Origin of the sequence: Pseudomonas sp. NPDC090755 (genome assembly GCF_044769005.1) — a bacterium.
In the GTDB taxonomy this organism is placed as follows: domain Bacteria; phylum Pseudomonadota; class Gammaproteobacteria; order Pseudomonadales; family Pseudomonadaceae; genus Aquipseudomonas.
On record NZ_JBIVXC010000003.1, the window covers coordinates 54,995 to 167,014 of the forward strand.

Here is a 112,020-nt window from a genome sequence, read left to right on the forward strand (position 1 = left end):
GCTGCTGGGCATCAAGGCCTCGCGCAGCTGGCTGTAGCCGGGCAGGTTGAGGTCCAGTCCCAGTTGGTTGCGGCCACGGCGCCAGCGCCATAGGCACAGTACGGCCAGCAACAGGCGCGGGAGGATGCCAAACACCAGCAACACCCCGATCAGCCAACCGGCCCAAGCCTGGCGGGCCAGTTCCAGGGCCGGTTGGCTGGCGCCGCTGGCGCGGATCATGTCGACATCCGGGACGCTGAAGCCGAGCAGGGCGGGCAGCGCGCCCAGGGCCTGGGTCAGGCCGATGAAGGTGTCGGCGCCAAGGATGGTGGTTTCCCAGACGAAGCCGTAGCGCCGGGTGGCGAGCAGGATCAGCAGCATCATCAGGGCCGTGCCCAGGACGACCAGCCACAAGCCGTGGACCAACAATCCCAACAGCCAGCGGCTGAGCCTCTGGCGTTGCAGCAACACCAGCAGGGCGGGTGCCAGGTGCGCGGCCTGGGCATCGCGGGCGAACTTTTCACTGAGCCACAACCACAACCGACCGAGGGTTGCGCCCTGTTCGCCAGCGAAGAAAAAGCCCAGGGCCCAACCCAGCAGCAACAGCAGGTTCAAGCCAAGCAGGCTGCCCAGGGCCCAGAACACGTTCACCGGTCGCTGGCTGTCGCCCAGGGCCGCCAGTGCCAGGCCGACACCGCTGGTCACGGCCAGCACCAGCAACAGCGCCAAGGCCAGGCGTGCGCCCTGTTTCCAGTGCTGCAGGGCACTGCGCATGCCGTCGCGTTCGGCCAGCCACAGGGCGCGATGTTCGATGCGCGCCGGCAGGTCGCCGCCCAGTTGCCGGGCCCGGCGGTTGGCTTCCTGGTCTTCCAGGGGGCCTGCATGTTCTTCGCGCAGGCGTACCGCTTCGGTGAGCCAGCGTTTGTCCAGGTCTGTCAGTGCAGTCACGCGTTCTTCCATTGATCGAACCAGCTCAAAGCATAACCCAGGCACCGAAGATCGGGCTTTGCTATCCTCGCCGGCATGAAAACATCACTCCCCCTAAGCCTGATCGCGGCGCTTGCCGACAACCGCGTGATCGGCATCGACAATCGCATGCCCTGGCACCTGCCGGGGGATTTCAAGTACTTCAAGGCCACTACCCTGGGCAAGCCGATCATCATGGGTCGCAAGACCTGGGATTCGCTCGGCCGGCCGCTGCCGGGCCGCCTTAACCTGGTGGTCAGCCGCCAGCCGGGACTGCAGCTCGAAGGTGCCGAAGTGTTTGCTTCGCTCGATGAGGCGATGCTGCGTGCCGAGCAGTGGGCGCTGGAGCAGGGCGTCGATGAGCTGATGCTGATTGGCGGTGCGCAGCTGTATACCCAGGCCATCGAGCGTGGTCTGGCAGATCGGCTGTACCTGACGCGGGTTGAGCTGAGCCCGGAAGGGGATGCGTGGTTTCCGGAGTTCGATAAGGCGCAGTGGGCACTGACCTCGACCCAGGCCAATCCCGCCGAAGGCGACAAGCCGCCCTATCACTTCGAGGTCTGGGACAAGGTTTGAAAGCATCGCGGGGCAAGCCCGCTCCCACATGGTGATAATCCTGTAGGAGCGGGCTTGCCCCGCGATAAGGCCGTCAGGAATGCGACAGTTGTGCATGCTCCTGAGCCTCAAGCACCGACTTGTCAGTCTGCTTGAGCATCTGGCTGGTAATCGCCCCTGCCGTCATCGAACCGTTCACGTTCAACGCCGTACGGCCCATGTCGATCAACGGTTCAACCGAGATCAGCAAGGCCACCAGCTCCACCGGCAGGCCCATGGCCGGCAGCACGATCAGCGCGGCGAAGGTCGCACCACCGCCCACACCGGCCACACCGGCCGAGCTCAGGGTGACGATGGCCACCAGGGTGGCGATCCACAGCGGATCCAGCGGGTCGATGCCCACTGCCGGAGCCACCATGACCGCCAGCATGGCCGGGTACAGGCCGGCACAGCCGTTCTGGCCGATGGTCGCGCCGAACGAGGCGGCGAAGCTGGCGATCGATTGCGGAATGCCCAGGCGACGGGTTTGCGCCTCGATGCTCAGCGGGATGCTGGCGGCGCTGGAGCGGCTGGTGAAGGCGAAAGTCAGCACCGGCCAGACCTTGCGGAAGAAGCGCAGCGGGTTGACGCCACTGAGCGCCAGCAGCACGCCATGGATCACGAACATCAGGCCCAGACCGATGTAGGACACCACCACGAAGCTACCGAGCTTGAGGATGTCATCCAGGTTCGAGCTGGCGACTACCTTGGTCATCAGCGCCAGCACGCCGTACGGGGTCAGCTTCATCACCAGGCGTACCAGGCGCATCACCCAGGCTTGCAGGGTATCGATGGCGGCCAGGGCGCGGTTGCCTTTTTCCGCATCGTCCTTGAGCAACTGCAGGGCGGCCATGCCGAGGAACACGGCGAAGATCACCACGCTGATGATCGAGGTCGGCTTGGCCCGGGCCAGGTCACCCACCGGGTTGCTGGGGATGAACGACAGCAGCAGTTGCGGGATATTCAGGTCGGCGACCTTGCCCACGTAGTCGGTCTGAATGGCCTGCATCCGCGCGGTCTCGGCAGTGCCGGCCACCAGGCCCTCGGCCGTCAGGCCGAACAGGTTGGTCAGGACGATGCCGATCAGCGCAGCGATGGCCGTGGTGAACAGCAGGGTGCCGATGGTCAGGAAGCTGATCTTGCCCAGGGACGAGGCATTGTGCAGACGGGCCACGGCGCTGAGGATCGAGGCGAAGATCAGCGGCATGACGATCATCTGCAGCAACTGCACATAGCCGTTGCCGACCAGGTCGAGCCAGCTGATGGTGGCCTTGAGTACCGGGTGGCCGGCGCCGTAGATGGCATGCAGCACCGCGCCGAACACGACCCCGAGGACCAGGCCGACCAGGACCTTCTTGGCCAGGCTCCAGTTGCCATGACGGGTTTGTGCCAGGCCCAGCAACAACGCCAGGAACGCCAGCAGATTGAGTGACAACGGCAGATTCATTGAAGCTCCAGAGAAAAGGCGGGGGCATCGCCTCTGTGTGCGATTGCGAACAGAAATGCTAACAGCATGAAAACGAACGAATTTATATCAATAGGTTATTTGCATAGTCGTTTTTGGAATATAAGCAGGTCGCAATCAGCTATGTCGACGCCGCTGGGGCACCCGTGGGCGTCGCTGTCAGGCCGGGTGCAGGGCGGCGCTTTGGCTAGCGTGGGCGGGCCACTTTTCAGGAGAAATGCACATGACGTCTGCTCCGAAAATCCTCGCCGCCGGTCTCACCCTGTTGCTGGCCGGGCACAGCTGGGCCGCCGAGCTCAAACACTGGCCCGCGCCGGCTGCCCAACAGCTCGATGCGATGATCGCCGCCAATGCAAACCAGGGTAACTACGCGGTCTTCGACATGGACAACACCAGCTACCGCTTCGACCTCGAAGAGTCGCTGTTGCCGTTCATGGAGAACAAGGGCCTGCTCACCCGGGAAAAGCTCGATCCTTCGCTCAAACTGATGCCGTTCAAGGACACCGCCGAGCACAAGGAGAGCCTGTTCAGTTACTACTACCGGCTGTGCGAAATCGATGACATGGTCTGCTACCCCTGGGTCGCCCAGGTGTTTTCCGGCTTTACCCTCAAGGAGCTCAAAGGCTATGTCGACGAGCTGATGGCCTCGGGCAAGCCGGTCCCCAGCACCTATTACGAGGGTGATGTGGTCAAGCGCATCGAGGTGCAGCCGCCGAAGGTCTTTACCGGCCAGACCGAGCTGTTCAACAAGCTGATGGCCAACGGCATCGAGGTGTACGTCATGACCGCCGCCTCGGAAGAGCTGGTGCGCATGGTCGCCTCGGACCCCAAGTACGGCTACAACGTCAAACCGCAGAATGTCATCGGTGTCAGCCTGCTGCTCAAGGACCGCGACAGCGGCGCCCTGACCACTGCGCGCAAGCAAATCAGCGCAGGCCAGTATGATCCGCAGGCCAACCTGGGCCTGGAGCTGACCCCCTACCTGTGGACGCCGGCGACCTGGATGGCAGGCAAGCAGGCGGCCATCCTTACCTACATCGATCAATGGAAGAAGCCGGTGCTGGTCGGTGGCGACACGCCCAGCAGCGATGGCTACATGCAGTTTCACAGCGTCGATGTGAACAAGGGCGGCATCCACCTGTGGATAAACCGCAAGGCCAAGTACATGGACCAGATCAACGGCATGATCGCCAAGAATGCCGCGGCCCAGGCCGAGCTGGGGCTGCCGGTGACGGCGGACAAGAACTGGGTGATCGTGACGCCGGAGCAGATCCAGTAGTGAGCTATCGCGGGACAAGCCCGCTCCTACAGGGTTGGTGTAGGAGCGGGCTTGTCCCGCGATCAGTTGGAATACATATCAATTGCGAATACATCTCATCTTCTGCTAGCGTGCGCTCACCTTGAGATCCACCGCCAGGATGTGCCGTGTCTTCGTGGAATACCCAGATTGCCCGGTTGTTCGCCGAGCACAAGAAAGCGCTTGAAGCCTTTGTTGCGCGACGCACCGGCAATGCTCAGGTGGCGGCCGACCTGACTCAGGAATCCTTCCTGCGCCTGGCACGGTTGCCGGCCGACAAGCAGATCGACAACCTGCCGGCCTTCCTCTTCACCATTGCCAGCAACCTGGTGCGCGACCACCAGCGCCAGATGATTCGCCGCGAGCGCCTGGATGGCGGAGAACCCAGCGATGACCTGGCCTGCGAGCGCCCCGGCGCCGATGAACAACTCTCGGCGCTGCAGGAGCAGGCCTTGATGCAGGCTGCGATCCAGTCCCTGCCCGAGGCGACCCGGCACATCTTCCTGCTTTATCATGTCGACGAATGCTCCTACCGGGAAATCGGCGAACGGCTGAAGATCTCCCCGCGTAGTGTCGAATACCAATTGCGCCGTGCACTGATCGATTGCCGGGCCTTCATCAAGGCGCGGTTGATCAGTGACACGCCGGGGCCGCGTCGATGAGCCGGCCCATTGCAGCTACGGAAGCCTTGATGACCGACCCTTGCGCCCTTGATGCCGACGACCTGTTCGCCGAAGCCAGCGGCTGGTACTACCGCCTGCAGGCCGACGACCTGAGCGAGGACGAGCGTGCAGCCTTTGCCGCCTGGCTGGCGCAAGGGCCTGCCCAGGCCCAGGCCTGGGCAGAAGTGCTCGGCCTGCTGGGCGCCCTGCGCGAGCCTGCCCGGCAACTGCGCAACACCCAGCGCGCCCGCTGGCGCAAACCGGCGGCGCGGGTCTGGGCCAGTGCCGCAGCGGTGGTGTTGATGATCGGCCTGCTGGCAGGCAGCCCCTGGCCGGACCGCTGGCGCGCCGATTACGCCACCGGCACGGGGGAGTCGCGCACCCTCGTCCTGGCCGACGGCTCGCAGTTGCAGCTCAATACCGATACGGCCGTGCAGATCGACCTGGGCAATACACAGCGGCGGGTGCGGTTGTTGCGCGGGGAAGCCTGGTTCGATGTCAGCCATGATTCGGCACGCCCCTTCGTGATCGGCTCCGGTGACGGCTGGGTCAAGGTGGTGGGCACGCGATTCAGTGTTGCCCAGCAGGGCGCCCAGACCCGGGTGCGGGTAGAGCAGGGCAAGGTCCAGGTCAGTGCCGACAATGTGCAGTCGGTGTTGCTCGAACCCGGCCTTGGTGTCGAATACAGCGATACGGGGCTGGGGGCTGTGCATGGCTTTGACGGCGCCGCCGAGTTTGCCTGGCGCCAGCGCCAGCTGGTGTTCCGGCAACAGCCGCTGGCCGAGGTGGTCGATGCGCTGAATCGCTACTGGCCCGGCAAGACCCTGCTGATCGGCGACGCCCTGCGTCAGCGCAAGGTCTCGGGTGTGTTCGAGATCGACAAGCCGGAGGCTGTGCTCAAGGCCCTGACCCACACCCTGGGCTTGCAGGCCGAGCAATACACGCCGTACCTGCGGGTGCTGCGCGAAGGCTGAAAAAAATCAAAAAAGTTTCAGGGTTTCCCCATAGCAGGTCGTCCTTGATCTCGTAGGCGCAAATAATAAGCACTCTCAGACAGTGCGGCGCCGCTCAACGACTTCGACGATTTGGGGGAGCTTCACCGATGGACCAGACCACCGCCACCCGGCGCCTGCCCGGCTTGCCAACCTTGCTCAGCCTGGCCATCGCCATGGGCGCCAGCGCGATGCCACTGGCGGTGCAGGCGGCGCCTGCTGCCCAAGCCCAAACCTATCAGTTCGACATTGCGGCGCAATCGCTGGACGGTGCCCTGGCCGCTTTCAGCGCGGTCACCCGCGTGCAGGTGCTGGTCAATGCCGAAACCACCCAGGGCCTGCGTTCGCCCGGGCTGCGCGGCAGTTACCCACAATCCCAGGCACTGGCGCGGCTGCTGGCCGGTACTGGGCTGAATGCCAGCTACATCGATGCGGACAGTGTCACCCTGGAAAAGCCGGTGAACGGTGAAACCGCCCTGCAACTGGGTGCCACCAGCATCACGGGTCAGCAACTGGGCGCCACCACCGAAGGCTCGAATTCCTACACCACCGGGGCGCTGACCATCGGCAAAGGCGAACAGAAGCTCAAGGACATCCCCCAGTCGGTGTCGGTGGTCACCCGCCAGCGCATGGATGACCAGAACATGAACAGCCTGCAGGACGCCATGCGCCAGGTCACCGGCGCGACGATCAAGAGCTACAACTCCGGCTCCAGCCTCAACGATGTCTACATGCGTGGCTTTCTTGTCGATCAGGTGCAGGTCGATGGCGTCTCGCAGCTGACCGGCCAGGGCGACCTGATGACCAGCTTCGACCTGGCGATGTTCGACCGAGTCGAAGTGTTGCGCGGCCCTTCGGGCCTGTACCAGGGCGCGGGCGAGCCGGGCGGTACCATCAACCTGGTGCGCAAGCGGGCCCTGGGCCAGTTCGCCCTGGGTGGCGAGCTGTCGGCGGGCTCCTATGACCACTATCACTCCACCGTGGACATCACCGGCCCGCTGAACAGCGACGGCAGCTTGCGCGGGCGCTTTGTCACCGCCTACGAAAACAACCAGTCCTTCGTCGACTATGCCCAGAACGAACGGCCGATGGTCTACGGCCGGCTGGAGTACGACGTCACCCCGGACACCACCTTGTCGCTTGGCGGCGCCTACCAGAAAAACCATTCCACCCCGGCCTTCGGCCTGCCTGCCTACGCCAACGGCAAACTGCTGGATGTGAAGCGCTCGACCTTCGTCGACGCCAAATGGAACGAGCTGGACGAGCACGTCTGGGAAAGCTTCTTCGAAGTCGATCACGGCCTGGAGAACGGCGGCCAGTTCAAGACCTCGCTGACCTATCGCGACGCCGAAACGCCGACGCGCAACTTCACCTGGAGCGATGGTGCGGTGGACCCGGACACCGGCGCCAGCTCGGCGGTGGCCTACTCCTACTACACCCACATCAAGACCCTGGGCGTGGACAGCTTTGTCACGTTGCCCGTGGAAGCCTTCGGCCGTACCCACGAGTTCACGGCGGGGGCCGAGTACCAGCACCTGGACAAGGACTTCACCTACGGCGGTGGTGAGTACTTCGACATCAACGTCTTCGACCCGGGCAGCATCGACATTCCCAAGCAGAAGTTCGAGATGGACAACGGCAACTGGTCCAAGTCGCACCAGTACGGCCTCTACGCGCGCAGCAAGATCAGCGCCACCGACTGGCTGGACGTGATCCTCGGCAGCCGGGTGACCTGGTTCGAGAGCGAGGCGCATAACGCCAACGCCTTCTTCAACAACTTCAACAGCACCGAGACCGACATCAACCGCAAGTTCATTCCTTACGGGGCGCTGGTGGCCAAGCTGACGCCGGAACTGTCGGCTTACGCCAGCTACACCAGCGTGTTCAAGCCGCAGACCGAAGTGGATGACGAGGGCCAGACCATTGCCCCGCGCAAGGGCAAGCAGTACGAGTTGGGGCTCAAGCGCGAGTTCTTCGAGGGGCGCCTGAACGGCAGCATTGCGCTGTTCCGCATCTATGACGAAAACCGCGCGGAGCTTGTGGCCAACAACAGCTACTACGAAGCGCAAGGCAAGATCCGTAGCCAGGGCTGGGAGACCGAGCTCAGCGGCAACCTCACCGACAACTGGAGCATCGCCACCAGCTATGCCTTCACCATGCTCAAGTCGATGAGTGGTGAAGACACCAACCAGGGCACCACCATCACCCCCAAGCACAACTTCAACCTGTGGACCCGTTATCAGTTCACTGACGGACCGTTGCAGGACTTCAGTGTCGGCGGTGGCGTGCGAGCGGTGAGCGAGACCTACTACAAGCGTGACGTGGACTTCGTCCAGGGCGGCTACGCCATTGCGACCGCACAGGTGGGTTACACCTTCAACAAGCACCTGTCGGCGACACTGACCGGCAACAACCTGTTCGATCGCACCTACTACGAGCGGGTCGACAGCTCCTGGGGCTCGAACTTCTATGGCGAACCGCGCAACCTGACCTTTACCGTGCGGGCCAAGTATTGAGTGGCCCATCGCGGGGCAAGCCCGCTCCTACACGCTTGTAGGAGCGGGCTTGCCCCGCGATGGCCATAAAACGCCCTAAAGCCAAACCGCATCCCAATGCGGATAGTCCCCCAACCGCTGCACCAGTCCGGCCCGCAGTGGGTTGCAAACGATGTAACGCGCAATTGCCTGTACATCCTCCTCCCGGCGCAACGCACGATCATGGTAGCCGGCCTGCCAGAGCCGGCCCTCGAGCTTCCCTGTCTTGTAGAGGGCGCAACTGCTACGAGACTTGAATCGACGCATCAGCACACTCAGGGTTACTGCTTTCAATTCGATCAACCAATGAATGTGATCCGGCATCACGACCCAGGCAAGGGAGCGTGCTGCCTCCTCCTGTTCAGTCAGCCTTAACTGCGCGATTACGCTTCTTGCCAGGTGAAAATCCTCGAAGACGGGTACGCGCTCCCTCGTGACGCTGGTCAACAGGTACAGTCGGCCGGGTTCCGATACCCGGCCAAGACGTAAACGGTGCCTGCCTGGACGTTCCATTTCGAGCTCCTTGAGGTGGTTTTCCTCAAGGTAGTCCGTAGGCTGGAGGGTGGTAATCCGGCATTGGGTCAGGATGTGTGCGTTATGTCGCCATCGCGGGGCGAGCCCGCTCCTACAACCCGTAGGAGCGGGCTTGCCCCGCGATGGATTCAGCGCTTGTTCAGGCCCTTGGCCAGTCGGTCGCCACCCAGCTGGATCAGGGCTACCAGTACCACCAGCATGACGATCACGGTCAGCATGATCTGGCTGTCGAAGCGCTGGTAGCCGTAGCGGTAGGCAATGTCGCCCAGACCACCGGCACCGATGGCGCCGGCCATGGCCGAGGAGTTGATCATGGTCACCAGGGTGATGGTAAAGCCGCCGACGATGCCCGGCAGGGCCTCGGGCAGCAGCACATGCCAGACGATATGCCAGCGTTTACAGCCCATGGCCTGGGCCGCTTCGACCAGGCCGTGGTCGACCTCGCGCAGGCTGACTTCGGCGATCCTCGCAAAGAACGGGGTGGCGGCGATGGTCAGGGGCACTACCGCGGCCCAGACGCCATAGGTGGTGCCGACGATCAGGCGGGTGAAGGGAATCAGCGCCACCATCAGGATCAGGAACGGGATCGAGCGGAACAGGTTGACGAAGGCGCCCAGCACCCGGTTCAGGGTCGGTGCTTCGAAGATCCCGCCCTTGCCGCTGGTGACCAGGATCACCGCCAGCGGTATGCCGGCCAGCAGGGCGATCAGCGAAGACACGCCGACCATCAGCAGGGTATCGAGTACACCCTGGAGCAAGCGATCAGTCCACATAACCCAGTACCTCCACCTGTGTGGCCCACTGGCGGGCCCGTTCGATGACCTGCCCATGGCTGTGCGGCGAGTTCGCCACCGACACCAGCAGTTGCCCCAGGGGCCGGCCCTGGATGGCTTCGATGCCGCCCTGCAGCAGGCTGATGCGGCCGCCCAGGCTGTTGAACAAGGTGGACAGTTCCGGTGCCTGGCGGTCAGTGCCGCTGACCTTGAGGTTGAGGATCAGCGCCGCATCCGCGCTGGACGGCTGGGGCTGCAAGCGTGCCTGCAGGTTGGCCGGCACGGCGGACTGCAGCGGGGCGAGCAAGGTCTTGCTCACTTCATGCTGCGGGTTGCCGAACACCTGCCAGACCGCGCCTTGCTCGACGATGCGACCCCGTTCGAGCACCACCACCCGCTGACAGATATCGCGGATCACCGCCATCTCGTGGGTGATCAGGACAATGGTCAGGCCCAGGCGCTGGTTGATGTCGCGCAGCAGCTCGAGGATCGAGGCGGTGGTCTCCGGATCGAGTGCCGAGGTGGCCTCGTCGCACAGGAGGATGTCCGGGTCGTGCACCAGGGCCCGGGCGATGCCGACGCGCTGCTTCTGCCCGCCGGACAGCTGCGCAGGGTAGACATGGTGCTTGTGCGCAAGGCCCACCAGTTCCAGCAACTCGGCGACCTTGCGCTGGCGCTGTGCCTTGGGCACGCCGGCCACCTTCAAGGGCAACTCGACGTTCTGCCACACGGTCTTGGCCGACATCAGGTTGAAGTGCTGGAAGATCATGCCGATGCGTCGGCGCAGGTTGACCAGCCGGTCCTCATCGAACGCGCCGATGTCTACCTGGTCGATCAGCACTCGGCCGCTGGAGGGTTGCTCCAGGCGGTTGATGGTGCGGATCAACGAGGACTTGCCGGCCCCGCTGCGGCCGATGATGCCGAAGATTTCACCGCGCTGGATGTTCAGGTCGATGCCTTCCAGCGCGGCCGTGGCCTGGCCCGGGTAGGTTTTGCCAAGGCCGATGAAGCGTACGTGGGCGTTGTTCAGTTCAGGGTGCAGGGCCCGTTGCCGGTCCTTGTGCGGTGGCGCCAGGGGTTGCCCCGCAGGCGCCAGTCGGGCGGTGGCAGCGCTCATCTCAGCTCTCCCAGCCAGGTTGGTAGAGCTTGCCATGGGCCTTGTCCAGGGCGGCGCGCACGGCTGGCGAGTGCTGGTAGATGTCGATGAACTTCACCAGGCGCGGATCACCCTTGGTCTGTGGCCGGATGACGAACTGGATCACGTACTCCTTGTGATCGAGGCCGTCGAACAGCAGGGCGGAGCCGGCGTCGAAGGTGTTGGCCAGGCGGATGTAGGCCGGGTAGCCCTGGACCAGGTCGGCGTCGTCGTAGGCGCGCACCAGTTGCACGGCCTCGACCTGGAGGATCTTCAGCTGTTTCGGGTTGGCGACGATGTCGTCCTCGGTGGCCTTGTAGCCGACGCCGGGCTTGAGCGTGATCAGGCCGGCCTTGGCCAGCAGTTGCAGGCCTCGGCCGCTGTTGATCGGGTCATTGGCGATGGCCACGCTGGCGCCCTGGGGCAGTTCGTCGAAGCTTTTGTACTGCTTCGAGTACAGGCCGACGTTGTTGATGATCCCCGGTGCGTAGGGCACCAGGTCGAAGCCGGCGGCGGCCTTGGCGTTCTCCAGGAAGGGGATGTGCTGGAAGTAGTTCACGTCGATGTCGCCGCTGGCCAGGCTGACATTCGGCGCGATCCAGTCGCTGAACTCGATCAGCTCGACGTTCAGGCCCTGCTTTCTGGCCTCAAAGACGGCGGCTTCCAGGGGGATGGCGAAGGCAGCGGTGGTGCCGATTTTCAAGGGTGCATCGGCGGCCTGGGCAGCACCGAACAGGCCCAGGGTCAGGGCGATGGCCAGGGCGGGGCGGGCAAGGAAAGTCTTAAGCATACTGTGGCGCTCCGGTCGTGGTGGTGTGGCGATAGCTGGCGCCGGGATGGTCGGCGGGCAGATGGGGGTGGTCGCTGGCAAAGAGTTTTTCGCGCAGGCTGCCGGGTTCGTAGGCGGTCTTGTAGGACCCCCGGCGCTGCAGTTCGGGGATCACCAGGTCGATGAAGTCGACATAGCTTTCCGGAGTGACGGTGCGGGTCAGGTTGAAACCGTCCAGGCCGGTTTCCTCGATCCAGCTTTCCAGTTCGTCGGCGACCTGGGTCGGTGAGCCGACCAGAGTGATGTAGCGACCGCCCAGGGCGTGCTGGTCGAGCAGTTTGCGCCGGGTCCAGTCGTTGTTCTGCAAGGTCTTGGTCGCCGACTGGATGGCGTTGCTTTTCACGTACTGGATCGGTTCGTCCAACGCGTAGGCAGAGAAGTCGATGCCGGTGGAGCTGGAGAAATGCGCAACGCCTGCCTCGGCGCTGGCGTAGCGCAGGTATTCGGCGTGCTTGAGCCTGGCCTGCTCCTCGGTGCGGGCAACGATCACGGTCAGGCCCATGAACACCTTGATCGCTTGTGGATCACGCCCGGCAGCGACGGCGGCGGCCCGCACCTTGTCGACCTGGGCACGGGTCGCGGCCTTGTTCTGGCCGCTGATGAACACGCATTCGGCATGGTTGCCGGCAAAACCCAGGCCGCGCTCGGAGCTGCCGGCCTGGAATAGCACCGGGGTGCGCTGTGGCGAAGGCTCGCACAGGTGGTAGCCCTCGACCCGGTAGAACTCACCCTGGTGCTGCACCTTGTGGACTTTGTCGGGCCGGGCGTAGACCCGCTGCTGGCGGTCGTTGACCACTGCGCCGTCTTCCCAGCTGCCTTCCAGGAGTTTGTACAGCACCTGCATGTACTCGTCGGCCTGGTCGTAGCGCCGGTCATGCTCGACCTGCTGCGTGAGGCCCATCGCCCGGGCGGCGCTGTCCAGGTAACCGGTGACGATGTTCCAGCCGACCCGGCCGCGGCTCAGGTGGTCGAGGGTCGAGAGTTTGCGGGCGAACAGGTAGGGCGCCTCGTAGGTCAGGTTCGCGGTCAGGCCGAAACCCAGGTGGCGGGTCACCGCGGCCATGGCCGAGACCAGCAGCAGTGGGTCGTTGACCGGCAGTTGGATCGACTCCTTGAGCGGTACGTCCACCGAGTTCTGGTAGACGTCGTAGACCCCGACGATATCGGCGATGAACAAGCCGTCGAACAGTCCGCGCTCGAGCAGCTGCGCCAGTTCGGTCCAGTATTCGATCGACTTGTACTGGCTGGAGGTGTCCCGTGGGTGGGTCCACAGGCCGTGGTTGATGTGCCCGATGCAGTTCATGTTGAAGGCATTGAGCAGGATCTTCTTCTTGGCCATCAGATGGTCCCCCGCAGCGGTGGGTTCTCATCGTTGAGGTAGTAGTTGCCGATGGCGTGGTACTTCCAGCGCACCGGATCGTGCAGGGTGTGCACCCGGGCGTTGCGCCAGTGGCGGTCCAGGCCATGCTCGGCGAGGGTGGCCTGGCTGCCGGCCAGCTCGAACAGGGTGGTGCCGGCGGCCAGGGAAATTTCGGTGCTGATCGCCCGGGCCTCGGCCACGGCGATGGAGGCGGCGGCCACGGAGCTGGCGGTGGGCGCTGCCTGGGCGCGGTCGAGGAATTCGCCGGCGCGTTCGAGCAGCGCCTCGGCGGCGTGCAGGCGGATCGCCAGATGACCGAAGGATTTCAGGCTCAACGGATCGTCGCTGGCCTTGTCGCTGCCCGAGTCGATCCATGGCCGGCTGCGGGTACGCACGAACTGCAGGGCATCCTCAAAGGCGGCGCGGGCGATGCCGGTGTCGATGGCGGCGTGAAGGATCTGCGCCAGCGGGCCGACCGTGGTCGGACGTTCGAACGCGCTCTGGAACGGCACCACATCGTCGGCGGCGACCTGCACGTTGTCGAACACAACCGAGCCGCTGCCGGTGGTGCGCTGGCCGAAGCCGCTCCAGTCGTCGATCACCTTGAGCCCGGTGCTGTCGGCCGGGACGAAGACCAATTGCTGCACACCCTCTTCGTCCACCACCGAAGTGGGAATGCGTTGGGCGTAGAGGGCGCCGGTGGAATAGAACTTGCGCCCGTTGATGCGATAGCCGTCGCCGTCGCGGCCCAGTGCCGTGGTGCGGTCATGGGCGGTTTTGGTGCCCAGCTCTGCCAGGGCGTTGCCGAAACGCTTGCCAGCCAGCACTTCGGCATACAGGCGTTGCTGCTGTGCGGCGCTGCCGTTCACCCGCAGCACTTCCAGGGCGTAGAAATGGTTCTGCGGGATCTGGCCCAGCGAGGCGTCGGCCTGGGCGATGCGGGCGATGACCTTGGCCAGGGTGACGTTGGAAACACCTGCGCCGCCATAGGCTTTGGGCACGCTGATGGCCCACAGGCCGGTGCGCGAGAACAGTGCCAGTTCCGGGTGCGGCAGGCGTCGTTCGCGGTCGCGCAGGGCGCTGTCACGGCGCAGTTCGACGGCCAGTTCCTCGGCAACCTGCAAAGCCTGGGCGTCAGAGTGGATGACCGCGACGTGTTCGTGCGGTTGCGACAGAAAGCTCATAAAAGAGGCTCCAGTGGTCTGGTTAAATCCAGGAGTGCCGGGCAGGCAGGGTGCCGTTGAGGTGATAGGCGCCGACGGCGTGGTACTTCCAGCGCACCGGGTCGTGCAGGGTGTGCACCCGGGCGTTGCGCCAGTGCCGGTCGAGGTTGAACTCGGCGAGGGTGGCGCGGCTGCCGGAAAGCTCGAACAGCTTCTCGCTGGCCTGCAGGGCGATCTCGGTGGTCAGCACCTTGGCTTCGGCCACGGCAATCGAGGCCCGGGCCGCAGCGGCGGCATCCACGGGGGCGGCGTCGACTTCGTCGAGGGTGCGCGCAGCCTTGCTCAGGAGCGCCTGGGCAGCATGCAGTTCGAGTTGCAAACGGCCGATATCGGCAATCACATATGGGTCGTCACTGGCGCGCTCGACCTTGGCGTCGATCCAGGGCCGTGCCCGTTCACGCACGAAGGCGATGGTGTCGGCGATGGCGGCTTCGGCAATCCCGGCATCGATGGCCGCCTGGATCAGTTGCGAGACGGCGCCTTGGATGTTCGGCACTTCGCTCTGCCGCCAATTGTCGATCACCAACTCCGCCTCGACCTGGACCTTGTCCAGCAGCACCGTGCCGCTGGCCGTGGTGCGCTGGCCAAAACCAGACCAGTCATCGACGATGCGCAGCCCCGGCGTGCCACGACGCACGAACGCCATGACCTGGCGACCCTCGTCGTTCAGCGCCTTGACCGCCACCCAATGGGCGAACAGGGCGCCGGTGGAATAGAACTTCTGCCCGCTGAGCACATAGTGGTCGCCCTCGCGGGTGATCCGCGCCTTGAGCTCCAGGGTGTTCTTGCTGCCGCGCTCCGGCCCGGCATTGCCGATCCGCCAGCCGTCGAGCACCGACTTGAACAGCAGGTCTTTCTGCCGGTCGCTGGCCGTGCCCTTGAGCAACTGGAGAATGCCGAACTGGTTCTGCGGGATCTGCCCCAGCGCCGGGTCGGCGGCGCTGATGATGCGGAACACCTCGGCGATGGTGACGTAGGACACCTGGGCGCCGCCGTGGTCGCGGGGGATGGAAATACTGCCCAGGCCGCTGCGGGTGAACTGTTCGATTTCTGCCCAGGGCAGCTTGCGTTGCTGGTCGCGCCGGGCGGCCTGGCTGCGGGCCGCTTCGGCCAGTTCATGGGCGGCCTGCAGGGCCTGCGCGTCGTCGCGCAGTACCTTGGCCGGCAGGAGCAGCGGGGCGCTGTCCAGGTCGCTGTGGACGTTCGTATCTGCCAGATTGGACATCAGTGCCGCTCCCTGGCTGCATGCAATGCCCTGGCGATACGCACTGGGGTGATTGTGTTCCTGACCATACCTTACCTCACGTATTGAAAACGTCGGCTGCGCCGACTGGAATGCGCTGGTCCGGTGGTCCGGTTTATATACCCTAATGGCGTATAAAAAATAAATACACTAACTTTTAGGAATATATATAGAAGTGCCGAAACGAACTCGCCCGCAGGGGGACCTGCGGGCGAGCAAGAGGTGTGAAACGGTAGGGGGAACTCAGTAGCCGGTGTTCTGGGTGCCGAGGAACTTGCCGAGGAACTGGCGGGTGCGCTCTTCGCGGGGATGGGCAAACAGCGCCTTGGCCTCGCCCTGTTCGACGATCACGCCCTTGTCGAAGAAGATCACCCGGTTGGCCACATCCCGGGCGAAGCTCATCTCGTGGGTGACGATGACCATGGTGCGCTTCTCTTCAGCCAGGCCGCGAATGGTCGCCAGCACTTCCCCGACCAGCTCGGGGTCGAGCGCCGAGGTCGGCTCGTCGAAGAGGATCACCTCAGGCTCCATGGCCAGTGCCCGGGCAATCGCCACCCGTTGCTGCTGGCCACCGGACAGCTTGCGTGGGTAAGAGTCTTCCTTGCCGGCCAGGCCGACCTTGGCCAGCAGCTTGCGGCCCAGGGCAACGGCCTGTTCGTGTGGTGTCTTCTTGACCACCACCGGGCCTTCGATGACGTTCTCCAGCGCCGTGCGGTGGGGGAACAGGTTGAAGTTCTGGAACACGAAGCCGACCTGCTGGCGCAGCTTGCGGATCAAGCCTTGCTGCTGGTTGAGCGGCCGACTGGCGTCGATCTGTACATCACCGACCTGGATGCGGCCGCTACTGGGGGTTTCCAGCAGGTTCAGGCAGCGCAGGAAGGTGGTCTTGCCGGAACCGCTGGGGCCGATGATGGCGATCACCTCGCCGGCCTCGATCTTCAGGCTGATGTCGTTCAACACGGTCTGGCCGTTGAACTGTTTACTCAGGCGTTCTACCGCGATCATGCCTCAGGACTCCTGGTCGTGTCGGTTGACCCGCGCTTCCAGGCGGTTCTGCAGGTGCGCAAGAACGCTGGCCAGCACCCAGTAGATCAGTGCGGCGGCAAGGTACATGGTGAAAACTTCGAAGGTGCGTGCGGTGATCAGCTGCGCCTGGCGGAACAGTTCCGGCACCTGGATGGTCGCGGCCAGAGCGGTGTCCTTGACCAGCGAAATGAAACTGTTGCCCAACGGCGGCAGCGCGGTGCGCGCTGCCTGGGGCAGGATGGCTCGGCGCATGGCCTGGCCACGGGTCATGCCGATACTGGCGGCGGCCTCCCACTGGCCACGATCGATGGAGCCGATCGCGGCGCGCAGGATTTCACAGGCATAGGCGGCCATGTTCAGCGAGAAGCCGATCAGCGCCGCCGGTAGCGGGTCCAGTTCCAGGCCCACCTGGGGCAGGCCGTAATAGATCACGAACAGCTGCACCAGCAGCGGCGTGCCGCGGAAGAACGACACGTAGACCCGCGCCGTCCAGCTCAGCAGCCTGAGCGACGACAATCGCATCAGGGCCAGGCCAAAGCCCAGCAGCAGTCCGAAGAACATCCCGCCGAGGCTGAGGATTACCGTGTAATACGCGCCCTTGAGCAGGAAGGGCGCGCTGTCGAGCGCAAGCTGCAGGCTGTCTTCAATCATTTAGTCACGTCGGCGCCAAAGTACTTCTCGGAGAGCTTGGCCAGGGTGCCGTCGGCGCGCAGCTTGTCCAGCGCCTTGTTGATGGCCTCGAGCAGTTCAGGCTCGCCTTTGCGCAGGGCGATACCGGATTCCTGGCGGGAGAACGCGTCGCCGGCAGCGGCGGTGTCTGGCACCTTCTTGGCGTATTCCAGGGCGGCCAGGCGGTCGATCAGCGTGGCGTCGATACGACCGTTCTTCAGGTCCTGGAACTTGGTCGGGTCATCGTCGTAGGTGCGCACGTCAGCTTTCGGTACGTTCTCCTTGACCCACTGCTCGTAGTTGGTGCCCAGGCCCACGCCGACTTTCTTGCCCGCCAGGTCCGCGGCAGACTTGATGTTCAGTGTGTCGAGGTTCTTCTTCAGCACCAGCGCCTGGATGCCGGAGACGGTGTAGGGTTCGGAGAAATCGTACTTCTTCTTGCGTTCCTCGGAGATGGTCACCTGGTTCACCACGGCGTCCAGACGCTTGGACTCCAGGGCCGCCAGGATGCCGTCCCACTTGGTTGGCTGGATCTTCGCCTTGACGCCCAGCTCCTTGGCCAGGGCCTGCGACAACTCCACCTCGAAGCCAGCCAGCTTGCCGTTTTCGTCGATGAAGCTGAACGGCGGGTAGGTGCCTTCCAGGCCGATGTTGATCACGCCCTTGTCCTTGATGGTTTTCAACTGCTCGCCGGCGACCGCCTGACCGAGCAGGCTGGCGCCCAGCAGCAGGGCGATGCCTGCGTTGAAAAGCTGTTTACCGATTACTGTCATGACGAAGCCCCAATGTTGTTTGTGTAGTGGGTGGCGACTATAGGGTGACGCTAATAGTCTTAAAAATAATATAAATTCATTTCTTATGCTATTTAGCAATAAATCATCAGTTCTGCCAGACCTCAGGGTAGGCGAACAATGCCGGGGCCCCACCGGTGTGCAGGAAAATCAGCGGGCCGTCCTCGAAACGCTGGCGCGCAACACCATCGAGCAGGCCGGCCATGGCCTTGCCGGTGTACACCGGGTCCAGCAGCAGCCCTTCGTGGCTGGCCAACAGGCGGATGGCGGCCAGGGTGCCGGCGTTCGGCTCGCCATAGCGGGGAGCGAAGTATTCGTCCCACAGCTCGATCTTGAAACTGTCCGGCAGGTGCACGCCCAGCAGTTCGGCGGTGCGTTCGGCAAGGTCTTGCACCTTGGGGCGCTGGGCCTCGTCGCTGCGCGAGACGGTGACACCGATCACCGGCAACTGCGGCAGGCTGTGTGCCAGGGCCAAGGCCAGGCCGCTGTGGGTGCCGGCGCTGCCGGAGGCCAGGACCACGCCGGCGAACACCTGGCCGCTCTGTTCGATCTGGGTGGCCAGCTCAAGGCCGGCGCGCACGTAGCCCAACGCGCCCAGGGCATTGGAGCCACCGATGGGCACCACATAGGGTTTGCGGCCACTGGCGTGCAGGCGCACGGCCAGGGCCTGGAGCTGTTCGTCGGCATTGTCGAGGTTGTCGACCAGCTCGACCTTGGCGTCGAACAGGTCCAGCAACAGGCGGTTGCCATTGTGCTGGTAGGCGAGGGAGTCGGTGCCGGTGGGGTTTTCCAGCAGGGCCACGCAGCCAAGGCCAAGGCGCGCGGCGAGGGCGGCGGTCTGACGCACATGGTTGGACTGGATCGCGCCGGCGGTCACCAGGGTATCGGCGCCCTTGGCCAGGGCGTCGGCGCCCAGGTATTCGAGTTTGCGCAGTTTGTTGCCACCCATGGCCAGCGGGGTGAAGTCGTCGCGTTTGACGTAGATGTCGCGACCGGCCCAGGCCGAGAGACGTTCCAGCTTTTCCAGCGCGGTGGGTGCGCCAAGCAGGTCCAGACGATTGAAGCGGGCTAGCTGTCGGTCGATCATGGGAATACATCTGCCGGGGAAAGTCCGACTATAGGCAGGCCAGCGGCCGGCGGCAACTCCCCGGCTTATGCCGCCTTTATTGCTTTGTGGAATAAAGGGTTATTTTTTCCCTCGTGCTCATTTGCCGTAAAGTGGACGCCTATCAGGCGGCCACTTCTTCCATCCGTGCCGCCGTGGCAGGAGGCATCACCGTGAGCGAAAACGCGCAAACAGGGCATTGGCAATTGCAGGGCATCGTTGCCGGCTTGCGTAGCGCCCGTGAGAAATGGCGCAGCAGCAATGGTCGTAGCAGTGGCGAGCAGGGCGGACGCGAGTTGCCTTCGCGCGAAGCCATGCGGCACATCCTTGAGCAGCTGTGCGGGGCGCTGTTTCCCATGCGCCTGGGTCCGGTGGACCTGCGTGAGGAAAGCGAGGATTTCTACGTCGGCCACACCCTCGACTCGGCGCTCACCGCCTTGCTCGCCCAGGCGCGCCTGGAGCTGCGTTATGTCGCCCGTCAGGGCAAGGGCAGCACCGTCGATGTCGACGCCACCGCGCTGCGATTGATCCAGGACTTTGCGGCCGCCTTGCCGGGATTGCGCAGCATCCTCGACACCGATGTGCTGGCGGCCTTCCACGGTGATCCGGCGGCGCGCAGCGTCGATGAGGTGCTGCTGTGCTACCCGGGCATTCTCGCGGTGATCCATCACCGCCTGGCGCACCACCTGTACCGTGCCGGGCTGCCCTTGCTGGCGCGGATCAGTTCGGAGCTGGCGCACTCGGCCACCGGCATCGACATTCACCCCGGCGCACAGATCGGCCAGAGTTTCTTCATCGACCACGGCACGGGTGTGGTGATCGGCGAAACGGCGATCATCGGTGAGCGGGTGCGTATCTACCAGGCCGTCACCCTGGGTGCCAAACGCTTCCCGGCCGACGAGGACGGGCAACTGCAGAAGGGCCACCCGCGCCACCCGATCGTCGAGGACGACGTGGTGATTTATGCCGGTGCAACTATTCTGGGACGCATCACCATCGGCAAGGGTTCGACCATCGGCGGCAACGTCTGGCTGACCCGCAGCGTGGCCCCGGGCAGCAACCTGACCCAGGCCAACCTGCAGCATGATGACGGGACGCAGAAGTAAGCCTTGAAGGGGCCGGTCGCGGGGACAACCCGCGACCTCAGGTCGCATTGCGGACCCCATCCATGTTTAACTTGAACGCTTGTTCAAGTTAAAACGGTGGTCCGCTGCCGGTGTTCAACAGGAGGAAACCCTTTGCTGAACCCGTTCAAACCAAGCCCTTGCCCGCGTTTCGAGGTGCACGATCGATGAGTGCACCGAGTTCCTCCGCCAGCGGCAAGATCCGCATGAACCCGCCGGTTTTCTATTTCTCGGCGAGCTTTATCCTCATTTTTGCCCTGGTGGTCATCAGCAACCCACAAACGGCCGGCCAGTGGTTGCTGGCGGCGCAGAACTGGGCGGCCAATACGGTTGGCTGGTACTACATGCTGGCGATGACGCTGTACCTGGTCTTCGTGGTGGTCACCGCCTTGTCCGGCTACGGCAAGATCAAGCTCGGTGCCGACCACGACGAACCCGAGTTCAGCTACCTGTCCTGGGCCGGCATGCTGTTCGCCGCCGGCATCAGCATTACCCTGTTCTTTTTCTGCGTTTCCGAACCCCTGACCCACATGCTCCAGCCGCCCCAGGGCGAAGCCGGCACCGTGGAGGCCGGGCGCCAGGCGATGGAGTTGCTGTTCCTGCACTGGGGCCTGCATGGCTGGGGCGTGTTCGCCTTCGTCGGCATGGCCCTGGCCTATTTCGCCTACCGCCACAACCTGCCGCTGGCCCTGCGCTCGGCGCTCTACCCGCTGATCGGCAAACGCATCAACGGGCCGATCGGCTACGCGGTGGATGGCTTCGGCATCATTGCCACGGTGTTTGGCCTGGGCGCCGACATGGGCTTTGGCGTCCTGCACCTGAATTCGGGCCTGGACTACCTGTTCGGCATGCCTCACACCCAGTGGGTGCAGGTGCTGCTGATCGCCCTGATGATGGGCGCGGCGGTGGCCGTCGCCGTGGCCGGGGTCGAGAAGGGCGTGCGGGTGATGTCCGATATCAACCTGTTCCTGGCCTGCGCCTTGCTGCTGTTCGTGCTGTTCGCCGGCCCGACCCAGCACCTGTTCAATACCCTGATCCAGAACCTGGGCGATTACCTGGGGGCATTGCCGAGAAAGAGCTTCGATGTCTATGCCTACAACCAGGCCAGTGAATGGCTGGGGGGCTGGACGGTGTTCTACTGGGCCTGGTGGATTGCCTGGGCGCCCTTTGTCGGCCTGTTCATCGCACGCATTTCCCGGGGCCGCACCATTCGCGAGTTCGTCTTCGGCGTGCTGTTGATCCCGCTGGGGTTCACCCTGGCGTGGATGTCGATCTTCGGCAACAGCGCGATGACCCAGGTGCTGGATCACGGCATGACCGCGCTGGGCCAGTCGGCGCTGGAAAACCCGTCGATGACGCTTTACCTGCTGCTGGAAACCTATCCATGGAGCAAGACGGTGATCGCCGTCACGGTGTTCATCAGCTTCGTGTTCTTCGTCACCTCGGCCGACTCCGGCACCGTGGTGCTCTCGACCCTGTCCGCCCGTGGCGGCAACGCCGACGAAGACGGGCCTAACTGGTTGCGGGTGTTCTGGGGGGCGATGACCGCGCTGGTGACCAGCGGCCTGCTGTTTGCCGGCAGCATCGACTCGTTGAAATCGGCGGTGGTGCTGACCTCGCTGCCGTTCTCGGTGATTTTGCTGGCGATGATGTGGGGCCTGCACAAGGCGTTCTACCTGGAGTCGCAGCGGCAGATCGCACAGATGCATTCGCTGGCACCGTTCGCCAATTCGCGCCGTGGTCGTGGCGGTTGGCGCCAGCGCCTGAGCCAGGCGGTGCACTTCCCGTCGCGTGATGAGGTGTACCGGTTCATGGCCGATGTGGTGCGCCCGGCGATCGCCGAGGTGACCGAGGTGTTCGTCGAGAAGGGCCTGAACGTCATCACCCAGGAAGACCCGAGCCATGACAACGTCAGCCTGAAGATAGGCCATGGTGAAGAACAGCCCTTCATTTACCAGGTGCAGATGCGTGGTTACTTCACACCGTCATTCGCCCTGGGAGGGCTGGGAACCCAGGAGTTGAAGAACCGCCGCTACTACCGTGCCGAGGTGCACCTGAGCGAAGGCAGCCAGAACTATGACCTGGTTGGCTACAGCAAGGAGCAGATCATCAACGACATCCTCGACCAGTACGAACGGCATATGCAGTTCCTGCACCTGGTGCGTTGATCACAAGGCCCTATCGCCGGCTACGCCGGCTCCCACACCGACCTTCAGAGCAATGCTGAAGCTGTGGGAGCCGGCAAAGCCGGCGATAGGCTGCACCACGAATCAGAACGGCGCATCCCCAAGGATCGTCGCCCGGTGCATTACCCGCCGCTGCGGCCGGTAGTCATCCACCGCGTAATGCTGGGTCACGCGGTTATCCCAGAACGCCACGTCATTCTCCTGCCAGCGCCAGCGAATGGTGAACTCCGGCCGGGTGGCGTGGGCGAACAGCAGCTTGAGGATCGCCTCGCTTTCCGCCTCGCTCAGCTCATTGATACGGGTGGTGAAACCTTCGTTGACGAACAGAGACTTGCGTCCGCTGACCGGGTGGGTGCGAACCACCGGGTGCGACAGCGGCGGGTTGTTGCGCCGTGTCGCCTCCCAGCGCGCCAGGTCTTCCTGGGTAGTCCCGAAACGCTCCAACGGGAATGACTTGGTGAAGTCATGGGTCGCCGTCAGGCCATCGAGCAACTGTTGCAAGGGCGCCGACAAGGCCTCGAAGGCGGCGATGCCACTGGCCCACAAAGTATCGCCACCATAGGCAGGCAGTTGCTTGGCACTGAGCACCGCGCCCAGCGCCGGCGTCGGCAGGAAGGTCACGTCGGTGTGCCAGATGGCATTGTCGCGCACATCGGTGACGGCCGTGTCGAGCACCAGTACCTGTGGCGTTTCCGGCACGTTGGGGTAGATCGGGTGGATATGCAGGTCGCCAAAGCGCGCGGCGAAGTCGGCCTGTTGCTGTGGGTCGATCGGCTGGTCACGGAAGAACAGCACCTGATGTTTGAGCAGGGCCTGCTCGATGGCATCGCGTTGTTCGTGGCTGATCTCGCGGGCCAGGTCGATGCCGCTGATCTGGGCGCCGAGCGCGTTGCTCAGCGGGGTAATGGTCAGGCTCATGCTCGTTCTCTTTCTCGTCGTCAATGACTCTGGCCATGCCAGGGCACCAGTTTGCTCTGCAGGGCGCGCAAGCCCATTTCCAGGGCAAAGGCGATCAGTGCGATCACCAGGATGCCCAATACCACCACGTCGGTGACCAGGAACTGCGCCGCCGACTGGACCATGAAGCCCAGGCCGCTGGTGGCGGCGATCAACTCGGCGGCGACCAGGGTCGACCAGCCGACCCCCAGGCCGATGCGCACGCCGGTGAGGATGTCCGGCAGGGCGCTGGGCAGGATCACATGGCGGATCAGCTGGGCCTTGGTGGCGCCCAGCGATTGTGCCGCGCGCAGCTTGGCCGGATCGACGGTGCGCACACCGGTGGCGGTGGCAATGGCGATGGGGGCGAAGATCGCCAGGTAGATCAGCAGCACTTTCGACAGCTCGCCGATACCGCACCAGATCACGATCAACGGCAGGTAGGCCAGCGGTGGAATCGGGCGGTAGAACTCGATCAGCGGATCGAGAATGCCGCGGGCGATGCGGTTGTGGCCGATGGCGATGCCAATCGGGATGGCGGTGACAATTGCCGCGCCCAAGGCCAGGCCGATGCGCCCCAGGCTCGCGCCCAGGTGTTGCCACAGGGTCGACTCCATGTAGCCCTGGGTCAGCAACAACCAGGCCTTGGCCAGCACCGCTTCGGGCGATGGCAGGAACAGTGGCTCGATCCACTCCGCCGCGGTCACCGCCCACCACAGCACCAACAGGGCGGTGAGGGTCAGGCCGCTGATCCAGCGGGTGCTCAGTTGGCGCCGGACCGCTACCGGCGCGGTGGGGCCCGGTGCGGCTTTGGCCGCGACAGGAACATCCAGGCTGCTCATGCGAACTCCTGCCGCGTGGCGGCGCTGTGTTGGGAAAACACCCGGGCCAGCACGTGCTCGCGGGTTTCGATAAAGCGTGGATCGGATTTGATCGAGCGGGCCGACTCGCCGGCCGCGTAGCGCTGGCCAAAGTCCAGCTGCAGGCGTTCGACGATTTGCCCGGGGTTGGGCGCCAGCAGGATCAGGTCGGTGGCCAGGAACACCGCTTCTTCAATGTCATGGGTAATCAGGAACACCGGCTTGGCCGTGCGCCGCCAGACCTGCAACAGCAGCTCTTGCATCTGTTCGCGGGTAAAGGCATCGAGGGCGCCGAACGGCTCGTCCATCAGCAGCACCCGCGGGTCGGCGGCCAGGGCGCGGGCCAGGCCCACGCGCTGTTTCTGTCCACCGGAGAGCTGCCAGATGCGCCGGCTGCCGAAGTCGGCCAGGTCGACCAGGGCGAGCATTTCCCGCGCCTTGCGCTCACGTTCCGCGCGCGCCACGCCCGCCAGCTCCAGGCCAAAGGCGACGTTGGCCAGCACGTCCTGCCAGGGCAACAGGGCATCGTCCTGGAACACCACGCCGCGCTCGGCCCCGGGGCCTTGCACCGGTACGCCATCAAGGGTGATGCGTCCGCCACTGGGCGTGACGAAGCCGGCGATCAGGTTGAGCAAGGAAGTCTTGCCGCTGCCCGAAGGGCCGAGGGCCACCAGCAATTGCTGCGGGCCCAGGCTCAGGTTGATGTCGGCCAGCACCGGTTCGGCTGAGCCGGGGTACTGTGCGCTGATGCGCTCCAGTTCAAGCAATGCCATGACGAACTCCGATCAGTTGGCGATGAACTTGGCGCTGACATAAGGCGCGTAGTCCGGCAGCACCGCTTCGACCTTGCCTTGTTCCTTGAGGAAGGTGGCGGTGTCGGTGATGGCCTGGGTGGTCGGTGCGCCCAGCGCGGCGACCTGGTCGGCGGCCAGCGGGAACACGTTGCCTTGCAGCAGGGCCGGGATGTCGGCGGCCTTGGCGCCGGACAGCTTGACCAGCTTGTCGATGTTGCCCTGCTTGGCCAGCCAGGCTTGCGGGTCCTTGCGGTAGTCGGCATAGGCGTCCAGGGTCACCTTGGCGAAGGCCTTGACGATGTCCGGGTGCTTGGCGGCGAAGTCCTTGCGCACGATCCAGGCATCGAAGGTCGGCGCGCCTTTCTCTGCCAGCTCGCCGGAGGTGATCAGCACCTTGCCGTTCTCCTTGGCCACCCCCAGGGCCGGGTCCCAGACGTAGGTGGCGTCGATGTCACCGCGTTTCCAGGCGGCGATGATCGCCGGTGGCGCCAGGTTGAGGATCTGCACCTTGGCCGGGTCGATGTTCCATTGCTTGAGCGCGGCCAGCAGGCTGTAGTGACCGGTGGACACGAACGGCACGGCGATCTTCTTGCCGATCAGGTCCTGGGGCGAGTTGATCCCGGCACCTTCACGGGCCACCAGGGCCTCGGCGGCACCGATCTGGGTGGCGATCAGGAAGGTTTCCACCGGCAGCTTGCGGGTCGCGGCAGCGGCCAGGGGGCTGGAGCCGAGGTAGCCGATCTGCACGTCGCCGGAGGCCACGGCGGTAATGACATCGGCGCCGCTGTCGAATTTGCGCCAGTCGATCTCGGCCTTGCTGGTTTTTTCATAGGTGCCGTCGACCTGGGCGACTTTGGCCGGGTCGACGGTGGTCTGGTAGGCCACGGTGAGGTCGGCCGCCTGGGTGAACCAGCTGGCGCCGGCGAGGGTCAGGGCGGCGAACAGGCGCAGCGGAGCATGCAGGGACATGGTGAACTCCTTCTCAGGCGGATGGGGATGGCAAGTGGATTTAAGACTAAATGATCTAAGAAAATTAAAATAAATAACTTTTTAGCATTAGCTTAGGAGCCAATCGCTTTAAGGTCGGGCGTGACGGTGGGGATCATCGCGGGGTGGCAACGGTGACCGTGGTCAAGGCCTGGGTAGTGAGGAAAGGGAATGATGAATGCCGGGCCATGAAGGTGGCGTTGTCGAAGGGGAAGTCGGTGAAAAGCTAAACGATCTAAAAAGCAGCTTATGCATACCTTTTTGGAATTCGCTTATGCGCCGGAACCGGCAGGGTAGGAAAATTACTGACCATATTCCTGAATAATCTGAAAAATTACAAAATAAGTCTTTTTGGAATTATAGGAATGTCTTTATCCTTGGGCCCAAGGGTTGGGCATTAGACCAAAGTCGTGAAATGAATAGTTACGATTGACTTGACGGTCACGCTTTGGTGCTAATCGCCAATCGACGTCGAGCAGGGCAACAGATCCTGCCGTAAGCGACACACAAGAATTAGAAACGAGAGGAGCAAAACATGTACAAGTCGACCTTGGCAATCGCCGTGGCCGTGGGGGTGCTTGCCCAGCAAGCGGGCGCTGCCGGTTTCCTTGAAGACAGCAAGCTGTCGGTCAGTTCGCGGACCATGTATTACGATGCCGATAACCGCGAAGGCGGTAATGACAACCGCGAGTCCGGCCAAGGTTTCAAGCTGGATTACCTGTCCGGCTTTACTCAAGGCACCGTGGGTTTCGGCGTTGATATCCAGGCGCTGTGGGGTATCCACCTGGATGGCGGCCGTGGCCACCACCCGAACAATAGCACCTTCTTCCCAAGCGATACCGATGGCTCGGCTGTCGAGCAGTGGGCACGCCTGGGCGGTAACGCCAAAGCGCGTTTCTCGAAGACCGAGGCACACTTCGGTAGCGCCCTGGCACCTAACCTGCCAATCCTCGTCTCGAACGATGGCCGTCTGTTGCCGCAAACGTTTGAAGGCGGCACGATCCAGTCGAAAGAAATCGACAACCTGACCCTGAACGCCGGTCAGCTGACCCACGCCATGGGCCGTGCGTCGAGCAACCGTACCGGTCTGGCCGTTGCCGGTGGTACCCAGGACAGCAACAAGTTCCAGTTTGCCGGTGGCGACTGGAAGGTCACCAAAGACCTGACCCTGCAGTACTACTACGCGAACCTGGAAGACTACTACAAGCAGCACTTCCTGGGCCTGACCCACGTGTTCCCGATTGCTGAAGACCAATCCTTCAAAACCGACCTGCGCTACTTCGACAGCAGCAGCGACGGCGCGAACGGTGACGCGACGCACTTCTTCAGCAACAACGGTGGTTTCGCCAAGAACCCAGGCGAGGTCGACAACAAGACCTGGAGTGCCATCTTCACCTACACCCTGGGTGGCCACGCGTTCCTGCTCGGTCATCAACAGGTCGGCGATGACGGTGGTTTCGTCTACCTGGGCCAAGGTGATGTCCGCAGAGATGGCACCACGCGCAACGAAGGTAACGGCGGCTCCAGCTTCTACCTGTTCACCGACAGCATGGTCAACTCCTTCGTCCGTGCCGGTGAGAACACCACCTTCGGCCAGTACGCCTATGACTTCGCGCGCGTGGGTGTGCCAGGTCTGAAGACTTCGATCACCTACCTGCGTGGTGATGACATTCGCTTCAAGTCCGGCAACGGTACCTATAGCGAATGGGAACGCGATGCTCGTATCGACTACGTCATCCAGGAAGGCACCCTGAAAGGCCTGGGCGCGAGCCTGCGTCACGGTACGTTCCGCGGTCAGGGCGAAAGCGTTGCTGACCAGGACCAGACCCGTCTGATCTTCAACTACACTTACAACTTCCTGTAAGTCCGGTTGAAAAGAGAAGCCTCGCCTAGTGCGAGGCTTTTTTTTGCCTGCCCATTAATAGGGTTAAAAGTTATAAATAAATCGATATTTATTCTTTTTGTTTTCTAGCCGATGCAGGCACAGTGAACCCATAACGAACTCAGCCAAGGAGCCGCACCATGAGCCTCAGACTCGGCGATATCGCCCCCGACTTCGAACAGGAATCCAGCGCCGGCAAGATCCGTTTCCACGAATGGCTGGGCAACAGCTGGGGCGTGCTGTTCTCGCATCCGGCCGACTTCACCCCGGTGTGCACCACCGAACTGGGCTTTACCGCCAAGCTCAAGGAGCAGTTCGCCGAGCGCGGGGTCAAGGCCATCGCCCTGTCGGTGGATCCGGTGGACTCGCACCATCGCTGGATCGAGGACATCAACGAAACCCAGAACACCGAGGTCAACTTCCCGATCCTGGCCGATGCCGATCGCAAGGTGTCCGACCTCTACGACCTGATCCACCCCAACGCCAGCGACACCCTGACCGTACGTTCCTTGTTCGTCATCGACCCGAACAAGAAGATTCGCCTGACCATTACCTACCCGGCCAGCACCGGGCGCAACTTCCACGAAATCCTGCGGGTGATCGACTCCCTGCAGCTCACCGACAACCACAAGGTGGCCACCCCGGCCAACTGGCAGGACGGTGACGAGGTGGTGATCGTGCCATCGCTCCAGGATGCGGATGAAATCAAGCAGCGCTTTCCCAAGGGCTATCGGACGGTCAAGCCGTACCTGCGCCTGACCCCGCAGCCCAATCGTTAAGTTTTAGCCATAGCAGGGATCTTGGGCCGTTTCGACGGCCCTTTTTTTTTGAGGTCAGATTCCTGTGCGTTTTATAGGTCATAAAAGAATAAACAAATGAAAAAATATGATTTATGGATATATGTATCGAGCTGTTAAGGTCACTCCATTCCAGCGAGAAACATACCTCGCGGCCCTCTGGATCAAGATCAAGGAAGCGCTCCAATGCTGGTTGTTTCTCTCGGTGGCAGTCCCAGTCTACGTTCACGCTCCGGCGTGTTGCTCGAGCGCAGCCGCCAGTGGCTGCAGGGCCAGGGCGTTGAAGTGGTGACCTTCCAGGTTCGCGACTTTCCCGCCGAAGACCTGCTGCACGCACGCTTCGACAGCCCGAAGATCCAGCATTTCCTGCAACTGGTGGAGCTGGCCGACGGCCTGATCGTGGCAACGCCGGTGTACAAGGCGTCCTTTGCCGGCGCCCTGAAAACCCTGCTCGACCTGCTGCCAGAACGCGGCCTGAATCACAAAGTGGTATTGCCCGTCGCCACCGGCGGCAGCATCGCCCACATGCTGGCGGTGGACTACGCGCTCAAGCCGGTGCTGTCGGCGCTCAAGGCCCAGGAAATCCTCCAGGGCATCTTCGCCGACGACAGCCAGATCGCTTACGGCGAAGGCAGCGCCGCCGCCCAGCTGGCGCCGGCCCTGGAGCAACGCTTGAACGAATCGCTTGAACTGTTTCACGGTGCCCTGGCCCGCCGGCCGAAGCCGGTCGCCCCGGGACTGTTGAATGAACGTCTGCTCAGTGCTCGCTGGAGCATCTGAGGCCCAACCTGATCCAACCCCACCTTACTCGCCCGCCAACGGGCAAGCAGGTGCAGCCTGAACCCCAAAGCAAAAGGAGAGCGCTATGCGCACTGTCATTTTGCGTCGTGGTCTGGTCGCTCTGTTTGCTGCGGCTGTGTCCTTCGGCGCCATTACTCAAGCCCAGGCTGAAAGCCTGCGTATCGGTTACCAGAAGTACGGCACCCTGGTGCTGCTCAAGGCCAAGGGCACGCTGGAAAAGCGCCTGGCCGCCCAGGGCGTGCAGGTGCAATGGACGGAATTCCCGGGAGGCCCGCAGCTGCTCGAAGGCCTGAACGTCGGCTCCATCGACTTCGGCGTGACCGGCGAGACGCCGCCGGTTTTCGCCCAGGCCGCCGGTGCCGACCTCCTGTACGTGGCCTATGAGCCGCCAGCGCCGCACAGCGAGGCGATCCTGGTGCCCAAGGGCTCGCCGATCCAGTCGGTGAAGGAGCTCAAGGGCAAGAAGGTCGCGCTGAACAAGGGCTCCAACGTTCACTACCTGCTGGTCCGCGCCCTGGAAGACGCCGGCCTCAAATACACCGATATCCAGCCGGTGTTCCTGCCGCCTGCCGATGCCCGCGCCGCCTTCGAGCGTGGCAGCGTCGATGCCTGGGTGATCTGGGACCCCTACCAGGCCGCCGCCGAGCAACAGTTGCAGGCCCGCACCCTGCGCGATGGCAAAGGCATCGTCGACAACCACCAGTTCTACCTGGCGACCAAGCCCTACGCCCAGAAACACCCTGAGGTGATCAACACCCTGGTCGAGGAAGTGCGCGCCGTGGGCGAGTGGTCCAGGGCCAACCCGCAGGAGGTCACCGACCAGGTGGCGCCGCTGCTGGGCCTGCCGGCCGACATCACCCTGACCTCGGTCAAGCGCCAGGGCTATGGCGCCCACTTCCTTACCCCGGAGGTGGTCGATGCCCAGCAGAAAATCGCCGACACCTTCCACACCCTCAAGCTGATTCCCAAGCCGCTGAGCATCAAGGATGTGATCTGGACTCCCCCGGCCAAGGTCGCCAGCGCGCCTTGACGATTCGCCCGTGCCGGGGCGACGCCCCGGCTTGCGTTCCCCTTAGGAGACAACTCCAATGAGCCTCAACGTATTCTGGTTTCTTCCCACCCACGGCGACGGCCACTACCTGGGCACCGCCGAAGGCGCGCGCGCCGTGGATCATGGCTACCTGCAGCAGATTGCCCAGGCTGCCGACCGCCTGGGCTTTGGCGGGGTGCTGATCCCGACCGGTCGCTCCTGCGAGGATTCCTGGCTGGTTGCCGCATCGCTGGTGCCGGTGACCCAGCGCCTGAAGTTCCTGGTCGCCCTGCGTCCCGGCATCATTTCGCCCACCGTGGCGGCGCGTCAGGCCGCGACCCTGGACCGGCTGTCCGGCGGCCGTGCGTTGTTCAACCTGGTGACCGGTGGCGATCCGGAAGAGCTCTCCGGTGATGGCCTGTTCCTCAGCCATGAAGAGCGCTACCAGGCTTCGGTGGAATTCACCCGCATCTGGCGTCGGGTGCTGGAAGGCGAAACCGTCGATTACGATGGCCAGCATATCCAGGTCAAAGGCGCCAAGCTGCTCTATCCACCGGTCCAGCAGCCACGTCCACCGCTGTATTTCGGGGGCTCCTCGGAAGCGGCCCAGGACCTTGCCGCCGAGCAGGTCGAGCTGTACCTGACCTGGGGCGAGCCGCCCGAAGCGGTTGCCGAGAAGATCGAACAAGTGCGCGCCAAGGCCGCCAGGCAAGGCCGCACCGTGCGCTTCGGTATCCGCCTGCACGTGATCGTGCGCGAAACCAACGCCGAGGCCTGGCAGGCCGCCGAACGCCTGATCTCGCACCTGGACGACGACACTATTGCCCGCGCCCAGGCTTCGCTGGCGCGCTTCGACTCGGTGGGCCAGCAACGCATGGCTGCGCTGCACGGCGGCAGTCGCGACAACCTGGAAGTCAGCCCCAACCTGTGGGCCGGTGTCGGCCTGGTGCGCGGTGGCGCGGGTACCGCACTGGTCGGCGATGGTCCGACCGTGGCCGCGCGGGTCAAGGAGTACGCGGCGCTGGGTATCGATACGTTCATCTTCTCCGGTTATCCACACCTGGAGGAGTCCTACCGGGTCGCCGAGCTGCTGTTCCCGCACCTGGATGTGGAGCGCCCGGAGTTGCCGAAAAGCGGCGGTTACGTGAGCCCCTTCGGCGAGATGGTGGCCAACGACATCCTGCCCAAATCCACGGCGCAGCGCTGAGGGCCGGGTCATGAGTCGAGCATCCACTCCCTGGCCGCAGCGCCTGGCGCCCTGGGCGCTGCCGCTGCTGCTGTTGGCGGTCTGGCAACTGGCGGTGAGCGCCGGCTGGTTGTCGACGCGCATCCTGCCGGCCCCCAGCGCGGTGTTCAGCGCCGGTGTCGAACTGGTGCGCAGCGGCGAAATCTGGACCCACCTGGCCATCAGTGGCTGGCGTGCCGCACTCGGCTTTCTGATCGGCGGCTCGATCGGCCTGGCGCTGGGTTTTATCACCGGCCTGTCGAGCTGGGGCGAGCGCCTGCTCGACAGCTCGGTGCAGATGATCCGCAATGTGCCGCACCTGGCGCTGATCCCGCTGGTGATCCTGTGGTTCGGCATCGATGAGTCGGCGAAGATTTTCCTTGTCGCCCTGGGCACCTTGTTCCCGATCTACCTGAACACCTACCACGGCATCCGCAACGTCGATCCGGCGCTGGTGGAAATGGCGCGCAGCTATGGCCTGTCCGGCTTCGCCCTGTTTCGCCAGGTGATCCTGCCCGGCGCCTTGCCGTCGATCCTCGTCGGGGTGCGTTTCGCCCTGGGCTTCATGTGGCTGACCCTGATCGTTGCCGAGACGATTTCCGCCAACGCCGGCATCGGCTACCTGGCAATGAATGCCCGGGAGTTCCTGCAGACCGACGTGGTGGTACTGGCCATCGTCCTCTACGCCGTGCTCGGCAAGCTCGCCGACCTGGCGGCACGGGGCCTGGAGCGGATCTGGCTGCGCTGGCACCCGGCTTATCAACCTGTTCGGGGAGAGGGCGCATGACCATCCTCAAGGAACCACCGGCGCGGCTGCTGCGCGGCATTCCGCTGGCGGCGCAAAACATCAAGAAAACCTTCGGCCAGCGCCAGGTGCTGCGCGACATCGACCTGCACATTCCGGCTGGGCAGTTCGTCGCCATTGTCGGCCGCAGCGGCTGCGGCAAGAGCACCTTGCTGCGCTTGCTCGCCGGTCTCGACCAGCCCACCTCTGGTGAGCTGCTGGCAGGTTCGGCAGCACTGAGCGAGGCGCGCGAAGACACCCGGTTGATGTTCCAGGAAGCGCGCTTGTTGCCCTGGAAGAAAGTGATCGACAACGTCGGCCTGGGTTTGTCCGGCAACTGGCGGGAGAACGCGTTGCAGGCGCTGGAAGCGGTCGGCCTGGCCGAACGCGCCCAGGAGTGGCCGGCGGCCCTGTCGGGCGGCCAGAAGCAGCGTGTGGCCCTGGCCCGCGCCCTGATCCACCAGCCGCGCCTGTTGCTGCTCGACGAGCCGCTGGGGGCGCTGGATGCCCTGACCCGTATCGAGATGCAGCAACTGATCGAGCGGCTCTGGCGCCAGCATGGTTTCACTGTGTTGCTGGTCACCCACGATGTCAGCGAAGCGGTGGCAGTCGCCGACCGGGTGATCCTCATCGAGGACGGCGAAGTGGGCCTGGACCTCACCATCGATCTGCCACATCCCCGTGTACGTGGCTCCCATCGCCTGGCCGCGCTGGAAACCGAAGTACTCAACCGTGTTCTCTCGGTGCCGGGCACGCCGCCCGGGCCGGAACCCGTAGCACCGTTGCCTACGCAGTTGCGTTGGGCTCATTGACCAAAAAAAGGAAGCAAGCAGATGACCATCAAAGCGATCAACGTGCGTAACCAGTTCAAGGGCACCGTGAAGGAAATCCTCGAAGGCCCGGTGTTGTCTGAAATCGATGTGCAGACCGCCTCGGGCATCGTCACGTCAGTGATCACCACCCGCTCGGTACGCGAGCTGGAGCTGACCATTGGCAGTGAGGTGATTGCCTTCGTGAAGTCCACCGAGGTGTCGATTGCCAAGCTTTGATTGGCGATGATGCCATCGCTTTGTAGCCGCTGCCGTCAGGCTGCGATCGGGCGCGCAGCGGCCGCAAAGTCCAATTGCGACTGCTGCGCAGTCGATCGCAGCCTCGTTCCTCGGCAGCGGCTACACGGCGATAGCGGGTCAGCGTTTAGGCAAAAACGGCGGCAGGTACAACCCCAGATACGCATCGAACACCCGCATCCCTTCCTCGGCCATGCGTGCCGTGATCTGCCCGTGCAACTGCACCGAGCGCGCATAGACCCGGTCACCCAGCTCCATGGCCAGGGCGAACACATCGACATCCTGCGGTAGTACCGGTAGCTGGAAATGCTGGGCGAATACCTTGTGCATCAGGTCACCCAGTTCGATGTCATGCTGGCGGTCGGCCTGGGTCACTTCGCTCAGGCCGTGTTGAGCAAGGATCAGCTGGCGGGCTGCGGCATCCTGGTTGTAGATACTCAGCATGCGCTGCTCGACCAGGCGCGAGAGGTCGTGCCAGGTGTTCAGCTGCGAGGTCTCGATCGGCGCTTGCAGGCACGCGCGAAACGCACTGTGTACATCAGCGGTCAGGGCTTCGAGCAGGGCCGGCACGCTGGCGAAGAAGTGATAGACCGACGACGGCGGTATCTGCGCCCGTTCGGCCACGCTGTAGATCGACAGGCTGGCCACGCCTTCGTCGGCCAGCAGCGCACGCGCCGCGGCCAGGATCGAGTCGATCCGGGCCTGGCTGCTGGCGCGGGGCTTGCGGGCGCTCTGTACGCGGCTCATCAGTTACTGATCGCCAGGATGCTGGCCTGGTAGGCGCTGACGAACAAGTCGAAGTCGGCCTTGTTCTCCTCACGCTCAAGCTTGGCCTGGGCCTCCAGGGATTCGCGCGCCGCTGTCTCGAAACGCTGTTGCTCGTCCGCAGGCATTGCCTGGCTGCGGAAGAATTCGGCATGGGCCTGGCTCTGGCGCAGGGCGAAGCGGCTGAAGCTTTCGTTGTGCTCCTTCATGCTCGCCAGTACCTGGGCCGATGGCGTCAGGGACGGGTCGCTGACCTTGGCCTTCTGCAACTGCAGGGCCTTGGCATGTTCGTCACCGCCCAGGCTGCGGTCGAGCAGCTCTGCCAGTGGCGCGATACGTTCGAGCAGTTCGTCGGCCCACTGCTTGAGCTCCACCGGCTTGCCGTGGCGCTGCAGCTGCAGGCCAGGGCGGCGACCTTCCTTGACCACACTGAGGAAGTTGCCGGTGCAGTTGCCGCACTCCAGGTAACCGAGCAGCGGGCTTTCTTCCAGGGCGCAGAACAGCAGGAAGGCGTCGAGGAAACGGGCTTCGGGCAGCTCGATACCGGTCGGCAGGAAGGGGTTGATGTCCAGGCAGCGTACTTCGACGTACTGGATGCCGCGGGCCATCAGCGCCTGGATCGGCCGTTCGCCGCTGTAGGTCACGCGCTTTGGGCGGATGTTGGAGTAGTACTCGTTTTCGATCTGCAGGATGTTGGTGTTCAGCTGCACCCACTCGCCATCCTTGTGCGTACCGACCTCGACATAGGGCGCGTAGGGCGTGGCCACGGCCTTGCGCAGGCTGTCGGTGTAGCTGGTGAGGTCGTTGTAGCAGGGCGTCAGGCCCGCCTGGGCGTTGCTCTGGTAACCCAGGTCGCTCATGCGCAGGCTGGTGGCGTAGGGCAAATACAGGGTGTCGGCGTCGAATTGCTCAAGCTGGTGCGGCCGACCGCGCAGGAAGCCGGCGTCCAGTGCAGGCGAGGCGCCGAACAGGTACATCAGCAACCAGCTGTAGCGGCGGAAGTTGCGGATCAGGGCGATGTAGGCCGCCGACTGGTAGTCGCGGTCTTCCAGGTTGCTGCCTTCGGCGACACGCAGCAGCGGCCAGAGTTTTTCCGGCAGCGAGAAGTTGTAGTGAATCCCGGCGATGCACTGCATGGTGCGGCCGTAACGCAGGGCCAGGCCCTTGCGGTAGACGTACTTGAGCTGACCGATGTTGGAGGTGCCGTACTCGGCGATCGGAATGTCCTCCTCGGCCGGCAGCGGGCAGGGCATCGACGGGCTCCACAGGTACTCGCTGCCCAGCTTGGTGTAGGCGAAGCGGTGGATGTTCTCCAGGCTGGCGAGGGTCTGCGCCGGGTCGGGCAGGGCCGGGGTGATGAACTCCAGCAGCGACTCCGAGTAGTCCGTGGTGATCTGCTCGTGGGTCAACGCCGAACCCAGGGCTTCGGGGTGCGGGGTCTGGGCCAGGCGACCGTCCTCGGTCACACGCAGGCATTCGCGCTCGATGCCGTGCAGGCACTGCTTGAGCAGGGAGAGGTTGTCGCCCTGGCCGAGCAGGCTCAGGCGGCGGTTGAGAAGTTCGCTCAAGATGGATTCCTTCACGCGTCAGTCGCCCCAATATGGGGGTAGAGTTGACGGTCTACAAGGGTGGACAGAGGAACTGGCGTTGTCGCCTGGTGTCGGCCGGCTTTCGGCAGTGCCTGCGCTCTGCCGAAAGTATCGCAATTTGCCTGTTTGCGGCTAGAGGACGGCGAAGGTTCCCTGGGCTTTTGCCACCAACTTGTCGCCCTGGAGTACATCGGCGTCGACCACCAGGGTGCGGCGTCCGGCATGCAGCACCCGGGCGATGCACAACACTTCGCCTTCACCGACGGAGCGCAGGTAGTTGATCTTGCACTCCAGGGTCACGCTCTGCTGGTCGAAACCATGGGCACTGGAGCACGCCATGCCCATGGCAGTGTCCACCAGGCTGAAGATCGCACCGCCATGCAGCTTGCCGCCCCGGTTGTGCAGGTGCGGCGCCATGGCCAGGGTCATTTCTGCAACGCCCGCTTCCAGGCGTTGCAGACGGCAGCCGAGCAGCTGGCTGAAGGTGCTGAGGACAACCTCTGGCGGGATCTCCATCACTTCTTCTTCAACTGCTTGGCGTTGGCGAACAGCGCCGCCATGGCGTTGTTGGACGGCGCCGGGGTTTCCTTGGCGCGGGCCGGTGCGCTCTGCTGGCGCGGCGCCGAACCCGGACGGCTGCCACGGGCACCATCGATCTTCTCGCCCGGGGTGTCGCTCATGCGCATCGACAGGCCTACGCGTTTGCGCGGGATGTCGACTTCCATGACCTTGACCTTGACCACGTCGCCGGCCTTGACCGCTTCACGCGGGTCCTTGATGAACTTCTCCGACAGCGCCGAAATGTGCACCAGACCATCCTGGTGTACGCCGATGTCGACGAAGGCACCGAAGTTGGTCACGTTGGTGACCACGCCTTCGAGGATCATCCCCAGTTGCAGGTCCTTGAGGTCTTCGACGCCTTCCTGGAATTCGGCGGTCTTGAACTCCGGACGGGGGTCGCGACCGGGTTTGTCCAGTTCCTGGAGGATGTCGGTGACGGTCGGCAGGCCGAAGGTTTCGTCGGTGAACTTCTTCGGGTCCAGGCGCTTGAGGAAACCGCTGTCGCCGATCAGCGAACGGATGTCGCGGTCGGTTTCGGCGGCGATGCGCTGCACCAGCGGGTAGGCCTCAGGGTGCACTGCCGAGGCGTCCAGCGGGTTGTCGCCGTTCATCACACGCAGGAAGCCGGCGGCCTGTTCGAAGGTTTTTTCGCCCAGGCGGCTGACTTTTTTCAGCGCCGCACGGGTCTTGAACGCGCCGTTGGCGTCACGGTGGGCCACGATGTTCTGCGCCAGGGTGCTGTTGAGGCCGGAGATGCGCGCCAGCAGGGCCACCGAGGCGGTGTTGACGTCGACGCCGACGGCGTTCACGCAGTCCTCGACCACGGCATCCAGGCCGCGTGCCAGCTTGAGCTGGGACACGTCGTGCTGGTATTGGCCGACACCAATGGATTTCGGGTCGATCTTCACCAGTTCGGCCAGCGGGTCCTGCAGGCGGCGGGCGATGGAAACCGCGCCACGGATCGACACGTCCAGGTCCGGGAACTCCCGGGCTGCCAGCTCGGAGGCCGAGTACACCGAGGCACCGGCCTCGGAGACCATGATCTTGGTCATCTTCAGTGCCGGGTATTTCTTGATCAACTCGGCGGCCAGCTTGTCGGTCTCACGGCTGGCGGTGCCGTTGCCGATGGCGATCAGCTCGACCGAGTGCTTGGCGCACAGCGCGGCCAGCACGGCGATGGTCTGGTCCCACTGGTTTTTCGGCACATGGGGGTAGACGGTGGCGGTGTCGAGCAGCTTGCCGGTGGCATCCACCACCGCCACCTTGCAGCCGGTGCGCAGGCCCGGGTCCAGGCCCAGGGTGGCACGCGGGCCGGCCGGTGCGGCCAGCAGCAGGTCGTGCAGGTTATGGGCGAAGACGTTGATCGCCTCGCTTTCGGCGTTGTCGCGCAGCTCGCCGAACAGGTCGGTTTCCAGGTGGCTGTAGAGCTTGACCTTCCAGGTCCAGCGCACCACTTCGGCCAGCCACTTGTCGGCCGGGCGGTTGCGGTTCTGCAGGCCAAAACGCTCGGCAATCATCAGTTCGCACGGGTGCAGGGTACCCGGCAGTTCTTCGCCGACTTTCAGGGTAGCGGCCAGGACACCTTCGTTGCGGCCACGGAAAATGGCCAGGGCGCGGTGTGACGGCACGCTCTTGAGCAACTCGTCGTGCTCGAAGTAGTCGCGGAACTTGGCGCCTTCCTCTTCCTTGCCGGCCACCAGGCGGGCGCTGAGCACGGCCTCCTGCTTGAGGAAGCTGCGCAGCTTGTCGAGCAGGCTGGCGTCTTCGGCGAAGCGCTCCATGAGGATGTACTTGGCGCCTTCGAGGGCGGCCTTGATGTCGGCGACGCCCTTCTCGGCATCGACGAAGCGGGCGGCTTCGGTTTCAGGGCTCAGCTGCGGGTCGTTCATCAGGCCGTCGGCCAGTTCGCCAAGGCCGGCCTCCAGGGCGATCTGGCCCTTGGTGCGGCGCTTTTGCTTGTACGGCAGGTACAGGTCTTCGAGGCGGGTCTTGGTATCGGCCAGTTTGATCTCGCGGGCCAACTCCGGGGTCAGCTTGCCTTGCTCTTCGATGCTGGCCAGGATGCTGGCGCGGCGTTCGTCCAGTTCGCGCAGGTAGCGCAGGCGCTCTTCCAGATGACGCAGCTGGGTGTCGTCCAGGCTGCCGGTCACTTCTTTGCGGTAACGGGCGATAAAAGGCACGGTCGAGCCTTCGTCGAGCAGGGCCACGGCCGCTTCGACCTGTTGCGGGCGGACGCCGAGTTCCTCGGCGATGCGGCTGTTGATGCTGTCCATAAAACCACCTGGCAAATTGTGATTGCAAAAGGCCGCGGGCGGGCGCCGGAGGGCGCTTCGGGGCAATGCGGCACTGGCTGAAAGCGGCGCATTATACCCAGCCGACCGGGGTTGCGGTGATGGCAGCACGCCAGCTTGAAGCCAGGCAGAACTGGCACATGGGGAAAAATCTGCTAACAATGCACACGGCACGGTCAATGGCGGCTAAGCCATAATGCGTGCCGAGATTAGAGGAGCTATCCATGAGCAGCACTGCACAAACCACTGAAGGCGAAAAAATTCTCATCGTCGACGACGACCCGGGCCTGAGCAGCCTGCTGGAACGTTTCTTCACCAGCAAGGGCTACCGCGCCCGCTCCGTGCCCAATGTCGAGCAGATGGACCGCCTGCTGGCCCGTGAAGTATTCAATCTGGTGGTCCTCGACCTGATGCTGCCGGGCGAAGACGGCCTGTCCGCCTGCCGTCGCCTGCGTGCGGCGAACAACCAGGTGCCGATCATCATGCTCACCGCCAAGGGCGACGAGCTGAGCCGGATCAAGGGCCTGGAACTGGGCGCCGACGATTACCTGGCCAAACCCTTCAACCCCGATGAACTGGTCGCCCGGGTCAAGGCGGTACTGCGCCGCCAGGCACCGGCGGTACCGGGCGCACCGGGCAGCGAGGACGAGACCGTCACCTTCGGCGACTACGAGCTGTCACTGGCCACCCGCGAACTCAAGCGCGGCGAAGAAGTGCACATGCTCACCACCGGCGAATTCGCCGTGCTCAAGGCGCTGGTCATGCATGCTCGCGAGCCGTTGACCCGCGACAAGCTGATGAACCTGGCCCGTGGCCGCGAGTGGGATGCGCTGGAGCGTTCCATCGACGTACAGATTTCCCGTCTGCGCCGCATGATCGAACCGGACCCGTCCAAGCCGCGCTACATCCAGACGGTCTGGGGTGTCGGTTACGTCTTCGTGCCGGATGGCAATGCCAGCAAGTGATATTTCGTTTGTAGGCGCCGGTCACTGCGAACAGGGTGGTCCTCAGGGTTACCCTGTTTTTGCCTGTGTGGCAGTCCACAAAGCCTGCGAGCCCTGCTCGTCCCCGTACAGTGTGTAGCCGTTGTCGATGAAAACGCCCCTGTGGTTCCCGCAAAGCTTCTTCGCCCGCACCCTCTGGCTGGTGCTGATCGTCGTGCTGTTTTCCAAGGCGCTGACCCTGGTCTACCTGCTGATGAACGAGGATGTGCTGGTCGATCGGCAGTACAGTCACGGCGTGGCCCTCACCCTACGCGCCTACTGGGCGGCGGACGAGTCCGACCGGGACAAGATCGCCGAGGCTGCTGGCCTGATCAGGGTGGTGGGGTCGGGCGTGCCGGAGGGTGAACAGCACTGGCCCTACAGCGAAATCTACCAGCGCCAGATGCAGGCCGAGCTGGGTGCCGATACCGAGGTGCGCCTGCGTATCCATGCGCCACCGGCCCTGTGGGTCCGCGCGCCGAGCCTGGGGGACGGCTGGCTGAAGGTGCCGTTGTACCCGCATCCGCTGCGCGGCCAGAAGATCTGGAGCGTGCTGGGCTGGTTCCTGGCCATTGGCTTGTTGTCCACTGCGTCGGCCTGGATCTTCGTTCGCCAACTCAACCAGCCGCTCAAGCGCCTGGTGTTCGCCGCCCGGCAGCTGGGGCAGGGGCGTAGCGTCCGGTTGCCGATCAGCGATACGCCAAGCGAGATGACCGAGGTCTACCGCGCCTTCAACCAGATGGCTGAAGACGTAGAGCAGGCCGGGCGCGAGCGCGAGCTGATGCTGGCCGGGGTTTCCCATGACCTGCGCACGCCGTTGACCCGCTTGCGCCTGTCGTTATCGCTCATGCCCAATGACAACGACCTGACCGAAGACATGGTCCGCGACATCGAAGACATGGACGCCATCCTCGACCAGTTCCTCGCCTTCATCCGCGATGGCCGTGACGAGCCGGTGGAACAGGTCGACCTCAGCGACCTGGTCCGGGAGGTGGTGGCGCCGTTCAACCAGCCCGAGGAACGGGTGCGCCTGTGCCTTGAGCCGATTCCGCCGTTCCCCTTGCGGCGGGTGTCGCTCAAGCGCCTGCTGAACAACCTGATCGGCAATGCCTTGTATCACGCCGGCAAGGGCGTCGAGGTGGCGGCCTATGTGTCGGGCGACACCAGCGCGCCCTACGTGGTGCTCAGTGTGCTGGACCGGGGGGCGGGCATCGATCCGAACGAGCTGGAAGGCATCTTCAACCCGTTCATTCGTGGTGACCGCGCCCGCAGCGGCAAGGGCACGGGGCTGGGCCTTGCGATCGTCAAGCGTATCGCCGCCCAGCATGGTGGTAACGTCGAGTTGCGCAACCGCTCCGGCGGCGGGCTGGAAGCCCGGGTGCGCCTGCCACTGGGGCTGTTGCTGCCGCGCGACGCGGTCTAGCCCTTGCCTTTGGTGCGGGTCAGGTTTGGCCCGCCGTTCTTCTCCAGGTGTTCGATGATCATCCCGGCAACATCCTTGCCGGTGGTGGTCTCGATGCCTTCCAGGCCCGGCGAAGAGTTCACCTCCATCACCAGCGGGCCGTGATTGGAGCGCAGGATATCCACGCCTGCCACGCTCAGGCCCATGACCTTGGCTGCACGGATGGCGGTCATGCGCTCTTCGGGGGTGACCTTGATCAGGCTGGCCACCCCGCCGCGATGCAGGTTGGAGCGGAACTCGCCGGGCTTGGCCTGGCGCTTCATCGAGGCAATGACCTTGTCACCGACCACGAAGCAGCGGATATCGGCGCCGCCGGCTTCCTTGATGTATTCCTGGACCATGATGTTCTGCTTCAGGCCCATGAACGCCTCGATCACCGACTCGGCAGCCTTGGTGGTTTCGCACAGGACCACGCCGATGCCCTGGGTGCCTTCGAGCACCTTGATCACCAGCGGGGCGCCGTTGACCATCTGGATCAGGTCGGGGATGTCGTCCGGCGAATGGGCGAAGCCCGTCACCGGCAGGCCGATGCCACGGCGTGACAGCAGCTGCAGCGAGCGCAGCTTGTCACGGGAGCGGGCGATGGCGACCGATTCGTTAAGCGGGAACACCCCCATCATCTCGAACTGGCGCAGCACGGCGCAGCCGTAGAAGGTCACCGAGGCACCGATGCGCGGTATCACTGCGTCAAAGCCTTCGAGCGGCTTGCCGCGGTAGTGGATCTGCGGCTTGTGACTGGCAATGTTCATATAGGCGCGCAGGGTATCGATCACAACCATCTCATGGCCTCGTGCGGTACCGGCCTCAACCAGGCGACGAGTGGAATACAGACGCGGGTTACGCGACAGCACGGCGATCTTCATGCAACACCTGTGGAAGGAGAAATAGTGGCCGGGAATGCCGGCTTGTCCTGAACGTACTTGAGCCCCGGGTTGACCACCAACTGGCCATGGACCAGGGCTTTGGAGCCCAACAACAGGCGATAACGCATGGCCTTGCGGCAAGCCAGGGTGAATTCCACCTCCCAGACCCGGTCTCCCAGCGCCAGGGGCGTGCGGATCACGTAGCGGGTCTGGGCCTGGCCGTTGGAGCTCTTGATGGTCTTCATGGTCACCAGCGGCGCTTCGCAGCGGCGGTGGCGCAACTGCACCACCGAGCCCAGGTGGGCATTGAAGCGCACCCAGGGCTCGCCATCACGCTCGAAGGTTTCGACTTCGGTGGCGTGCAGGCTCGAGGTGCTGGCACCGGTGTCGATCTTGGCGCGCAGGCCTGCCACGCCGAGGTCGGGTAGGGCTACCCACTCACGCAGGCCGATCACAGTCAAATGGTCAAATGTCTTCAAATTGCTCAACCAGCGTAGAAAGTCGCAAGGCCGGGACCGGCATGCACGACAGGTCGGTGAACTGTAAGCACGCCGCAGGTTTTTTGCATCCGCCAGATACGGTAGTACAGTTCCGTTAACGAAATTAAGCGGGGAAATGTCATGGCACAAAAGCAGGAAGAGGACGACAAGGTCCGCCTGGACAAATGGCTGTGGGCAGCACGTTTCTACAAGACCCGTGCGCTGGCCAAGGCGGCCATCGAAAGTGGCAAGGTGCATTGTCGCGGTGAACGCTGCAAGCCGGGCAAGGAACCGCGGGTGGGCGACGAATTCGTCTTGCGCACCGGCTTCGATGAGCGCACGGTGGTTGTCCGGGCGCTGTCGGTGGTGCGTCGCGGTGCGCCCGAGGCCCAGACGCTGTATGAGGAAACCGCCGAGAGTATCGAGCGGCGCGAGAAGGCTGCGGCCCTGCGCAAGGCGGGCGCACTGGGCGTGACGACCGATGGTCGGCCAACCAAGAAACAACGACGCCAGCTCCACCAGCTTCATGACAGCGCCGGTTAACGGGCGCGGGGCGCGCTGATAAACTAGGCGCCATTAACTCATTTACGCGAATACCCGACCCCATGTCTGAATTACCGGATACCGATTACACCCAACGCTTCCTCTTCGACGACCGTGATGTCCGCGGTGAAATGGTCGGACTGGAGCGCAGCTACGCCGAAGTGCTGGCCAAGCACCCCTACCCGCAGCCCGTCGCGCAGTTGCTCGGCGAGCTGATGGCGGCGGCCGCGCTGCTGGTCGGCACCCTGAAGTTCGATGGCCTGTTGATCCTTCAGGCACAGTCGAGCGGGCCGGTGCCACTGCTGGCCATCGAATGCACCAGCGAGCATGAAATCCGCGGTCTGGCACGCTATCAGGCCGAGCAGATCAAGGATGATGCGACCCTCGCCGACCTGATGCCGGGCGGGCACCTGGTCCTGACCATCATTCCGGTCAATGGTCAGCGCTACCAGGGCACGGTGGAGCTGGACGGCAAGGACTTGTCGGAGTGCTTCACCAACTACTTCGTCATGTCGCAGCAGGTGAACACCTGCATCTCGCTGGCCGCCGACGGCATTCGTGCCCGTGGCCTGCTGGTGCAGCAACTGCCTGCCGACCGCCAGAAGGACATCGAAGAGCGCGAGGAAAGCTGGAACCACGTCAAGGCCCTGGCCAACACCGTGAAGGCCGAAGAACTGCTTGGCCTGGACAACGAGACCGTACTGCATCGTCTCTACCATGAGGACGCCGTGCGCCTGTTCGACATCCAGCCGCTGCACTTCCGCTGCAGCTGCTCGCGGGAGCGCTCCGGCAATGCGCTGGTCAGCCTGGGTGAACATGATGCCCTGGCGCTGGTCAATGAACATGGCGGCAAGATCGAGGTCGATTGCCAGTTCTGCAACCAGCGCTACGAGTTCGATGCGGCCGATATTGAGCAATTGTTCGCCGGTGGCGGTGTCAACGCACCCTCAGATACTCGGCACTAAAACGTTTCATCACAGGTAAATCTCCTGTCTAACGCCGGAAAATCGCCGTTCTGACAGGAGGGCTCTACTTTTTTTGGGCGTTTCTGGCATAATCCGGCCACTTTTTTCGCTGTAGTAGTTTTAAAAGCTCTACTACAAAACGTTTGGAGCACTCGGCCCAAGGCCGGATGGGGAATCTCATGACGCAAGCCAACAACACCGTCTACACCGACCTGAGCGTCGATGAGCTGGTAAAAGAAGCGCTGAACCGCGGTGAGGGCGAACTGGCCGATACTGGCGCGCTGGTCGTGAAAACCGGTCATCGTACCGGTCGTTCGCCGGTTGACCGTTTCATCGTCGAAGAACCGTCCACTCAGGACGCCATCGCCTGGGGCCCGATCAACCGCAAGTTCCCGGCCGACAAGTTCGATGCCCTGTGGGACCGCGTCGAAGCGTTCAACAACGCCCAGGAGCATTTCGTCTCCTACGTTCACGTAGGTGCTGCCGCCGAGCACTACCTGCCGGTGAAGATGACCACCCAGACTGCCTGGCAGAACCTGTTCGGTCGTTGCCTGTTCATCAACCCGGAGCCGGGCAAGTACAACCCTGCAGACCGTGGTGAGTGGCAGATCCTCAACGTCGCCAACTTCGAGTGCGTGCCAGAGCGTGACGGCACCAATTCCGATGGCTGCGTGATCCTCAACTTCGCCCAGAAGAAGGTCCTGATCGCTGGCATGCGCTACGCCGGCGAGATGAAGAAAGCCATGTTCTCGGTACAGAACTTCCTGCTGCCGGCTGTTGACGTGCTGCCAATGCACTGCGCCGCCAACATTGGCGAAGAAGGTGATGTAACCCTGTTCTTCGGTCTGTCGGGCACCGGCAAGACCACCCTGTCGGCCGACGAGAGCCGTTACCTGATCGGTGACGACGAACACGGTTGGGGCGAAGGCGTTGTCTTCAACATGGAAGGCGGCTGCTACGCCAAGTGCATCGACCTGTCCGAGAAGAACGAGCCGGTCATCTGGAAAGCCATCAAGCACGGCGCGGTCCTGGAAAACGTCATCATCGACGACGCCAAGCACGCCGACTACACCGATGTCAGCCTGACCCAGAACAGCCGCGCCGCCTACCCGCTGGAGCACGTTGCCAAGCGCGCCGAAGCCAACCTGGGTGGCGAGCCGAATGCGGTCATCTTCCTGACCTGCGACCTGACCGGCGTGCTGCCGCCAGTGTCGATCCTGAACAACGAGCAGGCGGCCTACCACTTCCTGTCCGGCTACACCGCGCTGGTCGGTTCCACCGAAATGGGTTCGGGCGGCGGCATCAAGTCGACCTTCTCCACCTGCTTCGGCGCGCCGTTCTTCCCGCGTCCGGCTGGCGAGTACGCTGAGCTGCTGATCAAGCGCATCAACGGTTTCGGCTCCAAGGTCTACCTGGTCAACACCGGCTGGACCGGCGGTGGCTACGGCGTCGGCAAGCGCTTCAACATCCCGACCACCCGTGCCGTGATCGCTGCGATCCAGAGCGGCGCACTGGTCGGTGCCGAGACCGAGCACCTGGACATCATCAACCTGGACGTGCCAAAAGCCGTTCCTGGCGTTGAAACCGTCCTGCTTAACCCACGCAACACCTGGGCTGACCAAGCGGCCTACGATGAAGCAGCCAAGGGCCTGGCCAAGCTGTTCATCGAGAACTTCAAGAAGTTCGAAGTCTCCGACGCCATCAAGGCTGCTGGTCCACAGCTGTAAGCTGAAGCCTGCGAGAGACGAAAAAGCCGCCCCTTGGGGCGGCTTTTTTATTTCCGGTAGGAGCGGGCTTGCCCCGCGATGAGGTCACCGCGCCAACTTCGGATATTTATGGGAAGCTACGAGGCATTGCATCCCGTGCTATAGGCCCACCATGTCCGAAACACCCCAACGCCAGGATTACCCCCACCGGCAACCTATCCTCACCCGCTGGCAAGACGCCGACGCCAATGGCCATATCGCCGGCGCCACGGTGTACGCCTATTTCGACACGACTATCCAGGCCTTCCTGCAGCAAGCCGGACTCGATCCCCAGGAAGGTGAGGTGCTGGGTTTTGTCGTCAGTTCGGCGGCGGATTTCTTCGCCTTGCCGGCATTCCCCGAGACCCTGGAAGTCGGGTTGCGGGTGGCGCGCCTGGCAGGCAGTACGGTGGAGTATCAGCTGGGATTGTTTCAGGTGGGAGAGACGCAGCCGTGTGCGGCTGGCAAAGTGGTGCAGGTGTTCGTCGAACGGGCCTCTGGGAGGCCCGTGACGCTGCCGCAGGCGCTGCAGGCGGCGTTGCTGCGCCTGCAGGGCTGAGTCGCGGCAGGAAGGCTGGCGAGTGCCCTGCCGCGCTTAGCGGTGGCGCCAGTGACGCTTGTGCTTGCGATGGCCGTAGTGGTGGCCACGGTCGTGGTAGTAACGACGGTCGTCGTAACCGCGACGGTAGCGGCGGTCGTCGTCATAGTCGTCTTCATCGGCTTTCTTGCCCAAGTAGCTACCCAGGGCACCACCGGCGCCACCGCCTGCGGCTGCACCCATGTAGCCGCCGGTGGTACCGCCCACATTGCGGCCAATCGCGTTACCGCCCGCAGCGCCCAGGGCGCCGCCGATCGCGGCTTCGCCACGCTGGTGCTTGTTGGCACCGACCGCACTGCCGGCTGCGCCGCCCAGGCCTGCACCGATCGTCGAGCCCGTGCTGCCGCCGATGGAATTACCGACCACTGAGCCCAGTACCCCACCCAATGCGCCGCCAATACCGGCTTCGGTGGTGCCACCTGCCGAGGCAACGCCACTGAGCAGGCCGAGAGACAACAACAGAATCGAGGAGTACTTCATCAAGAGAGCCTCAAAGGGATGACGAGGCGATCCTGAGGCTGGCGAGGGGGGCTGGCAACGGAAATCCGACGAGTAGCACGACTTGCACACAATTCTCTAAGTTACTGTTTTTTCGGTGAAACTTTATCGATTTTACGCTGTCAGAGCTTACTTGAGACAAGGCCCCGGCATCGCTGCCAGGGCCTTTTTTCATGGGTGTCGGAAAGCGGATTCTGTCAGAGGATGCGGGCGTTGTCGCTGGCAGCTTCCAGTTTGATCGCGACGAATTTTGACGTCGGTGTGTGGCTGCCGTCGCCGACGCTCTCCAGCGGCACCAGCGGATTCACTTCCGGGTAGTACGCCGCGGCCTGGCCGGCCGGGATATCGAACGCCAGCAGGGTGAAGCCCTTGACCCGGCGTTCACGGCCATCGCTCCACAAGGAGACGATATCGGCCTTCTGCCCCGGGTGGAAGCCCAGGCGGATGATGTCGGCCTCATTGGCGAACAGCACGTTGCGCTGGCCCTTGACCCCGCGATAACGGTCATCGAGGCCGTAGATGGTGGTGTTGTACTGGTCGTGGGAGCGCATCGACTGCATGATCAGGTCCGGCACCTGGCCGGTGGCACGCACGCGTTCGTGCAGCAGGTCGTCGGGCAGGCCGTTGGCCTTGAAGTTGGCCCGGCCGCTGGCGGTCTTCCACTGGCGCTGGCCGGCGCTGCTGCCCAGGTAGAAACCTCCGGGGTGCTGCAGGCGCTGATTGAAGTTGTCGAAACCCGCAATGGTCTCGCTGATCAGGTCGCGGATGCGCCCGTAGTCTGCCACCAGCCAGTTCCAGTCCACCGGACTGGCGCCCAGCGTGGCGGCGGCGATACCGGCGATCACCGCTGGCTCCGAGCGCATCTGCCGCGACAATGGCTGCAACTGGCCGTTGGAGGCATGCACCATGCTGAACGAATCTTCCACCGTGACCGCCTGCGGGCCTTCGTCTTGCAAGTCGATGTCGGTGCGCCCCAGGCACGGCAGGATCAGCGCCTGCTTGCCGTGAATCAGGTGGCTGCGGTTGAGCTTGGTGCTGACCTGCACGGTCAGGTCACAGCTGCGCAGGGCCTGGGCGGTGCGTTCGGTATCGGGGGTTGCCTGGGCGAAGTTGCCGCCAAGGCCGATGAACACCTTGGCCTGGCCTGCGAGCATGGCGCCGATGGCTTCCACGGTGTTGTGGCCATTGTGGCGGGGCACCTTGAAGCCGAAGCGGCGCTCCAGCGAATCGAGCAGGGCCACCGGCGGACGCTCGTTGATGCCCATGGTCCGGTCGCCCTGGACGTTGCTGTGGCCGCGCACCGGGCACAGGCCGGCACCCGGCACGCCGAGGTTGCCGCGCAGCAGCATGAGGTTGGCGATTTCCTGGATGGTCGCCACCGAATGGCGGTGCTGGGTAATGCCCATGGCCCAGCACATGATCACTTTCTTCGCCTTGCAGTACATCCGCGCGGCTTGCTCGATCTGCGCAAGTTCCAGGCCTGACTGGCTCTTGATCTGTTCCCAGGGTGTGTTGTCGACCGTTGTCAGGTAGTCGAGCACGCCATGGGTGTGCTGATTGAGGAACTCGTGGTCGAACACCGCCGGTGCGTTGCTGGCCTGGGCTTCGCGTTCCCATTGCAGGAGGAACTTGGCCATGCCGCGCAGCACCGCCATGTCGCCTCCCAGGGCCGGGCGGAAGTACGCAGTGTTGGTCGGGCGGTCGCCGTTGGTCAGCATCTCCAGCGGATGCTGTGGGTGCTGGAAGCGCTCCAGGCCACGTTCCTTGAGCGGGTTGATGCACACCACCTGGGCGCCGCGCTTGACCGCCTCGCGCAGGGGTTCGAGCATGCGCGGATGGTTGGTGCCGGGGTTCTGGCCCCAGACGAAAATCGCATCGGCGTGTTCGAAATCATCGAAGGTCACTGTGCCCTTGCCGACCCCGACACTCTGCCCCAGGGCCACACCGCTGGCCTCGTGGCACATGTTCGAGCAGTCGGGGAAGTTGTTGGTGCCATAGGCGCGCACGAACAGCTGATAGAGGTAGGCGGCCTCGTTGCTGGCCCGGCCCGAGGTGTAGAACTCGGCCTGGTCGGGGCTTTCGAGGTTGCGCAGGTGACTGGCGATCAGGGCGAAGGCAGCGTCCCAGTCGATCGGACGGTAGCGGTCGGTGCTCGGCTCATAGACCATCGGCTCGGTCAGCCGGCCCTGGTATTCGAGCCAGTAGTCGCTCTGGGCCAACAGCGAGGTGACGCTGTGACGGGCGAAGAACGCAGCATCCACACGGCGCTTGGTCGCTTCCCAGTTCACTGCCTTGGCGCCGTTCTCGCAGAACTTGACCATGCCGCTTTCCGGCGAGTCGCCCCAGGCGCAGCCGGGGCAGTCAAAACCGCCGTTCTGGTTGGTCTTGAGCAGGGCGCGGATGTTCTTCAGGGCGTTGTCGCTGCCGATCCAGGCCTGGGCCACGCTGCGCAGCGCACCCCAGCCGCCGGCGGCACCATGATAAGGCTTGTAGCGCGGAACGGGCTTCTGGTCGGCTTGGTGATGCAGGCTCACGATCGGTTCTCCAGCACGGGGCTGAACACCCGTGGCGCACTGTGTTTGGGCAGATGGATCAGGTTGAGGTTGTGCCGGCGCGCCCATTGCAGGGCCAGGCCCGTGGGTGACGACAGGCTGACCAGGGTCTGGATGCCGGCGCGCAGGACTTTCTGGATCAGCTCCAGGCTGCAGCGACTGGTGACGATCGCCAGGCCGCCGTCGAGGCTGATGTGTTGGCGCAGCAAGGCACCGATCAGCTTGTCCAGGGCGTTGTGCCGGCCAATGTCTTCACGGCCCAGCAGCAGTTCGCCCTGGTCGTTCATGAACAGCGCCGCATGCACCGCACCGCAGTGCTGGCCCAGGGGCTGGAAGGCGTCGATGCGCTGGCGCAGGCCGTCGAGCCAGTGCGCAGGCGGCAGGGGGGCGCCCGGTAGTACGTTCAATTCCGGCAGTGCCTGCTCCAGGGCTTCGACACCGCACAGGCCGCAGCCGCTGGTGCCGGCCAGTTGCCGCCGCTGGTTCTTCAGGTTCCAGAAGGCCCGGCTGGCGATCTCCACTTCGGCGCTGATGGCCGAGCCGCGGCTGCTAAGCTTCAGGTCATAGATATCGTCCGGCGAGGTAATCACGCCGCTGCCGAGGCTGAAGCCGACGATGAAGTCTTCAAGGTCGGTAGGGCTCACCAGCATCACTGCCTGGTTGATGCCGTTGTAGGCAATGGCCAGGGCGACTTCCTCGGCCAGCGCGGTGCTGGTCTGGCTGTCGTCGGTCAGGTGGTTGTACTCATAGCGGTTGCTGGCCGCGGGCGCAGTCAGGGGGGCGGACGCCGCGCAGGCCGAAGGTTTTGTGCTCATCAGAGATACCGGCGGCTGGTCTGGTTTAAGCCTAGGCTTGCGCTCGGGTATCGTCTAATCGCTAATGCTGATGCCTTGATAGACCGCGTCGATCAGGCGTCGCCTTGCAGTGCCTGGAATTCTGCCAGGCACGCTTCGGCCAGGGCCGAACGCGGCGCCGTGCGGCGCATGATCAGGCCCAGTGGCGCCAGGGTGCTGGCCTGTTCGATCGGTTGCAGGCGCAGGCCTTCGGTCAGCGCATCGAACCCCGCCGCCAGGGGCATGATCGCGCAACACAGCCCGCCGCTCACCGACTGCACCAACTGATGGACGGCATCGGTCTGCAACAGCAACCGTGGTTGCAGGCCGCGGCTGTGGAAGTTGTGATCGATCGACTGACGAAAGTGCATGCCGACGGTCAGCAGGCCCAGCGGCAGCTCGGTCAGTGCTTGCCAGCTTAAGGGCTGTTCGTCGAAGGCAAAGTGATCCGGGTCATACAACAGGCCCATGCGCGTCTCGCCCAGGGGCAGGGCCAGAAAGCGTTCGTTGTCCAGGCGATCGAGGTAAGACACGCCAAGGTCCAGGCGATTGCTGGTCAGTTGGTCGAGGATCTGTTCGGAGCTCAGGGCACTGAGCTCGAAGCTCAGGTCCGGGTGTTGCTGGCGCAGGCGCCGCAGCAACGGCAGGGGATCGAAGCTCGACAAGGGCACCACGCCCAGGCGCAGGTTGCCGACCAGGTGGCCGCGACAGGCCGCCGCTTCAGCGTGCAGGCCGTCGTAGGCGGCCAGCACCGAGCGGGCCCAGGCCAGTACCCGTTCACCCTGTGCGGTAAAGCCTTCGAAGCGCTGGCCGCGGTTGACCAGGGCCAGGTCCAGTTCCTGCTCCAGGTTGCGCAGGCGCATCGACAGGGTCGGCTGGGTGACATGGCAACGGGCGGCGGCCTGGCCGAAGTGGCGGGTTTCGTCCAGGGCGATGAGGAATTTGAGTTGTTTGATGTCCATCGTCGATCCACGGCGCTAGCAGGCGAAGCATTCTAACCTGTCCTAGACTCTTGGCTCCGAGTTTCACAACCAAGGAGAGCGGTATGAGCATTTTCAGCTTCATCAAAGAGGCCGGCGAAAAGATCATCGACCTGCTGACCCCGGGTAATGCCAATGCCAGCGAGCAGTTGCAACAGCATGTGGAGGCGGTTGGCCTCGGTAATCCCAACATCAAGGCCACGGTCGATGGCGACAAGGTGACGGTCACCGGTGAAGTGGCCAGCCAGGAAGAAAAAGAAAAAATCCTCCTGGCGCTGGGCAACATTGCCGGTGTCGCTACGGTGGACGACCAGATCACGGTAACCGGGCCGATCGCCGCCGCTGCGCGCTTTGTCGTGGTGAAAAAGGGTGACACTCTCAGTGCCATCTCTCTGGCTGTCTATGGCAATGCCAACCAGTACAACAAGATCTTTGAAGCTAACAAACCGATGCTCAAGCATCCGGACAAGATCTACCCGGGCCAGTCCCTACGCATTCCCGAGTGACCCAGAGAGCCCTTCGAGCAGCGCCCGGTAGTCCTCCACGGCGGCGAACTCCTGGGTATCACGCGGCCCTTTGCGGCTGTCCGGCTGGCGCACCGCAAGCAGGTGCGCCACGCCGAAATCGCGGGCGCTGCGCAGTATCGCCAGGGTGTCGTCGATGAACAGGCTACGGCCAGGTTCAAAGCCGATATCGGCTTTCAAGGCTTCCCAGAACTGCGGGTTCTCCTTGGGGAATCCGTAGTCGTGGGAGCTGATCAGGCGCTCGAAGTAGGGCGCAAGCTCCACTTTCTCCAGTTTCAACGACAGCGAATCGCGGTGGGCGTTGGTGATCAGGATCACCCGCTTGCCGGCGTTCCTGATCGCCTGCAGGAAGGTGTCGGCGTCCGGGCGCAGGGCGATCAGGTGAGCGATTTCCAGCTTCAGGTCGCGCACCGACAGGTTCAGCTCGCGGCTCCAGAAGTCCAGGCAGTACCAGTTCAGGGAGCCGGCGTGTTGCTCGAACAAGGGCTGCATCTCAAGCTCGGCCATGGCCAGGCTGGTGCCGTGCAGTTCGGCGTAGCGCCGGGGCAGGTGTTCGAGCCAGAAGTGGTTGTCGAAATGCAGGTCGAGCAGGGTACCGTCCATGTCCAGCAACACGGTATCGATGGTGGACCAGGCTAAAACGGGCATATGAAAAATCTCGGACAGTCAGGGCAGCAGTGGCCGGGCAAGCCACGGTATAGTAACCCGTTCACGCCAAGGAGCCGCCCCATGCGCCAGAAACCCACCGTCCTTTCCCGCGAGATCGTCGCCAGCAGCCGCCTGTTCCGGGTCGAGGCAGTGCAGTTGCGCTTTGCCAACGGCAACGAGCGCACCTATGAGCGACTGGTGGGGCGCGGCAACGGGTATGGCGCGGTGATGGTGGTGGCGATGCTCGATGCCGAACATGCGGTGCTGGTCGAAGAATACTGCGGCGGCACCGACGAGTACGAGCTGTCCCTGCCCAAGGGCCTGATTGAACCGGGTGAAGACGTGTTGGCAGCGGCCGACCGGGAGCTCAAGGAAGAAGCCGGGTTTGGCGCCCGTCAGCTCGAACACCTGACCGAGTTGTCGCTGTCGCCAGGCTACATGAGCCAGAAGATCCAGGTGGTGCTGGCCACCGACCTGTACGAAGAGCGCCTGGAGGGCGATGAGCCGGAGCCGATGCGGGTCGACAAGGTCAGCCTGCGCGAACTCTCGGCCCTGGCCCAGCATCCGCAGTTTTCCGAGGGCCGCGCGCTGGCGGCGCTATACCTGGTGCGTGACCTGCTGACCCAGCGTGGGGTGTTCGGGGCATGAACGATCAGGAGTTGATGCACGCGGTCGTTGCGCTGGCCCGTGAAGCGGGGAAGGCGATCCTGCCGTTCTGGCGCGCCGAGCTGGCTGTGACGGAAAAGGCCGATGCCTCGCCGGTTACCGCTGCCGACCTGGCCGCCCATGAGGTGATTGCCCGGGGGCTGCAGGCACTGGCCCCGGCTATCCCGGTGTTGTCCGAAGAAGACTGTGAGATCCCCTTGAGCGAACGCCAGCAATGGCAACGCTGGTGGCTGGTCGATCCGCTCGACGGCACCAAGGAGTTCATCGCCGGTACTGAAGAGTTCACCGTCAACATCGCCTTGATCGAGGCAGGAAGGGTGGTGTTCGGTGTGGTGGCGATTCCCACCAATGGTCGTTGCTATTTCGGTGGTAGCGGCATCGGCGCCTGGTGCAGCGAAGCCGGTTTGCCGTCACAGCCCATCCAGGTGCGCTTGGCGCCGCCTGCGGACACAAGCTTTACCGTGGTCGCCAGTCGGCGCCATTCCAGCCCGCAGCAGGAAGCCCTGCTGGCCGGCCTGAGCTCGGCGGTGGGTGAGCTGGAGCTGGCCAATATCGGCAGTTCGCTGAAGTTCTGCCTGCTGGCCGAAGGCGCGGCCGACTGCTATCCGCGCCTGGCGCCTACCTCCCAGTGGGATACCGCCGCCGCCCAGGGCGTGCTGGAAGGGGCCGGTGGCGCAGTGCTCAACCTGGATGGCCAGGTGTTCAGCTACCCGCCACGCGAGTCCTTGCTCAATCCCTTCTTCCTCGCCCTGCCGGCCGCCGCGCCGTGGCGCGAGCGGCTGTTACAACTGGCCTCAACGATGTAGCACGTACTGGCCGCTGAACAGCACGGCGGCCTCGTCACTGCCGGCATTGCGGACCTGGGTCTGCAGGTTCAGGCGCGCCCGGCCACGGCGCTGGTAGGTGGCGACAAAGCGCTCCCAGACCTTTTCCTCCGGTGCCTGGCACAGGGCGATAGCCGCACCGGTCACCGGCAACGGATAGCTGATCTGGCCTTCCTGAATGACGATATGACCATCGTCTATCCCCGCCTCGCGCAGGCGCAGATGCAACCAGCCCCAACCGACCAGCACGGCGGCGCAGTAGAGACTGCCGCCGAACATGGTGCTCTTGTGGTTGACGTTGGGTTCCAGCGGCAGCTGCAAGCGCAGGCAGTGCTGCTGCCAGTCGAGTACCTGCATGCCCATCTCGCGGGTCAGGGGAATGTCACCGTGCAGCACCGATTCGAGGTAGTGGCTGTCCGTGGTCATGGGCGATTGTCCTCCAGGTCGTCAGTGCTGGTGTTGCTGTCGGCGAAGCTCAGGCCATGCTTGCGCAGCTTGTCGTGCAGGGTCTTGCGTGGAATGCCCAGGGCCTCGGCCAGGCTGCGCATGGAGCTGTGGGGCTGGGCCAGTTCGGCGGCGATCAGGGCACGTTCGAACTGCTCGACCTGCTCGCTGAGGTTGCCGCCGCCCAGGGGTACGGCCTGTTCACTCCGGGCGGGCGGGGCTTCGCCGTCCAGCGCCAGCTCCAGGCCCAGGGCAAAGCGCTCGGCGGCGTTCTGCAGTTCGCGCACGTTGCCCGGCCAGCCGTGGCGCAGCAGCATCGCCCGCTGTGCCGGTTGCAGCGTGTGGGCCGGCAGGCCGTGGCGCTCGCTGGCGGCATCGGCAAAATGCTGGAACAGCACCAGGACGTCGTCGCCGCGCTCGCGCAGCGGCGGAATGCGCAGGGGGGCGACGTTCAGGCGGTAGTACAGGTCGGCACGGAAGCGGCCCTGGTCGGCGGCCTGGCGCAAGTCTTCCTTGGTCGCGGCGATGATGCGGATGTCCAGCGGGATCAACTGGTTGCCGCCCAGGCGTTCGACCACCCGCTCCTGCAGCAGACGCAGCAGCTTGACCTGCACATCCAGGCTCATGCTCTCGATTTCATCGAGGAACAGCGTGCCGCCGTTGGCGAATTCGAACTTGCCGATGCGTCGCTTCTGCGCGCCGGTGAAGGCGCCGGGCTCGTGGCCGAACAGCTCGCTTTCCACCACCGATTCGGCCAGGGCGCCGGCGTTGATCGCCACGAAGGGGCCTTCGCGGCGGCTCGACAGATCGTGCAGGGCGCGGGCGACCACTTCCTTGCCGGCACCGGTCTCGCCGAGGATCAGCACATCGGCGCGGGTCCCGGCCAGGGCGCCGATCTGCTCGCGCAGGCGCAGCATCGGCGCCGACTGGCCGACCAGGCGGGTACTCAATTCCTGACGGTCGCTCAAGGCCAGGCGCAGGCTGCGGTTGTCGAGCACCAGGCGGCGCAGGGCCAGGGCGCGGCGCACGCTGTCGAGCAGGGCATCGCTGGCGAAGGGTTTTTCCAGGAAGTCATAGGCACCGGCACGCATGGCCTGCACGGCCAGGGGCACGTCGCCGTGGCCGGTGATCAGTAGCACCGGCAGTTCCGGGTCCTGGGCGTGCACTTGTTGCAGCAGCTCCAGGCCATCGATGCCGGGCATGCGGATGTCGCTGACCAGCACACCCGGCCAGTCCTGCTCGATGCGTCCGGCCAGGCCCTGGGCATCGCTCAGGGGCAGGACCTTGAGGCCGGCAAGATCCAGGGTCTGGCTCAGGGCCTGGCGCAGGTGCGGGTCGTCGTCGACCAGGATCACCTGTACGCGGCTGTCGATGAGCGGCTCGGTCGTCATGCCGATGGGTCCTCCGAGAATTGCAGGTTGGCGCCGGGCTTGGCGACGCGCAGTTTCAGGGTAAGCAAGGCGCCGCCTTCGGGGTGGTTGCCGAGCAGCAACTCACCGCCCAGGGCGCGCATCAGGGTGTCGCAGATCGCCAGGCCCAGGCCCAGGCCCTGGGTGCGGGTCTTGGTGGTGAAGAACGGCTCCCGGGCGCGGGCCAGCGCTTCGCTGCTGAACCCCGGACCGTTGTCGCGAATGTACAGGTAGACGTTGCCTTCGCGCTGCTCGGCACTGAGCATGAGTTTACGCGGGTTGGCCTTCTCGGTCAGGGCATCGAGGGCGTTGGCCAGCAGGTTGCCCAGCACCTGGCGCAGGCGGGTTTCACCGGCCTGGACCCACAGGGTGGCGTCGGGCAGGTCGCGCACCAGTTCCACCGCCATGGCCCGGCGGCGCTTGGCCAGCAGGGCCAGGGCATCGTCCAGTGCTGGCTGCAGTGCCACGCTCTCCGGGGCGTGGCGGTCGCGACGGGCGAAGGCGCGCAGGTGGGCGATGATCGACGCCATGCGCCCGGTCAGCTCGCTGATCAGCTTGAGGTTGCTGCGGGCATCTTCGGTGCGCTGGTGGTCGAGCAGGATCTCGGCGTTTTCGGCATAGCTGCGGATTGCCGCCAGCGGCTGGTTGAGCTCGTGGCTGATGCTCGCCGACATGGTGCCCAGCACCGACAGTTTGCCGGCCTGGACCAGTTCGTCCTGGGCACGGACCAGTTCCTGTTGGGCCTGCTCGCGCTCCAGCACTTCGGTCTTCAGGCGGCTGTTGAGGCCTTCGAGGTCGGCGGTGCGTTCGATCACGCGCATTTCCAGCTCCTGGCGGGCGTGGGCTTCGAAGTCGATGCGGTCCATGTAGTGGCGGCGGCGCTGCATGATCAGGCCCAGCAACAGCATCAGCACCAGCAGGGCGGCGCCACCGATGGCCACCACGGTGCGCACCGGGCGGTCGATCAGGGTCCTTGGGGCGAGGATACTGACCTGCCAGCCGGTCTCTTCGATCGCCTGGGTCTGGATCAGCCAGGCGTCGCGGTTGAGGTTCAGCGGCTGGGGTGACTGGGTCGGGTAGGGCTGGATGGCGACGATGGCTTCGCGCTCGGCCTCGGTCAGCGGCCGCGTGGCTCGGAAGCGCCAGTCGGGACGCGAGGTGAGGATCACCACGCCATTGTGGTCGGTCAGCAGCAACTGCTCGGGAGTCTTGCCCCACAGGGTCTCGGTGTGGTCCAGGTCGACCTTGACCACCAGTGCGCCGATGATTTCGTCACCGTCGCGCACCGCTGCGGCGAAGAAGTAGCCACGTTTGGCCGAGGTTGTGCCCTGGCCGAAGAAGCGCCCAAGGCGCCCGGCAATCGCTTCGCTGTAGTAAGGGCGGAAGGCGAAGTTGCGGGCGACGAAACTGTCGCGCTTGTCCCAGTTGGAGGCGGCCAGGGTGTTGCCCTTGGTGTCCATCAGGTACATGACTTCGGCGCCGGTCTGGGTGGCGATGTCCTTGAGCAGGCGGTTGGCGTTGGTCAGGGTTTCCAGGCGCAACGGGTCGGCCAGCACGGCGCGCAGGGCCGGCAGGTCGCCGAGGATCTGCGGCAGGGTTTCGTAGCGGTGCAGGGTGCCCAGCAGGTTGGCGACGTACAGGTCCAGGGTCTGGCGGTTCTGTCCGGCCAGCTCGTCCTGGTAGTAGCGTTCGGCAAGGTGTTGCAGGGGCCAGAGCAGCGGCGCCAGGCAGATCGCCAACAGGGCCAGGCTGCGCCAGCGAGGGCGGCGGGGAAGGGGTGGAATCATGATCATCGCAACTGCGCCAGTAGGGTCTGGCGCATTATGCGCTACTTCAGGCAGTCGATCAGCGCCTGCTGCCAGTGCGGCTGGCTGACTTGCCATTGGCGTTGCAGCAAACCGCAGTCCAGGCGTGAGTTCAGCGGGCGGCGCGCCGGCGTCGGGTAGTCGCTGGAAGGGATCGGCAACAACTCGGCGCAGGGCAGGCCCTGGGCCTTGAGGTGCGCGCCGATGGCCTGGGCGAAACCGAACCAGGAGGTCTCGCCCCGGGCGGTCAGGTGATAGGTGCCCCAGGCACCGGACTGGCCGGCCAGCCAGCGCTCGATCAGCATGCGGGTGCTGGTGGCGAGGGTGCCGGCCCAGGTCGGTGCGCCGATCTGGTCGGCGACGACGCGCAGCTGCGGCTGTTCCTGCAGCAGGCGTTGCATGGTCAGCAGGAAGTTGCGGCCGTGGCGCGAATAGACCCAGCTGGTGCGCAGGATCAGGTGCTGGCCGGCCGCGGCCTCGATGGCCTGCTCGCCCGCCAGCTTGCTGCGGCCGTAGACGTTCAGGGGATTCGGCTCGTCGTCTTCGGTGTAGGGCGTGGCCTTGTCGCCGTCGAACACATAGTCGGTGGAGTAGTGAATCAACGGAATGCCCAGCCGGGCGGCTTCTTCGGCAAAGATGCCCGGTGCCCGTGCGTTGAGCGCAAATGCCAGCTCCGGCTCGCTTTCGGCCTGGTCGACCGCGGTGTAGGCGGCGGCATTGATGATCAGGTCCGGGACAAGGCGCCGCACCTGCGTGCGAATGGCCTCGGGCTGGGCAAGGTCAAGCCGGTCGCGGCCCAGCACGTGCAACTGGCCGAGGTCGCCCAGGCACTGTTGCAGCGCCCGGGCCACCTGGCCGTGCTGGCCGCTGATAAGAATGGTCGGCCGGGTGGGATTCATGGAAACAGCTCGGCGTCGCGCAACCACTGGCCGGCCTGGTCCTTGCTGGACAGCAGGGGTGGCTGTTGCAGCTGCCAGTCGATGGCCAGATCCGGATCGTCCCAGCGAATGCAGCGTTCGGCAGCGGGGTTGTAGTAGTCGGTGGTCTTATACAGGAATTCGGCATGCTCGCTGATGACCACGAAGCCGTGGGCGAAACCTTCAGGCACCCAGAGCTGGCGGTGGTTGTCGGCGCTAAGCGTCACCGCGACCCACTGGCCGAAACTGGCCGAGCTGCGGCGAAGGTCCACCGCGACATCCAGCACCTCGCCCCGAGTCACCCGCACCAGCTTGCCCTGGGTGTTTTCCAGCTGGTAGTGCAGGCCGCGCAGCACACCACGGCTGGAGGCGGAATGATTGTCTTGTACGAAGCAGGCGCTGACACCGGTCAGTGCTTCGAAGGCGCGGGCGTTGAAGCTTTCGTAGAAAAAGCCGCGGCTGTCGGCAAATACCCGGGGTTCAAGAATCAGAACACCAGGCAAGGCAGTGGAGATGACGTTCATGGGTGCTCTTCGGCCAGTTTGTAGAGGTACTGGCCGTAATCGGTCTTGCCCAGCGCCTTGGCTTGCTCAAGCATCTGTTCGCGACTGATCCAGCCTTTCTGCCAGGCGATTTCTTCCAGGCAGGCCACTTTCAGGCCCTGGCGGTGCTCGATGGTCTGGATGTATTGCGCAGCTTCCAGGAGGCTGTCGGGGGTGCCGGTGTCGAGCCAGGCAAAGCCTCGTCCGAAGCGTTCGACACGCAGGTCGCCGCGCTGAAGATAGACGTTGGTGACGTCGGTGATCTCCAGTTCGCCGCGGGCAGAGGGTTTGACGCTTTTGGCAATTTCGATCACGTCATTGTCATAGAAGTACAGGCCGGTGACGGCGTAGTTCGACTTGGGCCGCAACGGCTTTTCTTCGATCGAGCGGGCACAGCCCTGTGGGTCGAAATCGACGACACCGAAGCGCTGCGGATCCTTGACCCAGTAGCCGAATACCGTCGCGCCGCCGGGGCGGTTGATGGCGCGCAGCAGCTGTTCGCTGAAGCCCTGGCCATGAAAGATGTTGTCCCCCAGGATCAGGCACACCGGGTCGCAGCCGATGAATTGTTCACCGATCAGAAACGCCTGGGCCAGGCCGTCCGGGGAAGGCTGCTCGGCATAGCTGAGCTGAATGCCGAACTGGCTGCCATCGCCAAACAACTGGCGATACTGGGGCAGGTCCTGGGGGGTGGAAATGAGGAGGATCTCGCGAATGCCGGCCAGCATCAGCACCGAGATCGGGTAGTAGATCATCGGTTTGTCGTAGATCGGCAGCAGCTGTTTGGACACCCCCAGGGTGACAGGGTGCAGGCGGGTGCCGGAGCCGCCCGCCAGGACGATGCCCTTGGTCATGCAATCAGGTCCTTGAAGTCGCTGGCGCCCAGGCGCTGGCCCTGGTAACTGCCGTCTTGCACACGCTGGCACCATTCCAGATTGTCCAGGTACCACTGCACGGTCTTGCGCAATCCACTGGCGAACGTCTCTTCGGGTGCCCAGCCCAGCTCGTGTTCGATCTTGCCGGCATCGATGGCGTAACGCCGATCATGGCCCGGGCGGTCGGCGACGTAGGTGATCAGGTCGGCATACCGGCTGACACCGGCTGGGTGCTGGGGGTGGAGTTCTTCGAGCAGGTCGCAGATGGCGCGTACGACATCGAGGTTCTCCTGCTCGTTGTGGCCGCCAATGTTGTAGGTCTCGCCGACCCGGCCCTCATCGAGCACCTTGAGCAGTGCCCGGACATGGTCCTCGACATACAGCCAGTCGCGCACCTGCAGGCCGTTGCCGTACACCGGCAGCGGCTTGCCGGCCAGGGCGCTGGTGATCATCAGCGGGATGAGTTTTTCCGGGAACTGGTAGGGGCCATAGTTGTTCGAGCAGTTGCTGACCAGCACCGGCAGCCCGTAGGTACGCTGCCAGGCGCGGACCAGATGGTCGGATGCCGCCTTGCTGGCGGAGTAGGGCGAGCTTGGCGCATAGGGCGCGGTTTCGCTGAACAGCCCATCGGCGCGGTGAAGGTCGCCATACACTTCGTCGGTGGATACATGGAGGAAGCGGAACGCTTCACGTTGCCCGGCAGGCAAAGACTGCCAGTAGGCGCGGGTGGCCTCGAGCAGTGCGTAGGTGCCAACGATATTGGTCTGGATGAACGCTGCAGGGCCGTCGATCGAGCGGTCTACATGGGACTCGGCAGCCAGGTGCATGATCGCCTGGGGCTGGAAGCGTTGCAGCACCTCGCTGACCCTGGCCTGGTCGGCAACATCGGCCTGGACCCACTCATAGCGGGTATCGGTGGCAATGCAGGCCAACGATTCCAGGTTGCCGGCATAGGTCAGCTTGTCGAGGTTGAGCACCTCGTGCCCGGTGGCGCTGATCAGGTGACGAATCAGGGCCGAACCGATGAATCCGGCGCCGCCGGTGATGAGAATGCGCATGTGCAGTGACCTTTGGCGAATCTGCTGATGTTCTGGTGAAGCCTAGCTGCTGGACAGTTTACGCCATGTGCCCCGACCTCGTTGCTCATCGCCTTTTTCCGGCTGTGCTTGCTTATCGGCACAAGCAGTGGCGATATAAGCAGCAAAAAAAACGAGGTCCCCCCCATGCCGCTCACCACCCTGATCCACCGTTCCAGTCAGCCCTGCCCCGACGTCAGCGAACAGCAGGCCCTGCTCGTACTGCAGGAGCACTATAGGCTCAATGGAGCGTTGCAATCACTGGGCAGCCAGCAAGACCTGAATTTTCGCGTCGACAGTGCCCAGGGGCGCTATGTGCTGAAGATCTGCCACGGTGACTATGCCGTTGCCGAACTGGAAGCCCAGCATGCGGCCCTGGGCTATCTGCGCGAGCGCGGCTTGCCGGTGCCGGCGGTGATCGCGGCGGGCTCCGGCGCCAACCTGCTGGCACTGGACGTCAATGGCCAGGCCATACGCGCCCGGCTGCTGGACTATATCGAGGGCCAGTCACTGACCCGCCTCAAGTACATGGAACCGCAGCTGATCGCCGAACTGGGACGCCTCTGTGCCCGCGTCGACCAGGCCCTGGCCGACTTCAGTCACCCGGGGCTTGAGCGAACCCTGCAGTGGGACCCGCGTCATGCTCCGGCCCTGATCGCCCATTTGCTGCCGGTGCTCGTCGACGGCCCTCGTAAGGCGCGCGTGCTGGAGGCCGCCAGCAAGGCCGAGCAGCGTCTGCAACCTTTGATCGAACAACTGCCGATGCAGGCCGTGCACCTGGACATCACTGATGACAACGCGGTCTGGCAGCGCGATGAACAGCGGCAGTGGCAGCTGCAAGGCGTCATCGACTTCGGCGACCTGTTGCACACCTGGCGGATCGCCGACCTGTCGGTGACCTGTGCGGCCCTGCTGCACCATGCCGAAGGCGATCCTCTGCGCATCCTGCCCGCCGTCCAGGCCTACCAGGCGCTCAACCCCTTGACCGAGGCCGAGCTCCGGGCCTTGTGGCCGCTGGTGGTGGCGCGTGCCGCGGTACTGGTGCTCAGCAGCGAGCAGCAACTGAGTGTCGATCCGGGCAACACCTACAGCCGTGACAATCTGGCCCATGAATGGGAAATCTTCGACGTGGCGACCAGCGTGCCCTTCGAACTCATGGAAGCCGCGATTCTCCAGGCTGCTGGCGTTGCTGTGCCTGTAGCGCCGCTCGACGTCGTCGCCCTGCTGCCAGGCCTGCAGGGCAGTGCAGTCACGCCGGTGGACCTGGGCGTGCTCAGCGAGCATTTCCAGGCGGGCAACTGGGAGCAGGACGGAATCGACCAGCAACTGCTGCGCGAGCAGGCGGCAGAGCAGGGTGCGGCGTGCTCGCTCTATGGCCAGTACCGGCTGTCGCAGACCCATATCGACAATCCGCAGGAGCCGGCCACCCTTGCTCTGCACGTCGAGCTCCAGGTACCAGCGGGCAGTGCCCTGCAAGCGCCTTGGGCAGGTACTTGGCTGCAAGCCGGGGACGGGCAGGGTTGCTTGCAGGGTGAACAGTGCAGCCTCTGGTTGAGCGGTCTGGCCGATGTGCCGAAACCGGGCACGCAACTGAGCGCAGGACAAGCCCTGGGACGCACTGATGGCGTACTGTCGATCCAGCTGTGCCGGGTGCCGGGCCTGTGCCCACCGCCGTTCGTCGTGCCTTCACGCGCTGCGGCCTGGCAAGCACTGTGCCCGTCACCACACGCCCTGCTGGGCTTTGCCTGCGAGGCCGAGCCGCTGGTCGACGCCGGGCAGTTGCTGGCACGTCGCGATGCCAGCTTCGCTCGCTCGCAGAAACACTACTACCAGCAACCGCCGCATATCGAACGCGGCTGGCGCAACTACCTGATCGACATGCAGGGCCGTTCCTACCTGGACATGCTCAACAACGTCGCCGTCCTCGGCCATGGTCATCCGCGCATGGTCAGCGAGGCAGCCCGCCAGTGGTCGTTGCTCAACACCAACTCGCGCTTTCACTATGCGGCCATTGCCGAGTTCTCCGAACGCCTGCTGGAGCTGGCGCCAGACTCCATGGACCGGGTATTCCTGGTCAACAGCGGCACCGAGGCCAACGACCTGGCGATCCGCCTGGCCTGGGCCTACAGCGGTGGGCGTGACATGCTCAGCGTGCTTGAGGCCTATCACGGCTGGTCGGTGGCCACCGATGCGATTTCCACCTCCATCGCCGACAACCCCCTGGCCTTGAGCACCCGGCCTGACTGGGTGCATCCGGTGATCGCACCCAACACTTATCGGGGCGCCTATCGCGGTGAGCAGAGCGCGGGTGATTACCTGCGCGATGTCGACGCCAAGCTCGATGCCCTGGCCGGGCAAGATCGGCAACTGGCCGGTTTCATCTGCGAGCCGGTGTACGGCAATGCCGGCGGTATTTCTCTACCGCCGGGCTACCTCAAGCAGGCCTATGAAAAGGTCCGGGCTGCGGGCGGGGTGTGCATCGCCGATGAGGTGCAGGTCGGCTATGGCCGCCTGGGTGAGTACTTCTGGGGCTTCGAGGAGCAGGGCGTGGTGCCGGACATCATCACCATGGCCAAGGGCATGGGCAACGGCCATCCCCTGGGGGCGGTGATCACCCGTCGTGAGATCGCCGAGGCGCTGGAGGCCGAGGGCTACTTCTTCTCGTCGGCCGGTGGCAGCCCGGTCAGCTGCCGGATCGGCATGGCGGTGCTCGATGTCATGGGCGAGGAAGGCCTGTGGGACAACGCACGCGATGTGGGCAGGCACTTCAAGGCGCGCCTGCAGCAACTTGTCGATAAACATCCGCTGGCCGGCGCCGTGCATGGTTCGGGTTTCTACCTGGGCCTTGAACTGGTGCGCGACCGCTCGACCCTGGAGCCCGCCACCGAGGAAACCACGGCATTGTGCAACCGCCTGCGCGAGCTGGGCATCTTCATGCAGCCAACCGGTGACTACCTCAACATCCTCAAGATCAAGCCGCCGATGTGCACCACCCGCGCCAGTGTGGACTACTTCGTCGACTGCATCGACAAGGTACTTTCAGACGCGTTGTAACCCTTGAGCCAGAGCCGGTTAAGTCGATTGTTATCGGCTTAACCGGCTTTTTTGTATCTTAAATTTTCTTTTAATCGCTACCAAAGCCGATATTTATCGGATATAAATGCCTCCAGCATCACTTTCTGTCATCGGTCGTCTGGCCTATTCAGGCGGCCTGGTTACCTTTCGAGGAGGTTTTCATGAGCCGCACCGTCACCGTCGCCGCCACCCAGATGGCCTGCACCTGGGATCGCCAGGCCAACCTTGCCAACGCCGAGAAGCTGGTTCGCGAAGCGGCCGCCAAGGGCGCGCAGATCATCCTGATCCAGGAACTGTTCGAAACCCCGTATTTCTGCCAGAAGCCGAACCCGGACTACCTGCAACTGGCCACGCCGGTCGAAACCAACGCCGCCATCGAGCACTTCCAGGCCCTGGCCAAGGAGCTGCAGGTGGTGTTGCCGATCAGCTTCTTCGAGCTGGCCGGGCGTGCTCGTTTCAACAGCATCGCGATCATCGATGCCGACGGCAGCAACCTGGGCGTGTACCGCAAGACCCACATCCCGGATGGCCCTGGCTACCACGAGAAGTACTACTTCAACCCGGGCGACACCGGCTTCAAGGTCTGGCAGACCCGCTACGCGAAAATCGGCGTGGGCATCTGCTGGGACCAGTGGTTCCCGGAGTGCGCCCGCAGCATGGCACTGCTGGGTGCCGAAGTGCTGTTCTACCCGACCGCCATCGGCAGCGAGCCGCATGACAAGACCATCTCCTCGCGCGATCACTGGCAGCGTGTGCAGCAGGGCCATGCCGGCGCCAACCTGATGCCGCTGATCGCCAGCAACCGCATCGGCACCGAAGAGCAGGACGGCTACGACATCACCTTCTACGGCTCGTCGTTCATCTCCAACCAGTTCGGTGAAAAAGTCCAGGAGCTCAACGAGACCGAAGAGGGCGTGCTGGTGCATACTTTCGACCTCGACAAGCTGGAGCACACCCGCAGCGCCTGGGGCACTTTCCGTGACCGCCGTCCAAACCTGTACGGCCCGGTGAAGACCCTCGATGGCGCGCTGGAATCCTGATCATTCAATGACCTCGACGCGGGCCGCAGTGCCGGCGTCGGGCCTTGCAAAGGTTCACTCATGAAAACTCTGACCAGCACCCCGCGCGCCGACGGCTTCCATATGCCAGCCGAATGGGCGCCGCAAACCCAGGTCTGGATGGTCTGGCCCGAGCGGCCGGACAACTGGCGCCTGGGCGGCAAACCGGTACAGGCCGACCACGTGACGCTGGCCAAGGCCATCGCCCGTTTCGAGCCGGTGACCGTGGCCGTTTCGGCCGCCCAGTACGACAACGCCCGCGCGCGCCTGGATGCTCCGAACATCCGCGTGGTGGAAATCAGCAACGACGACGCCTGGGTGCGTGACACCGGCCCGACCTTCGTCATCAACGACAGCGGCGAAGTCCGTGGCGTGGATTGGGGCTTCAATTCCTGGGGTGGTTTCGAGGGCGGCCTGTACGCGCCGTGGAACCGCGACGAGCAACTGGCCAGCAAGGTGCTGGAAATGGAACGTTGCCAGCGCTACCACACCGAGGGCTTCGTGCTTGAAGGCGGCTCGATCCACGTCGACGGTGAAGGCACCCTGATCACCACCGAAGAATGCCTGCTCAACCACAACCGCAACCCGCACCTGAACCGCGAGCAGATCGAAGCGGTGCTGCGCGATCACCTGGCGGTGGACACCATCATCTGGCTGCCCGATGGCCTGTACAACGACGAGACCGACGGTCACGTCGACAACTTCTGTTGTTACGTGCGCCCGGGCGAAGTGTTACTGGCCTGGACGGATGATTCGCAAGACCCCAACTATGCACGCTGCCACGCCGCACTCGAGGTGCTGCAGAACAGCCGTGACGCCAAAGGTCGCCCGTTTATCGTGCACAAAATGCCGATTCCGGGACCGCTGTACGCCACTGAAGAAGAGTGCGCAGGCGTCGATCCGGTGGCCGGCAGCCAGGAGCGCAACCCCTCGGTTCGCCTGGCCGGTTCCTACGTCAACTTCCTGATCGTCAACGGCGGCATCATCGCACCGAGCTTCGACGACCCGGCAGATGCCGAGGCTAGAGCGATTCTGTCGCGTGTGTTCCCCGAGCATGAAGTGGTCATGATTCCGGGCCGCGAGATGCTGCTGGGCGGTGGCAACATCCACTGCCTGACCCAGCAGCAGCCGGCACCCGCCAAAGGCTGAATCCGAGCACGATGAAAGCCCGTCCCAGGACGGGCTTTTTTATTGGGGGAACGACAATCGGTGTGTGTGCTGGCACACCTCTTGTATTTGTTTTGCATTGTATTTCAAACAGATAGGGCAGCACTGTTCTGTCACAAAGTTTCAGTAGGTTAGCCGCTCACGGCCCCGGGAGTACGTGTCGAAATGAATGCAGTAAGTGAGCCGGCTTCGCCCCCATCGGCAATGAATCACGACGCGCTGCGGCGAGTGGCGCAGTGGTTGAAGAACAATGGAGCCAACCGGGTCAGGAAGACCGAACCACGACGTGCATTGCTGGCACGCTATCCAGCAGGGCTGATTACCGATGCAGAGCTTGAAGCGCTGCTGGGTGACAGTGCCAGCTGATTGGTCCGGCGAAAATACAAGAAGGGCGGCACTGCTTGCGCAGTGGCCGCCCTTTTTTCATGCCCTTGCGACCGCTTCGCGGTCGATCGCAGGCTTCGCCAGCTCCTACAGCCTTGTGGGAGCTGGCGTAGCCTGCGATGGGCGCACCATCAGAAGCTGTAGGTCCCCGTCACGACCAGGCTGCGCGGGTCGCCGAACTGGATCTGCGCGGCACTGGTGGCTGAGCTGTAGTAGGTCTTGTCGGTGATGTTGTTCAACGCCGCACGCAGGTCCCAGTCCTTGGTACGGAAGCCGGCCAGGGCGTCCCAGCGACCGTAGCCCGGCAGCACGGCGGTGTTCTGGTTGTCGGCATAGCGCTCGCCGACCAGGGTCAGGCCGGTTTCGCCGTACCAGCCCATTTCCGGTTTCCAGGTCACGAACAGGCTGCCGTTACGCTTGGCGACGTTGCTCACACGGTTGCCTTCCTGGCCGTTGTTGTCCTCCACAATAGTGGCGTCCTGCAGGCCGATGCCGCCGCGCACATACCAGTTGCCGACGATATTGCCGGTGGCGGTCAGCTCCACCCCGCGCGAGCGCTGCAGGCCGGTCAGCAGGGTGATGCCCGGGTTGTTCGGGTCGCTGGTGCGGCGGTTGTAGAGCTCCAGCTCGTAGATGGCCAGGGTGGTGCTCAGGCGGTCGTCCAGCCAGTCGCTCTTGACCCCGATCTCCTTCTGCCGGGTTTCCTCCGGGCTGGTTTCGTTGGCGTTGCCGGCGGCGCCTGGGGTAATACCGATCAAGCCACCGCCCACGGGGGAGAAGGTCTTGCTCCAGGAGGCGTAGAAGGAGTGATCCTGCCACGGCGAATAGACCACACCCAGGCGCGGGCTGGTGCTGTCGCTATCCTGCTGCTCGGAAATACCCCGCAGCTTGTTGGTGGTCTCCACTTCGAAGCTGTCGAAGCGAACGCCCGCCAGCACCTGCCATTGATCATTCAGGCGAATCTGGTCCTGGACATACAGGCCACGGCTGTCGACCACGGTGTGGTTGTTGCTGGACACCACCATGGTGCCGGTGTGCTGCAGGTCGCGGTTGGGGTTGTTCAGGTCCAGGCTCGGTACCGGACGGGCACCGGGGCCCGAGGTGGCCGCAGTGTAGAGCAGCGGGTCGCGGCGCTGGTTGCCGAACTCAAGGCCGGTCAGCAGGGTGTGCTGCAGGCCGAAGGTGTCGAAGTGGCCTTCCAGTTCGAGATTGTTGAACAGGTTGCGGGTGTTGAGGTCCTGCTGCCAGCGCTGGCGGGTCACCTGGTTGGTGGTGGCGTTGTAGCCGGTCTGGTAGGTGTTGTCGAAGTCGCTATTGAGCTTGAACAGGCCCAGGGTGTGGCGTACCTGCCAGTTGTCGCTGAGCTGGTAGTTCAGGCGCGAGCGCAGCGACTGCGCCTTGTCGTCGATGAAGTCGCGCTGGGTGTCGCCGTAGGTGGTGTCGCGACCGACGTCGGCCGGGCGGCCGTTGACGCTGGGAATGCCACGGTCGGGGGTGCGGTTGTAACGGCTGTATTCGTATTGCACCAGCCAGTTCAGGTCCGGGGTCAGCTGCCAGCTCATGGACGGCGCGAACAGCTGGCGGCTGCCGTCGATGCCGTCGCGGAAGCTGTTGTTGTCCTGGTTGCCCATGTTCAGGCGCAGGCTGATGGTGTCGCTCGGATCGGCGCTCAGGTCGGCATACAGGCTGCGCAGGTCTTCGCTGCCGCCCTGGGCTTCGATGCTCGAGCGCCGGCCAGCTTCGGGCAGCTTGCTGACGCGGTTGACGATGCCGCCCTGGCTGCCACGGCCGTACAGCACTGCGGCCGGGCCCTTGAGTACCTCGATCCGCTCGATGTTGTGCAGGTCGCGCACGTACTGGCTGTCGTCGCGGATGCCGTCCAGGTAGAAGTCGTTGCTGGCGTCGAAGCCGCGGATGCGCACGCTGTCGAAGCGGGTATCGGCACCGCTGCTGACGTTGGGAATACCGCTCAATGCCTTGCCCAGGTCATTGGTGCCGTACTCCAGCACATTACTGGTCTTCACCGAGTCGATGGCCTGGGGCACATAGCGCGCCGGGGTCGAGGTGCGGGTGGCGGTGGTGACCTCCTGGACCCGTGGATCATCCCGATCGCGTTCGCTTTCGGCGGTCACCGAAAGCTCGGGCAGGGTGGTACTGGCGGCGAAGGCCAGGCCGGAACTGAGGAACAGGGAGACACCCAGCGACAAGGGTGACAGGCGGCAAGGGGCAGGCATGAAAGACATCCGCGAGGGTTTTAGTGTTTGGAAGGTAGAAAAATTGGGCGCGAATGATAATGCTTGCTATTTACTTGTGTTAATTGTTTCTCGTTTGCTCTTGCGCGTATTTGTTTCTAAATATTTCAAGGTGTTAAAGTGCTGAAAGAAAATCGGTTTTTGCGTCTTTTCACGATTTTTTGACACATTGATCCGCACGCGGATAGGATTCGATCAACGCCTGTAGGCCCATCGGCCAAGAGTCCAGAATAAAAAGGCCCGCTGCGAGAACTCGCATGCGGGCCTTTTCATTTCAGACCCGTGAGCGTCAACCCACGCAGGGGGCGTGGTTTCTGGCGTCGGCTGCAGAGCGTCTTTGACTAAGCAATAAGGAAAATAAAATGTTGAAAACCAGGATCAGCCTGATCGCGCTGGGGCTTATGGCGGCGACTCAGGCCATGGCCAATGACCAGGCCGCAGCCAAAGGCTTTGTAGAAGACAGCAGCGCCAGCCTGTTGCTGCGCAACGGATTCATCAACCGTGACAAAAAGCACGGTACCCAAGACCAGAGCGAGTGGGGCCAGGCCTTCATCGGCAAGTTCTCCTCCGGCTACACCCAGGGCACCGTCGGTGTCGGCGTGGACGCCTTCGGTCTGTACGCCGTGCGTCTGGACGGTGGTAAAGGTCGCAACGGCGGCGGCGGTATCGACTTCTTCAAACCGGGTGATGGTGACTCGCCAACCAACCCGCAGAACTCCCCGCACAACCTCGCCCGTGGTGGCGCGGCCGTGAAATTCCGCATCTCCAACACCGTGCTCAAGTACGGTGACCAGATGCCGGAACTGCCGGTACTGCAGTACGACGACGGTCGCCTGCTGCCGGAAAGCTACACCGGTACCCTGCTGACCTCGCGTGAAATCTCCGGCCTGGAACTGAACGCCGGTCGTTTCACCCAGGAAGCCCGCAAGAGTGCCGAAGGCCGTGACAGCGGTGGCCTGAAGTCGATCAACGTGTTCGGCGGCAGCTACAAGTTCACCGAAAACCTGTCGGCCTCCCTGTACACCTCCGACGTCGAAGACGTGCTGAAGAAGCACTACCTGGGCGTGAACTACGTTCACCCGTTCACCGACGACCAGTCGCTGACCCTGGACTTCAACGGCTACAAGTCGGACATCGACAAGAAGTACGTTTCCGCCGCAGGCCTGACCGGTGACTCCAACACCATCTGGAGCCTGGCCGCCACCTACGCCTTCGGTCCGCACTCTATCACCCTCGCGCACCAGCGCAGCACCGGTGACACCGGCTACCAGTACGGCTTCTACCAGAACGCCGGCGGCGTGGGTGACGGTGGTTCGACCATCTACCTGGCCAACTCCTACTGGTCCGACTTCAACGCCGAAGACGAGCGTTCCTGGCAGCTGGCCTACGGCCTGGACTTCGGCGCCTTCGGCGTGCCGGGCCTGACCTACAAAGTGGCCTACGTGCGTGGTGACAACATCAACACCCACGGCTTCGGCGAAGGTACCGAGCGCGAAATCTTCAACCAGTTCAAGTACGTGGTTCAGGAAGGCCCTGCCAAGGACCTGTCCGTCAAACTGCGTGGCTCGTTCCTGCGTACCTCCGAGAGCGTTCGCCTGAACGGCTACAACGACGACGGCAACGAAGTCCGCGTATTCGTCGAGTACCCGATCAGCATCTTCTGATTGCGGCTCGCGTCCCGAACAACCCCGGCCTAGGCCGGGGTTGTTTCTTTTCGGCGTATGGCCGGCTTGCTCGCCACCCCCTCGCCCGTCTCCGGTTCGAAGCTGTCGCTGCGGGCCATCCGCCACATCCGTGCATAGAACTCACTGTCGATCGAGCCGCTGAGCAACTCACCGGGCTTGAGGAACACGTGCAGCTGGGAAAACAGGCGAATCTCGCTGGCGTTGATGCGCCGCACCAGGTGCTTGGGCTTGAGCTGCGAGGGGTGGTCGAGCCCGGCAGCGGCGAGCATCTCGGCCAGGGCGTGCAGGGTGTTGCGGTGCAAGCTGTAGACCCGCTCGGCCTTGTCCGGCACCACCAGCGCCCGCTGGCGCAGCGGGTCCTGGGTGGCCACGCCGGTCGGGCACTGGTTGGTGTGGCAGCTTTGCGACTGGATGCAGCCAATGGCGAACATGAAGCCACGTGCCGAGTTGACCCAGTCCGCACCGATGGCCAGCACGCTGGCAATGTCGAAGGCACTGACAATCTTGCCGGCGGCGCCAATGCGCACCTTGTCGCGCAGGTTCAGGCCGACCAGGGTGTTGTGCACGAACATCAGGCCTTCGCGCATCGGCACGCCGATGTTGTCGCTGAACTCCCGTGGGGCGGCGCCGGTGCCGCCTTCCTTGCCGTCGACGACGATGAAGTCCGGCACGATGCCGGTCGCCAGCATGGCCTTGGCGATGCCCATGAACTCCCAGGGATGACCCAGGCAGAACTTGAAACCCACGGGTTTTGCGCCGGACAACTCACGCAACTGTGCAATGAACTGCAGCAACTCCACCGGGGTGCGGAAGGCGCTGTGGGCGGCGGGTGATATGCAGTCTTCGCCCATCATCACCCCGCGGGTGGCGGCGATTTCGGCACTGACCTTGTGCGCGGGCAGTATGCCGCCATGCCCGGGCTTGGCACCCTGGCTCAGCTTGATTTCGATCATCTTCACCTGCGGATCGCGGGCCTGCTCGGCGAAGCGTTCGGGGTCGAAGCGGCCCTCGGCGGTGCGGCAGCCAAAGTAGCCACTGCCGATTTCCCAGATCAGGTCGCCACCGTGTTCGCGGTGATAGGGGCTGATACTGCCTTCCCCGGTGTCATGGGCGAAGCGTCCGCGCCTGGCGCCCTGGTTCAGCGCGGCGATGGCATTGGCGCTCAGGGCGCCGAAACTCATTGCCGAGATATTGAAGATCGACGCCGAGTAGGGCTGGCGGCACTGCGGGCCGCCGATGGCGATGCGAAACGACGCAGGGTCGGGGGTATCGCTGGGCAGCATCGAATGGCTGATGAACTCGAAGCCCGGGCGATAGACATCGTTAAGGGTGCCGAAGGCCTTCTCGGCGCTTTCATTCTTGGCCCGGGCGTATACCAGCGAACGCTGGGCGCGGGAGAAGGGCAGCTTGTCGTCATCGCCTTCGAGCAGGTACTGGCGGATTTCCGGGCGGATGGTTTCGATCAGGTAACGGATATTGCCCAGGATCGGGTAGTTGCGCCGCACCGAGTGATGGGTCTGGCGCAGATCGTTCAGGCCCACCAGGCTGAGCAGGGTGCAGATCAGGGTCAGGGGCCAGAGCCAGGTGTGGGTTGCGAGAAAGAACGGGCTGATGCAGGCGAAAAGCAGGCAGCCGACCAGGCAGGCGTAGCGGCTGGGTAGCGAGGCTTTCATGGATCTTCCGCTGATGTGAGAGATCCTTCCTAGGATAGGGGAAGCGCCTGGGTGGAAAACCCGTGATTTCGGTAAAACACTTTTATGGACGGCGTGCTTGACCCGGCGGGCGCCTGCGCAGGCAAAGTGCAGCGGCGATAGTTCGCTGCGGCCTTAACCCAACTCCGGCAGTTGTATAACCGCCGCCTGCGTTTGCCGTGCTACAACGCGGCTTCCGTCTTTTTCGAGTGCCGCCGCGTGAACTCCACAACCCGCATGCCAGTGGCCGGGCAGGGCTTTGGCCTGCTCTGCCTGGCCAGTTACCTGTTGTCGTTGTCCTACGGTTCGACCTTCCTGCTGTCATTGCTGGTCGGCACCCGTGGCGGCAATGAACAGGATGCGGGGCGGATCATTTGCGTGGCGATGCTCAGCACGGTGGTCGCCGTGCTTGGCAGTGGTCACCTGGCCGATCGCCTGGGCTCGGCACGGGCCATCGCGCTTTCGGCGGCTTGCCTGGTGGCTGCCTGCCTGGGCTTTGCCTTGATCCCCGGCACGGGAGGCGGCTTGATGCTTTGCGGCCTGGTGCTGGGCCTGGGTTGGGGGGCTTTCTACACCCTGGGGCCGATCCTGGTGGCCGAGCGGGTCGAGCTTCAGCGACGCACCCACTGCTTCGCCCTGCTGTCGGGCAGCATGATGAGCGGCATCGGTTCGGCGCCGCTGGTGGGCAAGCTTGCCAGCCTGTTCGACTTGCCGGTGCAGGTGGCCTTCCACGCCGCTGCGCTGGCGGCGCTCCTCGGGCTGCTGATCTTCAACCACCTGGCCCGCCAGCCGCAGCCGTCTTCCAGCCGTGTCGGCATCAGTCGCAGCGCCAGTGCCCGGGTGCTGGGCTCACCGGCGCGCTGGCCGATCCTCATGGTCGGCCTGGGCGGCGCAATATTCGGTGGCCTGGGGAGTTTCCAGACCTCCTATGCCGCGGCGCGTGGCCTGGACTATTCGCTGTTCTTCATCGGCTTCATGAGCGCGGCGATCAGCTGTCGCCTGCTGGTCGCCGGTTGGGTGGTCAAACGCGATGCCTACCGCGCCTCCTGCCTGCTCACCGGGTTTATCGTCCTGGCGGTGCTGGGGTTCGGCTGGTGGGTGCAGGACAACCTCGGCTACCTGCTGGCGGCCGCCTTGCTGGGTGTCGGCTATGGCCTGAACTACTCGGTGATCAACGGCCTGGCGGCCAACCAGGCGGCTGCCGGATACACGCCGCAAGCCTTGCTGCTGTTCAGCCTGGCGTATTTTCTCGGTGTGTTCGGCTTTCCCTGGCTGGCAGGGCAACTGATTGTCAGCGGCGGCACCGATGCCATGCTGGTGGCCTTGCTGATCGTGGCCGTGCTGAATTGGTTGATCAGCTGCGCTCGCTTGTTCGGGCGCTGGCGCTCGACCCTTGGCGCGAGTGGCGATGATATGTCGCCATTTATTGATCCTGATTAAATTTTGTTCAATTCGCTCGCCGTAGACTGCAGCCTCCTCACCCTAAGCAGGGGACAAGGCATGACCATCATTGTCACCGGCGCAGCCGGCTTTATCGGCAGCAACCTGGTCCAGGCCCTCAACCAGCGCGGCGAAACCGAGATCATCGCCGTCGACGACTTGAGCGATGGCGACAAGTTTCGCAACCTTGCCGACAGCGAGATCGCCGACTACCTGGACAAAGGCGACTTCCTCGAACGCTTTGCCCGCGGCCAGTTCGGCAAGGTCCGCGCCGTACTGCACCAGGGCGCCTGCTCCAGCACCGTCGAAGGTGACGGGCGTTTCATGATGGACAACAACTACCGCTTCAGCCGCGACCTGCTCGATGCCGCCCAGAGCCTGCAGGTGCCGATGCTGTATGCCTCGTCGGCAGCGGTGTATGGCGCCGGCAGGGACTTTCGCGAACAGCGCGAAAGCGAGCGGCCATTGAACGTCTATGGCTACTCAAAATTCCTCTTCGACCAGCGCGTGCGCCGGCAACTGCCGACGGCGCGCAGCCAGATCGTAGGCCTGCGCTACTTCAACGTCTACGGCCCCCACGAACAGCACAAGGGCGCCATGGCCTCGGTGGCCCTGCACTGCATCAACCAGTACCAGGCCCACGGCAAGGTCAGCCTGTTCGGCAGTTATGGTGACTACCCCGCGGGTGGGCACCTGCGCGACTTCGTGGCGGTGGAGGATGTGGTCAGGGTCAACCTGTTCTTTCTCGATCGTCCGCACCTGAGCGGTATCTTCAATGTCGGCAGCGGTCGCGCCCAGCCGTTCAACGACGTGGCCCTGGCGGTGATCAACTGCCTGCGTGAGCGCGAAGACCAGCCGCCGCTGTCGCTGGAGATGGCGTTGCTTGAGGGGATTCTGGAATACAGCGAGTTTCCGGATCACTTGCGGGGCAAATACCAGTGCTACACCTGTGCGGATCTGGAGGCGTTGCGGGAGGTGGGCTATCGCGAGGCGATGTTGACGGTGGAGCAGGGGGTGGCGCGGTATTGCGAGTGGTCTCAGAGAGCGATGATGTGAGCAGCATGCCTGCTTGCCTACGGTCCTGATGAACGTTAGGCTTCTGCGGTCGCTGCTAATCAGCGATCGGGTTTGGTCGCCCGCTTGAACAGAAGACGTTACAGCGTCCAATTACGAATACTGACGATTTGATCGTCGGTAACTTCGTTTTATGGCAGCTGTGCGTGGGAGGCTTCGTGCCTGCCAGGTTTGTCTTTTGTCCTGGTCGACCAACCTGCGTACAGCTGCCACCCAACTTGCTTGGTCGCAGGCGGTGACGGCTCCATCAAAAGAGACGATCGCAATGACAAAAAAGATAGTTCCCGATCCCCCGCAATCCCTCCTAGGCAAGACTGCCGCAACCCCTTTCGGCTCCTGTGGCGCCGGACACCCACCTCTGTTCGCCGTACGTGACGGTATCGAAGCCGAAGATGCCCTGGTCCATGCTTCGCTGTTACTGCAAGGCATCTACGATACGGCCCAGCAGGCGTGCGAGCACATCGACGGCTTGCCCAAGAAAGGCTTGCTCTGGTCTACCCTGCATTCCGCCGAAATGGCCAAGGGCCTGGTAGATGCCGTGCTGGATGGCCTGGAAAACGAAGCCTTGAACCGCAAAGCCTGACACAACCGGGGGTAGGAGCGGGCTTGCCCCGCGATGCGATGTGACTGACAGCACGCAATCGCGGGGCAAGCCCGCCCCTACAGAAACAGGTGATTTCTGGGTATTCCGGGCTGGGCGCTCCGTCGGCCTGTCAGCAGGTCTGCTTGCTCATTGAGCCACTTTGGGTCACTGTAAAGACTATTGTCATTACACGAGGCCGATGCCATGGCGTCTATCAATGTTCGTATCGACGACGAGCTTAAAGCACGCGCCTACCGCGAGCTTGAAAAGCTTGGTGTCACCCCTTCTGAGCTGATGCGCCAAGCCTTGCAGTATGTGGCAGAGCGTGGGCAGCTTCCCTTCAAACCGGTCTTGATGACTGAAGAGGATGAAGCGCTTTTCGCAAAGGTTCGAGAACGACTTGCCGCACCCCAGAGGGTGAAGGTTTCGCTGGATGATCTATAGCCTTGAATTCGATGCGCGAGCGCTGAAGGAATGGCACAAGCTCGGCGACACGGTTCGCCAGCAGCTTAAGAAAAAGCTCGCTGCGGTTTTGCTGAATCCACGAATAGAGGCCAATCGGCTTCATGGCTTACCCGATTGCTACAAGATCAAGCTGAGTAGCAGTGGGTATCGGCTGGTTTACCAGGTGATAGACCAGGAGGTGGTGGTGTTTGTGGTTGCGGTGGATAAGCGTGAGCGGGAGCAGGTCTACCGTAAGGCGGCTGAGCGACTAGGGGACTGAGCTTGTTGGCCCAGAGGCAAATCCTGACGCGCAAACAAAAAAGGCCCACCTTGCGGTGAGCCTCTTTCTACTGCGTATGGTGCCGGCACCAGGAATCGAACCCGGGACCTACTGATTACTTTTCAGAGACGGAAGAAAATACATATTGATATGTAGCTGCCGAAATCCCCCATCTCCATGCGAGCCATTGCGGTCAGCCATTTCTGGTTGAGCCGCAGTCTCGCATTTCTTGCGTGTGCGTAACTCGTTTCCATGGCTAGTCAACAAGGTGATTTGTGCGCGGCCAGTCGCTCATCAGATTGCCCTCGTGCGTGTACTGCTCTCAAAAGTCTTGAGCGTCATTGCTGATTGATTCAGAAATCTGAGTGAGTAAGGCCCAGAATCTTCAACCGCGTGCCAAGGCGGGTTTGTTGAAATAGGCCTCAGGACGAGGAGGTGAACCATTGAGACTCATCCTAGGCATCTAGATAGAAATCCTGAAGAAACGGTATATCAGTCCTACGAGAGCGCTTGATGACATGACGCCCACAGAAATGCTTATAGATTGGAATGCTACCCCTTGAAGCTCCCCCAGATGAAATCGGAGATTCAGCTCGCGCGCGTACTGCTCCGAAAAGTCTACAAAAAAGTATTGGAACGCTAGAAAATCAGCTGGTAAGTCCATGTGCAGAGTCCGCTGCCGTATTGGCTGGAGCGTCCATTTATTTTTACCCTAACGCCGCTGTTCTGGACGTTTCGGTTCCGCCAATCTCGGATCATTTTGAGTCTCGGTACTTTCGGAAAGCTGACTGAAAAGCACATCTATACCATAAGGCCAAGTGACCGCTTCTTCGGTTAGGATGGCCCAAAGTAAATCAAGAAGCGCCTTTGGATGTCGTCTTGCAATGTTACTACCGGGCTCGGCGGTCAAAAACGAGCCAATTCGTAATGATGCGCTATGTGCTGGAACGAGTCTTGGAAGGATTGCCTCCACGATATCTGGAAACCGGTCGGGTATAGTAAGCGCGAAATCAGCAAGACGCGCGGACGACTGATGTCGTGCGGACGTCACGTTGACGAGGCCATACCTGGGTTAGAAATGGAACTACGCGATCACCTCATTCGCTTTCAGGCTCAAGAGTCCAGCGTTCGAGATACCAGAGAACCTGCGTACGCAATTCCTCGCCAGCATGTATCAGGATCTCACGCATTTCTACGTTAGTGATTAAGCGCTCGGAATCTAGTGCGTCCTGATCATCGCCCCAACCGGCTAACAGCAGCGCTGCTAGAGCATTTGCATGGTTCCGGCTGTTACCTGATTGGCGCGCAAGAGCAGTGAATCCAGGTTCCAGCATCAGATAAAGGGAGCGCTGTGGTTGTTGAGCACGCCATAAGTACCCATGCCCAGATGCCATGCTGTCATCTTTCTCTCCGCCTGAGAGTGATAAAATCTGAGCCTCAGTCCAATTAGGATAAGTCTGGAACAGCCAATTGAGATGGGGAGAGATCATCACTACGGTGTGTGGCCGATAATCACCAGGCAGATTCAAAAGCTGCTTGAGTCAACGTTTCCAACTATCCGAGAGGCCTGCGCACGGCATGAATGTAATCTTCGCAGGATCTTTAAATAGCGCTTCAACCATGTGCCCAACAGGACCATTTAAGCCCTCGTCTACCCATGCCCTGTCAGATCGTGGGTACCGTTTCACCTCCGGAGCAGTCATCAGTGCTACGACAGTAGCATCCCAAACCAAGTCGAAAATAACTGGAAGTTCCGAGAGTAGTCGCGCCGCATGCTTCCTTAATCATGCCGAGCATTCAAAGCGCTTAGCTGAGATTTTGAATGGTTTGCGGTGGATCGGGCAGTGGGGAATGTGCGGATTCAGGGGGCGCGGTTGATACAACCTTGTTGTTGAGGGTGTGCCAATGGGCAACCCACCATTTTTACGATGAGGCGAAACTCAGGTATCAACCCTGTCTAATGAAAAGAATTAGATGACCGGCCAGATAAGCCAGTAATAATTTCCATCTTTAGACGGCCAACAACCAAACTAAAAACCTAAATCTAACTATTTTATTTTATCGTAGTGTTCCAGACACTGAACAATTCGATCAAGAAGAATTTTGAAGCCAGAAAAGTCTATACTACTTTTTTTCGCCAAAACTACCTTTTTGGCGAAAATCTCCTTACCATAATGAGTGTCTGTGTCAATCTTGTTAGCTGGTTTGAATTTCTTTCCACCGACCTGTTCATCGAGTGTTGCACGAGTGAAAAGATCTTCGATCGCCGAGTCGGTGCCTGCAGCATTACGTGGAGTAACTACAATATAAAGATTTCTAACAACATGTATAAAATCTGCTGTCCGATATCCTTCCTTACCGGATGCGCTACCGAATGCCTCCGCTTTTTTCTTAATCAACAAACTATTTATGTCATTAAAGCCGGTATCATTATCCAAAACAATAATAACTGGATGCTGTGGCTTAGGTGCCTTATAAAAGCGACATTGTGCATCGAAGCTTTCAATGAATGACTTCAGATACGAAGACCCACCATACAGCTGAAGCAAGAATCTTGTACGCTCAGTGTAATTATAGAAAGAAACCAGCAACTGATAAGCGGCAGTAACTGTTTTTGGCTTGGCTAATTTTGGATAATTAGACACAAGCATATTAATCGCGGATTTCAGATAAATATTATCTGTTTTACCCTCGCAGAGAATAGTCGGCTTTTCATTTGCATAAAACGCACGATAATACAAAAACCTGCTAAAAGTAGTTTCTCTACCGCTAAGTAGCTCGCGCGTATTTATCGCATGTTTGGACAGCGCGTACTCAGGATTTAGCGCAGGCTTTTGACGAAGACGATTATAATAATCGACCTGATCAATAAAATTTAACCTACCTTCCAATTCATTGATATTACCGACTACTTCCTCATCGTTAATTTTCGTAACAAAGCTACCGCTTTTAAACAGCAAGTGACATTGAGATCTAACTGTACGCCAATACTCGCACTTGACATTCGGCTTCTTGTTTGCAACAAGCCCAGTTACGTCTTGACGAGAGGAATTGTACTGAATACGAGTTTTTTTCGAATTCAGACTAAAACCTGCCTTCGTGATCTCGTGCGTCAATTGGCTTCCGGCAGTATAACTTCCGCTTTCCTCACTCATAATCTGAGGGGGGAAAATTTTCTCGCGTGTCGAAAATGTAATGTCATCGGCATATCTAGAGTATGTACAAGAATGCTCGAATGCTAACTTTGCGAGACTAATATCTAAAGAATGAGTAATCAAATTAGTTATTACGGGTGAGCTAGGACTCCCCTGAGGGAGTTTATTATCATAACAAGCAATCTGGGCGATTACAGTTGCGACATTTGGATCAAGCTGGAAATGCCTATTTGATATGAAAAAACCTCTAACACGCCCAAAATTAAAACTGTCAAAAAAGTTTTGCAGATCCACATTAAGAACGTTTTTCTTATGCAGGTGCATCATTGCATTGGTAATAATTGATCGATTTCGGACAAAGCCGTGCGAAAGCGTAGGCGTAAAAACATATTCTAAAGGCTTTTTTTTCTTGCTATCCAGCAGCTTTTCTTTCTTGCCTTTAACAAAGCGATCTAGGTGTGGTTTTCCGGGCTTTGATTTATTTATGTCGTCGATACAATCCAGAAGGAGATCCGACAAGGAAGACTGTATTACCTTCAGTCGATCCGATGGTGAGTGAATAGTACGATCACCACCACTTTTTTTAGGGATTTTGAAGGAAACATATTGCGTAGGAGGTTTCAGCACATATAAGACATATGTGAGCTCAGATGCCCTTACGCCTAAAAGTCGAGCAAGTTCAGGCTTTGTCCGTACAGCTCGAAGAGCGTCGATTTTTCTCATATTGGGTACTGAGCTGAGTAAAAAGGGTGGCTTATGGGCACTCCTTCGCAAACTTGGAGGGACTCTTAAGCAGAGAGGAGCCTCATAGGAGCAGTCTTTCGGACATTGTTACCACTGATCGCGATCCGCGATCCAAAATCTGCCCATAAGCCAAGCGCAAAGCTATCGTATTGCCATCACTTTCGCAACCACCAAACAAGGCTCAGGGTTAGGATGTTCGTGAGCCGATCAAAAAGCACAAAAGCACTTTTCACCCTCCCGCAGACGGGGCTGAAGGATTATTTTTTGCAAGCGCGGACTCGCATTGAAGCTCTCTGGAGTCGATCGTCATTTTAGAGTTCCTTTCCTACCGGCTAAGCGCTTCGAGATGTACTGCAAGCCTTCGGTTTCCGCAATGTGTTTCCTCTGTTGAGAGGAAAGCTTAGCGGCTCGGGCCATTGTGCAGATCGGCGAATCGCTCCTGCTATTTCGTTCGCGCACGTACCTGTTAAGAAGCTCCGAGTACTGAAGTTACTTTCGATTGGCGTTCATGAGGAATTTGTCGGCGGCGCGCTCCAAAGCTCTTTTGTAAGCTCCGACGATTGCTTCTCTGTCTGGGCCGACGATTTCTCGTAGCGAGGCCGACAGATTGCTAAGCGCGAAAGATTGATTTGGGTGAAGCGGTGGAGGCGCACGGGGATCGCAGCTTTGTATAGCAGGCCTGATAGGGCCAGCTTACATGACCTCGACGAGAAAATAGTCAGTCGAAATCACCGACGATTTATCTGAAACGTAACCCCGACGTAACCCCGAGGTAGAAATGAAAAAAGGCCCGCATCGCTGCGAGCCTTATTCAATATGGTGCCGGCACCAGGAATCGAACCCGGGACCTACTGATTACAAGTCAGTTGCTCTACCATCTGAGCTATACCGGCACAGGGGCGTCATTATAGCGATCGGTTTGCGTCTGTAAACCACTTCTGCAAGATTCGTTGCGATGCCCGTTTTCAACCACTATCGCTGGGGGTTTTCCTACCAGCCGCGGTGCAATGTCGTGGCACTGGGTTCGGTTTTGGTCGGGTCGAACAGCAGTGGCTTGTGGTCGTGGCATCCGCGCTTGTTGCAGTGGGTGTAAGGCTGGGCCGGCAAGCCCTGGTCGTCCAGGATTTGCATCTGTGGCATGTCCCAAGCGGTTGCGGGCGCAGGGTTTGCGCCGCTGCAGCCGGCCAGGGTCAAGAGCACGGCGAGCAGGGCGATAGGGTGAAAGGTGTTCACGGTGAGGTCCGAGCTCCGAAGGTTTCAGTCTTTGTTCAGTACGCGGGTGATGGTGCCGCCGCAGGCCTGGTAGCAGCTGTCGTAGTCGTTGCCGCAGGCATAGCTTGCGCCGCTGTTGAACGGGTAGCTGGGGTAGTAGCAGCTGTTGCGCGCGTCTTTCTTGCTCTTGCCGGCCTGGCAGTGCTGGTAGCTTCTGAGGTTGGCCTGGTACAGGGCCTGGTCGCTGTTTTCCTGCAGGCGGGCCATCTGTTTGCAGTGGTTGCGTTCGGTGGCGCAGCTGTTGATGCAGTTCATGCCCATCATGCTGGGCGGCGGGGAGTATCTATAGCTGTAGCTGGGGCCGCAGCCGCCGAGCAGGGCGACAGCCAGCAGCAGCGCGGTGCGCCACGTGTGTGAAGTGCTCACGAGTTGCCAGTTCCTTGATCATTCTTCGCTGAACTCCAGCAGGTCGCCTGGCTGGCAGTTCAATGCGCGACAGAGCTTGTCCAGGGTCTCGATCTTGAAACCCTTGATCTTGCCGTTTTTCAGCAACGACAGGTTCGCTTCCGTAATCCCGATAATTTCGGCCAGATCCTTGGAGCGGATCTTGTTCTTGGCCATGACCACGTCGAGGCGGATGATTATCGGCATAGGGGGAAGCTAGACATAACAGTTGTGTTCATCGCTGATGGTTTTGGCGTCACGCATGAGGAGTGAAAAGGCGCAGAGCAATATCCCTTTCATGATCTCGTAAACCGCCACGGATGATACACCGATCGATACGCTGAAGCTTCTTTCCCCGGCCGGCAGGTCGATGGCGAAGGCCAGGCCCTGGAGCGTGCCGATCAAGGGCCAGAGCATCGGTGTGCAGAGGCACAGCAGGCCCACCCACCACAGCAGCCGGATGTTCGGGGCGGTCCAGGTCTGGCCTCGGGACAGGCGCATGAAGAACAAGCCGGTGAACAACAGCGCCAGTGCCGACAGGCTGCTGGGAATCAGTTCCAGGGCCAGTACCAGGCCAAGTGCCAGGGTGGAGGGTTGATAGTCCGGTGCCAGCAGCAGCGGCATCTGTTCGCCGTAGCTTTGCAGGTAGGCGCTTTGTACCTGGGCCTTGTCGAACATCCATAGCAGCAGGTTGCCGCCGAATTCGACCACTGCGGTCGTCCAGGCCAGGAGTGCGGCGAAAGCGCCGATCAGGCGAAGACGCGAACGCGCGTAGGCCACTGTTTTGCTGTCCATTGATTGCCTCCGTTCAGGGTTGAGCGGCGGGCATTATTTTCTAGAAATTATCGTAATACAATAATTAATTGTTGTATTTGTATGGGTGCGGCGATTTGACTCGATTGGGGATGGGGTGTCGCAGGGGGGGCTTTCGCGGGGCAAGCCCGCTCCTACAGCTGGGGGAATTCGGGCGGGTAATATAATTTACGAAGCTTTCAGCAGCCTTTAAGGGCTTTTAACTGAATACGGGCTTAAAAGCGCGAAATTTAATTAGTAATTTTCTATCGTTTTGACTTTTGCGATGCCTTGAGTTAATTTATTGTTCATTATGTTGAACAGTAAAGCGTTTCCGCTCTTCACCTCCCGCCTGGTTTCCCGTGAACGTCACTGGACCGGCGATCTTTAGCGCCTCCCCCGACAAACAGCTTTTTTCTCTCTTTTTGTCTGTAGCCGTCGCCGTTCGCGCGTACGGTCTGTGTCGCCCGTGGGAGGGCATCATGCGTTCCTGGATCTATTTGTTTATCGCCATCATCGCTGAGGTGATCGGCACGGCGTCGATGAAATTCGCCGCCAGTCATTACCCGATTCTTGGTCATGCGCTGATGTACGCCATGATCGGTCTGTCGTACTTCTTCCTGGCCCTGGCGGTAAAACGGGTGCCGGTGGGTGTTGCCTACGCCTTGTGGGAAGGGATCGGTATCGTGCTCATCACTCTGGTCAGCGTCACCTGGCTGGGCGAAAGCCTGGGCCTGCTCAAGGCCGTGGGCCTGGGGGTGATGATCGCCGGTATCCTGCTGGTCAAGGCCGGTACCCGCGCCGCACCTGCAGAGCGTAACGGGGAGGCCTTGCCATGCTGAGCATGAACTGGATTCCCTTCGCCTGGCTGGGGCTGGCGATCGTGCTGGAAGTGGTCGCCAACCTGTTGCTCAAGTATTCCGATGGCTTTCGCCGTCGTGGCCTGGGTATCGCCTCGATTCTCTGTGTGCTGGCGGCCTTTACCGCGCTGGCCCAGGCCGTTCGTGATATCGAACTGTCGCTGGCGTATGCCATCTGGGGTGGCTTCGGCATCATGGCGACCGTGGCCATGGGCTGGGCCCTGTTCGGCCAGCGCCTGGCCGGTCGCGGCTGGTTGGGCCTGGTGTTGTTGCTGGCAGGTATGAGCCTGCTGAAACTGGCCTGATTTTGCGGCTTAGAGCCATTTGCTAAATGGCTTATGCACAAGGCGCGTGCCAGACCGGTTGGACGTTCATCCGGCCAGTACGCGCCGTTGGTCTTTGCGCAAATGGCTGTTTTTGCTGGTTATCAGCGGTTGGGTAAAAAACAATCAATCGCAGAAAGCGCTTGGATCCAAGGTTTTCACGGTTTTTTTCAAAGGGTTTCCCACAGACTTATCCACAGGCTGCGCACAGCGCCAGGTCACTACTGGCGTTCGGCCAGAAGCATCAGGTTGCGCGGCGTCAGGGGCTGCTCGCAAAACACCCCGAGCTGTACCTGGTAACCCTGCTCCTGCAGGTACAGGGCGCGATCGAGCACCAGCCACAGTTCCAGCGGGCGGCGGAACAGGTTGCGCAGCAGCTCCAGGTTGCGGACTTCAGCCAGGCGCTGCCAGCCCGCCGCCTGGAGCGCATTCCAGTCAAGTTGTCGGTCGATCTGCAGACCCTTGAGGGAGGCCAGTTCACGGCAGTAGTCGGCGAAGGGCTTGTGCAGCCAGCTGACCGGCAACGACGGCGTCGGCAGGTATTCATCCGTATTGCGCAGCTGACGTTGCAGCAGGTCGAAGCCCAGGCGCCGGGCCATCGACTCGTCGCGCTGGCGGCGCACCCGTGCGCCCGCGGTAACGGTTTCGCTCAGCGGCAGGCCCAGGTCATCGATGGACAGTTCCAGTGCCGATGCGCTGGCGGCGGTGGACAGCGGCTGGTACTGCGACGCCCGGGTGCGGTTGTAGCAGCAGGGGGCGATCGCCAGTTGCCGGCAGCCATGGCGGCTGGCCAGTTGCATCAGGCGCACATGCAGGTCACCACAGGCGTGCAGGGCGACGGTGGTGTGGGTGTTGTCCAGGTGGCGGCCGGCGTCATCGGCCAGCACGTCCTGCAGCAGGTGTTCGGCGTGCAGGCCATGATGCTGGCTCAGTTGTTGGCCCGCCTCGACCAGTGCCGGGTCATATTCCAGGCAGGTCAGTCGCTGCCTGTCACCTTGCAGCAGGCGGCGGCCGAGATGGCCTTTGCCTGAGCACCAGTCGAGCCAGTGTTGTGCTGGGCGAACAAAGTTCAGGTGGCTGGCGAAGGCTTCGATCTGCTGCCACTTGCGTCCCGGCACGTCGACGTTCAGGCGACGGCTCGCTGCTGGCAGAGCGATTGTGGGTAACTCACCGATTTCGCCAAGCGCCCTGGCGCTGCTGGCCAGTTGTGGAAACGGTGCAGGGGCGGCGAGCTGGTCGGGGTGGTTGTGCGCCGCTTCGGCTTCGTCCAGCGAACGCTTGCGCAGCCAGCTGGCCAGGGCCGGATGCTCGGTTTCCCAGGGCAGTTGCAGCTCGGTGAAGGGGCGCGGCCGCCACAATGCCTGGTGCGCGCACAGGAAACTGTCCAGGGCCTGGAAGCGGCTGAGCAGTTGGGCATTTTCGAGTGGGCGGGGAGTATTCATGGTCGGTCATGAAAACGGGGCTGTGATCAGCCCCGTTATACAGGTTTAGCGACCCTGGCAGGCGTCGACGCGCAGCCAGCGTTCAAGTTGCTTGAACGCCTGCACCAGCAGGAACGAGATCAGCAGGTAGAACAGGCCGGCGGCGAAGAAGATCTCCACCGGCAGGTAGGTACGGGCGATGATGGTCCGGGCCATGCCGGTCAGTTCCAGCAGGGTCACGGTACTGGCCAGGGCGCTGGCCTTGAGCATCAGGATCACTTCGTTGCTGTAGGCCGGCAGGCCGATCCGTGCCGCCCGTGGCAGCATGATGTAGAACAGCGCCTTGGCCCGGGACATGCCCAGCGCACGCGCCGCTTCGATCTCGCCACGGGGGATGGCCTGCAGTGCGCCGCGCAGGATCTCGGCGATGTAGGCGGCGGTGTGCAGGGTCATGGTCAGTACCGTGCACCAGAACGGATCACGCAGGTAGGGCCACAGCGAACTGTTCCTGACCGCGTCGAACTGGGCCAGGCCGTAGTACACCAGGAACAGCTGGACCAGCAGTGGCGTACCACGGAAGAAGAAGATGTAGCCGAAGGGCAGGGCGCGCACGTACCAGTGCCGCGACGAGCGGGCGATACCCAGCGGAATGGCCAGGATCAGGCCGGCGATGACGGCGATGGCCACCAGTTCCAGGGTCAGTGTGGCGCCCTGGGCCAGGCGTGGCAGCCACTTGATGATGACTTCCCAGTTCATTGGTTGGCCCTCGCGAAGCCGCGTGCGGCGCGTTTTTCCATGAAGTGCATGCCGGTCATGGCAAGGATGGTCAGGCCCAGGTAGATCACGGCGGCGACCATATAGAACGTGAAGGGCTGCTTGCTGACCGTCACGGCGATCTGCGAGTGACGCATGATCTCTTCCAGGCCGATCACCGAGACCAGCGCGGTGTCCTTCATCAGGATCATGAACAGGTTGCCCAGGCCCGGCAGGGCAATACGCCACATCTGCGGCAGGATCAGTCTGGAGAAGATCCGGCCTTTGGACAGGCCCAGGGCCAGGCCCGCTTCACGGTGGCCCTTGGGGATGGCCAGGATCGCACCACGGAAGACCTCTGTGGCATAAGCACCGAAGCACAGGCCCAGGGCGATCACGCCAGCGGAAAAGGCGTTGAGCTCAAGACCGGGAATATTCAGGAGTTCGCCAAGCCGGTTCATCAGGCTGACGGTGCCAAAGTAAATCAACAATACCCAGAGCAGTTCGGGCACGCCGCGAACCAGCGTGGAATAGAAGCCACCCAGCCATTGCAGGGGTTTGTACGGCGAGGTCTTGGCAAGGGCGCCAAGCAGCCCCAGTACCAGTCCCAGGCACAGGGCCGACAACGCGAGTTTGACGGTCATCAGCGTCCCGGCCATCAGGGCCGGACCGAATCCGTAAAGATCAATATTCATGGGCAGGTTTGTTCAAGGGACCGGCACCGCCTCGTGGGCGGTGCCGGTCGGGGCGAATCAATAGATGCTGAACGGGAAGTACTTGTCGTTGATCTTCTTGTAGGTGCCGTCGGCAACGATTTCCTTCAGTGCAGCGTTCAGCTTGTTGCGCAGGTCATCGTCTTTTTTGCGCACAGCGATACCGACCTTGTCGTCTTCGTTCACCGGGTCGCCTTTGAACTCGTAGTTCTTGCCGGCCTCGGACTTGAGCCAGTCGTAGTTGGCGTACTTGTCAGCCAGCAGGGCGTCGACGCGGCCTGAGGTCAGGTCCAGGTAGGCGTTCTCCTGGCCGTCATAGAGGTTGACCTTGAATTCGCCGTCCATGCCACCGTTGTCGTCCAGCCAGGTTGCGGCCTGGGTGGCGCGCTGGGTGCCGATGGTCTTGCCCTTGAGCGAAGCACGGTCGGTCTTGAAGTCGACGTTCTTCGGTGCGATGAACTGTTGCTTGTTCGAGTAGTACGGATCGGTGAAGTCGACGGCCTGCTTGCGCTCGTCGGTGATCGACAGCGACGAGACGATAAAGTCGAACTTCTTGGCGTTCAGTGCCGGAATGATACCGTCCCAGTCGGAGGTGACCACTTCACACTCGACCTTCATCTTGGCGCACAGGGCGTCGCCGATGTCCTTGTCGAAGCCGACCACCTGGCCGCTGGCATCCTTGTTGTTGAACGGCGGGTAGGCCGCTTCGATGCCCATCTTCAGTTTCTCGGCAGCCATGGCATTGGCCGAGAACACCAGCGTGGCGGCAGCGGCCAGGAGGAATTTCTTATAGGTCTGCATGCGTGTTGCTCCGTTAGCGGTTGCTGGACATGAATTGTTTACAACGCGCCGAGGTCGGGTTCTCGAAAACCTGCTGCGGCGTTCCCTGCTCTTCGACCAGCCCCTGGTGCAGGAAGACGACTTCGCTGGACACCTGGCGGGCAAATCCCATTTCGTGCGTAACCAGTAGCATGGTCCGGCCTTCGTCGGCGAGGGCGCGGATGACGTTGAGCACTTCCTGGACCATCTCCGGGTCCAGGGCCGAGGTCGGCTCGTCGAACAGGATGACCTTGGGCTTCATGGCCAGGGTGCGGGCGATGGCTGCGCGCTGTTGCTGGCCACCGGACAGTTCGGCGGGGTAGCTGTGGCGCTTGGCGTGGATGCCGACCTTGTTCAGCAACGCCTCGGCATGCTCGATGGCCTCGGCCTTGCTCTGGCCCAGCACCCGGCGTGGCGCCTCGATGATGTTGTCGAGGATGGTCATGTGCGGCCACAGGTTGAAATTCTGGAACACGAAGCCGATCTCGCTGCGCAGGCGATTGATCTGCTTGTTGTCGGCGGCGACCAGTTCGCCGTTCTTCGCCGACTTGAGCTTGAGCGCTTCACCGGCCACCAGGATCTGGCCCTGGTGCGGATTTTCCAGCAGGTTGATGCAGCGCAGCAGGGTGGACTTGCCGGAGCCGGAGGATCCCAGGATCGAGATCACGTCGCCATCGCGTGCGGTCAGCGAGATGCCCTTGAGAATCTCCTGTTCGCCGTAGCGTTTGTGCAGATTGCGGATTTCCAGCGCGGGCGTGGCCTCAGCCATGTGCGGTCCTCATGTGTTCTGGTGCGTTCCTGCCGTTGTCGGCCGTCCTGGCGAGCGCCAAGCTAGCATAGCGGTCGAATGACAGCCAACAAGGTCGGGAGGGGCAAGCGGTCAGCGGGAGGGCGGGTGTCGCATCGCTGCAGTGGACTGTCGCGCGGATGTCCGCCTGCCCTCGTTTCCTGGGCCGGAGCCTTGATGAAAAAAGGCGCGATGGTGACAGTTTTGGCCTGTGCTGGGAAGTCGTTTCTGACCTTGCGCACAGGTTTGCGCCCCGATTCGCGGCTTTGGTTGTACCTTTGGGTTGCGCCTTTTTGCTTCCTGGGTGTGCGCAAGGTGTTACCGCAGGCCGGTTGTGGTGCGCCTGGGTAATTGTAAGTGGGTATTTCAGTAATTAGCTTATTCCAGGGAATTCTAATGGGCTTTCGGTCAGGCGGTGGCCGAAAGGCCTGCAAGCCTTGCAGGATGGGGGTGGAGCAAAGTTTCTAACGAACGGTCATTGGCCTGGCGCGGTTATTGCGTGAGTGTTCAGCAACAGGATGTAGCACTCTTTTTATCCAAGGCGCGCCTCAGGTCGCAGGATTAAAACGCAATTCTTGCAAAGGTAGTTTTATGAGCGGTACGCACAATTCCAATGACCTCGCTCAGGGGCTCAAACAGCGGCATGTCACCATGCTGTCCATTGCTGGCGTGATCGGTGCCGGCTTGTTCGTGGGCTCCGGCCACGCCATCGCCGCCGCCGGTCCCGCCGTGCTGCTGGCCTACGCCGCTGCCGGTACCCTGGTGGTGCTGGTGATGCGCATGCTGGGCGAGATGGCGGTCGCTTCGCCGGATACCGGTTCCTTCTCTACGTATGCCGACAAGGCCATCGGCCACTGGGCCGGCTTTACCATCGGCTGGCTGTACTGGTGGTTCTGGGTACTGGTGATCCCGCTGGAGGCCAACGCCGCGGCGACTATCCTGCATGCCTGGTTCCCCGATATCGGCATCTGGGTCTTCACCCTCGTCATCACCTTGCTACTGACCGCGACCAACCTGTTCAGCGTGAAGAACTACGGTGAGTTCGAGTTCTGGTTCGCCCTGCTCAAGGTGGTGGCGATCATCGGCTTCATCATCCTCGGCTTGGCCGCGGTGTTCGGCTTGCTGCCCAACAGCCAGGTCAGCGGTGTCAGCCACCTGATCGACACCCAGGGCTTCATGCCCAACGGCCTGGGCGCGGTGCTGGCAGCCATGCTGACCACCATGTTCTCGTTCATGGGTACCGAGATCGTTACCATCGCTGCTGCCGAATCCAAGGATCCGGGCAAGCAGATCTCCAAGGCCACCAACTCGGTGATCTGGCGGATCTTCCTGTTCTACCTCGTGTCGATCTTCCTGGTCGTGGCCCTGGTGCCATGGAACAGCCCGGAGCTGGCCGAAGTGGGCTCCTACCAGACCGTGCTCAACCTGATGGGCGTGCCTAACGCCAAGCTGATCGTCGACATCGTCGTCCTGATCGCGGTGACCAGCTGCCTGAACTCGGCGCTGTACACCTCCTCGCGCATGCTCTTCTCCCTGAGCAAGCGTGGCGATGCACCGGCCATGGCCCAGCGCACCACCTCCAGCGGTACCCCGTATGTCGCGGTGGTGCTGTCGACGGCGGCGGCGTTCCTGACCGTGATCGCCAACTACCTGGCCCCGGCTGCGGTGTTCGAGTTCCTGCTGGCCAGCTCCGGCGCCATTGCCTTGCTGGTGTACCTGGTGATTGCCGTGTCGCAGCTGCGCATGCGCCGCCAGCGCATGGCCCGTGGCGAGAAGATCGCCTTCAAGATGTGGCTGTTCCCGGGTCTGACCTGGGCGACCATCCTGTTCATCGTTGCGATCCTGACCGTGATGTTCGTCCGTCCGGATCATCGCATCGAGATCATCGCCACCGCTTTGCTGTCCATTGCCGTGGTCGCGGCCGGCCTGCTGGTCGCGCGCAAGCGCAAGGCCGAGGCGGCCGGGCGTGTGGTGCTGAACAACTGATTCGGTGCTGATGCAATGAAAAAGGCCGCGATCTTCAAGGATCGCGGCCTTTTTGTTTGGGCTGTCCCGGCCTCTTCGCGGGGCAAGCCCGCTCCTACGGGGTGTAGGAGCGGGCTTGCCCCGCGAAGAGGCCCTTCAGGTCAACCGAACTTCTTCTGCTGCTTGGATACCGCTTCGGACGCTGCGATGTAGGCTTCCTGGAACTCGTCGCTTTCCAGCCAGGCCATGGTGGCGTCGTCGTCGGTGCCGTCCAGCCATTTGCGGTAGGCGGTGAAGACCATGACGATGTAGTCGGTGGCGTGCTCTTCCTTGTGACCCTTGAGCACCAGGGCCAGCAGCGGGTCGACCAGGAACACCGAGATCAGCGCCACCAGGCCGTTTTCCTGGGCCTGCTTCATCTTCTCGAACAGGGCGTTGTAGCTGCCCGATTCCATGGCCTTGTTGAACACCTGCTCGACGCTGGCACTGGAGCTTTCGCCGCCGCTCTTGACCGCCTGGCCGCTACGCACCATGCGGTTCTCGCGGGCCTTGGTGGCGGCGCGCTTGGCGCGTTTCTGTTGTTTGCTGCTGGAGGCCATCGGTGCACCCTTGTGCTGAGTCTGACAAATGCTGCGTATTGAAACGCAGTTGGCAGGGAAACCCAAGCGCATCAGCTGGCCAGGGGACGCTCATCGTCTTCCAGTACCCGTGAAGCCCGGTCTACCAGCAGCGGGTCCGGGTGATGGGCCACGCTCAGGTCCTTGCCCGGATAGTCCAGCGAATGCAGGAAGTGACGGATGCAGTTGATCCGCGCACGCTTCTTGTCGTCGGACTTGATCACTGTCCATGGCGCATCGGCAGTGTCGGTATGAAAGAACATTGCCTCCTTGGCGGCGGTGTATTCGTCCCACTTGTCCAGCGACTTGATGTCGATGGGTGACAGCTTCCAGTGCTTGAGCGGGTCGTCGCGGCGCGAGATGAAGCGGCGCAGCTGCTCTTCGCGATTGACCGAGAACCAGTACTTGAACAGCAGGATGCCGCTGTTGCAGAGCATGCGCTCGAGGTCGGGAGCCTGGCGCATGAACTCCAGGTACTGCAGGGGCGAGCAGAACTCCATGACCCGCTCGACGCCAGCGCGGTTGTACCAGGAGCGGTCGAAGAAGACCATTTCGCCCGACGTCGGCAGGTGTTGGATGTAGCGCTGAAAGTACCACTGGCCCTTCTCCTGCTCCGAGGGCTTCTCCAGGGCGACGATCCGTGCGCCGCGGGGGTTGAGGTGCTCCATGAAGCGCTTGATGGTGCCGCCCTTGCCAGCCGCGTCGCGGCCTTCGAACAGCACGACGATGCGCTGGCCGGTTTCCTTGGCCCAGCTTTGCACCTTGAGCAGTTCGATCTGCAGCTCGTGCTTGGCTTTTTCGTACTCGGCGCGGCGCATGCGGGTGCGATAGGGGTAGCTGGCCGGCAGCTTCGCCGTGGTGCTGTCTTCGTTCGAACCGCGCGGGGCCGAGGCGACCTTCAGGGCGGCCGGTTGCTGGCTGATGGCGCTGATTTCACCGTTGGTGGTGACGCTCGCCGGTTTGCGCGGGGTGCGTGGTCTGCGTGGCTGGCGCAGGTGTGGGGTGCTTGCGGGCGTTTGCGGTGCGGGCAAGGGCAGGGCGGTGGATTCTTCGGTCATGAGCGGCCTGTTGGGTCTTTTGAATGTCCACCAGGCATTTTAAGGCGCTGTTGCAAGTCCATATTGACGGTGATCAAGCGCCTGGGCTTTGTGTTTCCGGGCGCATTGTTCCTGGTGTGAGCGTGAGTCGATGGCAAAAACCAGATGTTTGCTACGCTTCATGAAGCGGCATTGAAGCTTGGGTCTGCAGTTTGCAGCGTCGGCTTTCACCTTCCTGACAGTGTTCCACTCATCCAAATCCGGTCATGACTACATGGAGTTGCAATGCGCATTCCATTCTTTTACGGGTTGTCAGCTGTCCTTTTCTTGAGCGGTTCTTGCTGGGCGGCGCAGCCAGTGGATGCGCTCGCATTTTCTCCTTCGCCGGCACCGGCACCTGCACCCGCACCCGCGCCTGCAGCAGCACCTGCACCGCCACCACCAGCACCAGCTCCTGCCCCGGCACCGACTCAAGAGGCCGTGTTCACGCAGGAGAAGCTGGATCAAATGCTGGCGCCCATAGCGCTTTATCCGGATCCGCTGCTGGCACAGGTACTGATGGCCACCACCTACCCCGGGGAAGTTGGCGAGGCAGTCGCCTGGTCCAAGGCGCACCCGGACGCCAAGGGCGACGATGCGGTCAAGCAGGTGGCGAGCCAGCCCTGGGACCCGAGTGTGCAGGCGTTGGTCGCCTTTCCGCAGGTCCTGGCAACGCTGGGGCAGGATCCCGTCTGGGTACAACGCCTGGGTGACGCCTTCCTGGCGCAGCCCAACGATGTCATGACGAGTGTGCAGCGCTTGCGTCATCAGGCGCAGGCTGCAGGCAACCTGCAGAGCAACCAGTATCAGAACGTGACGATCCAGAACGCTGCGCCGCCGGCACCTGCGGCCACAGCTCCAGCCCCGGCTGCGGCCCCAGCCCCAGCCCCTGCCAGCAGCTCCACCATCATCATCGAGCCTGCCGACCCGCAGGTGGTGTACGTGCCCACCTATAACCCGACAACCACCTACGGCACCTGGGCCTACCCGGCGTCGCCTCCCACCTACTATCCACCGCCTCCGGCCTATTACCCCGGCCAGGCATTGGTGGCCGGGCTTGCGTTTGGCGCCGGCGTGGCGATCATCGGATCGTTGTGGGGGGAGTGTGACTGGAACGACAACGACGTCGACATCGACGTCAACCGCTACAACAACATCAATCGCAACAACCAGATCACCAACAACAGGTGGGAGCACAACCCGGTCCATCGCAATGGCGTGCCCTATCGAGACAGCAGGAGCCGCGAGCAGTACGGTCGGCAACTGAACGGTGCCACTCAGCGTGCGGCCTATCGAGGGGATGATGCCCAGCGCACCCAGGCCCGTGAAAATGCCCGCCAGTCGATGGAGAAGGCCGGCTTCGAGCGGCCAGCCACCAGCAACCGCGAGGCGCGGGATCAAATGCGCGAAGCCCGCTCCGAGGGCGGCACTCGGTTGCAGCAAGGTGCCGACAGGCCGAGGGTATCGGATAGAGACCAGGGTGCCGCCCGGGCTGCTCGGGAGCACCAGCAACCCCGCAGGCAAGCTGATCAGGTAGGCCAGCAGCCCCGCAGGCAGGCCGACCAGGCGGGCCAGCGCAGGGAGGGCCAGTCGCAGGCGCGTCAAACGGCGAGCAAACGGCCGACCGCCAGTGCGGGCAGTGCCCGCAACAATGCGTTCGCCGGTGCGCGGTCGCCCTCCAGGGTCGACGCGCAGGCCAGTCGTGGTCGGATCAGCCAGGCATCCGCCCAGCGCCCCAGCAGCGCGCGAGCGGCTGGCCGCCAGGTCAGTCGGCCGGCCAGTGCACCGGCACGTCAAGGGAGGGGGCGCCGTTGAATAACATTCCGGGAGTGAAGTCGCTCAAGGGCGTGCTTGTTCATGCCCTGGCGATCATCGCAGGCCTTGGGTGGTCGCTCATCGTTGCCGCGCAGGAGGTGTTTCCGACGCCGGAAAAGGCCGCTCAGGCGTTTGTCGAAGCATTGGGTACGGAGCACGCCAATCACCAGCGCCTGGCAGAGCTTCTGGGGGAGGAGTGGCACAGCTTCATCCCTCGCGAAGGCTCGCAGCGCGAAGATGTGGATGCATTCCTGAAGCAGTACCACGAGCAGAACCACATCGAAAAAGTCAGTGACAACAAGGCGCTTCTCTCAGTGGGCAGTAACAACTGGACGTTGCCTATTCCCATGGTGAAAGGCACCAACGGTTGGCACTTTGACCTCAAGGCCGGTCGTGCCGAAGTCCGTGCGCGTCGAATCGGTCGCAACGAGCTCGCTGCGGTTCAGTCGGCGCTGGCCTATCACGACGCCCAGATGGACTACGCGGCAGTGGATCGCGACGGTGACGGCGCGCTTGAGTATGCGCAGAAAATCTTCAGCACCCCCGGCAAGCACGACGGGCTTTACTGGGCGGACGACGATAGCGGCCAGATCAGTCCATTGGGGCCCGAATTCGGCAAGACCATTGCCGGCGAAGCCTGGCGTGGTTACCGCTTCCGCATCCTCGATGGGCAGGGGCCTTCAGCACCGGGTGGCGCCTACAGCTACCTGATCGGTGACAAGATGAGCCGCGGCTTTGCACTGATCGCCTGGCCGGAGAAATACGATGACACCGGGGTGATGAGTTTCATGATCAGTCATGACGGGCAGGTCTTCGAGAAGGACCTGGGGCCCGGCGGAGAAAAGCTGGCGAAGGCAATGAAGCGCTTCGACCCGGATGACAGCTGGAAGGAAGTGGATGCCGAGCAGCACTAGGGCGGGGAATCGCAGGCAATAAAAAACCCCAAGGACAATTGTTCCTTGGGGTTTCGTATAGATGGTGCCCAGAGACGGAATCGAACCGCCGACACGGGGATTTTCAATCCCCTGCTCTACCGACTGAGCTATCTGGGCATCGGTACTAAAAAACCCCAAGGACTTGGTGTTCCTTGGGGTTTTGGTATTAGTGGTGCCCAGAGACGGAATCGAACCGCCGACACGGGGATTTTCAATCCCCTGCTCTACCGACTGAGCTATCTGGGCAACGGGGCGCATTAAAAGGCTTTTTCGGATTTGCGTCAACGACTTTTTGAAGATTTTTTTAAATTAATTCCGTCGCTTACGTTTTCCGGGGGTCATTCGGCAGGCGGCACGTAGCCTTCGGCCTTCTCGTATTCCTGACCGGAGAAGAATTTGTCCATCTCGCCCTGGAGGAACTTGCGGTCCTCGGCGTTCATCATGTTCAGACGCTTCTCGTTGATCAGCATGGTCTGTTCTTTCTGCCAGTCGGCCCAGGCCTTCTGCGAGATGTGTTCGAAGATGTCCTGGCCCTTGGCGCCCGGGTAGGGTGGGCGCTCCAGGCCTGGCAGTTGTTCTTTGTACTTGCGGCACATTACGGTACGGGTCATCGCGACTCTCCTGCGATCAAGACGTCGGCCGCGCGTTTGAGCAGTTTTTTCACCGGAGCGGCGAGCCCCAGGCGCGGCGGGGTGGCGAGGTTATACCAGAGCCAGTCGGCCTCGGCCACGTGGGACCGGGTGTCGTCGACCCGGACCAGCCAGGGTTCGATGGCCAGCTGGAAGTGGCTGAAGGTGTGGGTCAGGCCGTCCAGCGCCTGGCTGCCGGCCAGGCTCAGGCCGTGCTGTTCGGCCAGATCGTCGAGCTGCTCCAGGTTGTCGAGCTCCGGCAGGCTCCACAAACCGCCCCAGAGGCCCGTGGAAGGCCGACGGTAAAGCAGGATGGCGCCTTCGTGGTTGGCCAGCAGCGGCATCAGGGTGCGCCGCTGGGGCAGCTCCTTGCGCGGCTTGGGTACCGGGTAGCGGATCTCCTGGCCGAGCATATGCGCTTCACAGCCGAGCTTGAGCGGGCACAAGAGGCAGCTGGGCTTGCTGCGGGTGCACAGGGTGGCGCCCAGGTCCATCATCGCCTGGGTGTAGTGGTTGACCCGGGCGTGCGGGGTAAAGCGCTCGGCGTTGGCCCACAGTGCCTTGGCCACCTTCGGCTCTCCCGGATAACCCTCCTGGGCGGTGTAGCGGGCCAGCACGCGCTTGACGTTACCGTCGAGAATCGGTGCGCGCAGGCCCATGCTGATGCTGGCGATCGCGCCGGCGGTGGACAGGCCGATGCCGGGCAACTCCGTGAGTTTTTCGACATCGCGGGGAAATTCGCCACCGTACTGCTCGACGACGATCTTCGCGGTCTTTTGCAGGTTGCGCGCCCGGGTGTAGTAACCCAGGCCCGTCCACAGGTGCAGCACTTCGTCCTCAGGGGCCTCGGCCAGGGCCTGCACGGTCGGCAGGGCGTCCATGAAGCGGCTGAAGTAGTTGAGCACGGTGCTGACCTGGGTCTGCTGCAGCATGATCTCCGACACCCACACCCGGTACGGGGTGATGCCCTGTTGCCAGGGCAGGTCGTGGCGGCCGTTGCGGTCGTACCATTCCAGAACGGCGCTGGAAAACTGCTCGGGGCTCATCGCTTGAACAACCCCTTGAGTGCGTCCTTGAGTTCCGGACTGACCTTGTCGCCGAGTTTCTCGTCGATCTTCTCGCCGAGTTTCTCGCTGGCCCGGTCACCGGCCAGCCTGGCGGCGACCTTGCCCAGACCGTCCTTGTCCAGACGGCAGGCCTTGGCGCCGAGCTCCAGCGGACCGCGGCAGCGCAGTGGCAGCTCGAGGCCGACATAACGTTCGCCGACCTGGCAGGCCGGGTCCGGCATGTCACGCTTGTCGCCTTCGACGATGACCCCGATCCGGTAGTCCATGCCCAGTACGCGCAGGTCGATGTCGCCCTGGCCGTTGACACTCAGGCCCGGGATGCGCGCCATGAGGTTGGGGTTGCTGGCCACGCCGTTGCGCAGCACCAGGCTGCCCTTGAGCTCTTCGAACGGTGTGTCCTTGCCCCGCGGCTCGCCGTTCAGATCCTTGCGGTTGAGGGTGGCGATGGCCTGGCACAGCTGTTGTTCGAGGTTGGCATTGACCAGCACGCCATCGTTGATGACAAAGCTGGCATTGCCGTTGAGGGTGTCGATCAGGGCTTTCTGGCTGTTGCCGGTGGCAGTCAGGTCGCTTGTCAGGGTCAGCAGGCCCTTGACCGGCGGCGTTTCGCCCTGGCGCTTGATGAAGTGTTCAACCGGCACCCGGTTGATCTTGGTGGTCAGGCCGATCTGCGGCACTGCCGGGCGCACGTCGAGGGTGCCCTTGGTGTTGAAGTCACCGTTGTAGAGCCCGCCGCTCAGGGTTTCCAGGGTGATCAGGCCACCCTGGCCCTGGGTCTTGAGATGGGCGTTCTCGATCGGCAGTTTGTCCAGGGTGAGCAGGCCGAAGGTCAGGTCGGCCTGCAGGTCGACCTGGCGCAGGCGGTCGACCGGCAGCAGCTTGTCGTTGCTCCAGGCCACCTGGGTCGGCGCGTCCGGCAGCGGCGTGTTGCCGGCACTGGCCAGGGCCCCGGCTTCCTTGCTCTTGACCTCGGCCTGGCGCGCCGCCGTGGCGCTGGCGGCCGCTTCGCTCTTGGCCGGCATGTAGCGGTCGGCGTCGAACTTGTCGGCCTTGAGCTGGATGCGCAGGGCTTGCTTGGCGAAGTCTTCGACGGCCAGGCGGCCGCTGAAGGTGCTGTCGTCGAGTTTGATTGCCAGGTCTTCCAGGGCCAGGCTGGTGGGGTTGCCCTGCAGGCGGCTGACCATTTCGAACTTGCCCAGGCTGGTGGCGTCGGTAGAGGCCGGCAGCGGGTGGCCGATGCTGTCCATGAAGGTGCGCAGGTTGAGCTGGGCGATGGACAGGCCGCCGCTGAGCTGCGGGGTCTTGTCCAGTTCGCGCAGGTTCAGCTCGCCCAGGGCGCGCAGCTGGTTGGCCGATAGCTTCAGGCCGTTCCATTCGGCGACGTTGGCCGCCAGATCGACCAGCAACTGGCCCTGGGCGGCGAACGTCAGGGTCTTGCCCTGCAGTGGCTCGCCCGAGGCTTCGCCGCTGAGTTTCATGTCTTCGAACTGGTAGCGCTTGAGGCGACGGTCGAAGCGCAGTTCACCGTTGAGCTCGGTGCGTGCCTTGATCACCGGTTGCCCGGCGCTGAGGAAGGCGGTCAGCTTCAGCGGGATGTTCACCCCTTCATGCACCGCACCGGTACTCAGCTGGATGCTTTCGGCGCCAAAGGTCTGGCCGCTGCGCGCGTCGCTGTACTGTACCCGGGCGTTGTTCACGGTCAGGCTGTCGATATCCAGCCTGACCGGGCGATCGATGGCGCTGTCCTTGGTCTCGGCCTTGGCGGCGGCATCGCCGGCGAGCGCAGGGGGCGAGGCCTCAGCCGGGGTCGATGGTGCGGTCGGCAGTGGCTTGCCGATGTCTTCCCAGTTGCCATGGCCGTGTTCATCGCGGCTCAGGGTCAGGCTCAGGCCTTCGACGCGCACGTCGCTCATCTGCACTTCACGGCGTAGCAAGGGCAGGACCCGCACCGACAGGCCAAGCATCTGCAGGTCGGCAAACGGCACTTTCGGGTTGTTCAGGGTGGCGATGCTGGCTTCATGCAGCTCCAGCCCCAGCCAGGGGAACAGGCTCCAGCCGATGTCCCCATTGAGCGTCAGCTCGACGTGGGCCTTTTCGCGTGCCAGCTGGCGAATCTCGTCTTTGTAGTCGTTGGGATCGAAGAGGTGGGTCAGGGCGAAGCCCAGAGCCACAATGATCAGCAACAACCCGAGAAGCACCAGCCCCAGGATTTTGCCGAACGCTTTCATGGGCGAGTCCTTGTAGTCCGAATTCATAAGTCAGCCGCAGAGTATAGCGCTGCGATTGTCGTCACTGGGTGACCGAGGTTTGCCGAAGATTTTTCCTACAGCGCATGCGGATTCAGCTGAGTGAGTAATTCATGCATTTTCGCGTTTCGACAACGATGGGAGTCACAGTTCCTTGCAAACAGGCATCAGTGGCCGAAGAAAAGACAGTATCAGCTTGCTATCAGAGAGGGGCGCGGGTGCTACGCTTGCGCCGCCCACAGGCCCTGCTGTGGCGATTTGTCGCGACGTGCAGGGCGATTGCGCCAAAACAGCGACGCGTTACGGCGAGCCAGGGTCGCAGGCCGATGGGCTTACCTTTCTACACGAGAACATGACAATGAGCAGCAGTATTACTGCAGGCGCCTTGGCTGGCGGTCCAGGGTTCCTGTCCAAGGAACGGATCATCGCCGCCCCCGGCTTCAATCGCTGGCTGGTGCCGCCGGCGGCCCTGGCCATTCACCTGTGCATCGGCATGGCCTACGGGTTTTCGGTGTTCTGGCTACCGTTGTCGCAAGCCATTGGTATCACTGCCCCGGTGGCCTGTGCGCCGGACATGGGCTTCTTCGCCCGCCTGTTCAGCGCCGAGTGCGACTGGCAGATTTCGATGTTGAGCTGGGTCTACACCTTGTTCTTCGTATTTCTGGGCTGCTCGGCCGCCATCTGGGGTGGCTGGTTGGAGCATGCCGGGCCACGCAAGGCCGGGGTGGTATCGGCACTGTGCTGGTGCGGCGGCCTGCTGATCTCGGCGTTCGGTATCTACACCCATCAGCTCTGGCTGATGTGGCTCGGCTCGGGGGTGATCGGCGGCATTGGCCTGGGGCTGGGCTACATCTCGCCGGTTTCGACCCTCATAAAGTGGTTCCCGGACAAGCGCGGCATGGCCACTGGCATGGCGATCATGGGCTTTGGCGGCGGGGCCATGGTCGGTGCGCCGCTGGCGGCTGCGCTGATGAACCACTTCGCCAGCCCTGAAGGCGTCGGCGTGTGGCAGAGTTTTGTAGTGATGGCGGCGATCTACTTCGTGTTCATGATCGGCGGGGCACTGGCCTATCGCGTACCACCCACTGGCTGGAAGCCCGAAGGCTGGAGCGCACCGTTGAAGAAGACCGGCAATGCGATGATCACCCATCGGCACGTGCATGTCAGTGTGGCGTGGAAAACCCCGCAGTTCGTGCTGATCTGGCTGGTACTTTGCCTGAACGTGTCGGCGGGGATCGGCATTCTCGGCATGGCCTCACCTTTGTTGCAGGAGGTTTTCGCCGGCAAATTGCTGGGCAACGACCTGAGCTTCAGCGAGCTCGACACCGCACAACTGGCGCAGATCGCCGCAATTGCCGCCGGATTCACCGGCCTGCTCAGCCTGTTCAACATTGGCGGGCGCTTTTTCTGGGCATCGTTCTCCGACTACATCGGCCGCAAGAACACCTATTTTGCCTTCTTTGCCCTGGGCGTGGCCCTGTATGCGCTGGTGCCGAACATGGGCCACCTGGGCAGCATCGCCCTGTTCGCAGTGGCATTCTGCATCATCCTGTCGATGTACGGTGGTGGCTTCGCCACGGTTCCGGCCTACCTGGCCGACCTGTTCGGGACCCAGATGGTCGGCGCCATTCATGGGCGCCTGCTGACCGCCTGGGCGGCCGCCGGTGTGCTCGGTCCGGTACTGATCACCTACCTGCGTGAGTACCAACTGGCCCTGGGTGTGGAGCGGGCCGCGGTCTACGACGTCACCCTGTACATCCTCGCCGGCCTGCTGGCGCTGGGGTTCATCTGTAATGCCCTGGTGCGCCCGGTCGCCGACAAGTACTTCATGACCGACGCGCAACTGGCAGCCGAACAGGCGCTGGGCCATGACCAGGGCAACGCCAACGCTCGCGCCCTGGAATGGAAAGCCGCGCCGGGCAGCCTGCCGCTGGTGGTCGCGGCCTGGCTGGTGGTGGGTGTTCCTCTTGCCTGGGGAATCTGGGTGACGTTGCAGAAGACAGCAGTGCTGTTCAACTAGACCCTGTAGGAGCGGGCTTGCCCCGCGATGCGATGTGGCTGACAGATCGCAATCGCGGGGCAAGCCCGCTCCTACAGGGAATGTGTGAAATTTGGGGAAATACCAGGTAAATCCCCTGCCACATGTCATCTTCGTTTCATGCCAGGCGCTTCTGGGCCTATAATGATCACCTTTTTCGCCCAATGATTTTGCGGAGCTGGTGATGGTCGAACGTAAGGCTTCCGTCGAGCGCAATACTCTGGAAACCCAGATCAAGGCCTCGATCAACCTGGATGGCAGCGGCAAGGCCCGATTCGATATCGGTGTGCCTTTCCTTGAACACATGCTCGACCAGATCGCCCGACATGGGCTGATCGATCTCGACATCGAGTGCAAGGGCGACCTGCATATCGACGATCACCATACGGTCGAAGACGTCGGCATCACCCTGGGCCAGGCCTTCAACCAGGCCATCGGCGACAAGAAGGGCATCCGCCGCTACGGCCATGCCTATGTGCCGCTCGATGAAGCGCTGTCGCGCGTGGTCATTGACTTCTCCGGTCGTCCCGGCCTGCAGATGCACGTGCCCTACACCCGTGCCTCGGTGGGCGGCTTCGATGTCGACCTGTTCCAGGAATTCTTCCAGGGCTTCGTCAACCACGCCAACGTCACCCTGCACATCGACAACCTGCGTGGGCACAACACCCACCACCAGATCGAGACGGTGTTCAAGGCTTTCGGCCGCGCCCTGCGCATGGCCATCGAGCTGGATGAGCGCATGGCCGGGCAGATGCCCTCCACCAAAGGTTGCCTGTAATGCAGACCGTTGCCGTTATCGACTATGGCATGGGCAACCTGCACTCGGTGGCCAAGGCCCTGGAGCACGTCGGCGCCGGCAAGGTGCTGATCACCAGCGACGCCGCGGTGATCCGCGAAGCCGATCGCGTGGTGTTCCCCGGTGTGGGTGCGATCCGCGACTGCATGGCCGAAATTCGCCGCCTGGGCTTCGACAGCCTGGTGCGTGAAGTCAGCCAGGATCGCCCGTTCCTGGGTATCTGCGTCGGCATGCAGGCCCTGCTCGAACACAGCGAAGAGAACGACGGTGTCGACTGCATCGGCCTGTTCCCAGGTCAGGTGAAGTTCTTCGGCAAAGACCTGCACGAAGACGGCGAGCACCTGAAGGTGCCGCACATGGGCTGGAACGAAGTCAGCCAGATCATTGACCACCCGCTGTGGCACAACATCCCGGACCTTGCGCGTTTCTACTTCGTGCACAGCTACTACGTCACCGCGGCCAAGGCCCTGCAGGTGGTGGGACGTGGGCACTACGGCGTCGACTTTGCCGCCGTACTGGCCGAAGGCTCGCGTTTTGCCGTGCAGTTCCACCCGGAAAAGAGCCATACCCATGGCTTGCAGCTGCTGCAGAACTTCGCGGCCTGGGACGGACGCTGGTAATGAGCAAGTCCAGGACCAGGACGCCGATCCTGACCCTCGCCCCCGAGCAGGAGCGCGAGGCGCTCGATACCCTCAAGCGCTTTCTTGAAGAGCGCTTCGAGCTGCAACTGGGCTCGTTCGAGGTAGCCGAGGTCCTGGAGTTGTTCAGCAAGGAGATTGCTCCGCACTATTACAACAGGGCGATTTTCGACGTGCAGACGCACCTCAAGGAGAGGTTCGAGAGCATCGAAAGCGACTTGTGGGCGCTCGAGAAGAACTGACTTCCCGGGCATCGCTGTTTACCGAATTGAACAGGTTTTCCAGATGCTGATTATCCCCGCTATCGATCTTAAAGACGGTGCCTGCGTACGTCTGCGCCAGGGCCGCATGGAAGATTCCACGGTATTTTCCGATGACCCGGTGAGCATGGCCGCCAAATGGGTCGAGGGCGGCTGCCGTCGTCTGCATCTGGTCGACCTCAACGGTGCCTTCGAAGGCCAGCCGGTCAACGGCGAGGTGGTGACCGCCATCGCCAAGCGCTACCCGAACCTGCCGATCCAGATCGGCGGCGGCATCCGCTCGCTGGAAACCATCGAACATTACGTCAAGGCCGGCGTCAGCTACGTGATCATCGGCACCAAGGCGGTCAAGCAGCCGGAGTTCGTCGCCGAGGCCTGCCGTGCCTTCCCGGGCAAGGTGATTGTCGGCCTGGACGCCAAGGACGGTTTCGTCGCCACCGACGGTTGGGCTGAAGTCAGCTCGGTGCAGGTCATCGACCTGGCCAAGCGTTTCGAGGCCGATGGCGTCTCGGCGATCGTCTACACCGATATCGCCAAGGACGGCATGATGCAGGGCTGCAACGTACCGTTCACCAAGGCCCTGGCCGAAGCCACGAAGATCCCGGTGATCGCTTCCGGCGGCATCCACAACCTGGGTGACATCAAGGCCCTGCTCGACGCCAAGGCACCGGGCATCATCGGCGCAATCACCGGCCGCGCCATTTACGAAGGCACCCTGGACGTCGCCGAGGCACAAGCCTTCTGCGACGCCTACAACGGCTGAGGAGAACGCCATGGCCCTGGCCAAACGCATCATCCCTTGCCTGGACGTGGATAACGGCCGGGTGGTCAAGGGTGTCAAGTTCGAGAACATCCGCGACGCCGGCGACCCGGTCGAAATCGCCCGTCGCTACGATGAGCAGGGCGCCGATGAGATCACCTTCCTCGACATCACCGCCAGCGTCGATGGCCGCGACACCACCCTGCACACCGTCGAGCGCATGGCCAGCCAGGTGTTCATCCCGCTGACCGTGGGGGGCGGCGTGCGCACCGTGCAGGATATTCGTAACCTGCTCAATGCCGGTGCCGACAAGGTTTCGATCAACACCGCCGCGGTGTTCAATCCGGAGTTCGTCGGCGAAGCCGCTGCGCACTTCGGCTCCCAGTGCATCGTGGTGGCCATCGATGCCAAAAAGGTTTCCGCGCCGGGCGAAACCCCGCGCTGGGAAATCTTCACCCATGGCGGACGCAAGCCGACCGGCCTGGACGCGGTGGAGTGGGCGAAGAAGATGGAAGGCCTGGGTGCCGGTGAGATCCTGCTGACCAGCATGGACCAGGACGGCATGAAGAATGGCTTTGACCTGGGCGTGACCCGCGCCATCAGCGATGCCCTGGGTATTCCAGTGATTGCTTCCGGTGGTGTGGGCAATCTGCAGCACCTGGCCGACGGGATCCTCGAGGGCCATGCCAGTGCGGTGCTGGCGGCGAGCATCTTCCACTTCGGTGAGTACACCGTGCCGGAGGCCAAGGCCTACATGGCACAGCGCGGTATCGTCGTTCGTTGATAGCGTCAGCTCCCCTTGGGAGCTATGACGATTTGTAGCCGCTGCCGCCAGGCTGCGATCGGCCGCGAAGCGGTCGTAGAAACACCGAGGTGCCTGGGTTGCGACTGCTGCGCAGTCGATCGCAGCCTGGCGGCAGCGGCTACAAGATTGCATGCCGGCATTGCCGGCAGCTGCCGTCAGCCGAGGTTCTTGCCCAACAGCGCGTGGTACAGCTCGCTGTCACCCAGAATCCCGACCACGCTGTTACCTTCCTGCAGCACCAGCTTGTTACCCGTCTGATAGCGGATCTGCAGGGCCTCACGCATACCGATGCTGGCACTGACCAAGGTTGGCTTGCGGGCCAAGCCCTCCACCGCTTCCCCCGGTGCCCAGTTCTGCAGGTCCATCCCCGTAGCGCCCTGGCGTGCACCTTTGATGGTGTTGCCTTCAGCCAGGTCCAGCCAGGAGTCGCCACCCGGATCGATGCATATCGAACCGTTGATGCGCTTGCACTGGTCCAGGGTGCGCATCAGGCTGCGGCCGCACAGTACGTTGAGCGGATTGGTGTGGGCGACGAAGGTGCGCACGTACTCGTCGGCCGGGTTGAGGACGATCTCTTCAGGCTTGCTGTACTGGATGATCTTGCCGTCCTTCATGATCGCGATCCGGCTGCCCAGTTTCAGCGCCTCGTCCAGGTCATGGCTGACGAACACGATGGTCTTGCTCAGCTTGCGTTGCAGTTCCAGCAGCTCGTCTTGCAGGCCCTGGCGAATCAGCGGATCGAGGGCCGAGAAGGGCTCGTCCATCAGCAGAATGTCGGCGTCCATGGCCAGGGCGCGGGCCAGGCCGACGCGCTGCTGCATGCCGCCGGAGAGTTCGTCGGGCTTCTTGTTGCGCCATTGGGTCAGGCCGACCAGTTCGAGCTTTTCATCCACCAGCTTGCGCCGTTCCTTCTCGGGGCGGCCCTGCATTTCCAGGCCGAAGCTGATGTTCTCGCGTACCGTCAGCCAGGGCATCAGGGCGAACTTCTGGAACACCATGGCGATGCGCTTGGTGCGCATCATCTTGAGTTCGGCCGGCGTGCAGTGGGCGATGTCGATGTGCGAGCCTTCATGCTCGACGAACAGCTTGCCGCGGCTGACGGTGTTGAGGCCGTTGATGCAGCGCAGCAGGCTGGACTTGCCCGAACCGGACAGGCCCATCAGCACGCAGATCTCGCCTTTGTTGATATCCAGGTTGGCCTTTTCCACGCCCACCACCAACCCGGTTTTCTTCAGGATCTGCTCCCGCGAAAGGCCCTGGTCGAGCAGGCTGAGGGCCTCGCGCGGTCGGCTGGAGAAGATGACGTCTACATCTTCGAAGCGAATAATGCTCATGCTTCACCCCTTGCTGGTACGTCGGGTTGTTTGCAGATACGGTCGAGCATGATCGCCAGCAGGACGATCGCCAGGCCCGCTTCGAAGCCCAGGGCGATATCGGCGGTGTTCAGTGCGTTGACCACAGGTTTGCCCAGGCCATCGGCACCCACCAGGGCGGCGATCACCACCATCGACAGCGACAGCATGATGCACTGGGTGACGCCGGCGGCGATGCTTGGCATGGCATGGGGCAGTTCGATGCGAGAAAGCAGCTGGCGACGGGAGCAGCCGAAGGCCTTGCCGGCATCGAGCAGCTCTTGTGGTACGTCGCAGATGCCCAGGTAAGTCAGGCGGATCGGTGCGGCGATGGCGAACACCACCGTCGAGATCAGCCCCGGTACCACGCCCAGGCCGAACAGGGTCAGGGTCGGGATCAGGTACACGAAGGTGGGCACCGTCTGCATCAGGTCCAGGACCGGGCGCATGGCGGTGTAGAACATCGGTTTGTGCGCGGCGAGGATGCCCAGCGGTACGCCGATGGCCACGCAGACCAGGGTGGCGAACAGCACCTGGGCCAGCGTCTCCATGGTTTCCTGCCAGTAACCGAGGTTGAGGATCAGCAGGAACGACAGTGCGCAGAAAGCGGTCAGCGCCCATTTGCGCTGGATCAGGTGTGCGATCACCGCAACCAGGCCGATCAGGACGAAGGGATTGAACCAGGTCAGTGCCCCGGTCACACCATGAATCATGAATTCCAGTGCTTCGGCGAAGGCGTCGAAGTAGTTGGCGCCGTGTTGGGTCAACCATTCGACGAAGCCGGCGATGTACTGGCCCAGTGGTATTTTTTCATCGATCAACATGATAGCGAGCGTCCACCTGCAAAAGTTTGAAGACTCACCTGCGGCGGGCAAGCCCGCCGCAGGCAGTGCTTACTGCGTGAGTTTGGCCTTGGCCGCCTCCAGGCCCGGCTTGCCGTCAACGGTGGTGACCCCGGCCAGCCAGGTGTCGAGCACCTGCGGGTTCTTTTTCAGCCAGGCCTTGGCTGCGGCGTCGGGTTTCATCTTGTCGTCCAGGACGTTGCCCATCAGGCTGCTTTCCATGTCGAGGGTGAAGGACAGGTTTTTCAGCAGCTGCCCGACGTTGCTGCATTCCTGTACATAGCCCTTGCGGGTATTGGTCAGTACCGTGGCCTTGCCGTATTCGGGGCCGAAGAATTCATCGCCGCCGTCCAGGTACTTCATCTTGAATCGGGTGTTCATCGGGTGCGGTTCCCAGCCCAGGAACACGACGTCAGTGCCGCGGCGCTCGGCGCGATCAACTTGCGAGAGCATCCCCGCCTCGCTGGACTCGACCACCTTGAACCCGGCGTCCTTCAGGCCGAAGGCGTTCTTGTCGATCATGCTCTGGATGGTGCGGTTGCCGTCGTTGCCGGGCTCGATGCCGTAGATCTTGCCATCCAGCTCTTTCTTGAATTTCGGAATGTCGGCGAAGGTCTTCAGGCCCTTGTCGTACAGTGCCTGGGGCACGGCCAGGGTGTACTTGGCGTTTTCCAGGTTGGCCCGTACGGTTTCCACCGTGCCGGCATCGCGGTACTGCTTGATGTCGTTTTCCATGGTCGGCATCCAGTTGCCGAGGAACACGTCCATGTTCTTGCCGTCGGCCAGCGACTTGTAGGTCACCGGTACCGAGATCATGGTGGTCTTGGTCTTGTAACCCAGTGACTGCAACACGACGCTGGTGACCGCGGTGGTCACGGTGATGTCGGTCCAGCCGACATCGGAGAAGTTGACGGTGTGACACTGCTCGGGCTCTGCGGCCTGTGCCAGCACCGGCAGACTCAGCAGCGCGGTCAGCAACAGCGAGGGTGAACCTTTCATGCGATGGACTCCTGATGGTTTTCTCGGATGTCCCACGGGACCGCCGTGCTTTTTTGGTTTGCAGCGGTCGGGCCAGGCTATCGGGCGATAGCGGGACAGGTGCCGTGCAATCGAGTCGATAACGATCATCTAACAGCGAAAATCAAACGCCTACAGGGTGCGTCGTATCCAGTACAGACAGGGTCGCATCCAGTGTCGAGGAGGTCGTTTACAGATTTATCCAGCCCTGTAAACGCAGTTTCGGAACCTCTGCACCGCAAAAAAACGGCGCAAGAATGTGACTGACAGCTGGCGGCGTTGCTGGGCAAGAACGCGTCGGTTGCAGACGTCAGAAGCCTGCTCAAAAGCCTGATGATGCGCGAAATCGGCGGATTGCCGCCCTTTAAGCGTAGCAGTTGCACCGCCCCAGGCTCGGGCCCGGGTGGCTGCTCTATCAGGAGGTAGGTGGCATGGCCATCAGTGTGTTCGACCTGTTCAAGATCGGTGTCGGCCCATCCAGTTCCCACACCGTCGGGCCCATGCGCGCCGCGGCGTTGTTCGTCCAGGGGCTGCGCGAGCGCGGTGAGCTGGAGCAGGTGCGGCGCGTCGAAGTGCGGCTGTACGGCTCGTTGTCGGCCACCGGCATTGGTCACGGCAGCGACAACGCGGTGATCATGGGCCTGATGGGCGAATGGCCGGATTCAATCGACCCGTCGCAGATCGGCCCGCGCATCGCTGCATTGCGCGAAACAGACACCTTGCGGCTCGACAGCAGGCTGGAAGTCGGCTTCGTCTGGGCACGCGACATGCTGCTGCTGGACGAGAACCTGCCGTACCACCCCAATGCGATGACCCTGATCGCCGAAGGCGCTGCAGGGGAGCTGCACCGCGATACCTATTACTCGATCGGCGGCGGCTTTGTGGTCGACGCCGCTCAGGCCGCCAGCGGCGTGCTGGACGCCGATAACACCGTGCTGCCCTACGATTTCAACAGTGCCCAGGAGCTGCTGGAGCTGTGCGAGCAAAACGACCTGCGCGTGTCGCAATTAATGCTGGAAAACGAGAAGGTCTGGCGTAGCGAAGCGGAGATTCGCGCCGGCCTGCTCAAGCTTTGGCATGCCATGCAGGCGTGCGTCGAGAACGGCCTGAAATATGAAGGCACGCTGCCGGGCGGGCTGAATGTGAAGCGTCGCGCAGCCAAGTTGCACCGTAGCCTGCAAGAGCTGAACAAACCCAACGTGATCGGCTCGACCTTGAGCGCCATGGAGTGGGTCAACCTCTATGCCCTGGCGGTCAACGAAGAGAACGCGGCCGGCGGGCGCATGGTCACGGCGCCGACCAATGGCGCGGCCGGGATCATTCCGGCGGTGCTGCACTACTACATGCGTTTCAGCGATGAAGTCAGTGAAGCGAACGTGGTCGACTTTTTCCTCGGCGCGGCGGCGGTGGGCATCCTGTGCAAGAAGAACGCGTCGATCTCCGGAGCCGAGGTCGGTTGCCAGGGCGAAGTCGGCTCGGCCTGTGCCATGGCCGCTGCAGGCCTTGCCGAAGTGCTCGGGGCGACGCCGGCACAACTGGAGAACGCCGCCGAGATCGGCCTTGAACACAACCTGGGGCTGACCTGCGACCCAGTGGGTGGCCTGGTCCAGGTGCCGTGCATCGAGCGCAATGCCATTGCTGCGGTGAAGGCGATCAACGCTGCGCAAATGGCCCTGCGCGGTGACGGTGAGCACTTCATCTCGCTCGACCGGGTGATCCGCACCATGCGCGATACCGGCGCCGACATGCACGACAAGTACAAGGAAACCTCGCGCGGTGGCCTGGCGGTCAGCGCCATCGAATGTTGATGCCTTGTAGGTACTGCGCCTTTTTTGCCCACCGTCGATCGCTGCGCCGCCTTTTGGCGCAGCGAAGCGAAACAGGTTGTTCAAGCAGCTGTTACCCCGGCCACTGGCGCCTTGGGTGACATCTGCGCATGTCGTTTCTGAGCATCCTTCCCACAAGTGCTACCGAATTGCTCACGTTTCCTACAGAGCAGCGCTAGCCCGTACCTTTGCGTTTATAAACCTGCCTCGCAACAGCGGCCAAATAGACGGTGCGCGACGTCGTTTTTGGTTTTTATTGGACGGTCATTCAATTTCAGGCATGGCATTTGCGTTGTGATCTGGCAAAGCCCCTGCATTCGAATCGGGGCCGTGACAAAAAAAGCCCGTGCCTGCCTGAGGCGCACCCTGCATTGTGTGAGGAGATACCGCGATGACGTCGTACAACTCCGGGACCCCAACCCAGAACCGCGCACCTCAATCCATCGGCTTCCTGCTGCTGGATAACTTCACCCTCATCTCCCTGGCGTCGGCGGTCGAACCGCTGCGCATGGCCAACCAGTTGTCCGGCCGTGAACTGTATCGCTGGAGCACTTTGAGCGTGGATGGCGGTCAGGTGTGGGCCAGCGACGGCTTGCAGATCACCCCCGATGCGGCCATGCACAAGGCGCCACCCATGGACACCGTGATCGTCTGCGGCGGTGTCGGTATCCAGCGCACCGTCACCCGTGAGCATGTCACCTGGCTGCAGAGCCAGGCCCGCCAGTCGCGCCGCCTGGGCGCGGTGTGCACCGGCAGCTGGGCGCTGGCCTGTGCCGGCTTGCTCGACGGTTTTGATTGCAGCGTGCACTGGGAATGCCTGGCGGCGATGCAGGAAGCCTTCCCGCGGGTGAGCATGAGCACCCGCCTGTTCACCCTCGACCGCAACCGCTTCACCAGCTCCGGTGGCACCGCGCCGCTGGACATGATGCTGCACCTGATCAGCCGCGATCATGGCCGTGAACTGTCGGCGGCGATCTCCGAGATGTTCGTCTACGAGCGTATCCGTAACGAGCAGGACCACCAGCGCGTGCCGCTCAAGCACATGCTCGGCACCAACCAGCCGAAACTGCAGGAAATCGTCGCGCTGATGGAGGCCAACCTGGAAGAGCCGATCGACCTGGATGAACTGGCCGTGTATGTCTCGGTGTCGCGGCGTCAGCTCGAGCGCCTGTTCCAGAAGTATCTGCACTGCTCGCCGTCGCGCTACTACCTGAAGCTGCGCCTGATCCGTGCCCGGCAACTGCTCAAGCAGACGCCGATGTCGATCATCGAAGTGGCCTCGGTGTGCGGTTTTGTCTCCACGCCACACTTCTCCAAGTGCTACCGCGAATACTTCGGCATTCCGCCGCGTGACGAGCGCGTCGGCTCCAACACCGCACAACAGGTGGCGATGATGCCGATTCCGCAGGCGCTGGTGTTGTCGCCGCTGGCCGGGCCGATGTCGGCGTTGAGCCAGGCGCGCAATGAATCGACATTTGCCAGTGTGAGGCTGTAAGGCCTAGGTGGGCTCATCACGGGGCAAGCCCGCTCCTACCTTGTGGGAGCGGGCTTGCCCCGCGATGCTTTCAGCGGTTCTGGAACGCTGCCAACGCCGGCAACAGCTGCTGTTCGATCGCCTGGCGCACGGCAGGCAGGATGGTGGCATTGCCGGTGTACATCTGCTCGACCATGCCCTTCAGGGCTTTGGCCCGCGGCTCGCTCAAGCCCCGCACCGCACATTCACAGGCCTGTTCGGCGCTGGCGTCGGCCGGCATTTCGAAACCCAGGGCGCGCAGCTGGCCCAGCAGGTCGTCCTGATCAATCAAATCCGCATGCATCATGGTGGTTGTCCTTGTTTGCAGGTGTGATCACCATCGATTCTGTGGGCGCCCGTGCAGTGCGGCAAGGACAGAATGTCGCAATGGCTGCAGCACATATGAACAGGTCGTTTTCGGGCAAATCGGGGCGGGGCAGAGGCGGCACACTGAGGCCATGCACAGTCACAGGAAGGTTTGGTCACCCTCCGCACAGCGCATGTGAATGCTCGCTCTTGGCCCCGGTTGCGTCACGGCTCCGGGGCCATTTTTTGCGTGGTGGATGGGGGTGAAGCTATCGCGCGGCCCTTAGCCTGGTAACCCGATCACGCGTCCGACAAACTCGGCCGGTGCAAGGTCAGCCTGCTCAGCCACAACCCCCTGCAGCCGCTCGACGACATCGACCGCAAAGGGCGCCGACCTGGGGCCGGCGAGGTCCACATGCAGCAGCATCTGCTCACTGGCCGCCAACGCCTCATCAAATCCCTGACGGTGCAGGCTGTGGTACAGGTGCAGGCGCTTGCGATCGAAGCCGATCACCTGGGTCTGCACCCAGACCTCGGTCTTGAGCTTCACCTCATGCAGGTAGTTCAGGTGACACTCCAGGGTGAACAGCGAGTGGCCGCTGGCGCTGCGGTTGTCGCTGTCCAGGCCGATGCGGTCCATGAAGGCATCGGTGGCATAGCTGAAGATCAGCAGGTAGAAGGCATCGCGCAGATGCCCGTTGTAGTCGACCCAGTCGGCCAGTACCTGGGTTCGGTAGGTAATCAATGCGGGCATCGTAAGCTCCGGTCAGTCGCTGAAGTTCAAGCCATGTCTGGCCTTGGTGGTTTTTACCGCATCCAGCACGGCCAGCAGGCAATCATCACGATAGCGCTCCAGCGAGCTGATGCTGCGTTCGCCCAGTTGCTCGCTGGTGCCTTCTACCACGGCGTCGATCAGGCCCTCGGTGAGCTCCGGGGCCGGCAGGTAGGTCCAGGGCAGTTGCAGTGCCGGGCCGAACTGGGCCATGAAATGGCGCATGCCGGCGTCGCCCCCGGCCAGCGTGTAGGTCAGGAAGGTGCCCATGAACGACCAGCGCAAGCCGGCGCCAAAGCGGATGGCATCGTCGATTTCACCGGTGCTCGCCACGCCATCGTTGACCAGGTGCAACGCCTCGCGCCACAACGCTTCGAGCAGGCGGTCGGCGATAAAACCGGGGACTTCCTTGCGCACATGCAGGGGCCGCATGCCGAGATTGGTGTAGACGGTTTTCGCCGCTTCAATGGCTTCGGGGGCGGTCTTGTTGCTGCCGACGATT

Annotated in this window: 106 protein-coding genes and 3 tRNA genes (2 of these 109 only partly in view); 47 read left to right on the forward strand and 62 right to left on the reverse strand. The window is 62.5% G+C overall.

What is annotated here, in order from left to right; translation table 11 throughout:
* Window positions 1-939, reverse strand: partial view of a DUF2868 domain-containing protein gene (locus ACIQUS_RS07165; protein ID WP_403044789.1) — the 5' portion only. The gene continues 453 nt to the left of window position 1, outside the view; only the first 939 of its 1,392 coding nucleotides appear in the window; the start codon lies at window positions 937-939; its stop codon lies beyond the left edge, outside the window.
* A gap of 63 nt (window positions 940-1,002) precedes the next feature.
* Here ACIQUS_RS07165 and ACIQUS_RS07170 point away from each other — a divergent pair, with 63 nt between their 5' ends.
* Window positions 1,003-1,521 (forward strand): dihydrofolate reductase, encoded by a 519-nt coding sequence (locus tag ACIQUS_RS07170; RefSeq protein ID WP_403044791.1) that lies wholly within the window; start codon window positions 1,003-1,005, stop codon window positions 1,519-1,521.
* A gap of 73 nt (window positions 1,522-1,594) precedes the next feature.
* Here ACIQUS_RS07170 and ACIQUS_RS07175 read toward each other — a convergent pair whose 3' ends face one another.
* On the reverse strand, window positions 1,595-2,986 hold the full coding sequence (locus tag ACIQUS_RS07175; protein WP_403044793.1) for an L-cystine transporter: 1,392 nt from the start codon (window positions 2,984-2,986) through the stop codon (window positions 1,595-1,597).
* 241 nt (window positions 2,987-3,227) lie between these two features.
* On the opposite strand from ACIQUS_RS07175, the gene ACIQUS_RS07180 reads away from it, so the two are divergent.
* The 4 genes from ACIQUS_RS07180 to ACIQUS_RS07195 all read left to right on the forward strand — a co-directional run bounded on the left by ACIQUS_RS07180 (window position 3,228) and on the right by ACIQUS_RS07195 (window position 8,471).
* Window positions 3,228-4,283: a haloacid dehalogenase-like hydrolase gene (locus ACIQUS_RS07180; RefSeq protein ID WP_403044796.1), complete on the forward strand. Its 1,056-nt coding sequence runs from the start codon at window positions 3,228-3,230 to the stop codon at window positions 4,281-4,283.
* Between the two features lie 146 nt (window positions 4,284-4,429).
* Window positions 4,430-4,963: an RNA polymerase sigma factor gene (locus ACIQUS_RS07185; protein ID WP_403044799.1), complete on the forward strand. Its 534-nt coding sequence runs from the start codon at window positions 4,430-4,432 to the stop codon at window positions 4,961-4,963.
* A 29-nt stretch (window positions 4,964-4,992) separates the two neighbouring features.
* A complete protein-coding gene (locus tag ACIQUS_RS07190; protein ID WP_403044801.1) occupies window positions 4,993-5,937 on the forward strand; it encodes a FecR family protein in 945 nt (314 codons plus the stop codon).
* Between the two features lie 128 nt (window positions 5,938-6,065).
* Window positions 6,066-8,471 (forward strand): TonB-dependent siderophore receptor, encoded by a 2,406-nt coding sequence (locus ACIQUS_RS07195; RefSeq protein ID WP_403044804.1) that lies wholly within the window; start codon window positions 6,066-6,068, stop codon window positions 8,469-8,471.
* A 75-nt stretch (window positions 8,472-8,546) separates the two neighbouring features.
* Here the strand turns inward: ACIQUS_RS07195 and ACIQUS_RS07200 are convergent, their stop codons facing one another.
* The 11 genes from ACIQUS_RS07200 to ACIQUS_RS07250 all read right to left on the reverse strand — a co-directional run bounded on the left by ACIQUS_RS07200 (window position 8,547) and on the right by ACIQUS_RS07250 (window position 19,159).
* Entirely contained in the window at window positions 8,547-9,002 is a 456-nt protein-coding gene (locus ACIQUS_RS07200; RefSeq protein ID WP_403044807.1) for an REP-associated tyrosine transposase, read from the reverse strand.
* Window positions 9,003-9,151: 149 nt separating this feature from the next.
* The gene (locus ACIQUS_RS07205) at window positions 9,152-9,796 is read right to left on the reverse strand and encodes a methionine ABC transporter permease (RefSeq protein WP_403044810.1); all 645 of its coding nucleotides are present in this window, start codon (window positions 9,794-9,796) and stop codon (window positions 9,152-9,154) included.
* Window positions 9,786-10,913, reverse strand: a complete 1,128-nt coding sequence (locus ACIQUS_RS07210) for a methionine ABC transporter ATP-binding protein (protein WP_403044813.1) — start codon at window positions 10,911-10,913, stop codon at window positions 9,786-9,788. Before ACIQUS_RS07210 ends, ACIQUS_RS07205 begins: the two co-directional genes overlap by 11 nt.
* Before the next feature lies 1 nt (window position 10,914).
* On the reverse strand, window positions 10,915-11,721 hold the full coding sequence (locus tag ACIQUS_RS07215) for a MetQ/NlpA family ABC transporter substrate-binding protein (protein ID WP_403044816.1): 807 nt from the start codon (window positions 11,719-11,721) through the stop codon (window positions 10,915-10,917).
* On the reverse strand, window positions 11,714-13,099 hold the full coding sequence (locus tag ACIQUS_RS07220) for an LLM class flavin-dependent oxidoreductase (protein WP_403044819.1): 1,386 nt from the start codon (window positions 13,097-13,099) through the stop codon (window positions 11,714-11,716). Before ACIQUS_RS07220 ends, ACIQUS_RS07215 begins: the two co-directional genes overlap by 8 nt.
* Entirely contained in the window at window positions 13,099-14,304 is a 1,206-nt protein-coding gene (locus ACIQUS_RS07225; protein WP_403044821.1) for an SfnB family sulfur acquisition oxidoreductase, read from the reverse strand. The genes ACIQUS_RS07220 and ACIQUS_RS07225 overlap by 1 nt, the downstream gene beginning before the upstream one ends.
* Before the next feature lie 22 nt (window positions 14,305-14,326).
* On the reverse strand, window positions 14,327-15,568 hold the full coding sequence (locus ACIQUS_RS07230; RefSeq protein ID WP_403044824.1) for an SfnB family sulfur acquisition oxidoreductase: 1,242 nt from the start codon (window positions 15,566-15,568) through the stop codon (window positions 14,327-14,329).
* Between the two features lie 261 nt (window positions 15,569-15,829).
* Window positions 15,830-16,591: an L-cystine ABC transporter ATP-binding protein TcyN gene (gene tcyN, locus ACIQUS_RS07235; RefSeq protein WP_403044827.1), complete on the reverse strand. Its 762-nt coding sequence runs from the start codon at window positions 16,589-16,591 to the stop codon at window positions 15,830-15,832.
* A 3-nt stretch (window positions 16,592-16,594) separates the two neighbouring features.
* On the reverse strand, window positions 16,595-17,263 hold the full coding sequence (tcyL, locus tag ACIQUS_RS07240) for a cystine ABC transporter permease (RefSeq protein WP_403044830.1): 669 nt from the start codon (window positions 17,261-17,263) through the stop codon (window positions 16,595-16,597).
* Window positions 17,260-18,054, reverse strand: a complete 795-nt coding sequence (gene tcyJ / locus ACIQUS_RS07245; RefSeq protein WP_403044833.1) for a cystine ABC transporter substrate-binding protein — start codon at window positions 18,052-18,054, stop codon at window positions 17,260-17,262. Before tcyJ ends, tcyL begins: the two co-directional genes overlap by 4 nt.
* A gap of 106 nt (window positions 18,055-18,160) precedes the next feature.
* The gene (locus ACIQUS_RS07250) at window positions 18,161-19,159 is read right to left on the reverse strand and encodes a D-cysteine desulfhydrase (protein WP_403044836.1); all 999 of its coding nucleotides are present in this window, start codon (window positions 19,157-19,159) and stop codon (window positions 18,161-18,163) included.
* Window positions 19,160-19,350: 191 nt separating this feature from the next.
* On the opposite strand from ACIQUS_RS07250, the gene epsC reads away from it, so the two are divergent.
* Together epsC and betT are read left to right on the forward strand one after the other, a co-directional pair.
* A complete protein-coding gene (gene epsC, locus ACIQUS_RS07255; protein ID WP_403044839.1) occupies window positions 19,351-20,283 on the forward strand; it encodes a serine O-acetyltransferase EpsC in 933 nt (310 codons plus the stop codon).
* Window positions 20,284-20,468: 185 nt separating this feature from the next.
* Window positions 20,469-22,469, forward strand: a complete 2,001-nt coding sequence (betT, locus tag ACIQUS_RS07260) for a choline transporter BetT (protein ID WP_403044841.1) — start codon at window positions 20,469-20,471, stop codon at window positions 22,467-22,469.
* 102 nt (window positions 22,470-22,571) lie between these two features.
* On the opposite strand, the gene tauD is transcribed toward betT, so the two are convergent.
* Genes tauD through tauA form a run of 4 tightly spaced genes read right to left on the reverse strand, consistent with a single transcriptional unit; the run spans window position 22,572 to window position 26,046 of the window.
* On the reverse strand, window positions 22,572-23,405 hold the full coding sequence (tauD, locus tag ACIQUS_RS07265) for a taurine dioxygenase (protein ID WP_403044844.1): 834 nt from the start codon (window positions 23,403-23,405) through the stop codon (window positions 22,572-22,574).
* 20 nt (window positions 23,406-23,425) lie between these two features.
* Window positions 23,426-24,265, reverse strand: a complete 840-nt coding sequence (gene tauC / locus ACIQUS_RS07270) for a taurine ABC transporter permease TauC (RefSeq protein WP_403044847.1) — start codon at window positions 24,263-24,265, stop codon at window positions 23,426-23,428.
* Window positions 24,262-25,056: a taurine ABC transporter ATP-binding subunit gene (gene tauB / locus ACIQUS_RS07275; RefSeq protein ID WP_403044850.1), complete on the reverse strand. Its 795-nt coding sequence runs from the start codon at window positions 25,054-25,056 to the stop codon at window positions 24,262-24,264. The genes tauC and tauB overlap by 4 nt, the downstream gene beginning before the upstream one ends.
* 12 nt (window positions 25,057-25,068) lie before the next feature.
* On the reverse strand, window positions 25,069-26,046 hold the full coding sequence (gene tauA / locus ACIQUS_RS07280; RefSeq protein WP_403044853.1) for a taurine ABC transporter substrate-binding protein: 978 nt from the start codon (window positions 26,044-26,046) through the stop codon (window positions 25,069-25,071).
* A 553-nt stretch (window positions 26,047-26,599) separates the two neighbouring features.
* Here tauA and ACIQUS_RS07285 point away from each other — a divergent pair.
* The 8 genes from ACIQUS_RS07285 to ACIQUS_RS07320 all read left to right on the forward strand — a co-directional run bounded on the left by ACIQUS_RS07285 (window position 26,600) and on the right by ACIQUS_RS07320 (window position 33,632).
* Entirely contained in the window at window positions 26,600-27,928 is a 1,329-nt protein-coding gene (locus ACIQUS_RS07285) for an OprD family porin (protein ID WP_403044856.1), read from the forward strand.
* Between the two features lie 158 nt (window positions 27,929-28,086).
* On the forward strand, window positions 28,087-28,725 hold the full coding sequence (locus ACIQUS_RS07290; RefSeq protein ID WP_403044859.1) for a peroxiredoxin: 639 nt from the start codon (window positions 28,087-28,089) through the stop codon (window positions 28,723-28,725).
* A gap of 204 nt (window positions 28,726-28,929) precedes the next feature.
* A complete protein-coding gene (ssuE, locus tag ACIQUS_RS07295) occupies window positions 28,930-29,523 on the forward strand; it encodes an NADPH-dependent FMN reductase (protein ID WP_403044862.1) in 594 nt (197 codons plus the stop codon).
* A gap of 85 nt (window positions 29,524-29,608) precedes the next feature.
* Window positions 29,609-30,574 (forward strand): sulfonate ABC transporter substrate-binding protein, encoded by a 966-nt coding sequence (locus tag ACIQUS_RS07300; protein WP_403044865.1) that lies wholly within the window; start codon window positions 29,609-29,611, stop codon window positions 30,572-30,574.
* 58 nt (window positions 30,575-30,632) lie between these two features.
* Entirely contained in the window at window positions 30,633-31,781 is a 1,149-nt protein-coding gene (ssuD, locus tag ACIQUS_RS07305; RefSeq protein WP_403044867.1) for an FMNH2-dependent alkanesulfonate monooxygenase, read from the forward strand.
* 10 nt (window positions 31,782-31,791) lie between these two features.
* The gene (gene ssuC, locus ACIQUS_RS07310; protein WP_403044870.1) at window positions 31,792-32,586 is read left to right on the forward strand and encodes an aliphatic sulfonate ABC transporter permease SsuC; all 795 of its coding nucleotides are present in this window, start codon (window positions 31,792-31,794) and stop codon (window positions 32,584-32,586) included.
* The gene (gene ssuB, locus ACIQUS_RS07315; RefSeq protein WP_403044873.1) at window positions 32,583-33,395 is read left to right on the forward strand and encodes an aliphatic sulfonates ABC transporter ATP-binding protein; all 813 of its coding nucleotides are present in this window, start codon (window positions 32,583-32,585) and stop codon (window positions 33,393-33,395) included. The genes ssuC and ssuB overlap by 4 nt, the downstream gene beginning before the upstream one ends.
* Before the next feature lie 21 nt (window positions 33,396-33,416).
* Window positions 33,417-33,632 (forward strand): molybdopterin-binding protein, encoded by a 216-nt coding sequence (locus ACIQUS_RS07320; protein WP_010221227.1) that lies wholly within the window; start codon window positions 33,417-33,419, stop codon window positions 33,630-33,632.
* Between the two features lie 138 nt (window positions 33,633-33,770).
* Here ACIQUS_RS07320 and ACIQUS_RS07325 read toward each other — a convergent pair whose 3' ends face one another.
* The 4 genes from ACIQUS_RS07325 to ACIQUS_RS07340 form a co-directional block, all read right to left on the reverse strand.
* Window positions 33,771-34,397 (reverse strand): TetR/AcrR family transcriptional regulator, encoded by a 627-nt coding sequence (locus ACIQUS_RS07325; protein WP_403044875.1) that lies wholly within the window; start codon window positions 34,395-34,397, stop codon window positions 33,771-33,773.
* Window positions 34,397-35,983: a glutamate--cysteine ligase gene (gene gshA, locus ACIQUS_RS07330; RefSeq protein ID WP_403044878.1), complete on the reverse strand. Its 1,587-nt coding sequence runs from the start codon at window positions 35,981-35,983 to the stop codon at window positions 34,397-34,399. Before gshA ends, ACIQUS_RS07325 begins: the two co-directional genes overlap by 1 nt.
* A gap of 153 nt (window positions 35,984-36,136) precedes the next feature.
* Window positions 36,137-36,520, reverse strand: coding sequence for a PaaI family thioesterase (locus tag ACIQUS_RS07335; RefSeq protein ID WP_403044881.1), 384 nt, complete (start codon window positions 36,518-36,520; stop codon window positions 36,137-36,139).
* Window positions 36,520-38,838 carry a Tex family protein gene (locus ACIQUS_RS07340; protein WP_403044883.1) on the reverse strand — a complete coding sequence of 773 codons (2,319 nt, stop codon included), beginning with the start codon at window positions 38,836-38,838 and terminating at the stop codon, window positions 36,520-36,522. Before ACIQUS_RS07340 ends, ACIQUS_RS07335 begins: the two co-directional genes overlap by 1 nt.
* 242 nt (window positions 38,839-39,080) lie before the next feature.
* Between ACIQUS_RS07340 and ompR the strand changes: the two genes are divergently transcribed.
* Window positions 39,081-39,821 carry a two-component system response regulator OmpR gene (gene ompR / locus ACIQUS_RS07345; protein WP_403044886.1) on the forward strand — a complete coding sequence of 247 codons (741 nt, stop codon included), beginning with the start codon at window positions 39,081-39,083 and terminating at the stop codon, window positions 39,819-39,821.
* A gap of 127 nt (window positions 39,822-39,948) precedes the next feature.
* The gene (locus tag ACIQUS_RS07350) at window positions 39,949-41,262 is read left to right on the forward strand and encodes an ATP-binding protein (RefSeq protein WP_403044888.1); all 1,314 of its coding nucleotides are present in this window, start codon (window positions 39,949-39,951) and stop codon (window positions 41,260-41,262) included.
* Here ACIQUS_RS07350 and rimK read toward each other — a convergent pair.
* Together rimK and ACIQUS_RS07360 are read right to left on the reverse strand one after the other, a co-directional pair.
* On the reverse strand, window positions 41,259-42,164 hold the full coding sequence (rimK, locus tag ACIQUS_RS07355) for a 30S ribosomal protein S6--L-glutamate ligase (protein ID WP_285865269.1): 906 nt from the start codon (window positions 42,162-42,164) through the stop codon (window positions 41,259-41,261). The two genes, ACIQUS_RS07350 and rimK, sit on opposite strands and share 4 nt — an antisense overlap.
* Window positions 42,161-42,643 (reverse strand): ATP-dependent zinc protease, encoded by a 483-nt coding sequence (locus ACIQUS_RS07360; RefSeq protein ID WP_403044891.1) that lies wholly within the window; start codon window positions 42,641-42,643, stop codon window positions 42,161-42,163. Before ACIQUS_RS07360 ends, rimK begins: the two co-directional genes overlap by 4 nt.
* A 141-nt stretch (window positions 42,644-42,784) precedes the next feature.
* Between ACIQUS_RS07360 and ACIQUS_RS07365 the strand changes: the two genes are divergently transcribed.
* The 4 genes from ACIQUS_RS07365 to ACIQUS_RS07380 all read left to right on the forward strand — a co-directional run bounded on the left by ACIQUS_RS07365 (window position 42,785) and on the right by ACIQUS_RS07380 (window position 46,455).
* Complete coding sequence (locus ACIQUS_RS07365; RefSeq protein ID WP_403044893.1) at window positions 42,785-43,186, forward strand: RNA-binding S4 domain-containing protein; 402 nt, start codon at window positions 42,785-42,787, stop codon at window positions 43,184-43,186.
* A gap of 62 nt (window positions 43,187-43,248) precedes the next feature.
* The gene (hslO, locus tag ACIQUS_RS07370) at window positions 43,249-44,151 is read left to right on the forward strand and encodes an Hsp33 family molecular chaperone HslO (RefSeq protein WP_403044896.1); all 903 of its coding nucleotides are present in this window, start codon (window positions 43,249-43,251) and stop codon (window positions 44,149-44,151) included.
* A 179-nt stretch (window positions 44,152-44,330) separates the two neighbouring features.
* Window positions 44,331-45,878 carry a phosphoenolpyruvate carboxykinase gene (locus tag ACIQUS_RS07375; protein ID WP_403044899.1) on the forward strand — a complete coding sequence of 516 codons (1,548 nt, stop codon included), beginning with the start codon at window positions 44,331-44,333 and terminating at the stop codon, window positions 45,876-45,878.
* Between the two features lie 151 nt (window positions 45,879-46,029).
* Window positions 46,030-46,455, forward strand: coding sequence for an acyl-CoA thioesterase (locus ACIQUS_RS07380; RefSeq protein ID WP_403044902.1), 426 nt, complete (start codon window positions 46,030-46,032; stop codon window positions 46,453-46,455).
* Between the two features lie 36 nt (window positions 46,456-46,491).
* Here ACIQUS_RS07380 and ACIQUS_RS07385 read toward each other — a convergent pair whose 3' ends face one another.
* From ACIQUS_RS07385 to ACIQUS_RS07400, 4 genes are all read right to left on the reverse strand, one after another.
* Entirely contained in the window at window positions 46,492-46,977 is a 486-nt protein-coding gene (locus ACIQUS_RS07385) for a glycine zipper domain-containing protein (RefSeq protein ID WP_403044905.1), read from the reverse strand.
* 212 nt (window positions 46,978-47,189) lie between these two features.
* A complete protein-coding gene (locus ACIQUS_RS07390) occupies window positions 47,190-49,526 on the reverse strand; it encodes an FdhF/YdeP family oxidoreductase (RefSeq protein ID WP_403044908.1) in 2,337 nt (778 codons plus the stop codon).
* Window positions 49,523-50,359, reverse strand: coding sequence for a formate dehydrogenase accessory sulfurtransferase FdhD (gene fdhD / locus ACIQUS_RS07395; protein ID WP_403044910.1), 837 nt, complete (start codon window positions 50,357-50,359; stop codon window positions 49,523-49,525). The genes ACIQUS_RS07390 and fdhD overlap by 4 nt, the downstream gene beginning before the upstream one ends.
* 92 nt (window positions 50,360-50,451) lie before the next feature.
* Window positions 50,452-51,339 (reverse strand): LysR family transcriptional regulator, encoded by an 888-nt coding sequence (locus tag ACIQUS_RS07400; protein WP_403044913.1) that lies wholly within the window; start codon window positions 51,337-51,339, stop codon window positions 50,452-50,454.
* An 83-nt stretch (window positions 51,340-51,422) separates the two neighbouring features.
* Here ACIQUS_RS07400 and lysM point away from each other — a divergent pair, with 83 nt between their 5' ends.
* A complete protein-coding gene (gene lysM / locus ACIQUS_RS07405) occupies window positions 51,423-51,863 on the forward strand; it encodes a peptidoglycan-binding protein LysM (protein WP_403044916.1) in 441 nt (146 codons plus the stop codon).
* Here the strand turns inward: lysM and yrfG are convergent.
* Entirely contained in the window at window positions 51,846-52,529 is a 684-nt protein-coding gene (gene yrfG, locus ACIQUS_RS07410) for a GMP/IMP nucleotidase (protein ID WP_403044919.1), read from the reverse strand. The two genes, lysM and yrfG, sit on opposite strands and share 18 nt — an antisense overlap.
* An 81-nt stretch (window positions 52,530-52,610) precedes the next feature.
* On the opposite strand from yrfG, the gene nudE reads away from it, so the two are divergent.
* A complete protein-coding gene (nudE, locus tag ACIQUS_RS07415) occupies window positions 52,611-53,177 on the forward strand; it encodes an ADP compounds hydrolase NudE (RefSeq protein WP_285865286.1) in 567 nt (188 codons plus the stop codon).
* The gene (gene cysQ / locus ACIQUS_RS07420; RefSeq protein WP_403044922.1) at window positions 53,174-54,001 is read left to right on the forward strand and encodes a 3'(2'),5'-bisphosphate nucleotidase CysQ; all 828 of its coding nucleotides are present in this window, start codon (window positions 53,174-53,176) and stop codon (window positions 53,999-54,001) included. The genes nudE and cysQ overlap by 4 nt, the downstream gene beginning before the upstream one ends.
* On the opposite strand, the gene ACIQUS_RS07425 is transcribed toward cysQ, so the two are convergent.
* Genes ACIQUS_RS07425 through rfbB form a run of 7 tightly spaced genes read right to left on the reverse strand, consistent with a single transcriptional unit; the run spans window position 53,990 to window position 61,069 of the window.
* Window positions 53,990-54,445, reverse strand: a complete 456-nt coding sequence (locus ACIQUS_RS07425; protein WP_403044925.1) for a YiiD C-terminal domain-containing protein — start codon at window positions 54,443-54,445, stop codon at window positions 53,990-53,992. The two genes, cysQ and ACIQUS_RS07425, sit on opposite strands and share 12 nt — an antisense overlap.
* Complete coding sequence (locus tag ACIQUS_RS07430; protein ID WP_403044928.1) at window positions 54,442-55,854, reverse strand: sigma-54-dependent transcriptional regulator; 1,413 nt, start codon at window positions 55,852-55,854, stop codon at window positions 54,442-54,444. The genes ACIQUS_RS07425 and ACIQUS_RS07430 overlap by 4 nt, the downstream gene beginning before the upstream one ends.
* Window positions 55,851-57,665, reverse strand: coding sequence for an ATP-binding protein (locus tag ACIQUS_RS07435; RefSeq protein WP_403044931.1), 1,815 nt, complete (start codon window positions 57,663-57,665; stop codon window positions 55,851-55,853). The genes ACIQUS_RS07430 and ACIQUS_RS07435 overlap by 4 nt, the downstream gene beginning before the upstream one ends.
* A 35-nt stretch (window positions 57,666-57,700) precedes the next feature.
* On the reverse strand, window positions 57,701-58,576 hold the full coding sequence (rfbD, locus tag ACIQUS_RS07440) for a dTDP-4-dehydrorhamnose reductase (protein WP_403044934.1): 876 nt from the start codon (window positions 58,574-58,576) through the stop codon (window positions 57,701-57,703).
* On the reverse strand, window positions 58,573-59,118 hold the full coding sequence (gene rfbC, locus ACIQUS_RS07445) for a dTDP-4-dehydrorhamnose 3,5-epimerase (protein WP_403044937.1): 546 nt from the start codon (window positions 59,116-59,118) through the stop codon (window positions 58,573-58,575). The genes rfbD and rfbC overlap by 4 nt, the downstream gene beginning before the upstream one ends.
* On the reverse strand, window positions 59,115-59,990 hold the full coding sequence (gene rfbA / locus ACIQUS_RS07450; RefSeq protein WP_403044940.1) for a glucose-1-phosphate thymidylyltransferase RfbA: 876 nt from the start codon (window positions 59,988-59,990) through the stop codon (window positions 59,115-59,117). Before rfbA ends, rfbC begins: the two co-directional genes overlap by 4 nt.
* Window positions 59,987-61,069: a dTDP-glucose 4,6-dehydratase gene (rfbB, locus tag ACIQUS_RS07455; protein WP_403044942.1), complete on the reverse strand. Its 1,083-nt coding sequence runs from the start codon at window positions 61,067-61,069 to the stop codon at window positions 59,987-59,989. The genes rfbA and rfbB overlap by 4 nt, the downstream gene beginning before the upstream one ends.
* Before the next feature lie 165 nt (window positions 61,070-61,234).
* On the opposite strand from rfbB, the gene ACIQUS_RS07460 reads away from it, so the two are divergent.
* The 4 genes from ACIQUS_RS07460 (at window position 61,235) to ACIQUS_RS07475 (ending at window position 66,753) form a co-directional block, all read left to right on the forward strand.
* Window positions 61,235-64,141, forward strand: a complete 2,907-nt coding sequence (locus ACIQUS_RS07460) for an aminotransferase (protein WP_403044944.1) — start codon at window positions 61,235-61,237, stop codon at window positions 64,139-64,141.
* Between the two features lie 182 nt (window positions 64,142-64,323).
* On the forward strand, window positions 64,324-65,202 hold the full coding sequence (gene aguB, locus ACIQUS_RS07465; RefSeq protein WP_403044947.1) for an N-carbamoylputrescine amidase: 879 nt from the start codon (window positions 64,324-64,326) through the stop codon (window positions 65,200-65,202).
* A 60-nt stretch (window positions 65,203-65,262) separates the two neighbouring features.
* Entirely contained in the window at window positions 65,263-66,369 is a 1,107-nt protein-coding gene (gene aguA / locus ACIQUS_RS07470; RefSeq protein WP_403044950.1) for an agmatine deiminase, read from the forward strand.
* A gap of 183 nt (window positions 66,370-66,552) precedes the next feature.
* Entirely contained in the window at window positions 66,553-66,753 is a 201-nt protein-coding gene (locus ACIQUS_RS07475; RefSeq protein WP_403044952.1) for a hypothetical protein, read from the forward strand.
* A gap of 149 nt (window positions 66,754-66,902) precedes the next feature.
* Here the strand turns inward: ACIQUS_RS07475 and ACIQUS_RS07480 are convergent, their stop codons facing one another.
* Window positions 66,903-69,005, reverse strand: coding sequence for a TonB-dependent receptor (locus ACIQUS_RS07480; protein ID WP_403044955.1), 2,103 nt, complete (start codon window positions 69,003-69,005; stop codon window positions 66,903-66,905).
* 380 nt (window positions 69,006-69,385) lie between these two features.
* Here ACIQUS_RS07480 and ACIQUS_RS07485 point away from each other — a divergent pair, with 380 nt between their 5' ends.
* Window positions 69,386-70,687, forward strand: coding sequence for an OprD family porin (locus tag ACIQUS_RS07485; RefSeq protein WP_403044958.1), 1,302 nt, complete (start codon window positions 69,386-69,388; stop codon window positions 70,685-70,687).
* Window positions 70,688-70,716: 29 nt separating this feature from the next.
* Here ACIQUS_RS07485 and ACIQUS_RS07490 read toward each other — a convergent pair whose 3' ends face one another.
* Window positions 70,717-72,381, reverse strand: a complete 1,665-nt coding sequence (locus ACIQUS_RS07490) for an FMN-binding glutamate synthase family protein (RefSeq protein ID WP_403044962.1) — start codon at window positions 72,379-72,381, stop codon at window positions 70,717-70,719.
* Window positions 72,382-72,636: 255 nt separating this feature from the next.
* Between ACIQUS_RS07490 and ACIQUS_RS07495 the strand changes: the two genes are divergently transcribed.
* From ACIQUS_RS07495 to ACIQUS_RS07515, 5 genes are all read left to right on the forward strand, one after another.
* Window positions 72,637-73,839: an MFS transporter gene (locus tag ACIQUS_RS07495; protein ID WP_403045394.1), complete on the forward strand. Its 1,203-nt coding sequence runs from the start codon at window positions 72,637-72,639 to the stop codon at window positions 73,837-73,839.
* 60 nt (window positions 73,840-73,899) lie between these two features.
* On the forward strand, window positions 73,900-74,895 hold the full coding sequence (gene rfaD, locus ACIQUS_RS07500; protein ID WP_403044964.1) for an ADP-glyceromanno-heptose 6-epimerase: 996 nt from the start codon (window positions 73,900-73,902) through the stop codon (window positions 74,893-74,895).
* Window positions 74,896-75,178: 283 nt separating this feature from the next.
* The gene (locus ACIQUS_RS07505) at window positions 75,179-75,496 is read left to right on the forward strand and encodes a DUF3077 domain-containing protein (protein ID WP_403044966.1); all 318 of its coding nucleotides are present in this window, start codon (window positions 75,179-75,181) and stop codon (window positions 75,494-75,496) included.
* Window positions 75,497-75,700: 204 nt separating this feature from the next.
* Complete coding sequence (locus ACIQUS_RS07510) at window positions 75,701-75,940, forward strand: type II toxin-antitoxin system RelB/DinJ family antitoxin (RefSeq protein ID WP_403044969.1); 240 nt, start codon at window positions 75,701-75,703, stop codon at window positions 75,938-75,940.
* Window positions 75,930-76,220, forward strand: a complete 291-nt coding sequence (locus ACIQUS_RS07515) for a type II toxin-antitoxin system RelE/ParE family toxin (protein ID WP_403044972.1) — start codon at window positions 75,930-75,932, stop codon at window positions 76,218-76,220. Before ACIQUS_RS07510 ends, ACIQUS_RS07515 begins: the two co-directional genes overlap by 11 nt.
* 1,097 nt (window positions 76,221-77,317) lie before the next feature.
* Here the strand turns inward: ACIQUS_RS07515 and ACIQUS_RS07520 are convergent.
* The 7 genes from ACIQUS_RS07520 to ACIQUS_RS07550 all read right to left on the reverse strand — a co-directional run bounded on the left by ACIQUS_RS07520 (window position 77,318) and on the right by ACIQUS_RS07550 (window position 82,570).
* Window positions 77,318-77,749 carry a hypothetical protein gene (locus ACIQUS_RS07520; protein ID WP_403044975.1) on the reverse strand — a complete coding sequence of 144 codons (432 nt, stop codon included), beginning with the start codon at window positions 77,747-77,749 and terminating at the stop codon, window positions 77,318-77,320.
* Window positions 77,750-78,268: 519 nt separating this feature from the next.
* The gene (locus ACIQUS_RS07525) at window positions 78,269-80,098 is read right to left on the reverse strand and encodes a retron Ec67 family RNA-directed DNA polymerase/endonuclease (RefSeq protein ID WP_403044978.1); all 1,830 of its coding nucleotides are present in this window, start codon (window positions 80,096-80,098) and stop codon (window positions 78,269-78,271) included.
* An 838-nt stretch (window positions 80,099-80,936) separates the two neighbouring features.
* Window positions 80,937-81,012 (reverse strand) — tRNA-Thr (locus tag ACIQUS_RS07530).
* Between the two features lie 97 nt (window positions 81,013-81,109).
* Entirely contained in the window at window positions 81,110-81,352 is a 243-nt protein-coding gene (locus tag ACIQUS_RS07535; protein ID WP_403044981.1) for a hypothetical protein, read from the reverse strand.
* Between the two features lie 24 nt (window positions 81,353-81,376).
* Window positions 81,377-81,757: a hypothetical protein gene (locus ACIQUS_RS07540; RefSeq protein WP_403044983.1), complete on the reverse strand. Its 381-nt coding sequence runs from the start codon at window positions 81,755-81,757 to the stop codon at window positions 81,377-81,379.
* Window positions 81,758-81,775: 18 nt separating this feature from the next.
* On the reverse strand, window positions 81,776-81,982 hold the full coding sequence (locus tag ACIQUS_RS07545; protein WP_285863790.1) for a helix-turn-helix transcriptional regulator: 207 nt from the start codon (window positions 81,980-81,982) through the stop codon (window positions 81,776-81,778).
* A 9-nt stretch (window positions 81,983-81,991) separates the two neighbouring features.
* Window positions 81,992-82,570, reverse strand: a complete 579-nt coding sequence (locus ACIQUS_RS07550; RefSeq protein ID WP_403044986.1) for a hypothetical protein — start codon at window positions 82,568-82,570, stop codon at window positions 81,992-81,994.
* 479 nt (window positions 82,571-83,049) lie between these two features.
* Between ACIQUS_RS07550 and ACIQUS_RS07555 the strand changes: the two genes are divergently transcribed.
* Together ACIQUS_RS07555 and mdtI are read left to right on the forward strand one after the other, a co-directional pair.
* The gene (locus ACIQUS_RS07555; protein ID WP_403044989.1) at window positions 83,050-83,409 is read left to right on the forward strand and encodes an SMR family transporter; all 360 of its coding nucleotides are present in this window, start codon (window positions 83,050-83,052) and stop codon (window positions 83,407-83,409) included.
* On the forward strand, window positions 83,403-83,732 hold the full coding sequence (gene mdtI, locus ACIQUS_RS07560; protein WP_403044992.1) for a multidrug/spermidine efflux SMR transporter subunit MdtI: 330 nt from the start codon (window positions 83,403-83,405) through the stop codon (window positions 83,730-83,732). Before ACIQUS_RS07555 ends, mdtI begins: the two co-directional genes overlap by 7 nt.
* A 239-nt stretch (window positions 83,733-83,971) precedes the next feature.
* On the opposite strand, the gene ACIQUS_RS07565 is transcribed toward mdtI, so the two are convergent.
* Genes ACIQUS_RS07565 through ACIQUS_RS07585 form a run of 5 tightly spaced genes read right to left on the reverse strand, consistent with a single transcriptional unit; the run spans window position 83,972 to window position 88,225 of the window.
* Window positions 83,972-85,192 carry a methyltransferase gene (locus ACIQUS_RS07565; protein WP_403044994.1) on the reverse strand — a complete coding sequence of 407 codons (1,221 nt, stop codon included), beginning with the start codon at window positions 85,190-85,192 and terminating at the stop codon, window positions 83,972-83,974.
* Window positions 85,193-85,237: 45 nt separating this feature from the next.
* Window positions 85,238-85,927, reverse strand: a complete 690-nt coding sequence (locus tag ACIQUS_RS07570; protein WP_403044996.1) for an ABC transporter permease — start codon at window positions 85,925-85,927, stop codon at window positions 85,238-85,240.
* On the reverse strand, window positions 85,924-86,619 hold the full coding sequence (locus tag ACIQUS_RS07575) for an ABC transporter permease (RefSeq protein WP_403044999.1): 696 nt from the start codon (window positions 86,617-86,619) through the stop codon (window positions 85,924-85,926). The genes ACIQUS_RS07570 and ACIQUS_RS07575 overlap by 4 nt, the downstream gene beginning before the upstream one ends.
* A gap of 57 nt (window positions 86,620-86,676) precedes the next feature.
* Complete coding sequence (locus ACIQUS_RS07580) at window positions 86,677-87,438, reverse strand: ABC transporter substrate-binding protein (RefSeq protein WP_403045001.1); 762 nt, start codon at window positions 87,436-87,438, stop codon at window positions 86,677-86,679.
* Between the two features lie 13 nt (window positions 87,439-87,451).
* Window positions 87,452-88,225: an ABC transporter ATP-binding protein gene (locus tag ACIQUS_RS07585; RefSeq protein WP_403045004.1), complete on the reverse strand. Its 774-nt coding sequence runs from the start codon at window positions 88,223-88,225 to the stop codon at window positions 87,452-87,454.
* Window positions 88,226-88,834: 609 nt separating this feature from the next.
* On the opposite strand from ACIQUS_RS07585, the gene gabP reads away from it, so the two are divergent.
* Entirely contained in the window at window positions 88,835-90,229 is a 1,395-nt protein-coding gene (gene gabP, locus ACIQUS_RS07590; RefSeq protein WP_403045006.1) for a GABA permease, read from the forward strand.
* A gap of 140 nt (window positions 90,230-90,369) precedes the next feature.
* On the opposite strand, the gene ACIQUS_RS07595 is transcribed toward gabP, so the two are convergent.
* Complete coding sequence (locus tag ACIQUS_RS07595) at window positions 90,370-90,807, reverse strand: hypothetical protein (protein ID WP_403045009.1); 438 nt, start codon at window positions 90,805-90,807, stop codon at window positions 90,370-90,372.
* A 71-nt stretch (window positions 90,808-90,878) separates the two neighbouring features.
* Window positions 90,879-91,883, reverse strand: coding sequence for a polyphosphate kinase 2 (ppk2, locus tag ACIQUS_RS07600; RefSeq protein WP_403045012.1), 1,005 nt, complete (start codon window positions 91,881-91,883; stop codon window positions 90,879-90,881).
* Between the two features lie 264 nt (window positions 91,884-92,147).
* Between ppk2 and ACIQUS_RS07605 the strand changes: the two genes are divergently transcribed.
* Both ACIQUS_RS07605 and ACIQUS_RS07610 read left to right on the forward strand, forming a co-directional pair.
* Window positions 92,148-93,716 (forward strand): DUF3300 domain-containing protein, encoded by a 1,569-nt coding sequence (locus ACIQUS_RS07605; protein ID WP_403045015.1) that lies wholly within the window; start codon window positions 92,148-92,150, stop codon window positions 93,714-93,716.
* A complete protein-coding gene (locus ACIQUS_RS07610) occupies window positions 93,713-94,630 on the forward strand; it encodes a DUF2950 domain-containing protein (protein WP_403045017.1) in 918 nt (305 codons plus the stop codon). Before ACIQUS_RS07605 ends, ACIQUS_RS07610 begins: the two co-directional genes overlap by 4 nt.
* Window positions 94,631-94,692: 62 nt before the next feature.
* On the opposite strand, the gene ACIQUS_RS07615 is transcribed toward ACIQUS_RS07610, so the two are convergent.
* From ACIQUS_RS07615 to ACIQUS_RS07635, 5 genes are all read right to left on the reverse strand, one after another.
* A tRNA-Phe gene (locus ACIQUS_RS07615) sits at window positions 94,693-94,768 on the reverse strand.
* A gap of 53 nt (window positions 94,769-94,821) precedes the next feature.
* A tRNA-Phe gene (locus ACIQUS_RS07620) sits at window positions 94,822-94,897 on the reverse strand.
* Window positions 94,898-94,989: 92 nt separating this feature from the next.
* Window positions 94,990-95,262 carry an oxidative damage protection protein gene (locus tag ACIQUS_RS07625; protein ID WP_403045020.1) on the reverse strand — a complete coding sequence of 91 codons (273 nt, stop codon included), beginning with the start codon at window positions 95,260-95,262 and terminating at the stop codon, window positions 94,990-94,992.
* Window positions 95,259-96,326 carry an A/G-specific adenine glycosylase gene (mutY, locus tag ACIQUS_RS07630; protein ID WP_403045023.1) on the reverse strand — a complete coding sequence of 356 codons (1,068 nt, stop codon included), beginning with the start codon at window positions 96,324-96,326 and terminating at the stop codon, window positions 95,259-95,261. Before mutY ends, ACIQUS_RS07625 begins: the two co-directional genes overlap by 4 nt.
* Window positions 96,323-98,575, reverse strand: coding sequence for an AsmA family protein (locus ACIQUS_RS07635; RefSeq protein WP_403045026.1), 2,253 nt, complete (start codon window positions 98,573-98,575; stop codon window positions 96,323-96,325). Before ACIQUS_RS07635 ends, mutY begins: the two co-directional genes overlap by 4 nt.
* A gap of 376 nt (window positions 98,576-98,951) precedes the next feature.
* Between ACIQUS_RS07635 and ACIQUS_RS07640 the strand changes: the two genes are divergently transcribed.
* The 6 genes from ACIQUS_RS07640 (at window position 98,952) to hisF (ending at window position 103,869) form a co-directional block, all read left to right on the forward strand.
* Window positions 98,952-100,613 (forward strand): OFA family MFS transporter, encoded by a 1,662-nt coding sequence (locus ACIQUS_RS07640; RefSeq protein ID WP_403045028.1) that lies wholly within the window; start codon window positions 98,952-98,954, stop codon window positions 100,611-100,613.
* Window positions 100,614-100,815: 202 nt separating this feature from the next.
* Entirely contained in the window at window positions 100,816-101,409 is a 594-nt protein-coding gene (gene hisB / locus ACIQUS_RS07645) for an imidazoleglycerol-phosphate dehydratase HisB (RefSeq protein ID WP_028942262.1), read from the forward strand.
* Window positions 101,409-102,047 (forward strand): imidazole glycerol phosphate synthase subunit HisH, encoded by a 639-nt coding sequence (hisH, locus tag ACIQUS_RS07650; RefSeq protein WP_403045031.1) that lies wholly within the window; start codon window positions 101,409-101,411, stop codon window positions 102,045-102,047. The genes hisB and hisH overlap by 1 nt, the downstream gene beginning before the upstream one ends.
* Window positions 102,047-102,307 carry a DUF2164 domain-containing protein gene (locus ACIQUS_RS07655; protein WP_403045034.1) on the forward strand — a complete coding sequence of 87 codons (261 nt, stop codon included), beginning with the start codon at window positions 102,047-102,049 and terminating at the stop codon, window positions 102,305-102,307. The genes hisH and ACIQUS_RS07655 overlap by 1 nt, the downstream gene beginning before the upstream one ends.
* Before the next feature lie 43 nt (window positions 102,308-102,350).
* The gene (hisA, locus tag ACIQUS_RS07660; protein WP_403045037.1) at window positions 102,351-103,088 is read left to right on the forward strand and encodes a 1-(5-phosphoribosyl)-5-[(5-phosphoribosylamino)methylideneamino]imidazole-4-carboxamide isomerase; all 738 of its coding nucleotides are present in this window, start codon (window positions 102,351-102,353) and stop codon (window positions 103,086-103,088) included.
* A gap of 10 nt (window positions 103,089-103,098) precedes the next feature.
* Window positions 103,099-103,869 carry an imidazole glycerol phosphate synthase subunit HisF gene (gene hisF / locus ACIQUS_RS07665; RefSeq protein ID WP_273910522.1) on the forward strand — a complete coding sequence of 257 codons (771 nt, stop codon included), beginning with the start codon at window positions 103,099-103,101 and terminating at the stop codon, window positions 103,867-103,869.
* Window positions 103,870-104,045: 176 nt separating this feature from the next.
* Here the strand turns inward: hisF and choV are convergent, their stop codons facing one another.
* From choV to ACIQUS_RS07680, 3 genes are all read right to left on the reverse strand, one after another.
* Window positions 104,046-105,224 (reverse strand): choline ABC transporter ATP-binding protein, encoded by a 1,179-nt coding sequence (gene choV / locus ACIQUS_RS07670; RefSeq protein WP_403045041.1) that lies wholly within the window; start codon window positions 105,222-105,224, stop codon window positions 104,046-104,048.
* The gene (choW, locus tag ACIQUS_RS07675; RefSeq protein ID WP_285863858.1) at window positions 105,221-106,069 is read right to left on the reverse strand and encodes a choline ABC transporter permease subunit; all 849 of its coding nucleotides are present in this window, start codon (window positions 106,067-106,069) and stop codon (window positions 105,221-105,223) included. Before choW ends, choV begins: the two co-directional genes overlap by 4 nt.
* A 66-nt stretch (window positions 106,070-106,135) precedes the next feature.
* On the reverse strand, window positions 106,136-107,083 hold the full coding sequence (locus tag ACIQUS_RS07680; protein WP_285863813.1) for a choline ABC transporter substrate-binding protein: 948 nt from the start codon (window positions 107,081-107,083) through the stop codon (window positions 106,136-106,138).
* Between the two features lie 449 nt (window positions 107,084-107,532).
* On the opposite strand from ACIQUS_RS07680, the gene ACIQUS_RS07685 reads away from it, so the two are divergent.
* On the forward strand, window positions 107,533-108,909 hold the full coding sequence (locus ACIQUS_RS07685; protein ID WP_403045045.1) for an L-serine ammonia-lyase: 1,377 nt from the start codon (window positions 107,533-107,535) through the stop codon (window positions 108,907-108,909).
* Window positions 108,910-109,318: 409 nt separating this feature from the next.
* Window positions 109,319-110,422 carry a GlxA family transcriptional regulator gene (locus tag ACIQUS_RS07690; protein WP_285863815.1) on the forward strand — a complete coding sequence of 368 codons (1,104 nt, stop codon included), beginning with the start codon at window positions 109,319-109,321 and terminating at the stop codon, window positions 110,420-110,422.
* Window positions 110,423-110,492: 70 nt separating this feature from the next.
* Here ACIQUS_RS07690 and ACIQUS_RS07695 read toward each other — a convergent pair whose 3' ends face one another.
* The 3 genes from ACIQUS_RS07695 to ACIQUS_RS07705 all read right to left on the reverse strand — a co-directional run.
* Entirely contained in the window at window positions 110,493-110,747 is a 255-nt protein-coding gene (locus ACIQUS_RS07695) for a hypothetical protein (RefSeq protein ID WP_403045049.1), read from the reverse strand.
* Window positions 110,748-111,029: 282 nt separating this feature from the next.
* Entirely contained in the window at window positions 111,030-111,500 is a 471-nt protein-coding gene (locus ACIQUS_RS07700) for a thioesterase family protein (protein WP_403045051.1), read from the reverse strand.
* A gap of 12 nt (window positions 111,501-111,512) precedes the next feature.
* Window positions 111,513-112,020, reverse strand: partial view of an L-carnitine dehydrogenase gene (locus tag ACIQUS_RS07705; protein WP_403045053.1) — the 3' portion only. The gene runs 458 nt beyond the window's last position; 508 of the gene's 966 nt are visible here — the last part of the coding sequence; its start codon lies off the right edge, out of view; its stop codon occupies window positions 111,513-111,515.

Coding starts and splice junctions, on each gene's coding strand:
- ACIQUS_RS07170 (WP_403044791.1), top strand. CDS start 1,003: ATGAAAACATCACTCCCCCTAAGCCTGATCGCGGCGCTTGCCGACAAC.
- ACIQUS_RS07175 (WP_403044793.1), bottom strand. CDS start 2,986: ATGAATCTGCCGTTGTCACTCAATCTGCTGGCGTTCCTGGCGTTGTTG.
- ACIQUS_RS07180 (WP_403044796.1), top strand. CDS start 3,228: ATGACGTCTGCTCCGAAAATCCTCGCCGCCGGTCTCACCCTGTTGCTG.
- ACIQUS_RS07190 (WP_403044801.1), top strand. CDS start 4,993: ATGACCGACCCTTGCGCCCTTGATGCCGACGACCTGTTCGCCGAAGCC.
- ACIQUS_RS07195 (WP_403044804.1), top strand. CDS start 6,066: ATGGACCAGACCACCGCCACCCGGCGCCTGCCCGGCTTGCCAACCTTG.
- ACIQUS_RS07200 (WP_403044807.1), bottom strand. CDS start 9,002: ATGGAACGTCCAGGCAGGCACCGTTTACGTCTTGGCCGGGTATCGGAA.
- ACIQUS_RS07205 (WP_403044810.1), bottom strand. CDS start 9,796: ATGTGGACTGATCGCTTGCTCCAGGGTGTACTCGATACCCTGCTGATG.
- ACIQUS_RS07210 (WP_403044813.1), bottom strand. CDS start 10,913: ATGAGCGCTGCCACCGCCCGACTGGCGCCTGCGGGGCAACCCCTGGCG.
- ACIQUS_RS07215 (WP_403044816.1), bottom strand. CDS start 11,721: ATGCTTAAGACTTTCCTTGCCCGCCCCGCCCTGGCCATCGCCCTGACC.
- ACIQUS_RS07220 (WP_403044819.1), bottom strand. CDS start 13,099: ATGGCCAAGAAGAAGATCCTGCTCAATGCCTTCAACATGAACTGCATC.
- ACIQUS_RS07225 (WP_403044821.1), bottom strand. CDS start 14,304: ATGAGCTTTCTGTCGCAACCGCACGAACACGTCGCGGTCATCCACTCT.
- ACIQUS_RS07230 (WP_403044824.1), bottom strand. CDS start 15,568: ATGTCCAATCTGGCAGATACGAACGTCCACAGCGACCTGGACAGCGCC.
- tcyN (WP_403044827.1), bottom strand. CDS start 16,591: ATGATCGCGGTAGAACGCCTGAGTAAACAGTTCAACGGCCAGACCGTG.
- tcyL (WP_403044830.1), bottom strand. CDS start 17,263: ATGATTGAAGACAGCCTGCAGCTTGCGCTCGACAGCGCGCCCTTCCTG.
- tcyJ (WP_403044833.1), bottom strand. CDS start 18,054: ATGACAGTAATCGGTAAACAGCTTTTCAACGCAGGCATCGCCCTGCTG.
- ACIQUS_RS07250 (WP_403044836.1), bottom strand. CDS start 19,159: ATGATCGACCGACAGCTAGCCCGCTTCAATCGTCTGGACCTGCTTGGC.
- betT (WP_403044841.1), top strand. CDS start 20,469: ATGAGTGCACCGAGTTCCTCCGCCAGCGGCAAGATCCGCATGAACCCG.
- tauD (WP_403044844.1), bottom strand. CDS start 23,405: ATGAGCCTGACCATTACCCCGCTGAGCAACGCGCTCGGCGCCCAGATC.
- tauC (WP_403044847.1), bottom strand. CDS start 24,265: ATGAGCAGCCTGGATGTTCCTGTCGCGGCCAAAGCCGCACCGGGCCCC.
- tauB (WP_403044850.1), bottom strand. CDS start 25,056: ATGGCATTGCTTGAACTGGAGCGCATCAGCGCACAGTACCCCGGCTCA.
- tauA (WP_403044853.1), bottom strand. CDS start 26,046: ATGTCCCTGCATGCTCCGCTGCGCCTGTTCGCCGCCCTGACCCTCGCC.
- ACIQUS_RS07285 (WP_403044856.1), top strand. CDS start 26,600: ATGTACAAGTCGACCTTGGCAATCGCCGTGGCCGTGGGGGTGCTTGCC.
- ACIQUS_RS07290 (WP_403044859.1), top strand. CDS start 28,087: ATGAGCCTCAGACTCGGCGATATCGCCCCCGACTTCGAACAGGAATCC.
- ssuE (WP_403044862.1), top strand. CDS start 28,930: ATGCTGGTTGTTTCTCTCGGTGGCAGTCCCAGTCTACGTTCACGCTCC.
- ACIQUS_RS07300 (WP_403044865.1), top strand. CDS start 29,609: ATGCGCACTGTCATTTTGCGTCGTGGTCTGGTCGCTCTGTTTGCTGCG.
- ssuD (WP_403044867.1), top strand. CDS start 30,633: ATGAGCCTCAACGTATTCTGGTTTCTTCCCACCCACGGCGACGGCCAC.
- ssuC (WP_403044870.1), top strand. CDS start 31,792: ATGAGTCGAGCATCCACTCCCTGGCCGCAGCGCCTGGCGCCCTGGGCG.
- ssuB (WP_403044873.1), top strand. CDS start 32,583: ATGACCATCCTCAAGGAACCACCGGCGCGGCTGCTGCGCGGCATTCCG.
- ACIQUS_RS07320 (WP_010221227.1), top strand. CDS start 33,417: ATGACCATCAAAGCGATCAACGTGCGTAACCAGTTCAAGGGCACCGTG.
- ACIQUS_RS07325 (WP_403044875.1), bottom strand. CDS start 34,397: ATGAGCCGCGTACAGAGCGCCCGCAAGCCCCGCGCCAGCAGCCAGGCC.
- ACIQUS_RS07335 (WP_403044881.1), bottom strand. CDS start 36,520: ATGGAGATCCCGCCAGAGGTTGTCCTCAGCACCTTCAGCCAGCTGCTC.
- ACIQUS_RS07340 (WP_403044883.1), bottom strand. CDS start 38,838: ATGGACAGCATCAACAGCCGCATCGCCGAGGAACTCGGCGTCCGCCCG.
- ompR (WP_403044886.1), top strand. CDS start 39,081: ATGAGCAGCACTGCACAAACCACTGAAGGCGAAAAAATTCTCATCGTC.
- ACIQUS_RS07350 (WP_403044888.1), top strand. CDS start 39,949: ATGAAAACGCCCCTGTGGTTCCCGCAAAGCTTCTTCGCCCGCACCCTC.
- rimK (WP_285865269.1), bottom strand. CDS start 42,164: ATGAAGATCGCCGTGCTGTCGCGTAACCCGCGTCTGTATTCCACTCGT.
- ACIQUS_RS07365 (WP_403044893.1), top strand. CDS start 42,785: ATGGCACAAAAGCAGGAAGAGGACGACAAGGTCCGCCTGGACAAATGG.
- hslO (WP_403044896.1), top strand. CDS start 43,249: ATGTCTGAATTACCGGATACCGATTACACCCAACGCTTCCTCTTCGAC.
- ACIQUS_RS07375 (WP_403044899.1), top strand. CDS start 44,331: ATGACGCAAGCCAACAACACCGTCTACACCGACCTGAGCGTCGATGAG.
- ACIQUS_RS07380 (WP_403044902.1), top strand. CDS start 46,030: ATGTCCGAAACACCCCAACGCCAGGATTACCCCCACCGGCAACCTATC.
- fdhD (WP_403044910.1), bottom strand. CDS start 50,359: ATGAGCACAAAACCTTCGGCCTGCGCGGCGTCCGCCCCCCTGACTGCG.
- ACIQUS_RS07400 (WP_403044913.1), bottom strand. CDS start 51,339: ATGGACATCAAACAACTCAAATTCCTCATCGCCCTGGACGAAACCCGC.
- lysM (WP_403044916.1), top strand. CDS start 51,423: ATGAGCATTTTCAGCTTCATCAAAGAGGCCGGCGAAAAGATCATCGAC.
- yrfG (WP_403044919.1), bottom strand. CDS start 52,529: ATGCCCGTTTTAGCCTGGTCCACCATCGATACCGTGTTGCTGGACATG.
- nudE (WP_285865286.1), top strand. CDS start 52,611: ATGCGCCAGAAACCCACCGTCCTTTCCCGCGAGATCGTCGCCAGCAGC.
- cysQ (WP_403044922.1), top strand. CDS start 53,174: ATGAACGATCAGGAGTTGATGCACGCGGTCGTTGCGCTGGCCCGTGAA.
- ACIQUS_RS07425 (WP_403044925.1), bottom strand. CDS start 54,445: ATGACCACGGACAGCCACTACCTCGAATCGGTGCTGCACGGTGACATT.
- ACIQUS_RS07430 (WP_403044928.1), bottom strand. CDS start 55,854: ATGACGACCGAGCCGCTCATCGACAGCCGCGTACAGGTGATCCTGGTC.
- ACIQUS_RS07435 (WP_403044931.1), bottom strand. CDS start 57,665: ATGATCATGATTCCACCCCTTCCCCGCCGCCCTCGCTGGCGCAGCCTG.
- rfbD (WP_403044934.1), bottom strand. CDS start 58,576: ATGAATCCCACCCGGCCGACCATTCTTATCAGCGGCCAGCACGGCCAG.
- rfbC (WP_403044937.1), bottom strand. CDS start 59,118: ATGAACGTCATCTCCACTGCCTTGCCTGGTGTTCTGATTCTTGAACCC.
- rfbA (WP_403044940.1), bottom strand. CDS start 59,990: ATGACCAAGGGCATCGTCCTGGCGGGCGGCTCCGGCACCCGCCTGCAC.
- rfbB (WP_403044942.1), bottom strand. CDS start 61,069: ATGCGCATTCTCATCACCGGCGGCGCCGGATTCATCGGTTCGGCCCTG.
- ACIQUS_RS07460 (WP_403044944.1), top strand. CDS start 61,235: ATGCCGCTCACCACCCTGATCCACCGTTCCAGTCAGCCCTGCCCCGAC.
- aguB (WP_403044947.1), top strand. CDS start 64,324: ATGAGCCGCACCGTCACCGTCGCCGCCACCCAGATGGCCTGCACCTGG.
- aguA (WP_403044950.1), top strand. CDS start 65,263: ATGAAAACTCTGACCAGCACCCCGCGCGCCGACGGCTTCCATATGCCA.
- ACIQUS_RS07475 (WP_403044952.1), top strand. CDS start 66,553: ATGAATGCAGTAAGTGAGCCGGCTTCGCCCCCATCGGCAATGAATCAC.
- ACIQUS_RS07480 (WP_403044955.1), bottom strand. CDS start 69,005: ATGCCTGCCCCTTGCCGCCTGTCACCCTTGTCGCTGGGTGTCTCCCTG.
- ACIQUS_RS07485 (WP_403044958.1), top strand. CDS start 69,386: ATGTTGAAAACCAGGATCAGCCTGATCGCGCTGGGGCTTATGGCGGCG.
- ACIQUS_RS07490 (WP_403044962.1), bottom strand. CDS start 72,381: ATGAAAGCCTCGCTACCCAGCCGCTACGCCTGCCTGGTCGGCTGCCTG.
- ACIQUS_RS07495 (WP_403045394.1), top strand. CDS start 72,637: ATGCCAGTGGCCGGGCAGGGCTTTGGCCTGCTCTGCCTGGCCAGTTAC.
- rfaD (WP_403044964.1), top strand. CDS start 73,900: ATGACCATCATTGTCACCGGCGCAGCCGGCTTTATCGGCAGCAACCTG.
- ACIQUS_RS07505 (WP_403044966.1), top strand. CDS start 75,179: ATGACAAAAAAGATAGTTCCCGATCCCCCGCAATCCCTCCTAGGCAAG.
- ACIQUS_RS07510 (WP_403044969.1), top strand. CDS start 75,701: ATGGCGTCTATCAATGTTCGTATCGACGACGAGCTTAAAGCACGCGCC.
- ACIQUS_RS07515 (WP_403044972.1), top strand. CDS start 75,930: ATGATCTATAGCCTTGAATTCGATGCGCGAGCGCTGAAGGAATGGCAC.
- ACIQUS_RS07525 (WP_403044978.1), bottom strand. CDS start 80,098: ATGAGAAAAATCGACGCTCTTCGAGCTGTACGGACAAAGCCTGAACTT.
- ACIQUS_RS07545 (WP_285863790.1), bottom strand. CDS start 81,982: ATGCCGATAATCATCCGCCTCGACGTGGTCATGGCCAAGAACAAGATC.
- ACIQUS_RS07550 (WP_403044986.1), bottom strand. CDS start 82,570: ATGGACAGCAAAACAGTGGCCTACGCGCGTTCGCGTCTTCGCCTGATC.
- ACIQUS_RS07555 (WP_403044989.1), top strand. CDS start 83,050: ATGCGTTCCTGGATCTATTTGTTTATCGCCATCATCGCTGAGGTGATC.
- mdtI (WP_403044992.1), top strand. CDS start 83,403: ATGCTGAGCATGAACTGGATTCCCTTCGCCTGGCTGGGGCTGGCGATC.
- ACIQUS_RS07565 (WP_403044994.1), bottom strand. CDS start 85,192: ATGAATACTCCCCGCCCACTCGAAAATGCCCAACTGCTCAGCCGCTTC.
- ACIQUS_RS07570 (WP_403044996.1), bottom strand. CDS start 85,927: ATGAACTGGGAAGTCATCATCAAGTGGCTGCCACGCCTGGCCCAGGGC.
- ACIQUS_RS07575 (WP_403044999.1), bottom strand. CDS start 86,619: ATGAATATTGATCTTTACGGATTCGGTCCGGCCCTGATGGCCGGGACG.
- ACIQUS_RS07580 (WP_403045001.1), bottom strand. CDS start 87,438: ATGCAGACCTATAAGAAATTCCTCCTGGCCGCTGCCGCCACGCTGGTG.
- ACIQUS_RS07585 (WP_403045004.1), bottom strand. CDS start 88,225: ATGGCTGAGGCCACGCCCGCGCTGGAAATCCGCAATCTGCACAAACGC.
- gabP (WP_403045006.1), top strand. CDS start 88,835: ATGAGCGGTACGCACAATTCCAATGACCTCGCTCAGGGGCTCAAACAG.
- ACIQUS_RS07595 (WP_403045009.1), bottom strand. CDS start 90,807: ATGGCCTCCAGCAGCAAACAACAGAAACGCGCCAAGCGCGCCGCCACC.
- ppk2 (WP_403045012.1), bottom strand. CDS start 91,883: ATGACCGAAGAATCCACCGCCCTGCCCTTGCCCGCACCGCAAACGCCC.
- ACIQUS_RS07605 (WP_403045015.1), top strand. CDS start 92,148: ATGCGCATTCCATTCTTTTACGGGTTGTCAGCTGTCCTTTTCTTGAGC.
- ACIQUS_RS07625 (WP_403045020.1), bottom strand. CDS start 95,262: ATGACCCGTACCGTAATGTGCCGCAAGTACAAAGAACAACTGCCAGGC.
- mutY (WP_403045023.1), bottom strand. CDS start 96,326: ATGAGCCCCGAGCAGTTTTCCAGCGCCGTTCTGGAATGGTACGACCGC.
- ACIQUS_RS07635 (WP_403045026.1), bottom strand. CDS start 98,575: ATGAAAGCGTTCGGCAAAATCCTGGGGCTGGTGCTTCTCGGGTTGTTG.
- ACIQUS_RS07640 (WP_403045028.1), top strand. CDS start 98,952: ATGAGCAGCAGTATTACTGCAGGCGCCTTGGCTGGCGGTCCAGGGTTC.
- hisB (WP_028942262.1), top strand. CDS start 100,816: ATGGTCGAACGTAAGGCTTCCGTCGAGCGCAATACTCTGGAAACCCAG.
- hisH (WP_403045031.1), top strand. CDS start 101,409: ATGCAGACCGTTGCCGTTATCGACTATGGCATGGGCAACCTGCACTCG.
- ACIQUS_RS07655 (WP_403045034.1), top strand. CDS start 102,047: ATGAGCAAGTCCAGGACCAGGACGCCGATCCTGACCCTCGCCCCCGAG.
- hisA (WP_403045037.1), top strand. CDS start 102,351: ATGCTGATTATCCCCGCTATCGATCTTAAAGACGGTGCCTGCGTACGT.
- hisF (WP_273910522.1), top strand. CDS start 103,099: ATGGCCCTGGCCAAACGCATCATCCCTTGCCTGGACGTGGATAACGGC.
- choV (WP_403045041.1), bottom strand. CDS start 105,224: ATGAGCATTATTCGCTTCGAAGATGTAGACGTCATCTTCTCCAGCCGA.
- ACIQUS_RS07680 (WP_285863813.1), bottom strand. CDS start 107,083: ATGAAAGGTTCACCCTCGCTGTTGCTGACCGCGCTGCTGAGTCTGCCG.
- ACIQUS_RS07685 (WP_403045045.1), top strand. CDS start 107,533: ATGGCCATCAGTGTGTTCGACCTGTTCAAGATCGGTGTCGGCCCATCC.
- ACIQUS_RS07690 (WP_285863815.1), top strand. CDS start 109,319: ATGACGTCGTACAACTCCGGGACCCCAACCCAGAACCGCGCACCTCAA.
- ACIQUS_RS07695 (WP_403045049.1), bottom strand. CDS start 110,747: ATGATGCATGCGGATTTGATTGATCAGGACGACCTGCTGGGCCAGCTG.
- ACIQUS_RS07700 (WP_403045051.1), bottom strand. CDS start 111,500: ATGCCCGCATTGATTACCTACCGAACCCAGGTACTGGCCGACTGGGTC.